We start from the raw sequence: 113,215 nt of genomic DNA on the forward strand, positions 1-113,215 counted from the left end.
CATCTCTACCGCGTCGAGATCCACAATGGCAGCCCCGCCGGCGGGCGCTGGAAATGGTCGCGCGACAATGGCGGCGGCGCGGCGCGCTATGGCAAGATCGACAATGGCGCGCTGATCCTCGACAGCCTCGGCCCCGACGAGCCGAGCGCGCTCAAGAAGGACGAATGGGTCGAGATCCTCGACGAGGCGCGGCGGCTGAAGAGCTTGCCGGGCTTCTTCGCGCGCATCTCGGACATCAACGGCATCCGCGTCAGCCTCGGCGAAGTGCGCGACCCCGACACGCTTGCCGCGCTGACCAACGGCAGCGCGCCCGACCTGACCGTCCTCCCCGAAAAGGGCATCATCCGGCGCTGGGAGGGCGGGCTGCCCATCGCCATCGTCCCCGACGTCTGGGTCCCGGTCGAGCAGGGGATCGAGGTCGAGTTCCGCGCCGGGCGAATGGCGACGGGCGACCATTGGCAGATCCCCGCGCGCTCGCTCGCCGCGACGATCGAGTGGCCGTCGAAGGACGCGATCGGCAAACCCGCGGCGCTCCCCGCCAAGGGCATCGCGCATCACTATGCCGCACTCGCGCTGGTCACGCGCAATGCGAACGGGATCTGGACCGTCGCGAGCGACTGCCGCAACATCTTCCCGCCGCTCACCGCGCTGCGCAGCTTCCTCTATCTCGGCGGCGACGGGCAGGAAGCGATGCCCAACCCGCTCACCCCTGCGACGCTCGTGCCGCTCGCCTCGCCGCTGCGCGCCGGGGTGATCCGCGGCAAGACGCCGCTTCCCGGGCTCGCGGTCGAGTTCGAGATCATCGCCGGCGACGGGCGGCTCGGCCCGGTCGCCGACAATGTCAAGAAGCGCGTCGCGCTGACCGAAGCCGACGGCGTCGCGCAAATCGACTGGTCGCTTGATGCCGCGACGCCGACGCAGCGCGTCGTCGCGCGGCTGCTCAACGCGGCGGGCCAGCCGACGCATCTGCCGATCCAGTTCAACGCCAATCTCAGCACCGCGGCGGCAACCTCGTTCGACCCCGCGAACACGCCGTTGCTCGCGGGCGAAAATACGGTGCAGGGCGCGATCGAAAAGCTCGCGGGCCAGACGCAGATCGGCTGCTCGACCTATATCGTCACCGAAGGCAGCGACTGGGCCGAGATATTGAAATCGATCAAGGACGGCGAGGATGCCGCTATCTGCTTCCAGCGCGGCACCTATGAAACCGGCATCCCGGTCGAAATCTCGAACAAGGGGCATCTGACGCTCCACGGCGCGGGCGAGGGGACGCAGGTCATCGCGAGGCGCGCCGAATGCGCCTTGCTGTTCAAGGAATGCGCCAGCGTCACGATCCGCGACATGGCGGTGTCGGCGCCCGACGGGTCGGGTGCGCTCGACGATTTCACGTCGCGCCACGGCCCGGTGACGATCCTCGACTGCCCGACGGTCGAGGTGACGGGGATGACGCTGCGCTGCGGCGGCGGCGTGGCGGCCGAACGCACCGGGCTCGCGATCCGCGGATCGAACGAAAAGCCGCTCGATTCGGTACATGTGACGCACAACCGGCTGTCGATCGGGCTCGCGCAGGACGGCATCCTCGTCACCGACGCGGTGCATATCCTGATCTCCGACAACGAACTGGCGGTCGTGCCCGGCAAGGCAGGGGTGAAGCCGGGGCGGCTGCTCGAGGACAAGGACTGGCGCAAGCGTGTCGTCGATCTGCTCGTCGTCAGGCCGCGCGAGGTCGAGGCCAGAGGCGGCGGCAATCGCGAGTTTCGCGCCGGAACCATCACCGCGACCTTCGAATCGCCGATGCCACAGGAGGAATGGAATCTGTTGTTCGACGCCGACCCGCCGCGCGCCGACGAAATCCGGACGATCGCGGGTATGCAGGGCTATATCAAGCGCGTCAGCGACGTCGTCGTCGCCGACCCCGACCGCTCGCCGACGTACAAGCGCGCCCTTCGCACCATGGGCGGCCGGATCGGCGATACGCGCATGGCGGCGGTCGATCCTGAAGTGAAGCGCTCGCTGGTGCTGATCGGCGAGCCGAGCGCGCGTGCCGAGCGCGAACAGCCGAATGCCGGCGACGGCGATGGCCAGGTCTCTCTCAAAGCCGGAGCCTATGCGATCAAGTTCGGCTCGCCGGTCAGCCAGTCGGACTGGAGCAAGGCGATGAAGCAGCTACGGCCGCTCGACATCACCAGCGCTGCCGATCTGATCGGCCACGCGCGCCGGATCGCCGCGCGCATGGCGGCGGATGACGAGATCCGCGAAAGATTGCCCAGCGCCCAGCGCTGGTTCAATCGCTTTACCAGCCGCTTGCCGAGCTATGCCCGGCAGGCGATCACCTGCGGCGGGCTGACACTGACCACGGTGCAGATTCGCGGAAACAAGGCCTTCGGTTTCGTGCGAGGGGTTCATGTCGGCGCCAGCGGGCATAACCCGGAAACAGGCCGTGCGGATCTCGTCCGGGCGGGCAATGTCACGATCGCCGACAATCATCTGTCGCTGCGCAAACCGGCGGCGGAGGTCTATGTCCCGATGGCGCTGTTCGTCGGCAATGTCGATACGCTGCGAATCCAGCGCAACACGCTCGATTGGGCGGGACAGGCGAGCGACGACCTGTTCAATCACGGCATTCGTGTCTGGGGCGATATCGGCCATTACCTGAAGATATCGGACAATCGCATTACCATCGCGCGCATCGGAATCGCGGTCCAGCCGATCATGCCATTCGACCGCCAACAGTTGTTCCGCTATCTTTGGGTAGCGTCCGACAATCTTTCCGAAGCCTCTTTTCCCGCCAATGTGGTCAAGGCGCCGAAGTTCCTGCTAAGGCGCGATAATCGTCCGTGAAAATGAGCTCAAAAAACACGATTTTTCTTGCATTTCATAGGAAAATCGGCCAATGTTACGATGGCCTCGATGAAAAACACTAGGCAGGATAATCCGGTGCCATGAAAGGGTCGAGTCCCTTTCGGGGTCTTGGGGCGAGTCCACCGGGGCTCGCCCTTAACCGTTTCAGGCCCTATCAATGACAATGCGCGGCGGCTGTCGGCTTTAGGGCCGGGAGCCTTCCTCTCGTTCTCGTCATGCTGAACTCGTTTCAGCATCCATGGCCTGAGCTCTTATCCGGCGCGGCGCTGAAGGAAACGGCACGCCATGGATCCTGAAACAAGTTCAGGATGACGATGATAAATTATCCTTGGCCGCGCACGATCTTCGCCCAGGGGTTGAGTTCGGGCTCTCCGATCCTGACCAGCCTGTTGCGGTCGCGGTGGAGGAAGGGTGCGTCGCGGCCCTTCACCACCAATGTGGTGTCGGAGACGTAGCTCCACGACCCGTCGTCGTGGAAATCGATCGTCAGCTGATAGGCGTCGGTGCGAAAGGCGCGGTCGAGGAAGCTCGACGAACAGATGCCATATTCGGTTTCGCCGCGGCCCGCCTTGACGACCAGCCGCTTCGCATCGGGCTCGGCGTGGCCCGACGCCATCGCGATCTGCCCGCGCGGGATCGCCAGCGTCTGCAGGATCAGCCCGGTCGCGGGTTCGTAGAGCCAGTAACCGACCTGGTCGTGAAAGCTGATCTCTTCCTCGCGCGTGTTGACATGCTGGTGATAGCGCAGGCCGTAAAAGAGCTGCGGGCCGTTTGCCTGCGGGTCGATCGGCTGCATCTCGATCCGCTCATAATAGTGCCGCGTCTCGGGGCCGTCGGCCTTGGGGTTGATATCGACCCCGCGCTGCCCCTCCCAGATGCCGGCCAGCCGCGCGAGCGGGCCCAGATTAGCGAGCGTCTCGGGATCGACATCCTCGGGTTCGGTAAAAATATCGTCCGGTAATTCCATAGCTTGACCCCCAAAGCTATTGTGGAAACTAGATATCCTCGGTCAGTCGCCCATAGAGTTGCGGTCGCCGGTCGCGGAAGAAACCCATGCCCGCGCGGTGCTTAGCCGCGCGATTGAGGTCGATCGTCTCGACCAGCACGCCGCTCTCGCCGGCGCCATACTCCTGCGTCAGATCGCCCCACTCGTCGCTGATGAAGCTGTGGCCGTAGAAGTTTGCGTCGCCCTCCGCCCCGATGCGGTTTGCGGCGACCACGGGCATGCAGTTCGACACCGCATGCCCCTGCATCGCACGGCGCCACATGCGGCTCGTGTCGAGTTCGGCGTCATAGGGTTCGCTGCCGATCGCGGTCGGATAGAAGAGCACCTCGGCGCCCATCAGCGCCACCGCGCGCGCGCATTCGGGATACCATTGGTCCCAGCACACCCCGACGCCGATCCGCGCGCCGAAGATGTCCCAGACCTTGAATCCCGTGTTGCCGGGCCGGAAATAATATTTCTCTTCATAGCCCGGGCCGTCGGGGATGTGCGATTTGCGGTAGGTTCCCATGATGCCGCCGTCGGGGCCGATCATCGCGAGGGTGTTGTAATAATGATGCCCGTCGCGCTCGAAAAAGCTCGTCGGGATCGCGACCTTCAGCTTCGCGGCGAGCGCCTGCATCGCCAGCACGCTCGGATGTTCGGTGGTCGGGTAGGCGGTGGCGAACAGCGCCTCATCCTCGACCTGGCAGAAATAAGGGCCCTCAAACAACTCGGGTGGCAGGATCACCTGTGCGCCCTTTTCCGCGGCCTCCTCGACGAACGCCGAGACGGCGTCGATATTGGGCTGGATGGGGCCGGGCAGGGCTAGTTGCAGCGCGGCGACGGATAGCGTGCGGGTCATGGAGTGGATATAGGGGAGGGGCAGCATCTTGCTAGGTGCAAAAGGACCGGTCTCTCCTCGTCATCCCGGCCTTCGCCGGGATGACGGCTAGCTCGGCACCTGCTGGCTCGAGCAATGGAAGCTGCCGCCCCCCGCGATGATGCCGAGCGCGGGGACGCCGACCGCGCGCCGCCCCGGGAAGAGCGCCGCGAGCGCCTCGACCGCCGCGGCATCGTTCGGGGCGCCATAGGTCGGCACGACGACGGTCGTGTTGCCGATGTAGAAGTTCATATAGCTCGCCGCCGCGATCTCGCCGTCGATCTCGACCCGGCCGGGCGAGGGCAGATCGACGATCTCCACCCCGCCGAACGCCTCGGTCCGCGCGCGCGCGTCGGCATAGATCGCCGCATTGGGATCGTCGTCGCCTTCCGCGACCGGGATCGCCAGCCGGCCCTCGCCGACGAAGCGCGCGAGATTGTCGACGTGGCCGTCGGTGTGGTCGCCGACCAGCCCGTTGCCGAGCCACAGCAGCCGCTCGATCCCCAGCGACTCGTGCAGCCGCGCCGCGATATCCTCGCGCGTCAGCGACGGGTTGCGGTTGGGGTTGAGCAGGCACTCCTCGGTCGTGACGCACAGCCCCGTGCCGTCGACATCGATCCCGCCGCCCTCGAGCACCCAGTCGAGGTGCTGCGTCGGCAGGCCCGCGTGCGCCGCCAATATTGCGCCGATCTCCCGGTCGCCGGGCATCACGAACTTGTTGCCCCACCAGTTGAAGTCGAAATTGCGCGCCTCGCGCCGGGGACCGGTGCCGACGATGATCGGGGCCGTGTCGCGCAGCCAGATATCGCCGAATGGCGCGACGAACAACTGCACGCCCGCATCGACGAGCGCCTCGGCGATGTCGGCATTGTCATGGTCGCGAACGAGCAGATGCACCGTCTCGCCGCGTCCGCCGTCGTGAACGGCGTTGGCAAAGGCCGCGACATCGCGCCGCGCGGCGTCGATCCGCCCCGACCATTCCTCGGCAATATGCGGAAAGCCGATCCAGACGGCGTCGTGCGGGGCCCATTCGGCGGGCATGCATAAGGTCATTCGACTTCTCGTTTCAAAGCTGTCCCGAACTCCGTTCGCCCTGAGCCCGTCGAAGGGCCGTTCTGTCTTTCGGCGCCAAAGAAGAACGGTGCTTCGACAAGCTCAGCACAAACGGGACGGGAAGGCCCCTTATTTCGCGGCAGCGCGCGACTTGTCGCGGGCGGCGCGGAATTCGTCGCCCTCCACCCAGTTCGGCCACGCATCGGTCATCGCCAGCATGCGCCCCGCGGCATAATAGAGGCGCAGGTCCGACATCATGCCGTCCCAGTTGGTGATCGCCTCATATTCGTCGCCCGGCGCATGATAGCGGTTCGTTTCATAGTCTTCGGCCGCTTTCTTGCCGGCCTCGACCCCGCCCTCGACCAGTTCGTCGCCGCTGCCGAAGTTGAACATCGGCACGCCCAGCTTGGCGAAGCTGAAATGGTCGGAGCGGTAATAGAAGCCCTTCTCGGGCGTCGGTTCCTGCTTGATTGTGCGGCCCTCCAGCTTGGCGAGCTTGGCGACATAGGCGTCGAGCTCGGACTTGCCGCCGCCAACCACGACGATGTCCTTCGCCGGACCGATTGCGTTCAGCGCGTCCATATTCACCCCGCCGACGGTCTGCGCGAGCGGGAAGATCGGGTTTTCGGCGTAATATTTCGAGCCGAGCAGTCCCGATTCCTCAGCGGTCACCGCGAGGAAGACGATGCTGCGGTCGGGCGCACCGGCGGTCTTGAACGCCTGTGCCAGCGTCACCAGGCCCGCGATGCCGCTCGCATTGTCGACCGCGCCGTTGCAGATGTCGTCGCCCGCGACCGGCGTGCAGCGGCCGAGATGGTCCCAATGGCCGGTGTACAGCACATACTCGTCCGGACGCTTGGCGCCCGGCAGCACGCCGATGACGTTGCGCGACATCTTCTTGGCGATCTCGTTGTCGAAGCCGAAGTTCGCCTTCACCCCGGTCAGCGCCACGGGCTTGAAGCCCTTGACCTTCGCCGCGTCGCGCAGCTTGTCGAAATCCTGCCCGGCGCTGGCGAAGAGCTCCTTCGCCTTGGGCAGCTGGATCCAGCCGTTGGCGACCGTTTCCTTCGCGCCGCCGTCCTTGCTTTCGGCGAGATATTGCGTGCCGGTGTTGCTGCTCTCTACGACGTTCCAGCCATAGGCGGCGGGTTCGGTGTCGTGGACGATCAGCACCGCCGCGGCACCCTGGCGCGCGGCTTCCTCATATTTATACGACCAGCGGCCGTAATAGGTCATCGCGCGGCCGTTGAATTCGCCCTTGGTCTCGGGGGTCTGCCAGTCAGGATCGTTGACGAGGACGACGACCGTCTTCCCCTTCACGTCGAGCCCGGCATAGTCGTTCCAGCCCTTTTCGGGGGCATTGATGCCGTAACCGACGAAAACGACGTCGCTGTCCTTGATCTCGGTTTTCGGCGCCACGCGCCAGCTGAACGCCACATAATCCTTGGCATATTGCGCGGTCACCGGGGCCTTGCCGCCGGTGAAGCTGATCGGCGTGGCGTTCTTCGCGGTGATCTCGACCAGCGGCACGTCCTGCGTCCATTGGCCGTTGTTGCCCGGCTGTAGCCCCGCTTCCTGATATTTTTTGATGATATAGGCGACGGTCTTTTCCTCGCCCGGCGTCCCCGGCGCGCGGCCTTCGTAGGCGTCCGACGACAGCTCCTTGGTCACTTCCTGCAGCGTCGCGAGCGACAGTTCGGCAATCTGGACATCGGGAATCGCGCTCGCCGCGGCGTCGCTCGCATTCTTGTCGGGCGCGTTGCACGCGGCCAGCAGCGCGAGGCCGGCAAGGCCGGCGATCTTCAACGGGGAAGGAAAGGGCATTGGGGGGATCCTCTTTGTAATAATGTTGCCGTCTCTGACAGAGCGCGCCGAATGGTGCAAGTTCGGTGCAATTTCGATCTTGTCTGGCCCGGCGTTCGGCGGCAGGTACGGGGTCTGTCTGGGGGTTGCATAATGTTGAAAAAATGGACTTTACTCGCTGCAGTCGCCGCAGCTCTTCCCGTGCCCGCGGCCTTGGCGGCCGATAATGCGGCGCTTTACGGCATGCGCGAGAGCGTCGGCGACATCAGCATGTCGCCCGACGGCACGCAGCTGGCCTTTATCCAGCCGGCGCGCGACCGGGGATCGGTGCTGTTTGTCGCCAGCGTCGACGGCGGCCAGCCGAAGCCGGTTTTCCAATCCGACGGCGCGCCGTGGAAATTGTCCTGGTGCGACTGGGCTTCGAACGCGCGGCTTGTCTGCACGCTTTACGGCGTCGCCGACCCCGGCGGCGGTTATCCGGTGCCGTTCACGCGGCTGGTCGCGGTTGGCACCGACGGCAGCAACATCAAGCAGCTGGGCCAGAACAGCCTGCGCGGCGCCTATGGCCTGCATCAGTTCGACGGCCGGGTGATTGCCTGGCCCGAGGCCGACAACGGCCAGGTCGTCATGACCCGTGAATATCGGCAGCAGGAACAGACGAACACCCGGCTTTCCAATGTCGAGGAGGGGCTGGGCGTCGACCTGATCGACACCGCCAGCCTGCGCGTCCGGCGCATCGAAGCGCCGCGCATCGACGCCTCTTACTATCTGGCCGACGAGACGGGCGCGGTTCGCGTCGTGGGGGTGCCCGGCACCGACGGGCAAGGCATGCTGCGCGACCTCATGGTCTACAGCTATCGCAAGCCGGGATCGCGCGACTGGAAGCCGCTGTCGCGCGCGACGAGCGACGGCAAGGCGTTCGTCCCGATGGTGGTCGATGGAAAGCGCAACCTCGCCTTTGGCTTCAGGGACAAGGATGGGCGCAGCGCGGTCTATTCGGTGGCACTCGGCGACAATGCGGTCGAAACATTGTTGTTCGCGCACGACAAGGTCGATGCGGGCAACCTGATCCGCATCGGCCGCACCGGGCGCGTGATCGGCGTCTCCTACACCACCGAAAAGCCCGAATATAAGCTGTTCGATGAGGAATATGCGACGCTGGCCGCCCGGTTGCAAAAGGCGCTGCCGGGGCTGCCGATCGTCAATTATGTCGGCGCCAGCCGCGACGAGAGCCGGTTGCTGCTGTTCGCGGGCAGTGACGCCGATCCGGGCCGCTATTATGTATATGACAAGGCGACGCGGAAACTGAACGAGGTCGCGCTGGCGCGGCCCGAGCTGGAAAGCCGGCCGCAGGCGACGGTGAAGCCGATAAGCTATACCGCCGCCGACGGCACCATGATCCCCGGCTATCTGACGCTGCCCCCGGGCCACGCCGGCGGCAAGCTGCCCGCTATCGTCATGCCGCACGGCGGTCCGTCGTCACGCGACGAATGGGGTTTCGACTGGCTGGCGCAATATTATGCGGCGCAGGGCTATGCGGTGATCCAGCCCAATTTCCGCGGCTCGGCGGGTTATGGCGACGACTGGTATGTCGAAAACGGCTTCAAATCCTGGAAAGTCGCGGTCGGCGACGTCAACGATGCGGGCCGCTGGCTGGTCAGCGAAGGCATCGCCGACCCTTCGAAGCTGGCGATCGTCGGCTGGTCCTATGGCGGTTATGCCGCGCTCCAGGCCGGGGTGCTCGATCCCGACCTGTTCAAGGCAACCGTGGCGATCGCGCCGGTGACCGATCTCAAGGGGCTGGTCGGCAAGGCGCAGAATTTCACCAACGCGCGGCTGGTCGGCGATTTCATCGGCACCGGTCCGCATCTGGTCGAAGGATCGCCGGCGCTTCAGGCGGCGAAGCTGAAGGCGCCGGTGCTGATGTTCAGCGGCGACCAGGACCTCAATGTCGACATCTCGCAGTCACGCGCGATGGAGGCGGCGCTGAAGGCGGCGGGCAAGCCGGTTGAGCTCGTCACCTACGCGGGGCTGGACCATCAGATCTATGATTCGGTTGCGCGCGCCGACATGCTGCGGCGGTCGGACGCGTTTCTGAAGAAGGTGCTAAAGATTCCCTGAGATCGCGAATGGCGGCTTCGGGGTGGAAAGCTGCCGTTTAGCCCTCTCCCCTTGAGGGGAGAGGATAGCGCAGCTTGCTCCGTCAGGAGCTAGCGAAGCTTGGAGAGGGGTGCTTGGACGCCTCTGGCGGTCGGAAACCCCTCTCAACTCCGGCTAGGCAGCAGGCTGCCAAGCCTGCGTATCTCTCCCCTCAAGGGGAGAGAGCATAACCCTGCGAACGTCTCCTAACGCCCGAAACCCGTCACCTCCCCGAAAACCGAAAGGGGCGGCCCGTTGCCGGACCGCCCCCTTGATCTCGCGATCGAAACCCGATCAGCGCGAATAGAATTCGACGACCAGATTCGGTTCCATCTTCACCGGGTAAGGCACTTCGTCGAGCGTGGGCACGCGGACATAGGTCGCCTTGGTGCCATCGACCGCCAGATATTCGGGCAGGTCGCGCTCGGGCAGGCTCTGCGCTTCGGCGACCAGCGCCATTTCCTGCGCCTTCTTGCCGAGGGTGATTTCGTCGCCCGGCTTCACGAGGCGGCTCGCGATGTTGCACTTCACGCCGTTCACATAGACGTGGCCGTGGCTGACGAGCTGGCGCGCCGAGAAGATCGTCGGGGTGAACTTCGAGCGATAGACGACGGCGTCGAGGCGGCGCTCGAGCAGGCCGATCAGGTTCTGGCCGGTGTCGCCCTTCATGCGGCTGGCTTCGAAATAATTCTTCTTGAACTGCTTCTCGGTGATGTCGCCGTAATAGCCCTTCAGCTTCTGCTTCGCGCGCAGCTGGATGCCGAAGTCCGACACCTTGCCCTTGCGGCGCTGGCCGTGCTGGCCGGGGCCATATTCGCGGCGATTGACCGGGCTCTTCGGGCGACCCCAGATGTTCTCGCCCATGCGGCGGTCGAGTTTATACTTGGCGCTCTGGCGCTTCGACATTGTCGTCTCCAATATGCTGTGTGCCGAAGGATTTCGGCGGTTTCCCGGGTCGCACCATAGGAGCATTGTCCTATGCGACCGCCGCTTCACCGGGGTGCGGGGTCCATTGCGAAGGCGCGCGGTTAGACGGGGAGGGCAGCAAAGTCAAGCATTGCCGCGCCCATCCGACAGCCCGGCTCGACAGCGGGAAAAAAGCCGCTAAAGCCGCGCGCATGACCGCTGCCAAATCGCCCGATGCCTGCGAAACGATGCTCGACGTCCGTGCCGGCGTCGACGAAGTCGATCGCGAACTCGTCGCGCTGCTCGTGCGCCGCTTCGGCTATATGGACGCCGCCGCGCGTATCAAGACCGACCGGAGCGCCGTGCGCGACGAGGTCCGCAAGGCACAGGTGCTCGACAATGTCGCGCGCGAAGGTGCGGCCGCGGGGCTCGATCCCGACCGGCTGCGCGCGATCTGGAACGAACTGGTCGAACAGTCGATCGCTTATGAAGATGTCCGATGGGGGCGGCTGCGCGCCGACGGCTGAACGGGCCGATTATCGCGGTCTGGCCTTCCGGCCGAGCGCCGTAATGATGCCGCGCATCATCCTGATATCATTATACGACCAGCCCGTCTTGGTGAGCGCGGTGCGCAATGTGCGCAGCGTCATCGTCCGGCGGTCGGGCGGGAAGAAATAGCCCGCCGCATCGAGATCGCGGACCAGATGGTCGATCAGCCCTTCGAGCTCGCCATGCTCGGCGGGTGGATCGAGCGGGACCTCGGGCGGGGTCGCCAGCGCCTTCCCCTTCGACCATTCATAGGCAAGCAGGATCACCGCCTGCGCCAGGTTCAGCGACCCGAACTCGGGGTTGATCGGCACGGTGACGATGCTGTGCGCCAGCGCGACGTCGTCGGTTTCCAGCCCTGACCGCTCGGGGCCGAAGACATAGGCCGAGCGGCCCGCGGTGGCGTGCACCGCCGTGGCCGCGGCTTCGGGGGTCAGCACCGGCTTGGTTACCCCGCGCTTGCGCACGGTGGTGGCATAGATGTGCGTGCAGTCGGCGGTCGCTTCGGCGAGCGTGTCGAACACCTGGGCTCCGGCGAGGACGATATCGGCGCCCGACGCCGCGGGGCCGGCATCGGGATTGGGCCAGCCGTCGCGCGGGCTCACGAGGCGCAGCTCGGTCAGCCCGAAATTGAGCATCGCGCGCGCCGCCTTGCCGATATTCTCGCCGAGCTGAGGGCGGACGAGGACGACGACGGGGGGCGGGGCAGCAGAGGCGTCGATCTCGCTCACCCCTTGTGCGCCGCCTCGTTGATCGTCGAGGCGAATTCCTCGAAATCCTTGGCCTCGGTGAATTCGCGATAGACGCTGGCGAAGCGGATATAGGCGACGCTGTCGAAGCCTTTGAGCGCTTCCATCACCATTGCGCCGATCTGCGCCGCCCGCACCTCATTCTCGCCCGAGGTTTCGAGCTGGCGCTGGATGCCCGACACCAGACGCTCGATGCGCGCGCCGTCGATCGGGCGCTTGCGACACGCGATCTGGACGCTGCGCATCAATTTCTCGCGGTCGAAGGGCTCGCGCCCGCCGTCGGCCTTGAGCACCGCGACCTCGCGCAGCTGGATCCGCTCGAAGGTCGTGAAGCGCGCGCCGCAATCCTCGCATTGCCGCCGCCGCCGGATCGCCGCGCCGTCCTCGGTCGGACGGCTGTCCTTCACCTGGCTGTCTTCATGGCCGCAATAGGGACAACGCATCGGTCAGCGACGCACCCGGCTGATGAGCGCGATCGCGGCGCCAGCGAACAGGCCGACGGGCCAGCTGACGACGGGCAGCACGATGCCCGCGACCGCGCCGATCGCGCCGCCCGTCAGCACCGGCCGCGTCGAGGGGTGGGCCATGCCCTGCTTGCCCATCGCCTTGACCTCTTCGATCGTCAGTTCGACCAGCGTCGGCTCCTCGGGGTGCTGCCGCGCCATGATCAGCCGCCGTAGATCGGGAAGCGTTCGCAGAGCGCGCGCACGCGCTTGCGGACATCGGCCTCGACATCGGCGTCGCCATGCTCGCCCTTGTCGCGCAGCGCCTCGAGCACGTCGGCGACCATGTCGCCGATGTCCTCGAATTCGGCGATGCCGAAGCCGCGCGTCGTGCCCGCCGGCGAGCCGACGCGGATGCCGCTGGTCTTGACCGGCGGCAGCGGGTCGAAGGGCACGCCATTCTTGTTGCAGGTGATCGCCGAGCGTTCGAGCGCCTCGTCGGCGTCGCGGCCGGTGATGCCGAGCGGGCGGAGGTCGATCAGCGCGAGATGCGTGTCGGTGCCGCCCGCGACGACATCGGCGCCGCGCGCCTTGAGCCGGCCGGCGAGCGCCTGTGCGTTGGCGATGGTCGCCTTGGCATAGTCCTTGAACTCGGGGCGCAGCGCTTCGCCGAAGGCCACCGCCTTCGCCGCGATCACGTGCATCAGCGGGCCGCCCTGCAGCCCCGGGAATACCGCCGAATTGATGCGCTTTGCGATCGCTTCGTCGTTGGTCAGGATCATGCCGCCGCGCGGACCGCGCAGCGTCTTGTGCGTCGTCGTCGTCACGACATGCGCATGCTCCATCGGCGACGGATGCGCGCCGCCGGCGACGAGGCCCGCGAAATGCGCCATGTCGACCATCAGCAGCGCGCCGACGTCGTCGGCGATGGCGCGGAAGCGCGCAAAGTCGAGCGTGCGCGGATAGGCCGAGCCGCCCGCAATGATCAGGGCAGGGCGATGTTCCCTGGCCAGCGCCTCGACCTGGTCGAAATCGACGAGATGATCGTCGGGGCGCACGCCGTACTGCACGGCGTTGAACCATTTGCCCGACATCGCGGGCGGCGCGCCATGGGTTAGGTGACCGCCGGCATCGAGGCTCATGCCCAGGATCGTCGCGCCGGGCTTGGTGAGCGCGAGCATCACAGCGCCGTTTGCCTGGGCGCCCGAGTGCGGCTGGACGTTGGCGAAATTGCAGTCGAACAGCTTTTTCGCGCGATCGATCGCCAGCGTCTCGACCTCGTCAGACGGCGCGCAGCCCTGATAGTAACGGCGGCCCGGATAGCCCTCGGCATATTTGTTGGTGAAGACCGAGCCCTGCGCTTCGAGCACCGCCTTCGAGACGATGTTTTCCGACGCGATCAGCTCGATCTGATAGCGTTCGCGCTCCATCTCATGCTTCATCGCCGCCGCGACCGCGGGGTCGGTGGTGGCGACCCCGTCGGTGAAATAGCCGGCCGATTTGATGGGCTTGTCGAGCGTTTCTGTGGTCATCGGCTGGTCTCCAATTGGGGAGGATGGGAAAGCTTGTCGACGCGGCGCGCATGGCGGTCGCCGGCGAAATCGGTGGTCAGGAAGGCGGTTAGGCACGCCTTGGCCATGTCGATGCCGGTCAGGCGCGCGCCCATCGCGATGACGTTTGCGTCATTATGCTGGCGCGACAGGCTCGCCGATAGCGGTTCGCTGACGAGCGCGCAGCGGCAGCCGGGGTTGCGATTGACCGAGATCGAGATGCCGATCCCCGATCCGCACAGCGCGACGCCCTTTTCGGCGCGCCCGCTCGCGACGGCGTCGGCGAGGCGGTAGCCGTAATCGGGGTAATCGACGCTGTCGGGACCGTCGGTGCCGAGATCCTCGACATCATGCCCCTGCTCGTGCAGCCAGCCCGCAAGCTGGGCTTTCAGCTCGTAAGCGGCATGATCGGCGGCGATGGCGATGCGCATGATGCGGCTCCCGCAGGGCTGGAGGGAATCGATGAGCGGCCTTTAGGCGAAGGCGCGCGGATTGGCCATAAGCGAGGTGGCAAATTTGTGACGCCGCCGATAAAGCAGCCCTATGTCCGACACGATCATGTCCATCCTCATGCTGACCGGCGTCGTCCTGACCGGGGGCGCCATTTATGTGTTCCGCATGGGCGACAGGCGCCGCGCGCTGCTGATGCTCGTCGCGGCGCTGGTGATGTTCGCCAATGTCGCGATTTGGCTGATCCCGGTAAAGGAAGCCCCCGCGAGCACCGCCGCCCGATGAGCGGCGATTGCGTCCACCGTCAGGTCGGGCGCTATTGCCCCGATTGCGGCAAGGATTTGTCGCCCGAGCCCTTCGACCGCCGCACCGTCGTCGACGAGCTGGTCGGCAACTGGTGGGAAAAGGGCGTGTTGCAGACGCTCGGCGGCCTCTTCCTGCGGCCCGGCGTGCTGATCCGCCGCTATATCGAAAGCGACCGCGACATCCTCGTCAAGGCGGTGCCCTATATCGCGGTGGCGCTGGCGCTGAACTATGCGCTGCGCGCGCGCTTCCTGCCCGGAAGCACCACGACCGACCTTTCGGTGATCGAGATGCTGCAGAACGAGCCGCTGGTCATCCCGCTGCTGTCGGCGGCGATCTCGGCGCTGGTGCTGCACTTCATCTTCTACCGCAGCGGAACGGCGGGCCTGTTCGGCACGATCGTGATGCGCCTCTATGTGCTCGCGCAGGCGACGTTGCTGGTCGTGTTCGCAGACCTCTTGATGGAGTTGTTCCTCGCCAACCGAAGCATCGGGCGCAACCTCGCGCGCCTGACGGTCGGGATCGGCTATACCATCTTCGCCGTGCGGGAGTTCTACGCGGGCGAAGGTCGTGGGGGTTGGATCCGCGCGATCGCCGCCGTCCTAAGCGGCGAACTCGCGCTGATCCTGTTCATCTTCACCCCCGCCGCGATGATCGAGGGCGCGGGCCTGCTCGATTAGCGGATCGGCGAATCGGGGGCGAGCCGCATATCTAGATAGTTATCGAGCGACTTCATCAACTGGTCGAGTTCATGCTCGAAGAAGTGATTCGCGCGCGGAATCTCGTCGTGATGGATGGTGATGCCCTTTTGCGTGCGCAGCTTGTCGACCAGCTTCTGCACGGCCGAGGGCGGCACGATCTCGTCCTGCCCGCCCGCGACGATGATGCCCGAAGAGGGGCAGGGGGCGAGGAAGCTGAAGTCGTACATGTTCGCCGGCGGCGCGACCGACAGGAAGCCGCGGATCTCGGGGCGGCGCATCAGAAGCTGCATGCCGATCCACGCGCCGAAGCTGAAGCCGGCGATCCACGTCGTCTGCGCCTCGGGATGGATCGACTGGACCCAGTCGAGCGCGGAGGCGGCATCGCTCAGCTCGCCGATGCCATTGTCGAACGTGCCCTGGCTGCGGCCGACGCCGCGGAAGTTGAAGCGCAGCACCGCAAAACCGCGCGCGACGAAGCTCTTGTACATCGCCTGGGTGATGCGGTCGTTCATCGTGCCGCCGCCCTGCGGATGCGGGTGCAGGATCAGCGCGACCGGCGCGCGCGGGCGCGGCGGCGGCGAGAAACGGCCTTCGATACGGCCCTCGGGGCCGGGGAAAATCACGTCGGGCATGGGCGCACCTTTATGTTCTGGGGCTTGCCACCGATTCGCCGGACGGCGGGGTGGCGGAGCGAAGACACGCGCCTATATAGAAAATAGGTCTCAACATGCAACTTTTGCGAATCGTTCGCAAAAAGGGTGTAAAATCCCGGCTTACCCTTCTCCGTTCGTGTCGAGCGAAGTCGAGACACGCGAAGGCACGCGCTCCCCATATGTGTCTCGACTACGCTCGACACGAACGGGTTTAGGGGGCACATGCCGCGCATGATCTACCTCGATTATCAGGCCACGACGCCGCTCGCGCCCGAGGCGCGCGAAGCGATGCTGCGCTGGCTGGAGGGGCCGAAAGGCGACGGTTTCGCCAACCCGTCGAGCACCCACAAGGCGGGGCGCGCCGCCGCCGCGGCGGTCGAGGTTGCGCGCGACCAGGTCGCGGCGCTGCTACCCAAGGGCGGGCGGCTCTTCTTCACCTCGGGCGCGACCGAGGCGCTCAACTGGGCGCTGCTGCGCGGGGCCGAAGCCATGCCCGGCGGCGTGGCGGGGCTCAGCATCGAGCATGCCGCGTCGTTGCAATGCCTCGAACGGCTCCACGCCGCGATCCTGCCCGTCGATGGCGAGGGGCTCGCGCTGCCGCCCGACGCCGACCTGATCCCGGAAGGTGGTATCGTCGCCGCGATGCTGGTGAACAACGAGGTCGGCACGATCCAGCCGGTCGCCGACTTTGCCGCCGCCGCGCACAAGAAAAACAGCCTGCTGCTCTGCGACGCGGTGCAGGGTTGTGGCCGCGTCGCGATCCCCGACGGCCCCGATTTGATCGCGATCTCTGCGCACAAGATTCACGGACCCAAGGGTATCGGCGCCCTGTGGGTCAGGGACGGCGTCGACCTGCCGCCCTTGATGTTCGGCGGCGCGCAGGAACAGGGGATGCGCTCGGGCACCGTCTCCCCCGCGCTATGTGCCGGTTTCGGCGCCGCGGCGGCGCTCGCGGCCGAGCGTTTCGACGAGGATGCGGCGCACGCCGAACGGCTGTGGTCGCTCGCGCTCGAGATGCTCCCAGAATGGACGATCAACGGTTCTTCGGAGCGCCGCTACCACGGCAATCTCAACATCCGCCGCGAGGGCGTGAACGGCCTCCGCCTGATGTCCGACGCGCGCAATATCGCTTTCTCGCTCGGCAGCGCCTGCGGCAGCGGGTCGGGCAAGGTCAGCCATGTGCTGCGCGCGATGGGGGTGAGCGAAGCCGACGCGCGCGCCTCGATCCGCCTCGGCTGGGGCCGCTACACGAGCGAGGCCGCGTTGCGCGAAGGGCTGCAAACGATCAAGGATGCCGCGCGGCTCCAGGGGGTTAACTGATGCGCGTCACCTTCATCCACGCCGACGGCAAGGGACGCACGGAGGCCGAGGCCGAGCCCGGCAGCATCCTGCTCGATGTCGCCCAGGCGCACCTGATGCCGCTCGAAGGGACGTGCGAGGGGCAGATGGCCTGCTCGACCTGCCACGTCATCGTCGACAAGGCGGATTTCGACCGCCTCCCCGAAGCCAGCGAGATGGAGGAGGACATGCTCGACCTCGCCGCCGGCGCCCGCCGTACCAGCCGCCTGTCGTGCCAGATCCTGCTGACGCCCGACCTCGACGGCCTCACCGTCCACATTCCCGCCGAAAGCCGCAACATGCAGGGGCCGCGCTGATGAAGAAATTGCTCCTTGCCGCGGCCGCGCTGCTGCTCGCCTCCTGCTCGTCGGTTCCGCCCGAACCCGGCGGCGACACCTTCACTTTCAGCGATGGCCTCCGCGATATCGAGGAACGCGCCGGCGGCCGGCTCGGTTTCGCGGTGGTCGACCACAAGGGGCGGCTGATCCTCGGCAGCAACGACAATGATCGTTTCGCGATGTGCTCGACCTTCAAATTGCTGCTCGCGGGTCAGGTGCTACGCGGCGCCACGAGGGGCGGCCCGTCGCTGCGTACGCCGCTGCCTTTCACCAAGGCCGATATCGTCTTCCACTCGCCCTATACCGAGGCCAATCTCGCATCGGGCGAACTCCGTTTGGGCTTCGCGGCCGAGCAGATCGTCAAGGTCAGCGACAATGCCGCCGCGAACCTGATCCTCAAGGCGACGGGCGGCCCCGAAGCCTTCACCCGCCGCATGCGCGAGATGGGCGACGCAGTGACGCGGCTCGACCGTTTCGAGACGATCCTCAACGAAAATGCCCTCGGCGACCCGCGCGACACCACCACTCCGCAGGCGATGGCGAAGAGCGCGGCGAAGATCGTCTATGGCGATTACCTCGATCCCGCGCATCGCAAGTCGCTGCGCCAATGGATGGTCGACAGCCAGACCGGGCTCGGCCGCATCCGCGCCGGCCTCCCCGCGGGCTGGGTTGCGGGCGACAAGACCGGCAGCTGCGGCAACGCTTATAACGACGTCGCCTTCGTCGAGCTGCCCGACGGCGGCAAATATATCGTCGCCGTCTATCTCGACCGGCCGAAGGTCGAGGGCGCCGCCGCCAACGCGATCATCGCCGAGGTGACGCGCGCGATCGCCGAGGATCTGCCCAAGGTCCCGAGCCTCCGCCAATAGCGGCGCTTGATTTTCGCCGCACCCGCCGCCATATGCGCCGCGGGAGTCGGGCGGACGTGGTCTTCGCCAACCCGGTCAGGTCCGGAAGGAAGCAGCCGCAACGAATTCGCCGCGGGTCGTTCCGGCTCCCACCCATTTCCCCCTTCGACAAGCGCGCCGACCGTCCCTAAGACGGATCGCATGAGCGATTCCGCCGACGACGAACCGACAATGCTGTGCATGGATTTGCCGGAGACGCCCGCGCCTTCGGCTTCCTCCGGGCCCTACCGCGTCCTCGCGCGTAAATATCGCCCGCAGACGTTCGCCGAGTTGATCGGGCAGGACGCGATGGTGAAGACGCTGGGCAACGCCATCGCGCGCGACCGGCTCGCGCATGCCTTCCTGATGACCGGGGTGCGCGGGGTCGGCAAGACGTCGACCGCGCGCCTGATCGCCAAGGCGCTCAATTGCATCGGCCCCGACGGGCAGGGCGGGCCGACGATCGATCCGTGCGGTATCTGCGAGCCGTGCCGCGCGATCACCGAAGGGCGCCATATCGACGTGATCGAGATGGACGCCGCGTCGAACACCGGCGTCGACGACGTGCGCGAAATCATCGAGGCGGTGCGCTACGCCGCGGTCTCGGCGCGCTACAAGATCTACATCATCGACGAAGTGCATATGTTGTCGCGCAACGCGTTCAACGCGCTCTTGAAGACGCTCGAAGAGCCGCCGCCGCACGTCAAATTCCTGTTCGCGACCACCGAAGTGAACAAGGTCCCGGTGACGGTGCTGTCGCGCTGCCAGCGCTTCGACCTCCGCCGCATCACGCCCGACATGCTCTTCGCGCATTTCAGCTCGATCCTGCAAAAGGAAGGCGTCGAGGCCGAGGCGCCCGCGATCTGGCTGATCGCCAACGCCGCCGAGGGATCGGTGCGCGACGGCCTGTCGATCCTCGACCAGGCGATCGCGCACGCCGATCTCGACGGCGGCGGCAAGGTGAGCGCCGACCAGGTGCGCGTGATGCTCGGCCTGTCGGACCGCTCGTCGATTGCGAACCTGATGGCGACGATCCTCGAGGGCGACGCTGGCGGCGCGATCGACCTTGCGCGCGGCCAATATGCGCTGGGCATCGAGCCCGTCGCGATGGTGCGCGGGCTGATGGACCTGACGCATGCGATTACCTTGGCAAAGGTGTCGCGTCACGAGGACCCGGCGCTGGCGCAGGTCGACCGCGAACGCATCGTCGATTGGGCGCAGAAGCTCGGCTTCGCGCCGCTCAACCGCCTCTGGCAGCTCTTGCTCAAGGGGCATGACGAGGTGCTGCGCGCGAACAATCCGCTCGAGCATCTCGAAATGCTGCTGCTGCGCGTGATCTATGCCGCGTCGATGCCCGATCCGGGCGAGCTGGCGAAACTGCTCGAAAGCGGCAGCTTCCCGACGGCGCCGCTGCCCGCGCCCGCTGCTCCGGCCCAGGACGCGACGGCGAGCGCGCCCGAACCGGTCGCCGCCGAAGCCGGAGCGCCCGCATCGGGGCTCACCGTCGCGCAGATTCACCAGCTGCTCGAAAGCACCGGAAATCATCGGCTTGCGGTCGATGTTTACGATCATCTGCGAATCATCGCGCTCGAACCGGGCGTCATCGAGTTCGCCGCGGTGCCCGCGCTTGCCGACGGCTTCGCGCGCGAGCTTGGCGAGGCGCTGCTGAACACCACCGGCAGCCGCTGGCAGGTGCGCAGCGGCGCGGGCGAAGGGCGGCCGAGCCTCGGCCAGATCCGGAGCGCCAGCCTGGCCGACAACGACCAGCGCATCCGCGAGCTGCCCGTGGTCAAGGCTGCTTTCGCCGCTTTTCCCGACGCGGCGCTTGAACCCTCCGACGACAATCGCCATAGGTCGAACCCATGAAATCGATGGAAGAAATGCTCAAGGCGGCGCAGCAAGCCGCCGAAACCGTGCAGGCCCAGATGGCGGAGGCGCAGGCGAAGCTCGACAGCGTCGAGGTCGAGGGCGTGTCGGGCGGCGGACTCGTAAAGATTCGCGCCAGCGCCAAGGGCCGCATCAAGGCGATCGCGATCGACGACAGCCTGATGGTGCCTGCCGACAAGCAGATGCTCGAGGATCTCCTCGCCGCCGCGTTCAACGACGCGCGCGAAAAGGCCGATGCCGCGAGCAATGAGGAAATGGGCAGGATGACCAGCGGCCTGCCGCTGCCCCCGGGTTTCAAGCTGCCGTTTTGACGAGATGATCCTCCCTGTGGCGAAGCCATGGCGAGGGGGACCGCCGCCGCAGGCGGTGGTGGAGGGGCATCGACGTCAGCGCTATTGCCCCTCCGTCAGCGCTTCGCGCTGCCACCTCCCCATCGCTGCGCGACAGGGAGGATCGAATGGCCGTTCACCGCAGCGACATTGAATGCGGCGCATGGTACGCCATATTAGCGGTAACACCGCCACAAGAAGGACGGCGCGCCGACTGCGGGCGCCGCTCCAGGAGCCATGATGAGCCAGACTTTTCCCCTGTTGCCGCTGCGCGACATTGTTGTTTTTCCCCATATGATCGTGCCGCTGTTCGTCGGCCGCGATCGCTCGGTCGCCGCGCTCGAAGTCGCGATGGAAGCCGACAAGGAGATTTTCCTCGTCGCCCAGCTCGATCCGGGCGAGGACGATCCACAGCGCGACGACCTCTACGACGTCGGCGTGATCGCCACGGTGCTCCAGCTCCTGAAGCTCCCCGACGGCACCGTCCGCGTGCTCGTCGAGGGTAAGGAGCGCGCCAAGCTGCTCGCGCTCGAGAATGACGACAAGGCGGTATTCGCGCGCGTGACGCCGATCGCCGATGCCGAGGACGACAGCGTCGATACCGCGGCGCTGATGCGCTCGGTCGTCGACCAGTTCGAAAATTACGCCAAGCTCAACAAGAAGATGCCCGCCGAAACCGCGGTCCAGCTGTCGCAGATCGAGGATGCCTCGCGCCTCGCCGATTCGGTTGCGGGCAACCTCAACATCAAGGTGTCGGACAAGCAGGCCCTGCTCGTCGAGGGCCAGCCCGCCAAGCGGCTCGAAATGGTCTTCGCCTTCATGGAGGGCGAACTCGGCGTGCTGCAGGTCGAAAAGAAAATTCGCGGCCGCGTGAAGCGCCAGATGGAAAAGAGCCAGCGGGAATATTATCTCAACGAGCAGCTGAAGGCGATCCAGCGCGAGCTGGGCAACGACAATGGCGAGGGCGGCGACGACCTCGCCGAACTCGCGGCCAAGATCGAGGGCATGAAAATGTCCAAGGAAGCCAAGGCCAAGGCGACCGCCGAGCTCAAGAAGCTGCGGGCGATGGCGCCGATGTCGGCCGAGGCCACGGTCGTGCGCAACTATCTCGACACGCTGATCGGCCTGCCGTGGGGCAAGAAGTCGAAGCTGAAGAAGGACATCGCCAAGGCGCAGTCGGTCCTCGACGACGACCATTATGCGCTCGAAAAGGTAAAGGACCGCATCGTTGAATATCTGGCGGTGCAGGCGCGCACCAACAAGCTGAAGGGCCCGATCCTGTGCCTCGTCGGCCCTCCGGGCGTCGGCAAGACCTCGCTCGGCCGCAGCATCGCGAAAGCCACCGGCCGCGAGTTCGTGCGCCAGTCGCTTGGCGGCGTGCGCGACGAGGCCGAGATCCGCGGCCACCGCCGCACTTATATCGGCTCGCTTCCGGGCAAGATCGTGACCAACCTCAAAAAGGCCGGCACGATGAATCCGCTGTTCCTGCTCGACGAGATCGACAAGCTCGGCCAGGATTTCCGCGGCGATCCGGCTTCGGCCTTGCTCGAAGTGCTCGACCCCGAACAGAATGCGAAGTTCCAGGACCATTATCTGGAGATCGACGTCGATCTTTCGGACATCATGTTCGTGACGACGGCGAACTCATTGAACCTGCCGCAGCCGTTGCTCGACCGCATGGAGATCATCCGGCTCGAAGGTTATACCGAGGACGAGAAGGTCGAGATCGCCAAGCGCCACCTCGTCGCCAAGCAGGTCGAGGCGCATGGGCTGAAGGCCGGCGAGTTCGAGCTGACCGAAGAGGGGCTCCGCGACCTCATCCGTTACTACACCCGCGAGGCGGGCGTGCGCACGCTCGAGCGCGAGATCGCCAAGCTCGCGCGCAAGGCACTGCGCCGCATCCTCGAAGGCAAGACCGAGAGCGTGACGATCACGCCCGAAAACCTCGCCGACTTCTCGGGCGTGCGGAAATTCAAGCACGGCATGGGCGACCTCGAGGACCAGATCGGCGCGGTCACCGGCCTCGCCTGGACCGAGGTCGGCGGCGAGCTGCTGACGATCGAGGCGGTCACCGCCTCGGGCAAGGGCCAGGTGCGCACGACCGGCAAGCTCGGCGAAGTGATGACCGAGTCGGTGCAGGCCGCGCTGTCGTTCGTGAAGGCGCGCGCGCCCAGCTATGGCATCAAGCCCAGCCTGTTCGCGCGCAAGGACATCCACATCCATCTGCCCGAGGGCGCGGTGCCCAAGGACGGCCCGTCGGCGGGCATCGGCATGGTCACCGCAATGATCTCGACCCTCACCGGCATCGCGGTGCGCAAGGATGTCGCGATGACCGGCGAGGTGACGCTGCGCGGCCGCGTCCTCCCAATCGGCGGGCTGAAGGAAAAACTGCTCGCGGCGCTCCGCGGCGGGATCAAGACCGTGCTGATTCCCGAGGAAAATGAGAAGGACCTGGTCGAGATTCCGAAGAATATCACCGAGGGTTTGCGCATCATCCCGGTCAGCCATGTCGACCAGGTGCTCGCCGAAGCGCTCGTCGCGCCGGTCGAACCGATCGAGTGGACCGAGGCCGACGATCTGGCGGCATCGCCGCCGATCGCGACCGCGACCGACCCCGAAAGTGCGATTCGACATTAACCTCGGTTCAGCCAAGCTGTTTTTCGTCGCAAAAACGTCATTTTCACCGGTTTTTGCCCCTTTTTTGCTTTGACAAGCGGGGGACAAAGGTCGTTAGTGGCGCGCCATGGCAACGGCCATGAATCATTCATTCAACAAAAAGCAGGGGTTCCTTAGGCATGAACAAACAAGACCTGATCGCCGCAGTTGCTGACTCGAGCGGCCTGACCAAGGGCGACGCGAGCAAGGCAGTGGAAGCTGTTTTCGACGCGATCACGGGTTCGCTCAAGAAGGGCGGCGAAGTCCGTCTCGTCGGCTTCGGCACCTTCGCCGTCAGCAAGCGCAAGGCCTCGACCGGCCGCAACCCGCGCACCGGCGAAACGATGACCATCGCGGCGTCGAACCAGCCGAAGTTCAAAGCCGGCAAGGCCCTCAAGGACGCCGTCAACTAAGTTGGCCGGCACCTTTTGGTGAAAAACATTCGGGTCGTGGCGTGAGCTGCGGCCCGATTTGTTTGTGGGCGTGCTATCGGCAAAATCGCCGTTGCAATCGCCGCCGCAGCGGCTATGGACGTCCGGCTTTCGGACGCGGCGCCCGCCGCTCCAGTCCGGGACGGGCGCGTAGCTCAGCGGTAGAGCACACCCTTCACACGGGTGGGGTCACAGGTTCAATCCCTGTCGCGCCCACCATGGTTGGCCGGCCTAACCATGGATGACCGGACCATTCATCGCCTATTCAATGCGTTCGCATTAGGAATCCGGCCATGTTCCGCACTCTCTCTCTTTCGCTGGCCTCGGCCCTGCTGATCGCCGCCGGCGTGCCCGCCGAGGCGCGCGGCGACCGCGACCAGGATCATCTCCGCGACGCCGCGGCGCAGGGCAAGGTCGTCCCGCTCGGCAAGCTGATCGCCGACGTGAAATCGCGGCCGCCCTACAGCGACATGACCTTCCTCGGCGGCGCGCAGTTCGACCCGCAGCGCATGATCTATACGCTGAAGTTCATGGACGGCAGCCAGGTCGTCGTCGTCTATGTCGACGCGCGCTCGGGCCGCATCGTCGGGCGCAAGCCCTGACATCGACGCGCAACACATTTGCGATGACCGCCCCGAGTGGTACAGATGAACAAAGCGACCGGGCCGACCCGGCTCGCGCTAGGAAAGGCGCCTGAATGCGAATCTTGATTGTCGAAGACGAGCCCACGCTGGGACCGCAGCTCAAGGCGACGCTGGAGGGCGCGGGTTATGCCGTCGACCTCGCGACCGACGGTGAGGACGGGCATTTCCTCGGCTCGACCGAAAATTACGACGCCGCGATCCTCGACCTCGGCCTGCCCGAGATCGACGGGCTGACCGTGCTCGACCGCTGGCGCCGCGAAAAGCGCAATTTCCCGGTGCTGGTGCTGACCGCGCGCGACAGCTGGTCCGACAAGGTGGCGGGGCTCGATGCCGGCGCCGACGATTATCTCGCCAAGCCCTTCCAGACCGAGGAACTGATCGCGCGCCTGCGCGCGCTGATCCGCCGCGCCGCGGGCAACGCGTCGAGCGAGCTGATCGCGGGCAAGGTGCGCCTCGACACGCGCTCGGGCCGCGTCACGCTCGACGGCGAGCCGGTCAAGCTGACCGCGCAGGAGTATAAATTGCTGTCCTACCTGCTCCACCACAAGGGCAAGGTCGTGTCGCGCACCGAGCTGATCGAGCATATCTACGACCAGGATTTCGACCGCGATTCGAACACGATCGAGGTCTTCGTGACGCGCATCCGCAAGAAGCTCGGCGCCGACATCATCACCACCATCCGCGGTCTCGGCTACCAGCTCGACGACCCGCAGGGCTAAGCCATGGCGGAGGCCGACGCCCCGGCCGGAACGGTGGACACCGAAGCCGCCAAGCCCGCCGCGCTGACGAGCCGGATCACCGGCTCGCTCGCGCGGCGCATGATCGCGATCGCGACGATCTGGATCTCGGTGCTGCTGCTCGGCGGGGGCTTCGCGCTCGACCGCGTGCTCACCGGCGCGATCACTCGCAACTTCGACTCCAGCCTCGAATATGTGCTGATCGCGATGATCCGTTCGTCCGAAATCGGCCCCGACGGCGAGGTGCGGCTGATCGACCCGCTAGGCGATCAGCGTTTCCTCGAACCTTACAGCGGCCTCTATTGGCAGATCAGCGGCGGCAGCCAGGAGCCCTATCGCTCGCGCTCCTTGTGGGAGCGCACGCTCAAGGCGCCGACCCCGCACGTCGACAACGCGCTCCACATCTACGACAGCGCGCAATTCCCCGAAGAGCAATTGCGCGTGCTCGAACGCAACGTCATCCTGCCGGGCAGCAAGATCAACTGGCGCTTCCAGATCGCCCAGTCGCGCGAGGCGCTCGACCTCCAGATCCGCGCGGTGCGCGCAACCTTGATCCCCAGCCTGGCGCTGCTCGGGCTCGGGCTGATCGTGCTCGCGGCGCTCCAGACCTTCTACGGCCTGTGGCCGCTCCGCCACATCCGCCGTGCGATCGCCGCGATGCGCGGCGGCCAGCACCGCCGCGTCGTCGCGCCGCTGCCGCTCGAGGTGCAGCCGATGGTCGACGAGCTCAACGCATTGCTCGCGCACAACGAAAAGCAGGCCGAGGAAGCGCGGCTCCACGCCGGCAATCTCGCGCACGCGCTCAAGACCCCGCTCACCGTGCTCGTCAACAGCGCGACGAGCGAAAAGTCGGAACTTGCCGAAACCGTGCGGCGCGAGGCGGCGACGATGCAGCGCCAGGTCGACCACCACCTCGCGCGCGCGCGCGCCGTCGGCCGCCGCGGCGCGGCGCAGGCCAGAGCTAACGTCCGCGACAGCGTCGACAGCGTGTCGCGCGCGGTGGCGCTGCTACACCCCGACGCCCGCCTTGACGCCTCGGGCGACAAGACGCTGGTCGCGCGCGTCGAGCGCCAGGATCTCGACGAACTGATCGGCAACCTGCTGGAGAATGCCGCCAAATATGGTGGCGGCAGCGTCTTTGTCACCGTGCAGCGCGACGGCGGCATGGCCGAAATCCTCGTCGAGGACGACGGCCCCGGCATCTCGCCGGTCGATCGCGTGCGCATCTTCGACCGCGGCGTTCGGCTCGACAGCGGCAAGCCGGGCACCGGGCTTGGGCTGGCGATCGTGCGTGACGTCGCCGAAATCTACGGCGGCAGCATCGCGCTCGAAGAGAGCGAGGATCTGGGCGGACTGTTGGTGCGGCTGCGGTTGCCGGCGGGGTAGGGGGCAGCGGCGGCTTCGGGGTGGGGAGCGGACGTTCCTAATCCTCCCTGCGGCGAAGCCGTGGGGAGGGGGACCGCCGAAGGCGGTGGAGGGGTCGATGCCCGAAAAGTTGGTCTAAGGCCGCTACCCCTCCACCATGCTTCGCATGGTCCCCCTCCCCATCGCTTCGCGACAGGGAGGATTACTACGTCCGCCACCGCCCGTTTCCGCCCCCGACGAAATAGGATCGCCAGCCGAAAATCACCGCTTTCCTAAACTATTTCGCTGTGTCAGCCTTCGACCGGCTCTTTGATTCGTCGATCACCGCCGCCGCTTCGCGACCGCTCCGAAACCCAGGCCTTAAGGGCACAAAGGTCACAATTCCGACCCGACGACCGGGGGCCTTTGTGACCTTAAGCCGCCGTCACCACCAGCCCGCGCTGCACCGCCGGCCGCGCGAGCCCGGCGTCGAGCCAGCGCTGGACATGGCCGAATCGCTCGAACCCGACGATCTCGGCGGCATCGTAGAAGCCGATCAAATTACGCACCCAGCCGAGCAGCGAAATGTCGGCGATGCTGTATCCTTCGTCGATGATCCATTCGCGCTCCGCCAGCCGGTCGTTGAGCACCCCGAGCAGCCGCGCCGATTCCGCCGCGTAGCGGTCGCGCGGACGCTTGTCCTCATAGTCCTTGCCGGCGAATTTGTGGAAGAAGCCGAGCTGGCCGAACATCGGCCCCGCGCCGCCCATCTGCCACATCAGCCACTGGATCGTCTCGTAGCGCGTCGCGGGATCGGCCGACAGAAACTGGCCGCTCTTGTCCGCCAGATAGATCAGGATCGCGCCCGATTCGAACAAAGCCAGCGGCTTGCCGCCCGGCCCGTTCGGGTCGAGGATCGCGGGAATCTTGCCATTGGGATTGAGCGCGAGGAACGCCGGATCGTGGCTCTCGTTCGCCATGATATCGATCCGGTGCGGCTCATAGGGCAGGCCGCTTTCCTCGAGCATGATCCCGACCTTCACCCCATTGGGCGTCGGCGCCGAGAAGAGCTGGAGCCAGTCGGGATGCTGCGCCGGCCATTTGGCGAAGATCGGGTGCGTCATGCGTCCTGCTCCCGCTTCGCCTTCTGGTGGTGGCGGATCACTTCCTCGATGATGAAGCGCAGGAATTTCTCGGTGAAATCGGGGTCGAGGTCGGCGTCGCGCGCCAGTTCGCGCAGGCGACCGATCTGGCGCTCCTCGCGGCCCGGATCGGCGGGGGGCAGGCCTTCGCGCGCCTTTAGTTCGCCGACCGCCTTGGTCACCTTGAACCGTTCGGCGAGCATATAGACGAGCGCCGCGTCGATATTGTCGATGCTCTGGCGGTAACGGCTCAGCTGGTCGTCCATGGTCGGCTCCTCTTATGCCCGGCACGCTTGGCACCGCGGGGGCGTCCAAAGCAAGCCGAAAGTCGTTGCAAAATGATGGCCCTCCGGCCAATGCGGCACCTGTCATGAGTGCCGAAATCTACCGCCTCCACGGCGACAAGCCGCCTTCGCTCGACCCGATGATGGCGCTCGTCGCCGCCGACATGAACGAGGTCAATGCGGTCATCCTCGACCGCATGCAGTCCGAAGTGCCGCTGATCCCCGAACTCGCCGGTCACCTGATCGCGGGCGGCGGCAAGCGCATGCGGCCGATGCTGACACTCGCCTGCGGCAAGCTGCTCGACTATCCGGGCCGCCGTCACTGCAAGCTCGCCGCCGCGGTCGAATTCATCCACACCGCGACGCTGCTCCACGACGACGTCGTCGACGGCTCCGACCTCCGCCGCGGCCGCAAGACCGCGAACATCATCTGGGGCAATAGTGCTTCCGTCTTGGTCGGCGACTTCCTGTTCAGCCGCGCCTTCGAGGTGATGGTCGAGGACGGTTCGCTCAAGGTGCTCAAGATTTTGAGCCGCGCGTCGGCGGTGATCGCTGAGGGCGAGGTCAACCAGCTCTCGGCACAGCGCCGGATCGAGACGAGCGAGGACCAGTATCTCGCGATCATCAACGCCAAGACCGCCGAGCTCTTCGCCGCCGCGTGCAAGATCGCTGCGGTCGTCGCCGAACGCGACGACGCGACCGAGGCCGCGCTCGACAGCTATGGCCGCAACCTTGGCGTCGCTTTCCAGCTGGTCGACGATGCGATCGACTATGTCTCGGACGCCGAGACGATGGGCAAAGGCGTCGGCGACGACTTCCGCGACGGCAAGGTCACGCTGCCGGTGATCCTCGCCTATGCGCGCGGCAATGCCGAGGAGCGCGAATTCTGGAAACAGGCGATCGTCGGCCACCGCAGCTCGGACGAGGACCTCGCTTATGCCACCTCGCTGCTCCACAAGCATGACACGATCGCCGACACGCTGGCGCGCGCGCGCCATTATGGCCAGCGCGCGGTCGATGCGATCGGCGGCTTCCGCGCCAGCCAGGCCAAGGCGGCGCTGACCGAGGCCGTCGCTTTCGCGGTCGCCCGCGCCTACTGAATATTCAGAATTTCCCGCGACAGCGGGATTCCATTTTTCTTCTTCGCGCCTTTGCGCCTTTGCGTGAAACCAGAAAAATCTCACGCAAAGGCGCAAAGGCGCGAAGAAGGATATAGGGGAGCTGGCGGAATGGCGATGATGGGTCCTGCGGCGGAAAGCCCTGACGCTTACATCGCTGCGCTTTCGCGATGGCAGCGCGAGCTCTGCGAGATGTTGCGCGCCGCCGTGCTACGCGCCGCCGCCTTCGACGAGACGATCAAATGGACCAACCTCGTCTTCCTGGCCAACGGGCCGTGCATCCTGATCCGCGCCGAGGAGCATCGTGTGCTGCTCGGTTTCTGGCGCGGCAAAAGGCTGCGCGAGATCGAGCCGCGGATCAAGGCGAGCGGCAAATATGAGCTCGGCAATCTTGTGATGACCGCGGAGACGGTGGTCGATCCCGCGATGGTCGAGCGGCTCGCCGCCGAGGCCTACCGGCTTAATTTCGAACTCGGCAATCCGTCGACAAGAACATGAGCCTCACGCTTCCGATCGACGCGGTGCTGCCCGATATCATGGCGGCGCTGACGCTGAAGCCCAATGTCGTCGTCGTCGCGCCGCCCGGCGCCGGCAAGACGACGCGCGTCGCGCCCGAAATATTGAAGCAGCCGTGGTGCAAGGGCGCGGTGTGGCTGCTCTCGCCCCGCCGCCTCGCCGCACGCGCCGCCGCCGAACGCATCGCCGAGGAGACGGGGACGAAGGTCGGCGAGCTCGTCGGCTACGCCACCCGCCTCGACAGCAAACAGTCGAAGGACACACGCCTGCTGGTGATGACGCCCGGGCTGTTCCGCAACCGCATCCTCGACGATCCCGAACTGGGCGGCGTCACCGCGGTGCTGTTCGACGAAGTGCACGAGCGCAGCCTCGACGGCGATTTCGCACTCGCGTTGGCGATCGACGCGCAGCAGGGTCTGCGCGACGACCTCCGCCTCGTCGCCATGTCGGCGACGCTCGACGGAGCACGTTTCGGCGCGCTGCTTGGCAATGCGCCGGTGGTGAAGAGCGAGGGCAAGAGCTGGCCGCTCGACCTGCGCCACATCGGCCGCCGCGCCGAGGACCGGCTCGAGGTCGCTGTGGTCGCCGCGGTACGGCAGGCGCTCGCCGAAGAACCCGAGGGCGATATCCTGACCTTCCTGCCCGGCGCGGGCGACATCGAACGCGCCGCGACCGCGGTCGAGGAGGCGCGGTTGCCGCTCGTCGTGCACAGGCTTCACGGCCAGATCGACCCGGCGCTGCAACGCGCCGCGCTAGTTCGCGACCCCGCCGGGAAGCGCAAGTTGATTCTCGCGACGAGTATCGCCGAGACCAGCCTGACCATCGAGGGCGTGCGTATCGTCATCGACGCCGGCCTCTCGCGCCGCCCGCGCTTCGACAAGGCGGCGGGTATCGCGCGGCTCGTCACCGAACGCGCGAGCCAGGCCTCTGCCACCCAGCGCGCGGGCCGCGCGGCGCGGCAGGGGCCGGGGGTCGCCTACCGCCTGTGGGAAGCCGCGGCGACCGCGGGCATGCCGCCCTTCGACCCGCCCGAGATTCACGAGAACGACCTGATGCCCGTCGTGCTCGATTGCGCGAGCTGGGGCATCGTCGATCCGCGCCAGCTCGGTTGGCTCGACCCGCCATCGCCCGCCGCGATTTCGGAGGCCAAGACGCGGTTGCAGGCGATCGGCGCGCTCGCCGCCGACGGGCGGATCACCCCGCACGGCCACGCGCTCGCCGCGATCCCGCTGCCCGTGCCGCTCGCGCATATGATCCTCGACGCCGCCGCGGCGGGCGAGGCCGAACTCGCCGCGCGGCTTGCGGTGCTGCTCACCGAACCGGGGCTCGGCGGGCGCGGGGTCGATGTCGAGGCACGGCTCCAGCGCTGGAAGGAGTCGCGGAACGACCGCGCCGAGGGCGCCTGGCGGCTCGCGCGGCGGCTCGCATCGCTGGCCGAGAAGCGCGTCGGCGATGGCGCGCCGCTGACCTCGCGCTCGGTCGGCGGCTGGATCGCGACCGCTTGGCCCGACCGCGTCGCGCGGCAGCGCGCCGGGCAGCGCGGCGAATATTTGAGCGTCGGCGGCCGCGCCTACAAGCTCGACCCGCTCGAACCGCTCGCGGGCAGTGAGTGGCTCGCCATCGCCGATGCGCAGGGCCATGCAGCGGGCGTTCGCATTCTCGCCGCGGCGCCGATCGCGCAGGTCGAGGTGGAGGCGATATTCGCCGACCGTATCGTCGCCCATTCGGGCAGCAGTTACGACGCGGCGAACGACCGCGTCGATCATCGCCGCGAACGGCGGCTCGGCGCAATCGCGCTGACCAGCGGTAAGGCGGGGCGCGAGGAAAGCGCTGAGGACGACGCCGCGCTGCGGCTCGTGGCGGTGCGCGACAAGGGGCTGGGGCTGATCGGCTGGGGCCCGGCGGCGCAGGCCTTGCGGCTGCGCGCCTCTTTCGCCGGGATCGACGCGCTGTCGACCGCGGCGCTTGCCGACAGCATCGATTTCTGGCTCGCGCCGCTTTTGCCCGGATGCCGGGGCCTCCGCGATATCGGCGACCGGCGGCTGACCGAGGCGCTGATGGGGCTGCTCGACTGGCCGGCGCGGCAATTGCTCGAAAAGCGCGCGCCCGACGATTATGTCACGCCCGCGGGCAGCCATCACAGGATCGACTATGGCGCCGACGGCGGGCCGCAGGTCAGCGTGCGCGTGCAGGAGATGTTCGGGCTGGCGCGCCATCCGACCGTCGGCGAGCCGCCGGTGCCTTTGGTGCTCGCGCTGACCTCACCCGCGCACCGCCCGATCCAGACGACGCGCGATATCGCGAGTTTCTGGAGCGGCAGCTGGCACGAGGTGGCGCGGGAGATGCGCGGGCGTTATCCCAAGCACAGCTGGCCCGACGACCCCGCGACCGCGCGCCCGACCCTGCTCACTAAGGCGGCGCAGGCGCGGCGCGACGGGGCGTGACGATCACCCTTTTCGTCGGCGCACCGACGCGCTAAGGCGCGGCAAAGGCTCCATCCGAGGACGAGAATATGAAGGCGCGCATTTTCCAGAAGCCCAAGAACGCGATGCAGTCGGGGCGCGCGGGCACGCAGCGCTGGATGCTCGAATTCGCGCCCGCCGAGGCGCGCAAGGCCGATCCGCTGATGGGCTGGGCGGGTAGCGGCGATACGCAGCGCCAGCTGCGGCTGGGCTTCGCGACGCAGGAGGAAGCGGTCGCCTATGCGGAGCGCAACGGCATCGATGCCGAAGTGATTGCGACCCCCGAACGCAAGCTCAAAATCCAGGCCTACGCCGACAATTTCCGCTGAGTAGCGCGGCCCCCGCGTCGGCGGGGGCGGCTGACTATTATTCCGCGTCGGGCTGCAGCAATTTGTGCAGATGCACCACGACATATTTCATTTCGGCGTCGTCGACGGTGCGCTGCGCAGCGCTGCGCCACGCCTTTTCGGCGCTCTTGTAATCGGGATAGAGGCCGACGACGTCGAGGTCGTGGAGGTCGACGAAGTCGAGGCCCTGCGGGTCGCTGACGCGGCCGCCGAACACCAGGTGCAATTTGCTCATGATGGCTTTCCTAGCAGCGAAGGGGAGAAGCCGCGCCCCCTATCAGCGCCGCGCCGTTCGGGCAAGATGGCCTCAAGCCTCGCTGTCCTCGTCCTTGCCGCTGCGACCTTTCGGCAGAAGAGCGCCCAGCAGCGCTCCGATTGCCACCGCGCCCGCGACGAGCGCGACCGGCTGTTTTTCGGCGACATCCTTGAGCTTCGAGTTCGCACGCCTGGCCTGTACCTTGCCCTTGGCGAGCGCCTCGCCGGCGGCATCGCGGGCGACCGCCGCTTGTTCGGCGCCCTTCGCGGCGAGCTCGCTCGTCGCGGCGCGCGCGCGGCCGTAACCGTCCTGGATGCGCGCCTTGGCCGCCTCGGCGGTCTGCTTCGCATTTTCGGCGGTTTTCTGCGCAACTTCACTCACTTTCGCGGTGGTTTCGCGGGCGGTTTCACTGAGCGGCTTCATCCTGGTCCTCCAAATTTTCGGTTTCTGCGGCCGGCTCGACGTCTTCGACCGGCTCTATATCTGCGACGGGATCGGGGTCATCCACCCGGGCGTCGCCGGGGCGTATCTTGTCGATCCCCGCTTCGGCGAGGTCGCGCAGCTTGCGGCCCAGGCGCGGCAAATGTTCCCTGATCGGTTCGCGGAAGAGCCAGAGGACGCCTGCTGCGGCAGCAAGAGTCAGCGGCAGGCGGTTGTTCTTGAATTGCTTCTGCACCGCGTGCGCCGTGTCGTCGATCCTGGCATCCAGGCGATATTTGCCACGCTTGACCAGCGCCTTCGGCTTGAACGCTTCGCCCGCAACGCCCAGCTTGCGCCCGAGTTCGGCGCGCTGGATCATCGCGCGGTGCGCGGCGTTGATCAGCCGGTTGCGGGTACGCGGCATCAGTCGTCTCCCCGCTCGCCGGTGAGGTCGCGGCGGAACGCGGTGCGGATGTCGGCATAGCTGCGCTGCGCGCGCCAGCCGGCAAAGGCGGCGATGGCCACCAGCACCGCAACGACGATCAGCGTCGCGAGCAGCGGCCCGACTTGCGGCGACAGCGCGAGGATCGCCCCGAAGGCCAGCGCGAGCAGCGCGACACCCAGCGCCGTCGCGGCGACGGCGCCCCAGGTCGCGGTCCAGGTGACCCCGTGCAGCGCCAGTTCGCCGCGCGCCTCGAGCAGCGCCATTTCGGCCTTCACCGTCGCCTGCACATGATCGACGACGTCGCCGACGATCTTGTCGAGCGGTACCGGCGGCGGCGTCACGGGACGCCCGTCGGGCGCATAGCCGTGGCTCACGCGGTCGAGCGGGCCCCGGTCGGCGGGGGCAGGGGGTTCAGGCTGTACGGATGGCATCTCGCTGATCGGGATCAGTCGCTGCTCGAACCCTTGAGCAGACGCGCGAGCACGAAGCCGATCACCGCGGCCGCGCCAACCGAGACCGCCGGGTTTTTCTTGACGAGATCCTTGGTCGCCGCGGCGAGTTCGTCGAGGTCCTTCTTGTCGAGCGAGGTCGCGAGGCCGGCGACGGTCGAGGCGGCCGAGCGCGCATAGTCGCCGTACTGCTTGCCGAATTTGCTGTCGACGGTGCCCGCGCTGTCCTCGAGCATCTTGGCGAGGCTGCCGACGGCTTCGGCGGCCTTGTCCTTGCCCTTGGTCGCCGCGGCGCGCGCCTTGACCTTGGCTTCGCCGGCGAGGTTGCTGGCGTCGGCCTTCAGCGAGGCGGCTTTCTTCGAGGCTTCGGCCTTGATCGTCGCACCCGTCGCGGCGACCTGGTCGCGGATCGGGGTTTCCTTGGCGGCCTTTGCCGTCACCGGCTTGCGCGCGGGCGCGGCCTTGGTCGCGGCGGGCTTGGCGGGCGCCTTGGGGGTGGGCTTGCTGGCGGGAGTAGCGGCTTTGGCCATGGTTCGTCCTCTTCTTCTTGTCCGGACGCGCCCTCGCGGGCCGCGCCTGTCCCTGTCTCTGCGATAATATAGCAATACAGCGGGAATGGTTCCATAGCGCCGCAAAATTCCCCCAAAAATAGCAATGCGAGCGGTTGCGCTGAGGGCAGGGCGCCGATAACAGGCGGGCGCCTTTCCCATACGGCCAGCTTGGCCGCCAGCAGGACGACCTCCATGACCGCCATCATCGACATCCACGGCCGCGAAATCCTCGACAGCCGGGGCAATCCCACGGTCGAAGTCGATGTGCTGCTGGAGGATGGCAGTTTCGGCCGCGCCGCCGTGCCCTCGGGCGCCTCGACCGGCGCGCATGAGGCAGTGGAACTCCGCGATGGCGACAAGACCCGCTACCTCGGCAAGGGCGTGACCAAGGCGGTCGCGGCGGTGAACGGCGAGATCGCCGACGCGCTGATCGGCCTCGATGCCGAGGATCAGCGCGAGATCGACATGGCGATGATCGACCTCGACAGCACCCCGAACAAGAGCCGCCTCGGCGCCAATGCAATCCTCGGCGTCAGCCTCGCCGCCGCGAAGGCCGCCGCCGACGCGCGCGGCCTGCCGCTCTATCGCTATGTCGGCGGGGTGTCGGCGCGCACCCTGCCGGTGCCGATGATGAACATCATCAACGGCGGCGAGCATGCCGACAATCCGATCGACGTGCAGGAATTCATGATCATGCCCGTCGGCGCCGGCAGCATCGCCGAAGCGGTGCGCTGGGGCAGCGAGATTTTCCACACGCTCAAGAAGGGCCTGTCGGCGAAGGGCCTTGCGACCGCGGTCGGCGACGAGGGCGGCTTCGCTCCGAACCTCGCCTCGACGCGCGACGCGCTCGATTTTATCGCCGCGTCGATCGACCAGGCGGGTTTCAAGCTCGGCACCGACGTCGTGCTTGCGCTCGACTGCGCCGCGACCGAATTCTTCAAGAACGGCAAATATGAGATCAGCGGCGAGGGGCTGTCATTGAGCCCCGAACAGATGGCCGACTATCTCGCCGCGCTCGTCGCCGATTACCCGATCAAGTCGATCGAGGACGGGATGAGCGAGGATGATTTCACCGGTTGGAAGGCGCTGACCGACCTGATCGGCGACAAGTGCCAGCTGGTCGGCGACGATCTGTTCGTCACCAACCCGGTTCGGCTGGAGGAAGGCATCAAGACCGGCCTCGCCAACTCTTTGCTCGTCAAGGTCAACCAGATCGGCACGCTGTCGGAAACGCTCGACGCGGTCGATATGGCGCACCGCGCGCGCTACACCGCGGTGATGTCGCACCGCTCGGGCGAGACCGAGGATTCGACGATCGCCGACCTCGCGGTCGCGACCAACTGCGGCCAGATCAAGACCGGCAGCCTCGCGCGCTCGGACCGGCTCGCGAAATACAACCAGCTGATCCGCATCGAGGAAGAACTGGGCGACATGGCGCGCTACCAGGGGGCGTCGATCTTCGGGTGAGCCGAGCGCGGCTGAGCGCGGTCGTCAGTCGTACACGACGATCTCGTTGGGGTTGTTCATCAGAACCTTGGAAAATTCGCACGCGCCGACGGGGTTCGCTTCCATCGCGAGCACGTCGCGCAGCAACTTTTTCTGCTCGGCTTCGATGGCGGTCCAGTCCAGTTCCTCCTGCACCAGCCATTCGCCGCCGGGGCGATAGGCCGCGAGCTTGGTCGGAATGAGTCCCGCCGCGGAGGGAAGCCAGGATCCGGTGTCCCATATCGACGTCGAGACCGAGCTGCGGGCAAAGCGCACATTGTTCTGGCCCCAGTCGCGATAGCTGCGCTCGGGGGCGATCAGGTCGACGGCGACGACGGGCGGGTAATATTCCCGTTCGCCCGACCGGTAGGGAAAGCCGCGATCGGGTCCGTCATATTGGCCCATCACGCGCAGTTCGCCGAAACTCGCGAGTTCGACCAGCGAAGCGTTCAGGAAGCGCTCCGGATCGTGATGGACGAACTCGGCGGTGAAGCGCATCGCATTGTCGAGCTTGCGGTCGAGCATCCCGGAACTTTCGCCGACGCGGATCTTGTCCCGGCCGTTGGTCAGGCGAATGTAGCATTTGTATCTGTGGACATAATTGCCTTGGGTGCTGTCGGTCGGCGAGCAGTTTTCGGCGAGCGTGCCCGCTGCGATGCTCGTGTCGACGATATGGTCGACGGCGCGCTTCACCGGTTCGATGATCGGGATCGCGCGCTTGAACTTCGCGATGAAGAGCGGAGCAGTGACGAAGGTGGTACGCGGCGTGCCGCTGCGATCGTAAAGCACGACCTCGGTGGTCAGTTTTTCGCTCTGCCCGCTAATCTCAAGGAGGTCGTTCGCCGGGAAGTCGAAGGAGCGGTCCTTGGCCTCATGGCTGACCAGCCGGGCGACCTCCCTGCCATCGTCGCCGATCAGCCGGAGCTGCGCATAATGGCCATCGACGGGATCGGGGACCTCTTTCGAGATGAAAGCGATGGAGATCGCGTCGTCGGCCAGATATCTCATGCTCAGGTAGCCCGTCACCATGCCGGGCGCGCCGCGGTTTCCGGTGCTAAAGCCCAGGATTTGCTCTTCCTTGACCCTGGTTCCATCGCCGCGGACATCGACGGTCGCGATGACGCCGCCCAGGACACGGCCATGGTTCACTTCGCATCGATAGATGGCGTCGCTGCGGACAGGCACGGGCGGCGCTTCCTTCGCCGACACCGCGACCGCGCAGCCGAGCACGGGCAGCAGGCATAGACTGGAACGCACGGCAGACGACATGGCGCTTCTTCCCTTTTTTCGAGCGGAGAGCATGCACCTGCAATGGTAGCGCAACGATTAAGCGTTGCGGCCAACACGGCCGCCGGGCATCACTCCCCCTTCAGATATTTATCGAACCACCCGATCGTCCGGCGCAGCGAGTCCAGCTGGTTTTCGCGCTTCTGGAAACCATGGCCTTCGCCGGGGTAGTAGATCGTCTCGACGACATTGCCCTTGGCTTTCAGGATGTCGTGCACCTCCTGCGCCTGACCACGCGGGACGCGGATGTCGTTTTCGCCCTGGATCGTGAGCAGCGGTGCCTTGGCGGCCTTGATATAGGTCAGCGGCGAGGAGGCGTCGTAGACTGCGCCGTCGGCCTCGGGGGTGCCGAGCAGGGTGCGCTGATAGGCTTTGAGCAGCTCGTCCTGGTCGCGGTACATGGTGCGCCAGTTGATGATGCCGAACCATTGCACCGCCGCGGCGAATTCGTCGGGGGTGCGGCCGATCGCCATCAGCGTCATGAAGCCCCCGTACGAGCCGCCGAAGATACCGACCTTCTTCGCATCGACATAGCCCGACTGGACGAGGAAGCTCTTGGCCGCGACGGTGTCCTTGAGGTCGCCGCCGCCGAGGTCCTTGAAATTCGCTTCCTGGAACGCCTTGCCATAGCCCGTCGAGCCGCGGAAATTGGGCTGGATCACGACATAGCCGCGCGTCGCAAACGCCGTCGCGAAGCGCGAGAAGCCGTCCTGCGCCTGGCTGGTGGGGCCGCCGTGCGGGATGACGATCGCGGGGTTGCTGCCGTCGCGCTTCAGGTTGAAGGGCATGGTGACGACCGCGCTGATCGGGGTGCCGTCGAAGCTTTTATAGGTCACGATCTGCGACTTGGGCAGCGTCGCGGGGGTAAGGCTGGCCATCGCGAGCGGCACGACGGGCACCGCCTTGTTGGCGGTCAGGTCATAGGCGTAGAGCATCGTCGGCGAGTCCGCGCCGCTGCGCGTCACGAACATCCGGGTCCCGTCCGGCGAGATCGCGGCGAGGCCGGGGATCGACGCGCGGCCGGGATCGAGCGCGAGGTCGGTCTTGGCCATCGTCGCAAGGTCGACCCGCGACAAGGTCGAGCGGCCGTCGTTGTTGGTGCGCACGAACATCGCCTTGCCGTCGGGGGTGACGATGTCGCTCGTCTCCTCCCACGGCGTCTTCGGCAGCCACGCCCATTTTTTGGTCGCGACATTATAGGCGCCGGCGTGCGGCTGGCCGGTGCCTTCGTCGGTGGTCACCGCGAGCGTCGCGCCGTCGGGCGTGGCGCCGCTCGCGGCATAGATGGTCTTGGCCTTGCCGAGCAGCATCGTCGCGGCGCCGCTCTGCGCATCGACCTTCCACACCTCGCTGACCGAGCTGTCGACGAGGCTGCGGTTGGCGACGATCGCCTTGCCGCCGTCGATCCACGCCGCGGGCGCCCAGCTGTACGCCGGGTCCTTTTCGGCGGTGAGGTTACGGATCTTGCCGGTGGCGTCCATCACCGCAAGATTGCTCTGGCCCTCGCTCTTGAGCTTGGTCGACAGCGCGACGAGGCCGCCCGCGGGGCCGACGAGCAGCCCGCTTTCGCTGCGCTCGGGGGTGTTGGTGAGGTTCTCGGGCGCGCCGCCCGCGACGGGGACGCGGTAGACGTCATAATATTCGTTCCCGCCCGCATCCTGCGTGAAATAGAGATACTGGCCGTCGCGCGACGTCGCGAGCCCCGCCTGTGCATCGTCCGACTGCGTCAGCTGCACCGGCCAGCTGCCGCCCGCGTCCATGCGCCAGATGTTGACGCGGCCGGTGAGGTCGGTGGCGATGAAGATCGTCCTGCCGTCGGCGCTCCACACCGCGTCGTAGAGCGCGCGCGTGACCCCGATGTCGTCGAGCGGCACCGGGCGCGCCGCGGGGTTGGCGGGCGAGACGATCGACGTCGGATCGGTGATCGGGCGTTCGGGGGTCGCGACCTGCGCGAAGACGGGCGAAGCGGTGGCGAGCAGAATGGCGGTGAGAATCGGGCGCATCGATATATTCCCCTGTTTGGTCCAGATGCGCAGACTATCGTGTGGAAAAGCAAAGTATAGGCGCTTGACCCGGCGAATCACTTGTGATTCAAGCGAGGTGATGACGCAGCGCCACAAAGTACGGAAATCGGTGAACCGGGCCATCGGTCCCACCATCGCCGTCCTCGCCGTGGTCGCGATGATCGGGTACGCGATCTTCGGGCCGACCGGCCTCTATGCCTGGGGCGATTACAGCCAGTCGGTCGAGAAGCAGCGCGTCGTGCTCGCCGCGCTGACCAAGAAGCAGAACGAACTCAAGAACCGGGTCAACCTGCTCGACCGGCGCCGCGTCGACCCCGACCTCGCCGACGAATATGTGCGCGAGAAGCTGGGCGTGATGCACCCCGACGAGGTCGCGATCCCGATGCCGCCCGAAGGCGACGCCGCGGCGCGCTGAGGGCCGCCCGATACGCTTCTGCATACGTATCATTGGACCCGTGCGCGGGCCAAGCGGGCGTTGCCAAGCATGGCTGGCCGGTCCTATAGGGGGCGCTGCCGTAACGGCTAACCCAAAAGGAACCCGCCTTGGCCAAAGCACCTGCGCGTAAGACTGCCGCGCCGAAAAAAGTCGCTTCCACCCCAGCGCCCACCGCCAACCGCGAAAAGCCGCGCGATCCCGCGCCCTATGACGCGACGCCGGAAGAGCTCGAGAAATTCTATCGCGAGATGCTGCTGATCCGCCGCTTCGAGGAGAAGGCGGGGCAGCTCTATGGCCTCGGGCTGATCGGCGGTTTCTGCCACCTCTATATCGGCCAGGAAGCCGTCGCGGTCGGGCTGCAGTCGGCGCTCGACGGCGACAAGGACAGCGTCATCACCGGGTACCGCGACCATGGCCACATGCTCGCCTACGGCATCGATCCCAAGGTGATCATGGCCGAGCTGACCGGCCGTGCCGCGGGCATTTCGCGCGGCAAGGGCGGCTCGATGCACATGTTCAGCGTCGAGCATAAATTCTACGGCGGCCACGGCATCGTCGGCGCGCAGGTGTCGCTCGGCACCGGCCTCGCTTTTGCGCACAAATATCGCGGCGACGGCGGCGTCGCCATGGCCTATTTCGGCGACGGCGCCGCGAACCAGGGCCAGGTCTACGAGAGCTTCAACATGGCCGAGCTCTGGAAGCTGCCGATCATCTTCGTGATCGAGAACAACCAATACGCCATGGGCACCTCGGTCAACCGCTCGTCGGCCGAGGACCAGCTCTATCGCCGCGGCGAAAGCTTCCGCATCCCGGGCATGCAAGTCGACGGCATGGACGTGCTGGCGGTGCGCGGCGCGGCCGAGGCGGCGCTCGAATGGGTGCGCGCGGGCAAGGGCCCTGTGCTGATGGAACTCAAGACCTATCGCTACCGCGGCCACTCCATGTCCGACCCCGCCAAATATCGCAGCCGCGAGGAAGTGCAGGCGGTGCGCGACAAGTCGGACGCGATCGAGCATCTCAAGAAATTGATGACCGACGCGGGCATCACCGAGGAGAAGTTCAAGGAGATCGACAAGGAAATCCGCCAGATCGTCGCCGACAGCGCGGACTTCGCCGAAAGCGCGCCCGAACCCGAGCTGCATGAACTTTATACCGACGTGCTGGTGGAGCAATATTGAGATGGCCATCGAATTGAAGATGCCGGCGCTGTCGCCGACGATGGAAGAGGGCACGCTCGCCAAGTGGCTCGTCAAGGAAGGCGACACGGTGAAGTCGGGCGACATCCTCGCCGAGATCGAGACCGACAAGGCGACGATGGAATATGAAGCGATCGACGAAGGCACGATCGGCCAGATCCTGGTCGCCGAGGGCACCGACAATGTGAAGGTGGGCACCGTGATCGCGACGATCACCGGCGAGGGCGAGGAAGTTTCCTCTTCCCCCGTTCGGGCTGAGCCTGTCGAAGCCCCGTCCTTGCCTTCGACGTCGCCGGAAGAAAAGAACGGCCCTTCGACAAACTCAGGGCAAACGGAAGAAAGGGTTGAGAAGCCCGCAGCGGCTGAGCGCGCCTCCGACCCCGCGATCCCCGAGGGCACCGCGATGGTCAAGACCACCGTCCGCGAAGCCTTGCGCGACGCGATGGCGGAAGAAATGCGGAAGGACGACCGCGTCTTCGTGATGGGCGAAGAAGTCGCCGAATATCAGGGCGCGTACAAGGTGACGCAGGGCCTGCTGCAGGAATTCGGTCCGCAGCGCGTCGTCGACACCCCGATCACCGAATATGGCTTCGCGGGCCTCGGCGCGGGCGCGGCGATGGGCGGCCTCAAGCCGATCATCGAGTTCATGACCTTCAACTTCGCGATGCAGGCGATCGACCACATCATCAACTCGGCGGCGAAGACCAATTATATGTCGGGCGGCCAGATGCGCTGCCCGATCGTGTTCCGCGGCCCGAACGGTGCAGCGAGCCGCGTCGCCGCGCAGCACAGCCAGAATTACGCGCCCTGGTACGCCAGCGTCCCCGGGCTGATCGTGATCGCGCCCTATGACGCCGCCGACGCCAAGGGGCTGATGAAGGCCGCGATCCGCAGCGAGGACCCCGTGGTATTCCTCGAGAACGAGTTGCTCTACGGCCGCAGTTTCGAAGTGCCCGACGTCGAGGATTTTGTCCTGCCGATCGGCAAGGCGCGGATCATGCGCGCGGGGACCGACGTCACCATCGTCAGCTATTCGATCGGCGTCGGGCTCGCGCTCGAAGCCGCCGATGCGCTGGCGGCCGAGGGCATCGACGCCGAGGTGATCGACCTCCGCACGTTGCGCCCGCTCGATACCGTCACCGTGCTCGCCAGCCTCAAGAAGACCAACCGCCTCGTCGTGGTCGAGGAGGGCTGGCCGGTCTGCTCGATCGCCAGCGAACTCGCGATGGTCGCGATGGAGCACGGTTTCGACGACCTCGACGCGCCGGTGATGCGCGTGTGCAACGAGGACGTGCCACTGCCCTATGCCGCCAATCTGGAAAAGGCGGCGCTGGTCGACACGCCGCGCGTGATCGCGTCGGTGAAGGCGGTTTGCAACCGGTAGAGCTGCGTTCGAACGAAAGCGCTATGATAATGCTCTCTCCCCTTCAGGGGAGAGATACGAAGGCTTGCCAGCTTGCTGGCTAGCCGAAGTTGAGAGGGGGTCGCTGCACCGGTGGCCACGCCCCTCTCCAAGCTTCGCTAGCTCCTGACGGAGCAAGCTGCGCTATCCTCTCCCCTGAAGGGGAGAGGGTTTTGTCTCACGACCTCAACACCCCGCCACCGTCGCCTCCGGCTCCGGATTGTAGATCTGCCCCAGGTCGCGCTCGTCGCGGACCAGGAAGGACGAGGTGTAGCGGATCTCCTTCGGCCCCATCCAGCTGCCATAGGCGAGCGGCTGATAGTCGTAAGCGATCTCGACGAACATCACCGCGGTGCCGCGCGGCGCCTTCACGCGCTGGCCGTCCTCGCCCATGCCGGTGAAATGCGTGCCCGTCTTGCCCGTGCCTTCGATGCCGTAGCTCGACGGAAAATCCTTGTGCCCGGCGCAGCGCTGCCAGTGGATCCACTGGCCGCCCTCGGCATTCTGCTCGAGGCTCGACAGGATCACGCGGCCGTCCTTTTCGAGCCCCAGGCTCTTGTGCCGCTCGAGCAGCGAATGGAGCAGTTCGTTGACGTCGGCCTCGCGCATCTGCGGCATCGCGGCGCCGGTGTCGATGCTGACGCGCGAGGCTGCGTCGGCGAGCGTCGAGGCGGCCTGGCTGACGCGCATATGCGCGAGCGCGAGGTTGGTGAGTTCGATCCCGCCGAGCCCCAGGAACAGCACGGTCGGCAGCAGGATCGCGGTCTCGATCACCGCGCCGGCGCGCGTGTCGCGCGCGAACGCTTTCATGCAGCTCAGCATATCGATTCCGCGCCGCCTTCGCCGTCGCTGTACGGCTGGTTGCGCAGCAGCGTGCTCGCCGAGATCCGCTTAACCTGCGGCTGGCCGAGCATCCGCCACAGCGGGAAGATGCGGACGAAATCGACGCTGGCGGTGAATTCGACCACCTGGTTCGCGCGGCCGTTGCCGTCGATCGACGGGTCGGCGTCCCAGCGGCCGTTGCCGTTGCTGTCGAAGAAGCATTCGCCGTCGTCGAACCGGCCGTTGCCGTCGGCGTCGGTGAAGCGCTCCGGCGTGCGGACATCGCCATAGCCGGCATAGGCGCGGCGCTCGATCTGCACGTTGATGCCGCGATAGACGTTGCTCGCCTGCGCGCGCACGGCCTGATCGAGCGCGTCCTGGTTGTTCGCATAGGTCTGAAGCGTCGCCGAACGGCCCGCTTCTTCGACGATCCCCGACAGCGTCGCCTTCATATAGTATTGCCACGCGAGGTCGAAGATGCCCATCGTCGCGAGCAGGAACAGCGGCGCCATGAAGGCGAATTCGACCGCCGCGACGCCGCGCCGGTCGCGAAACAGGCGCCGCAGCGCGGGAAGGGGCGTGTGCCGCATCATTTGGTGAGCCGCAGCTTCGAGATCTTGCCCGCGATCTTGCGGAACGCCGCCTGCAGTTCGACCGAATTGGCGGCCTGAAACGCCTTGTCGCCGCCCGAACATTGCGCGAGCGCCGGCGTCAGTTCGGTACCGAAGGCGACGATCCAGATCGTCATGCCGCGGGCGCGCGTCGCCTTGCACAGCGCGAGGAAGCGGTTCTCGACTTCCTGATTGAGCATCGCCGCGGTCGGCGTTTCGGCGCTGTTCGCCTGCCGCCGCCGGTCGAGAAACGGATGGCCATAGGCGTCATATTCCTTGACCCCGACCGAGATGTAGCCGTCGGTCATGAAGATCAGGTGGCGGACCTGGTCGCCGCGGTTCTCGGCGCGGAAGAGGCCGGTCGGCGACAGGAAGCGCGCGCCCCAGAGCAGCCCGATGTCGTGGTGCGTCGCGCCCGTCGCGACGAGTGTGTCGAGATAATCCTCGAGCTGCACCCCGTCCATCGGCTGCAACTTTTGCGCGGGGGCAGGGCAGAAGCGCTGGCCCGACCAGTGGTCGACCAGATTGGCATATTTGGCGGTCGTGGTGACCGGATCGACATTGGGGCGCATGAAGACGAGCCCGGGGAGCGACGGTCTCCACTGCGTCGCGGGATCGCTCGGATTCGGCACGAGATCGATCTGCAGGTCGAGCGCCTCGGCGGGCAGCGGGTCGTAGCTTTCGGCGGCGACTGTCTGGCGCTCCTCGATGCAGCCATACCAGGGGATTTCGCGGTTGCTGCCGTCATTGTTGATCTTCGCCTTGATCGACCCGCCGGAGGTCAACCCGCGCAGCTTCGACACGTCGTAGGTGATCGGCGCATATTCCCAGGTGATCTCCGTCAGCCCGACGGGCTCGGTCACGAATTCGAACGTGTGGTCATAACCGCTGTTGTCGGTCGCGCGCACTTCGCAGGTCGTGCCGTTGAGGACGGCGCGATAGGTCGTGCCATTGATCACCTCGTTGAAGGTCTCGATCGTGCGCGTGCCGGGCCGCGGCGTCAGCACCAGTTCTTCGCGGCTGGAGATTAGCGTTTTCTTTACTGTGGCGTTGCCCGCGGGCCTGGTCGGGCAGCTGTAGTAGGAGAGGCCGCTCTCCCCGCCGTCGTTATAGACCGCGGGGTAGGTCGATTCGAGCCGCTCGCTTCGGCTGCCGCCGTTTTTGACGTCATTGCGGACATATTGGGTCTTGCCGTCGAGCGAGACGTGCTTGTCGATCCGCCGCGACTGATAGGTCGCCTTGTCGACCATCCAGTCCTGGTCGAGCGAATAGCCGACATTGACCGTCGAGGTATAGGGCATGAAGCCGTAACGGATGACCGCGCCATTGGGCTTCACCGCCTCGAGCTCGCCGTGGAAGCGGGTCACCGCCTCCTTCATCGCGTCGAAGCGCGAGACGCTGTCGCCCGGATTGACGTCCTTCATCGACCCCGTCGTGTCGAGCACGAACATCACGTCGGTGTTGGTGATTTCCTGCATCGCGCGGCAATTGGCGCCCAGCGCCATGACATGCTGACCGAACACGCGCATTACCGCGGTGTCGAGCTTGGCCGATGCGGAGCCGATGATCTCGGAGCCGTTCTGCGACAGGGTGAAGTCGACGTCGCGGCTGCCGAAGCTGCTCTGGCCGAAATTGGCGTTGAAATATTCGTCGCCGACCTTCCGCCCGTCGTCGGTCAGGCCGGTGCCCGACACCTTGCGCGCCGCCAGCACGCCGGCGTCGCACGCCGCCTGCAGCCGTGTCTTCGCCATATAGCCGCGGCTGACGTCGATCCCCGATCCGACGAAGGCGACGAGCGGCAGCATCATGCCCGCGACGAGCATCAGTGTGTTGCCGCGCCGGTCGCGCGCGAGGCCGCGCCAAAAGTCAGGCCATGACGCCATGACGGTCCCTGTATCCCCCTGTCGCGCGGCACCCCTGCCGCATTCCGATCGGAGCCGGACTAGGGCAGCCGTCGTAACAGCGGGGCTAAGGCAGATGGTTAATTGCGCGCCGAATCTCCTGATAAGGCGGGATTCTTCCGATCCGCCTGTCCCGCGGCGGGACGGTCCGAAGCGGGCGAGGAAGCGCTTGGGTCGCCGCGCACGCGGTGGTAGCGGTGCGCGCGATGACGACCGAAGCCTCCGACAGCGCCGACGCTGCGCTCTACCCCGACCTCCGCGACCCGCGCGTGATGGTCGCGGTGGCGCGTCCGTGGCGCCCCGCGGCGGCGAGCCTGTGGGCGCTCGCGGCGCGGCTGACGCGGCTGCTCGCCGAGGCGCGCGAGCCCATGATCGGACAGATCAAGCTCGCCTGGTGGCGCGACATGATGACGATGCTGGCGAACGATCCGGGCGCGCTGCCCAAGGGCGAGCCCCTGCTCGCCGAACTCGCCGCGACCTGGGGCGGGCAGGCGGGGCTCGACGCTCTGATCGACGCTGCCGAGGCGATGCTGCTCGCCGAGGACGAGCACGGCCGCCGCGATGCCGCCGAGCGGTTCGGCGCGAGGCTGTTCGCCTTGTCGTCGGCGCAGGGCGGCGACGATCCGCGCGGGCGGCGCTGGGGGCTGCTGTGGGGCGCAGTGCAGCAGGAGGAGGCCGCGACGGCCCGCGCGCTGTTCGCGGCGGCGCGGACGCCGCTCGCGGCGCGCGGTGCCTTCGCGGGCGACCGCGCGCTGCTGATGCTCGATCGCTGGGCGGCAGCGATCGCGAAACGCGACGGCGAGCGGCGCTGGCGAAGCGAGGGAGCGTTGCTCTTTCGCGTCGGGCTGATCGGGCGCTGACGAATAAAATAAGCCGGGGCTGGAAATGCTGCCGCCAAACATCTATTTACTGCGGTACATAATAGGGTCGCAGGGGACGTTTGATGTTCAACGGGCTGGTCGCCTATCTCGATTCGATCAAGGCGCGCGACCCCGCGCCGCGCTCGCGCTGGGAAATCATGCTCTATCCGGGCCTGCTCGCGGTCGGCATGCACCGCGTCGCGCACTGGCTGTTCGAGGCCGACCTGTTTTTCCTCGCACGCTTCGTCAATCATTTCGCGCGCTTCCTGACCGCGATCGACATCCACCCAGGCGCGAAGATCGGGCGGCACCTGTTCATCGACCATGGTTTCGGCGTGGTGATCGGCGAGACCGCCGAGATCGGCGACAATGTCTCGATCTACCAGGGCGTGACCTTGGGCGGTACCGACCCCGCCAACGGCATCGGCGGCAAGCGCCACCCGACGCTGGCGAACGACGTGATCGTCGGCTCGGGGGCGCAGATCCTGGGCCCGGTCACGGTCAGCCCGCGCGCGCGGATCGGCGCCAATGCGGTGGTGACCAAGGACGTGCCCGAGGGTGCGGTGATGGTCGGCATCCCCGCCCGCTCGACCTTGGTCGACGCCAGCGAATATGCGCGCGAGTTCATCCCTTACGGCACCTGCAACGAGACCTTCGACCCCGCGACGCAGAAGGTCGAGCTGCTGCAATGCCAGCTCGAGCAGCTCCAGAAGCAGCTCGTCGCGCTCGTCGCCGAGCGCGACGCCGCTATCGTCGTCGCCGAACCCGCACCGCGCAAGGGGCGTAGCCGCGCCTGATGGGAACGGTGACGCCCCTGCCGCTCGCCGGTCGCACGGCGCCGCAGCAGACCGGTTTCGAGCGCACCGAACTCCTGCGCATCCTCGATCTCTATGGCCGGATGGTCGCGGCGGGGCATTGGCGCGACTATGCGATGGACTTCCACCGCGATGCGGCGATCTTCTCGGCCTTCCGCCGCGCCGCCGAGCGCCCCGAATATCGCATAGAGAAACGCCCCGCACTACGGAGCCGGCAGGGCATGTGGGCCCTTGTCTCCGAAGCCGGGGCGGTCCTGAAACGCGGGGACGAGCTCGCGAACATACTCGCCCCCGTCGAACGCAAGCTTATGAAGCTGGTATCGGACTAGGCGCGATCGTTGCGGGCAGCTGGTTCGCGAGGTTCGCGGGCAGGAAACCCACCACCACGCTGCGCGCATTCTGCCAGAAGGCCGAGAGCAGGAGCAGCGCCGAGCCGATCACGAAGGCGGTCAGCGCGACGTTGAGCTCGACCGCGCCGAATGTGCGGAACAGCTCGGTCAGCGCGAACAGCACATAGGCGAGGGCGGAGACGAGCAGCGCACGGCGGTCGATCGCCAGCGCAATGATCCCGAACAGGATATAGACGCCGACCACCAGCACCGCGGCGCCGCTGCCGATATTGCCGCCGTCGGTGACGCCGAGCAGGTGGAAGATCGGATGCGCGATCATCGGCGCGGCGAGCAGGTGGAGCCAGAAGGCGACGTCGCTGCGGCGCGTCTGGCGCACGCGGTCGCTGCGGTCCCACCACATCGCGAGCGCGAAGACGCCGAGCCCGGCGACGAGCACCAGCGACATCACCAGCGTTTCGCCATCCTGCGGAACGCCGGTGATCGACAGCACCAGCGCGACCGCGGTCGCGGCGAGCGCGGCGGTGCCGGCGGCGACGGTGATCGGCACCATGAAGCGGCGCCAGTGGAACCAGGTCGCACTCGCGGTGATCAGCGCGATCGCGCCGACGACGATCGCGCCGACGGTCTCGTCGGGACGGTTGCCGAAGATCGCCTCGCCATGTTCGACCAGGAAGCCGACCATCGAGGCAAAGACGCCGCCCGCGAAGGCGAGGACGAGCACGATGCTGGGCAGCGCCATGCGGCGTTTGCGGGTGAAATACTCGGCCAGGAACCAGGCCGAGCCGGCGACGAAGATGCCCGCGAGCGCGGTGTGGATCGACTGGCCGATCCACGCAACCGCGACGAGCAGGATCACCGCGGCGATGCTGACGAAGATGTCGTTGAAACCGGTGATGAGGCGGAATGATTCCTCGTCCGCCCCGGGGGCGGCGCGCACCGACGCGATATGCGCGCGGAAAGCCGCTACGGCCTCCGGCGTCATGACCTTTGCGTCGACCGCGGCTTGCAGGTCGCTTTCGCTGTACATTTGGGGTCGTCCTTCTGTCCGATCCCCTTGCCCCGCGACGTTTATGGCATAACTGTGTTAGTGATGCAATACGATAAATCAGGTGAAGATTTGCGCAGCGGTAAGGCGGTCGCGCTGGGCTTTGGTGATGCGATCGACAAGGCACAGGGCGAGCGGATAGACGATCAGGTTGGTCGCCGAGTAGACGAGTCCGAGGATCAGCGCTTCGCGCTCTTCGGCGGGCGAGGCAGCGTCGATCGATGCCCTGGTCATGACGACGCCGACGACGAGCGAAAAGCACCAGGCGCCCCACCAGCCGATCAGCAGCCCCTCGCTGCCAGACGAGCGTTCGGCGTCGCCATACAGGCTGGCGTTCCAGATCTGGCGCATCGCCCGATAGGGTTTGAACAAATTTGCGATCGGGACGAAATGCCATCCGACCGCCCAGGCGGGTGTGAAGGCGAAGCGCGGCGTGCGCGCGGCCTTGATATTGGCGGCGGCGCGGTAAATCCACATACAGAAGATGACGTAGGTGACGAAGGCCAGGACGAGGTCCGTCATCAATATGCCGACATAGAGGGCGTTTAGGCCTTCCACCGGCGCCTCCTCGGCGAGCGACACCAGTCCGCGGAATTCGGCCACCTCGCCGATGAACACCATCGCGGAAGAGACGATCCCCGCGACCAGCAGGCCCTTGACCAGCGCGCCGCGCCGCTGGAGCAGGGCGATGCCTTCGCCCAGGGTCATGTCGGTCATAGGCGCTCCCGCGATCGGCCGCCCCGGACCGGGGCGTCGCCGACGCGGGAAACGTCTATCAGCCTCAGCCCAGCGCCTGCAAGGCGCGCATCACCGCCATCGACTGTTCGCTGCCCGACTGCGGGACGGTCTCGCCATTGCGGTCGATGATCTTCTCCCACGCGGCGGCGACGCCCTCGGGGGTGCGCTCGTCCTCGGGCAGCGCGACGCCGGGGGTCATCGTCACATAAGCGGCATGGAAGGCGCCCGCGCCCGCGCCGACGATCATGTTGGTCGGCGCATCCTCGCTGACGAGGTAGAGCGCCGCCGGGACGACATTCTCGGGCGTGAACTTCTCGAACAGTTCGGCGGGGAAGATGTCCTCGGTCATCCGCGTGCCCGCGACCGGCGCGATGGTGTTGCAGCGGATATTGTATTTCGCGCCTTCGAGGTGGAGCGTCTTGGTCAGCCCCGCGAGGCCCAGCTTCGCCGCGCCATAATTGGCCTGGCCGAAATTGCCGTAGAGCCCGGTCGACGAGGCCGTCATCAGCAGACGGCCATAGGCCTGCTCGCGCATCGTGTCCCACACCGCCTTGGTGACATTGGCGCTGCCGCTGACGTGGACCTTCAGCACCAGGTCGAAATCGGCCGGCTCCATTTTGGCGAAGCTCTTGTCGCGCAGGATGCCGGCGTTGTTGATGACGATATGGACGCCGCCCCATGCTTCCTTGGCCTTGGCGACCATTTCGACCATCTGCTCATATTCGGTGACGCTGCCGCCGTTCGACATCGCGGTGCCGCCGAAGGCCTCGATCTCCTCGACCACCTGCAGCGCCGAGTCCGAATGGCCGGTGCCGTCGCGCGCGCCGCCAAGGTCGTTGACCACGACCTTCGCGCCGCGCCGCGCCAGTTCGAGCGCATAGGCGCGGCCCAGGCCGCCGCCGGCGCCGGTAACGATGGCAACGCGTCCGTCAAATTTGATCGTCATGATGGTCTCCCGGAAGGGCGATTCCCTGAAAAATTGCCCGAAAAAACTGGCCTGTCCTTAGCCCCAGATTGCGGCGAGGCAAGCGGCGACTGCGACGAAGCGTACGGTGCAACATAATTGTCACGATGGAGTCGCGGAATTGTCATCTATGCGTCATAGCAGCGCGCCCAGACCCGCCACCGCACCAGCCGGAGCCTTGTAAATGCGTCCCACCCTGATTGCCGCCTGCCTCGCATCGTCGATGCTGACGATGCCCGCCACCGCCCACGCTCAGGCGATGACCGCCGAAGAGGCTGCGGCGCTACGCGCCGAGCTGGCGGCGCTCAAGGCACAGGTCCAGACGCTCGAGACGCGCCTCGACGCTGCGATTGCGCAGCCGGCCCCGACGCCCGTCGCGACGCCCACCCCAGCGCCGAGCGCGCCGCCGGTGACCGCCAAACCCGCGACCGAAATTGGCTGGAAGGGCGCCCCCGAGATCAAGACCGCCGACGGCTCGAGCTTCAAGCCGCGCGGGCGCATCCAGCTCGACGTCGCGGGGATCGACGCGCCCGATGGCGTGCTCGGCAATCGCGGCGGCACCGCGACCGAGTTCCGCCGCGTCTATCTGGGAGTCGATGGCAAGATCCCGGGCGGCTTTTCCTACCGCGTCGAGGCGGATATCGCGAACAGCTCGGTCGAGTTGACCGATGTCTATTTCACCTATGGCCCCGGGCCGCTGTCGGTGACGGTCGGCCAGATCAAGCCCTTCTGGGGGCTCGAGGACATGACGAGCGACCTGTTCCTCAGCCATCTGGAGCGTTCGGCCTTTACCTCGGCCTTCGGGTTCGAGCGCCGCGTCGGGCTGTCGGCGCAATATAAGGGCAAGGCGGTGCTGCTGCAGGGCGGGGTGTTCGGCGACAATGCCGCCGACCTCAACGACAGCAACCACAGCATCGGCGTCGACGCGCGCGCGGTGTTCATGCCCAAGCTGGGCGACACCCAGCTGCACCTCGGCGGGTCGATCCACTTGCGCGATCTCAACAATCCGGCGGGCACGGTGCGCTATCGTGCGCGGCCGTTCGTGCACACCACCGACGTGCGCCTCGTCGACACTGGCGAGATCGACGTCAGCGGCGAGCGCGGTATGGGGCTGGAGGCCGCGGTGCTCGCGGGGCCGTTCCACGCGGCGGGCGAGGGCTATTGGCAGACCGCGAAGCGCGACGGCGCGGCGGACCCCACCTATTTTGGCGGCTATGCCGAGGTCGGCATGGTACTGACCAAGGGCGACAAGCGCAGCTACAAGGACGGCGTCTTCGACCGGCTGAAGCCGTCGAACCCGATCACCGAGGGCGGCATCGGCGCGATCGAGGTCAATGCGCGCTACGACCATCTCGACCTCAACGATGCCGGTATAGTCGGCGGGCGCCAGCGTGCGGCGCTGCTGTCGCTGGTCTGGGCGCCCATCGAATATATCCGCCTGACCGCCAGCTACGGCCGCCTGCGCATCAACGACGCCCGCATCGCCGCGGCGGGGGGCGACCGCGATTATTCCGCGGACACCTTCGGGCTGCGGACGCAGATCGATTTTTGATGGGATTCATCCTCCCTGCGGCGAAGTCGTGGGGAGGGGGACCGCCCGAAGGGTGGTGGAGGGGCGGGGTGCTTCAGCGCCGGTCTAGACCCGTCGCCCCTCCACCATGCTTCGCATGGTTCCCCTCCCCATCGCTTCGCGACAGGGAGGATTATGGGACACCGGCAATCGCTGACGAACGCTCAACCCTTGCCCGCATCCAGCGCATACCCCGCCGAGCGGACCGTGCGGATGATGTCCGCGGTCCCCGGCAGGTTGATCGCCTTGCGCAGCCGCCGGATATGGACATCGACGGTGCGCAGCTCAATATCGCTGTCCTGGCCCCACACGCTGTCGAGCAATTGCCCGCGCGAGAAGACGCGGCCGGGATGCTCCATGAAATGGCGCAGCAGGCGGAATTCGGTCGGGCCCATGTTCACGATCTGGCCGCCGCGCACCACCTTGTGCGCGACCGAGTCGAGCTCGATATCGGCATAGGCGAGCAATTCGCCGGCGAGCGCGGGGCGCAGGCGGCGGAGCACCGCCGACACGCGCGCGACCAGCTCGCGCGGGCTGAACGGCTTGGTGACATAATCGTCGGCGCCGGTCTCGAGCCCGCGGATGCGGTCCTCTTCCTCGCCGCGCGCGGTCAGCATGATGATCGGGACGTTCGCCGACTTGGGGTTGCGGCGCAGCCGCCGGCAGACCTCGATGCCCGGCAGGCTTTCGATCATCCAGTCCAGGAGAACGATGTCGGGGACGCGTTCCTCGACGAGGACAAGTGCCTGTTCGCCGTCGGGGGTCTGACGGACCGAAAAGCCTTCGCGCGCGAAATGCCAGACGATGAGCTCGGCGATCGCCTCGTCATCCTCGATCAGCAGCAGGTCGGGCTGCGGCATCAGCCTTGCTCCTGCTCCGCGGCGCCATCTTCCGGCTGTTCGCCGCGCTCGCGTTCCTCCATCCGTTCGCCGGTCACGACATAATAGACCATCTCGGCGATGTTGGTCGCATGGTCGCCCATGCGCTCGAGGTTCTTGGCGACGAACAGCAGATGCGCGCTTTCCGAGATATATTTCGGATTTTCCATCATGAAGGTGACGAGCGTGCGGAAGATGCTGTTGTAGAAATCGTCGACATTCTTGTCGCGCACCGTCACCCGCACCGCGAGGTCGGCGTCGCGCGCCGCGAAGCTGTCGAGCGCGTCGTGGATCAGCTCGGCGACGATGTTCGACATCGACATCAGCAGCGGGATCGCCTCGATCGAGCGCGTCTGGTCCATCAGCGCGACGCGCTTGGCGATATTCTTGGCATAGTCGCCGATGCGCTCGACGACCGAGACGATCTTGAGCGCCGCGATCATCTCGCGCAGGTCGTCGGCCATCGGGGCGCGGAGCGCGATCGTCTGGACCGCGAGCTGCTCGACCTCGCTTTCGAGCGCGTCGATCTTCTTGTCGTCGCGCACGACCTGCGCGGCGAGTTCCTGGTCGCCCTTGTTGAGCGCGGTCATCGCCTGGAGCAGCGCCTGTTCCGCGCGGCCGCCCATCTCGCTGATCAGGCCGCGTAGGCGGTTGAGGTCCTCGTCGAAGGCCTTGACCGTATGATCATTCACAATTGCCATCGTTCAGTCCTTGTTCGGCCGGGGCTTAACCGTAGCGGCCGGTGATATAATCCTTGGTGCGTTCCTGCTTCGGGTTGGTGAAGATGTCGGTGGTCTTGCCGTACTCGACCAAAGTCCCGAGGTGGAAGAAAGCGGTGCGCTGCGACACGCGGGCCGCCTGCTGCATATTGTGGGTGACGATCACGATCGCGAATTTGCCGCGGAGCTCGTGGATCAGTTCCTCGATCTTCGCGGTCGCGATCGGATCGAGCGCCGAGCAGGGCTCGTCCATCAGGATGACTTCGGGGTCGACCGCGATCGCCCGGGCGATGCACAGCCGCTGCTGCTGGCCGCCCGACAGCGCGGTGCCGCTTTCCTGCAGCCGGTCCTTGACCTCGTCCCACAGGCCCGCGCGGTGCAGCGCCTTTTCGACGATGCCGTCGAGGTCGTTCTTGTTCGGCGCCAGGCCGTGGATGCGCGGACCATAGGCGACATTGTCGTAGATCGACTTGGGGAACGGGTTCGGTTTCTGGAACACCATGCCGACGCGTGCGCGCAGCTGCACCACGTCCATCGACGGCGCATAGATGTCCTCGCCGTCGAGCGAAATCTTGCCCGTCACCTTCGCGCCCGCGACGGTGTCGTTCATCCGGTTCAGCGAGCGCAGAAAGGTCGACTTGCCGCAGCCCGAGGGGCCGATAAAGGCGGTGACCAGCTCGGTGCCGACGTCGATCGACACATCGTTGATCGCCTGCTTCTCGCCATAGAAGACGTTGACGTTGTGCGCCGTCATCTTGGGGTCGGCGATAGTGAGATCTTCTTGGGTCATGTTCACCAGCGTTTTTCGAACTTGTTGCGGAGGTAGATGGCGAGCGCGTTCATCGACAATAGCACGATGAGCAGCACGATGATCGCGGCGGAGGTCTTTTCGACGAAGCCGCGGTCGACCTCGTCGGACCAGAGGAAGATCTGCATCGGCAGCACCGTCGCGGGCGAGCAGACGCCGCCCGGCACGTCGCCGATGAAGGCGCGCATGCCGATCAGCAGCAGCGGCGCGGTCTCGCCCAGCGCGCGCGCCATGCCGATGATCGTGCCGGTCAATATGCCGGGGAGGGCGAGCGGCAGGACGTGGTGGAACACTACCTGCACCGGGCTGGCGCCGACGCCCAGTGCGGCGTCGCGGATCGAGGGCGGCACCGCCTTGATCGCGTTGCGGCTGGCGATGACGATTACCGGCATCGTCATTAGCGCCAGGGTCAACCCGCCCACCAACGCGCTCGCCTGGCAGATGCCGAACCAGTTGATGAACACCGCGAGCGCGAGCAGGCCGAAGATGATCGAGGGCACCGCCGCGAGGTTGTTGATCGACACCTCGATCAGGTCGGTCCAGCGGTTCTTCGGCGCATATTCCTCGAGATACAGCGCCGCGAGCACCCCGGTCGGGAAGGCGATCAGGAAGGCGATCAGGATCGTCAGCACCGATCCCTTGAGCGCCCCCCAGATTCCCGCGGCGGCGGGATCGGTGGCGTCGGCGTTGCGGAAGAAGGGCCAGTGGATGCCGGTCGAGAGCTTGCCGTCGCGTTCCAGCGCATCGACCTTCGCCCCCATCGCGCCCTTCGCGCCTTCCTTGGCGGCGATATCGACCTCGGACGAGGTCGGCAGGTGGAAGACGGTCGAGGTCTGCAGCAATTCGGGATCGGCCTTGATCGCGGTCCTCACCTCTTTCCAGGCATTTTCCGAGATCATCGCCGAGCCGCCGTCGCCCAGCGCCTCGTCGGCGGAAAAGGCGACGATGTCGGCGAGGCCCGCGCCCGCGATCACCTGGTCGGCGTCGGCATCGCCCAGCCGCGCGGTATCTACGGTCAGCGGCATCGCCTTGAAATCGATCGGAACCGCGACATTGGTGTAGGTGAAACCGCGCAGGCCGTTGCCGACCATCACGAACAGCAGGAACGCCAGGAACGCGCCCGAGGCGAGCACCGCGAGCAGCCCGAGCAGCTTGAAGCGGCGCTCGGCGGCGTAGCGCTTCGCGATGCGGGCCTGCATCGCGCCGCCCTTCCAGTCGGTGGGGGATGTCCGGTCAGTCATAAGCTTCGCGATACTTTTTGACGATGCGCAGCGCGACGATGTTGAGCAGCAAGGTCACGACGAACAGCACGAGGCCGAGCGCGAAGGCGGCGAGCGTCTTGGCGCTGTCGAATTCCTGGTCGCCGGTGAGCAGCTTGACGATCTGCGCGGTCACCGTGGTGACGCTGGCAAAGGGGTTGGCGGTCATGTTGGCGGAGAGGCCCGCGGCCATCACGACGATCATCGTCTCGCCGATCGCGCGGCTGACCGCGAGCAATATGCCGCCCATCACGCCGGGCAGCGCGGCGGGGATCAGCACCTGGCGGATCGTCTCGTTCGGCGTCGCGCCCAGCGCAAGGCTGCCGTCGCGCATCGCCTGCGGCACCGCGTTGATGCTGTCGTCGGCCATCGACGAGACGAAGGGGATGATCATCACGCCCATTACGATGCCCGCGGCGAGCGCGCTTTCGGTCGAGGCGTTGGGAATGCCCAGCATCACCGCGAACTCGCGCAGCGCCGGCGCGACGGTCAGCGCCGCGAAATAGCCATAGACCACCGTCGGCACCCCCGCGAGGATCTCGAGCAACGGCTTGACCCAGCGGCGCACGCGCGGCGCGGCATATTGGGTGAGGTAGACCGCGGTCATCATCCCGATGGGAATGGCGACGATCATCGCGATGATCGCGCCGATCAGGATCGTGCCCCAGAAGAGCGGGATGCCGCCGAAGGTGTCGTCCTGCGGCGCGCCGCTGGTCGGCGCCCAGTTCGTCCCGAACAGCAGCTCGGCCGGCGAGACGAGGCGGAAGAAGCGGATCGATTCGAAGAGCAAGGACAGCACGATGCCGAAGGTCGTCAGGATCGCGACCAGCGACGCGAGCAGCAGCACCAGCATCACGATCTTCTCGACCCGCGTGCGGGCGCGGAATTCGGGCTTGATCCGCGTGAAGGCGTAAAGCCCGCCCGCGAGCGCCAGCGCCAGCATCGCGCCGATGCCGATCCACGCATAGCGGTGCGTCGCATCGGCGTAGGGCGCGACCAGCGGCGCCGCGGCGGGGATGCGCACCGCCGCCTGCTGGCCCTGCGCGACGCTCCGTGCATCCGACAGGATCGCGCCGCGCTCGAAGCCGAAGGCGGGCAGGGTCCTTGCCGCGTCGCTCGCGAGCACGTCGTTGGTGATCAGCCCCGGCGATACCGCGCTCCACACCGCCAGGAACAAAGCGGCGGGGGCGAACAGCCACAGCGCGACATACCAGCCATGATATTGCGGGCGCGAATGCAGCTTGGCCTGCGCGCGACCCGCGAGCAGGTTCGACCGCGCGCGCCCGGCGATCCAGCCGATCAGCGCGAGCCCCGCGATCAGGAGCAACAAGGCGGCGGCGTTGAAGGTCACATTGTCCCCGTTATCGTCATGCCCGTGCCGACCCAAAGCGGGCGCGCGTGGCAGTTTCGTGACTATACACCAACTTCCGTTCGCCCTGAGCTTGTCGAAGGGCCGTTCTTTCTTGTCGGACGCCGCCAAAGAGAAGGACGGTGCTTCGACAAGCTCAGCACGAACGGGGAAGGGAAGTCAAAAAAAGCGGCGGCCGGTCCGGGGATGAGGGCCCCGGACCGACCGCCGGCGGGAGGAACTTATTTCAGCTCGGCGCCGTTCAGCGCGGTCATGCCCTTGGCATTCGCCGCGGCGGTGTCCGCGATCGCCTTGGGCGACACGATCAGGCCCTTGGCGCCCAGATAGCCGCCTTCGCCCGCGCCCTTCAGGAATTCGGCGACATATTCGGCGAGGCCGGGGATCACGCCGACATGCTTCTTCTTGACGTAGATGAAGAGCGGGCGCGAGCCGGGATAGCTGCCGTCGGCGATCGCGGCATAGCTGGGGGCGACGCCCTGCACCGGCACCGCCTTGATCTTGTCCTTGTTGGCGTCGAGATAGCTGAAGCCGAAGATGCCGAGGCTGGTCGGGTTTTTGTCGAGCTTCGAGATGATCAAATTGTCGTTCTCGCCCTGCTCGACATAATAGGGCGCGCCGCGCAGCGTGGTGCAGGTCGCCTCATGCTTGTCCTTGTCGCTGTCCTTCAGCGCCTTCATCTCGGCATTGGCGTCGCAGCCCTTGCCCAGGATCAGTTCCTTGAACGCGTCGTAAGTGCCGCTGGTCGACGGCGGCCCGAAGACCGAGATCGCGACTGCGGGCAGCGCCGGGTTGACGTCCTTCCACGTCTTGGCGGTGTTCGGCTTGCCGTAAGGATTGGCGGCGAGCGCCTTATAGACATCCTCTTCGGTCAGCTGGAAACCGGGGCCGCGCGTCGCTTCGCCCAGCGCGATGCCGTCGATGCCGACCTGGATTTCGACGATCTCGGTCACGCCATTCTTGGCGCAGGTGTCGAATTCCTTCTTCTTGATGCGGCGCGAGGCGTTCGCGATGTCGGGGGTGTCGCCGCCGACGCCGGCGCAGAAGCGCTCGAAGCCGCCGCCGGTGCCGGTGCTGTCGATCTTGGGCTTCTTGTTGCCGGTGGCTTCGGCGAAGCGCTCGCCGACGGTGGTGGCGAAGGGATAGACGGTCGACGATCCGACCGCGCTGATATAATCGCGCGCCGCGCCGCCCGAGGAGGCCTGGTCCTGGCACGCGGAGAGCGCCAGCACGGCGGTTGCGGCGCCGGCGACGAGAGCGAATTTCTGCAGCATTGAGATGTCCTGTCGGGGGTCGCTAACGGAGCGAACCACCCCCCCCGCGGCGACTCGCTGAGCCGCCAATGGGGGAGTTGTGTGACGTGTTTGTGACAGGGATTGTCATGGAAGTGTCATGCGGTCGCCGCCTAAGCGGAGCTAAGGTAAGAGCATTGCTTGGGCTTTCCGTATTAGTCGGAGGATCCCGCGCTTAACCCATACTCTCAGGCCATGTGGCCCCAATAGTTTGAATGAATCTAGGAACGCGAATGCCGACAGTATTCCGACTATTAATGTAAGCCAAAATGGCGACGCAGAGGATCCAAAAATTCCAAGCGTCGCCATCGTCCCCGCAAGAAAGAGGGCTGCAATAAACCAGGATATACCGATCGATAGCGTTTCAGCGATGGAATGGGCCTTCTGTTCGGCCAGGTTTGCGGACTCGTTGGCGGCGAGTTCTTCGACAAGTTTTCGTTCATCTGACCGAGCTTGATCTACGATCGCATCACGATCCGCCGTTGCGCGGCTCAACAGTTCTGCAGCATTTACTGTCCGTATTAGAGCAGAGTTTCCAGTCGTTGACGAAAGTGCCACATCTCGAACGGAGCTTACGAGGAAAGCATTATTGTAGAGATCGCTGACCTCCTCGGGGGCGCTCTTTTCCAAAAACTCCCTAAGCCTATCATCAAAGTCGTCATCAGGTAGCCGTGCCTCGTAGCAATTTGCGATAAGTTCCTTAGTTATAACCTCATCATTATCGAACTTTTCATTCATAACCCAAGCTATCGTCGACATTTGCCCAACCGTCATTATCGGCCAAATTGATCTCCCTGTGACATATCTCTCTTCGATAAGGAATTCGCGACTAAGCCACGCCAATCTCGCGTTATGAGTGATAAAAAGATAGAGCGCTTTTGAAATGTCTCTCGTCGTTTTTCCTGCTCGCAGCCGCATTATCATCGCTAGGCTCATTGCATCGCGTTCAGGTGCCAAAGAAAATGGCCTTGTCCAGCCACCCTTCTGCTTTAAAAGGGAGACAAAATCTGATTCAGATATTTGATTTCTATCGACGTTCCTATTGGAGTATGTAGTTCCAGATTCTACGATGCCAAGACGAGCCTTTAGTCTTAGATCTAGCTCTGATCTTATCGCGTAGAGCTCCTTTATGGTCAGTTCTCCCCGTGCGATTGCTTCGTGAGTTTCACGAAACATAGGGACATTGTTCTCGTGGCATTTGATTAGCGCTTCAATGGCTTCAAAAACCTCGTCGTATGTGTGGTGAAAAATATATATCCTGCACCCTAAATCTCTCAGTTCTTCATGCAATTCTTCCGTAGCATTTTTTAGTATAGTTCCGGAGCATCCCAATAATCGTAATATAACGGGTGAATCATAAAACACGTTCAATCCGACAAGTGACTTTTTTCTTCCAACATTTTCGATATGAGTCAAAAAATCTGCAACTAAAACTCCATAAAAAATGTTTCTAATTACGTTGTATAGTGGGAGTTTGTTTGCAAAATTATGAACTATAAAATCTGCAACGATAGTAAAGTCTATAGATTTTGGATTTGTAACTATGACGTTGTCAACGTTCGCATTCTTCTTGTCTTTAGGTGGGGATTTTCCTTGAAAGAATGGGATGATAATGTCCGACCAAGAATCGGCCGTTAGCGGGTTCTCTCTGCCACGGCTCTTTGCATAAAGTGAAAGGGCGATACCGAAATTATCAATATCTGTAGTAGAGAGATCTACGGAATTTTGGCTTAGAGATGATTTCTTGTTTCGCGCTATAAGTATATTTCCTATGCTAGACTTCTCTATTGCCCCTAAATCAGTAAGCGGCCTTGACATTTGATCAAGCATATAGTATGGTATATTTATAGAGTACTTTGATTTAAGGAATTCTTTTGCTGCACCCCAATCCACCTGGTTCCCCTCTTGCTCTGCAAGGGCATGAACAGCAAATGGTATCAAGCAATCAATGGGGTTGTGAGTGCCCTGCCTAAACTGCGTGCTAAGATATGCAAAAGCTCTAAGTTCGCGGTTTTGTAGGTCGGGATTGAGAAGCGTTTGAGCGTCGATCATATTGCCCCCTCCTTGTTATCGAAATAGACTAACCCCGTTTTTTCGGTTGTCTATCGGTCTGTTGGTGACGGCAAGCCGGGTCATGTTTCAGAGGTTGATGATATGCAAGATGAATCCTTGATCCTCATCACCGGCCACGTCATCCTTACCCCCGAGCATCGCGAGCGCATGATCGCGCTCGGCGTCGAGCATAGCGCGCGGTCGCGGGGCGAGGCGGGGTGTGTGGCGCATAATTGCCATATCGATATCGAAAACTCCGACCGCCTCGTCTTCGTCGAGCAATGGGAAAGCATCGACGCGGTCCGCGCTCATTTCGCGGTGCCGGCGTCGCGCGCCTTCGTCGCCGAAATGCGCGCGCTGTCGCCCGAGCCGCCGGCGATCCGCATTTACACCGCCGACGATGTCACCGCGGCGCTGATGGGGGCTTAGCGAGGGTTTCGCGCAAAGGCGCGAAGACGCGAAGAGGGTAGTGTGCGGTGTCGGGCGGCGGGTTTGACCGCTGGCGGACTAAGGACCTCGTACAAAGCCGCGAAGGCACGAAGATGAGCCAACTCCGTTCGCCGTGAGCCTGTCGAAGGGCCGTTCTTTCCTTTCGCGGCGTCGAGGAAGAACGGTGGTTGACCTGCGGTCGCCTAGCGGCCCGACAAGCTCAGCACGAACGGGATTTTGGAGCCGCTTCGCGCCTTTGCGCCTTTGCGTGAGATAATTTCTTCGTCGACCCGGGGTCCCGCTTGACGACCGTAAAAAGCGGGACCCCGGATCAAGTCCGGGGTGACGGGGTGACGGGATACGGGCGAGGGCAGGCCTTCGCCTTGCTCCACACGCCATTGTTTGCCACAGCTTCGCCGCGCGGCATGCGCCGCATCGGGGGGCATATGAGCGGGTTCGAGTTCGTCTTTTCGCTGTTCGGGCTGATCCTCGGCCTCGCGCTCGCCGAGGGGCTGGGCGGGCTGGCGCGCGCGATGAAGGCCAGCCACCGCGTGCGCATCGGCTGGCCGACCGCACTGCTCGGGCTGTTCGTGTCGTGCGACGTCGTCACCTTCTGGATGTACGGCTGGGCGGTGCGCGAGCTGATCCCGATCAGCTGGCCCGTGCTGTTCGGCGGCTTCCTGGTCACCGCGCTCTATTTCGTCGCCGCGAGCCTCGTCTTCCCCGACGACCCCGAGGAATGGAGCGACCTCGATGCGCATTTCGACAAGCAGCACCGCCGCGTGATCGGCGCGGTGCTGCTGTGCAATATCGCGCTGCTGGCCAGCGTCGCGTGGCTCGCGACCTTCCCGGCGTTCGACCTGCGCAACGCGGTGGTGACGTGGAGCTTCTTCCCCGTGTCGGCGCTGGCGCTCGCCGCGAAGGACCTGCGCAACGCGGTGGTGACGTGGAGCTTCTTCCCCGTGTCGGCGCTGGCGCTCGCCGCGAAGGACCGGCGCGTCGTGGTGGGGTGTCTGGCCTGGTTGATCGCGCTCTACCCGCTGTCGGCGGTGTGGCACGCTGGATAACTCCCCTCCCATTTATGGGAGGGGTTGGGGGAGGGCCTGTTTGGTGGGTGCGGGACGGCCACAGACCCTCCCCAAACCCCTCCCGCAAGCCGGAGGGGCTTAAATTATTTCCCCGACGCCAGCATCGGCGCCAGATATTGCCCGGTGTAGCTCCGCGGATTCTTCGCGACCTGCTCGGGGGTGCCGCTCGCGACGACCTCGCCGCCCTTGACCCCGCCCTCGGGGCCCATGTCGACGATATAGTCGGCGGTCTTGATGACGTCGAGGTTATGCTCGATCACGATCACGCTGTTGCCCTGCTCGACCAGCGCCTGCAGCACTTCCAAGAGCTTGCGCACATCCTCGAAATGCAGGCCGGTGGTGGGCTCGTCGAGGATGTAGAGCGTCTGCCCGGTCGAGCGGCGCGACAGCTCCTTGGCGAGCTTGACGCGCTGCGCCTCGCCCCCCGACAGCGTCGTCGCCTGCTGCCCGACCTTGATATAGCCGAGCCCGACGCGGACGAGCATCGCCATCTTCTCTCGGATCGACGGCACCGCCTTGAAGAATTCGGCGGCATCCTCGACCGTCATGTCGAGCACGTCGGCGATGCTGTGCCCCTTGAACTTCACCTCGAGCGTCTCGCGGTTGTAGCGTTTGCCGTGGCACGTCTCGCACGTCACATAAACGTCGGGCAGGAAGTGCATCTCGATCTTGATCAGGCCGTCGCCGGTGCAGGTCTCGCAGCGCCCGCCCTTGACGTTGAAGCTGAAGCGCCCGGGCTTGTAGCCGCGCGCCTGGCTTTCGGGCAGCCCCGCGAACCAGTCGCGGATGATCGTGAAGGCGCCCGTATATGTCGCGGGGTTCGAGCGCGGGGTGCGGCCGATCGGCGACTGGTCGATGTCGATGACCTTGTCGCAATGCTCCAGCCCCTTCAGGCTGTCGTGCGGCCCCGCGACCATGCGCGCGCCGTTGAGCACGCGCGCCGCGCTGGCGTAGAGCGTGTCGATGATCAGGCTCGACTTGCCGCTGCCCGACAGGCCGGTGACGCAGGTGAAGGTGCCGAGCGGGATCTTGACCGTCACATTGTCGAGGTTGTTCGCGCGCGCGCCCTTGAGCACCAGGTCGAAGCCATTGCCCTTGCGGCGGTGCTTCGGGATTTCGATGCGCTTGGTGCCGTTGAGATAGGCCGCGGTCAGGCTCTTCTCGCTCTTGAGCACCTCGTCGAGCGTCCCCTCGGCGACGATCTCGCCGCCGTGGAGCCCCGCGCCGGGACCCATGTCGACGACATAGTCGGCGTGGCGGATCGCATCCTCGTCATGCTCGACGACGATCACCGTGTTGCCGAGGTCGCGGAGGCGCTTCAAGGTCGCGAGCAGCCGGTCGTTGTCGCGCTGGTGGAGGCCGATGCTCGGTTCGTCGAGGACGTAGAGTACGCCGCTGAGCCCGCTGCCGATCTGCGAGGCGAGGCGGATGCGCTGGCTCTCGCCGCCGCTGAGCGTGCCGCTGGTGCGGTTGAGGTTGAGGTAATCGAGCCCGACATTGTTGAGGAAGCCGAGCCGCTCGTTGATCTCTTTCAGGATCGCCTTGGCGATCTGCCGCTGCGTGTCGTTCAGCTTCTCCTCGAGCGTGCCGAACCACTCGAGCGCGTCGGCGACCGAGCGCTGCGCCGACAGGCTGATATTCTCGCCCGCGATCTTCACCGCGAGCGGTTCGGGGCGCAGCCGCGCGCCGTGGCACGTCTCGCACGGCTGCGGCGTCTGATATTTCGACAGCTCCTCGCGCATCCACGCGCTCTCGGTCTGCAGCAGCCGGCGGTTGAGATTGCCGATCACCCCCTCGAACGCCTTGTGCGTCGTGTAACTGCGCCGGCCGTCCTTGAAGGTCAGCTCGACCGGCTTGCCACCGGTGCCATAGAGGATCACGAGCTGCACCTCGCCAGGCAAGTCCTGCCACGGCGTCGTCAGGTCGAAGCCATAGGCTTTGCCCAGGCTTTCAAGCACTTGCATATAATAAGGCGAGGGCGGGTTCGATTTCGCCCACGGCACCACCGCGCCCTTCTTCAGGCTCAGCGCATGGTTGGGGACGACCAGGTCGGGGTCGAACTCCTGCCGCTCGCCGAGCCCGTCGCACGCGGGGCAGGCGCCCTGCGGCGCGTTGAAGCTGAACAGCCGCGGTTCGATCTCGGCGATGGTGAAGCCCGACACGGGGCAGGCGAATTTCTCCGAGAAGATCAGCCGGTTCGCGGGAATGCCCGCGCCCTTCATCGCGCCGCCGGTGTCTTCCTCCTCGCGCCCCGGCACGGGACCGTCGGCGAGGTCGACATAAGCAAGCCCCTCGGCGAGCTTCAGCGCGGTCTCGAAACTGTCGGCGAGCCGCGTGCCGAGACCCTCACGGACTGCGATGCGGTCGACGACCACCTCGATGTCATGCTTGTATTTCTTGTCGAGCGTCGGCGCCTCGCCGATCTCGTAGAATTCGCCATCGATGCGGACGCGCGTGAAGCCGTCCTTCTGCCACTGCGCGAGTTCCTTCTTATACTCGCCTTTGCGCCCACGCACGACCGGGGCGAGCAGATAGGCGCGCGTGCCCTCGGGCAATTCCATCACGCGGTCGACCATCTGGCTGACCGTCTGCGCGCTGATCGGCTCGCCGGTTTCGGGCGAATAGGGGATGCCGACGCGCGCCCACAGCAGGCGCATATAGTCGTAGATTTCGGTGACCGTCGCGACGGTCGAGCGCGGGTTGCGGCTGGTCGTCTTCTGCTCGATGCTGATCGCCGGCGACAGCCCGTCGATATGCTCGACATCGGGCTTTTGCATCATTTCGAGGAACTGGCGCGCATAGGCGGACAGGCTCTCGACATAGCGCCGCTGGCCCTCGGCATAGATGGTGTCGAAGGCGAGGCTCGACTTGCCGCTGCCGCTGAGGCCGGTGATGACGACCAGCGCATCGCGCGGCAGGTCGACGTTCACGCCCTTCAGATTATGCTCGCGCGCACCGCGCACCGAAATATGGGTGAGACTCATGGGAGGGGTGTGTTCCAGATTTGTTCTTGGCGCGCAAGTGCGCGTTTCGCATGGGAGATAGGTATCCGGACGCGGTATCGCAACGAAGCGATTTGACGTATCGGTCCTATACGCGGACCGGCGGTTGCCGGTCTATCGACGCATCGGCCACGGCGGAGCGGACCCTATGGCAAAGCTGACCATTCCCGGCACCGCGCTCGACGCGCTTTCGCGATCGGCGCAGATCGGCGTGTCTGCGAGCGAGTGGCAAAGCTCGGAGATGTTCGAGCGCGCGCGGGTGGAATCGCTGCGCGCGCTCTGGTTCGACGGCGAGGGGCGGCAGATCGGCGAGGAAGTGGCGCTCGAGCCCATAACCTTCGATTTGGCCGAGGGGTTCGCGCCCGACGGGCGGATCGGCGCCGAGCCGGTCGCGCGCGACATCGACCTTCGCGGCGAATTGCCGCCCGCTGCCGAGCATCTGATGCTGCAATGGGGCGCTGAGCGGCTGACCGTGCGCGCCGAGGAGCTGGTCCGCGCCGACGGCATGCCCGGCGCGCCGTTACGCCGCAAATTCCCCGACGAGGCGCGCAGCTTCTATTATCCGGTGATTTCGGACGGCTTCCTCGACGCCGAGACCTTCTTCGCGCATGTCGCCGACCTGACCGGCTGGATGCGCGAGCAGCAGCCGTTCGACGGCGCCGAACTCGAACCCGTGTTCGGCATGGAGGCGCTGTTCTGGGCGGCGCCCGGCGAGGCCAAAAGCCATTTCGGCGCCCCGCTGACCGGCGACATGATCTGCGCGGTCGGCGTGGGCACGCCCGTGCTGCTGGGATCGCGCGAGGACGCCGCGCGCAAGCTTCGCGCCTTCCTGCTCGATGGCCAGGGCCTGATCCTGATGAACAGCAGCCAGCGCGGTGGCGCAGGAGGCAGCGCGCCGCACGACTTCCCGGCGTGGGCCAGCATCAACGCCTGCCCCGGCGAAGACTGGCGCCGCATCGCGCTGCACGAGATCGGGCACAGTCTGGGGCTGGAGGACGAATATGTCCTGCCCGACCTGCCGGTCTATGCGACCTGGCGCGACATGGCGTTCGACTCCGGCGCCAATGCGACGAGCAAGGCGAACCCCGGCAAGGCGCCGTGGAAGACGCAGCTCAACCTGGGCGACGACGAAGGCCGGCCGACGGTCAGCCACGCCGATCAGGACGGCGGCTGGGTCGATCCGCGGCCCGGCGGCAAACCGCTGGTCGGCACGGTGGCGGGCGCGCATTATCACGAGAAATATTTCCGCCCGTCGGGCGACTGCCTGATGCGCAGCCTCGCCGCCCCGCATTTTTGTCCGGTTTGCCAGCGGCATATCGTCGACAAGCTGCGCTAGCCGCGGGGCGGGCGCGCTGCGGCGGCCGCCGATACGCCCCGCATTTCCACCAACTCCCCAAAGGCTTCGACCAATGTCCGGCCAAAATCTTGACCCTGCCGGGCGGCGGGCGGACAAAGCTGGCATGTCCGCGGCCCGCCGGGAACGGGTGCGCGCACGAAAGGAGCTGGGGAAATGAAGAAACTTCTGGGTGGGGCCGCGGGCCTCGCAATGGCCGCGGCGTTGGCCGCGGTGCCGGTGCTGGCGAACGACATGGCGCCCATGGCGTCGCTCAAGGCCGATGGCGCGGGCGAGGCGTCGGCGAAGGACGAAGGCTCGCTGAAGGCGCTGACCTTCGGCAGCTGGGGCGTCGACCTTGGCGCGCGCGACACCAGCGTAAAGCCGGGCGACGATTTCGATCGCTTCGCCAATGGCGGCTGGTTCGCCAAGACCGAGATACCGGCCGACCAGGCGTCGGCGGGGGTCGATTACGACGTCTATAATTTGACCCAGCGCCAGCTGCGCCAGGTCGTCACCGGCGCGCCGGCGACGAGCCAGGTCGGCGGCCTCTACCAGAGTTTCGCCGACGAGGCGCGCGTCGAGGCGCTGGGCGCCAAGCCGCTGATGGCCGACCTCGCCAAGGTCGCGGCAATCAAGGACAAGAGCGAGATGGCGCGCTTCATGGGCGCGTCGCAGGGCGCGTTCGGTACGACGATCGTCGGCGGCGGGCCTTATGCCGATACCGACGATCCGACGATCAATGTGCTGTGGCTGGGGCAGGGCGGGCTGGGCCTGCCCGAGCGCGAATATTATCTCGACGACCAGTTCAAGCCGCAGCGCGACGCCTATCGCGCCTATATTGTCCGCACTTTGGGACTGACCGGCGCGAAGAACCCCGAGGCCGCCGCCGACGCGATCATGGCCTATGAGACCGAGATCGCGAAGGTCAGCTGGAAGATCGCCGACCGCCGCGACATCGGCAAGATCAACAACCCGATGTCCTCGGCCGAACTCGCCGCCTATGCGCCCGGGCTCGACTGGAACGCGTGGTTCGCGGGGGCCGGGATCGGCCCGCAAAAGCGCATGATCGTCAACGAGACGACCGCGATCCGCGACATTTCGGCGCTCTATGCCAAGACGCCGCTCGACACGCTGAAGCTGTGGCAGCAATTCCATGTCGCCAACCAGGCCTCGCCCTATCTGTCGAAGGCCTTCGTCGACAGCCGCTTCGACTATACCAAGGTGCTGAGCGGGGTGAGCGAGCTGCGCCCGCGCTGGAAACGGGGGCTGACGCTCGTCGACGGCAGCCTCGGCGAGCTGGTCGGCGAGACCTATTCGCAGCAATATTTCCCCGCGAGCGCCAAGGCGAAGATGGAGGCGCTGGTCGCCAACCTCAAGCTCGCGATGGGCGACCGTATCCGCGCGAACAGCTGGATGGCGCCCGCCACCAAGGAAGCCGCGCTCGCCAAGCTCCAGAAGATGGACGTCATGGTCGGCTATCCCGACAAATGGCGCGACTATTCGGGGCTAAAGATCGACGCCGCCGATCTTTATGGCAATGTCCAGCGCAGCGGGAAGTTCGAATATGCCTATCAGCTGGGCGAACTCGGCAAGCCCGTCGACCGCAAGAAATGGTCGATGAACCCGCAGGAAGTGAACGCGTATAACGGCGGGCTGGAGAACAAGATCGTGTTCCCCGCGGGCATATTGCAGGCGCCTTATTTCAGCGAGACCGTCGACGATGCGGTCAATTATGGCGCGATCGGCGCCGTCATCGGCCACGAGATCATCCACGGCTTCGACGACCAGGGGCGCAAGATCGACGCCAATGGCGCGGTGCGCGACTGGTGGACCCCGGAGGACGCGGCGAAGTTCGACGCCGCGGCCAAGGCGTTCGGCGCACAATATGCGACCTATGAGGCGGCGCCCGGCGCCTTCATCAACCCCGACCTCACGATGGGCGAGAATATCGCCGACCTCGCGGGGCTGGAGGTCGCCTATGACGCCTATCATCGTTCGCTCGGCGGCAAGCCCGCGCCGGTGATCGATGGGCTGACCGGCGACCAGCGCTTCTTCCTCGCCTTCGCGCAGGCGTGGCGCGACAAGGCGCGCGAGGATTCGATCAAGCAGCAGGTGGCGAGCGACCCGCACAGCCCCGCGCGCTGGCGGATCATCGGCCCGGTGCGCAACGTCGACGCCTGGTACACGGCGTTTGGCGTCGGCACCGACGCCAAATATTATCTGAAGCCCGAGGATCGCACCAAGATCTGGTGAGGCTCAGTCGGGCAGGGCGGGGGCGGCGGTCGGTCGTCCCCGCCACGCCATCACGCCGAGCGACAGCGCGGCGCCCACGATCACGAACAGCGCGGGAAAGCCGCCGAGCACCGACATCATGCGGATGCCGTCGATTCCGGCCGCGGCGACGAGCACCATCGCGACCAGCCCGACCGTGACGCCCCAGACGACCTGGATCCACAAGGCAGCCTCGGGCCGCTCGGGGCTGATCCCGTGCGTCGACAGCGCGCTCATTGCCGAGACATTGGCGTCGGCGCCCGCCACATAGGACAGGAAGATCGCGAACAGCATGGTCGCGGTCACCACCGACCCGCCGCCGAGCGCGTCGAACAGGCGGAACAGCACGGGGTCGGGGCCTTGGCTCGACAGGATCGCGAACAGGCTGGCGCCGCTCTGCTGGTCGAGGATGATCGTCGCGCCGGCGATCGCGGTCATCCACACCGCGCCGAACAGCGCGGGCAGGATCAGGTTGAACAGGATGAAGGCGCGCACGCTGTAGCCGACCGCGAGGCGGCCGAGGAACAGCGCGGTCACCGGCGCCCAGGCCATCCAGTTCGCCCAGTTGAAGATCGTCCATTGCCGGTGCCAGTCGCGGTCGACGTCGAGCCCCAGGTTGCGCGGGATGAAGGTGGAGGCATAGTCGGCGCCGCCGCGCAGCGACAGGCCGAACATCTGCGCCGTCGGACCCGCCAGCAGCACGAAGGCGATGATCGCGAAGAAGATCCAGGTGTTGAGCACCGACAGCCCGGCGATGCCCTTCTGCAGGCCGGTCGCGGCCGAGATCAGGAAACTCGCGACGATCGCGATCATGATGCCCCAGCGCAGCCCTGCGCCGCCCGCGAAGCCGCCGAGCCCCTCGATCCCGCCCGCCAGCGCCAAAATGCCGGCGCCCATCGACGCCGCCATGCCCGCGACGAGCGCGTAGAGGCAGATGATGTCGATGCCCGACCCGACGGGCCCATGCGCGCGCTGGCCGAGCAAAGGCACGAACAGCGACGACAAGCTGAACGGCTCGCGACGGTTGTAATAGACGAGCGCGAAGGCGAGCGCTGCGACGGTGTAGATGCCATAGGGCGTCAGCGTCCAGTGGAGGAACATCGTCGACATGGCGAAGGCCGCGGCTTCGTCGCTGCCGGGTTTCAGCCCCAGCATCGTCGGCGGCGTGTTGAGGTGGAACAAAGGCTCGGCGGCGCCCCAGAACAGGATGCCCGTCGCGATGGTGGTGCACAACATCACCGCGAACCAGCGCCAGCGGCCGAGCAAAGGCTTGGCGCCCGGCCCGCCGATGATCGTCTTGCCGATCGGCGACACCGCCACCGCCGCGAGCAGGACAAGGAAGGCGACCCCTGCGACCGCAAAGGCCGGGCCGAACCAGGCGAGCACCCAGTTGTTGATCGCGACCTCGGCGGCAAAAAAGGCCTCGCGCTGCCACAGGCTCGCCAGCACCGCCGCCGCCAGCACGGCAAGCGGGACGAAGAAGACCGGGCGGTTCAGGCGGCGCGGCGCAGCGTCGGACAACAAATTTCCCATCGGCAAGGATGCGGTTGGTAACAGCATGGCGGTGCAGAACGCGGCGGTCAAATGGTTCGGAACGCCCCATGCCGATGCGCGTTCTGGTCGCAGGATCATCCTCTAAGGAGAGCTTCGATGACGAAGACCTTGTTCATGGCGGCGAGCGCGTTCGCCCTCATCGCCGGATCGGCGCACGCCTTCGAGCCGCTGCCCGACGGCACCACCACCGAAGAGCGCGCCAACACCGCGCGGCTCAACGCCGAGCAGAAGGCGCGCGCCGACGCCGAAGCTGCGGCCTATCAGCAGCAGGTTGCCGCGGTCGCTCAAGTCGAGGCGAACTCGCAAGCGGTCTTCGCCGAGGAAACCGCGGCCTATGAGGCCGAAAAGGCGCGCGTTGCGGCGATGTCGGCCGAAGAGCGGATCAAGTGGGAAGCCGATGTCGCGGCGTGCAAGGCCGGCGATACCACGCGCTGCGCCGCACCCGCGGTGCCGCCCAAGCCCTAATCGATTAGGGCATCCGGCGGGCTGGGCGCGGTCTCGCTCGCCGGGGCGACGGCCAGGGTGGCGATGACCGGCGGCGGCGCGTCGGTCGCCGTCGCCGCGACCTCGACGGGCACCGGTGACTGCATTACGATCGTCCGCGCCGCCGCGGGATCGTCGAAGCGGCCGCCATAGGCATAATCCTGGTCGGGCGGCGATGAATAGTCGATCTCGACCGCGCCCAGTTCGCGGAACGCATGATCCATGCGCGCGTCATTCTCCGCCATGCGCGGCATCGCAGCGCCGTAGCCCGGCCCGCAATCATAGCAGGGCTCGCCGAACGAACTCGATACGCCGAGCGCGTCGGGATTGCCGGTGACTTCGGCGTAGGACCCATATTCGCTGCCGGCCATCACCTCCTGCCCGACGACGAAATTGCCGAGCAACATCCCGCCGATCGCCCCGATTCCCGCGGCGCCGGCCCAGATCAGGCTTTTCGGAAGTGCCCCTTTGCCTCGCATGAGGGAGTAACGCCGCGGCGCGAATGGGGTTGCATGACGATTTCGGGACCGCCCTCCGTCCATTCGTCGATGGAAGATCGACCTTCGTCCGGAAATCGACCGCTCATTCCGTCCGGTCGAACGCCGAATGCACGGCGGGGCGGCACCCGGTATCTCTCCAAATGCGGGATACGGGGGCGTTGGCCTTCCCCGGTCCGGGTCCTCGTATCTCGCATCCCCCAAGAGAGGACTCCCCCCATGACGAAACTTACCCTGATCCTGCTGGCGGTGCCCCTGGCGCTCACCAGCATCTCCGTTCCCGCCGCCGCCGAGGATTTGCGCAGCGTGACGGTCCATTACGACGATCTCAACCTCGCGAGCCCCAAAGGCCGCGAACGGCTGGAAACCCGCGTCCGCGTTGCGGTCCGCGCGGTCTGCCGTACGAACTCGCGGCCCACGCTCAGGGAACAGTCCGACTCGCGCGACTGCGAGCGCGTCGCGACCGCGAACAGCGACGCGCAGCTCGCCAGCCTGTTCAACGGCAATGGCACCGCGCTCGCCGCGCGCGCGCCGGTGGTCGTCGCAGCACCCTGACGATGTCCCCGGCCCGACGGCCGGTAAAGGGCGGCCATGCTCCGGCATGGCCGCCTTTTTCTTGGCCCCTTGCTGTCCGGGGCCGGGAATTCTGCGGCGAACCGAAGCTTTTGCCACCTAAAAGATTTGCGGTGGAGCTACGCCATGGGCAATAGCCGACTCAGCTTGTTTTTTCCGGGGGAATTTGGGGTGGCGGAAATTGTTGGCGGTCCGGGTGACGACACGCTGAATGGCACGGCAGACGCCGACACGATCATCGGCAACGACGGCAACGACAAGATCGACGGCAAGGGCGGTGCCGATACCATCCTGGCCGGCGCCGGCGACGACACCATCTATTATTCGACGCCCGCCCACAATGTGACCGGCGAGACGATCGACGGCGGCACCGGCTTCGATACGATCGAGGTCAAGTCGACCGGGCATGATATCAGCCTGGTGAGCTTCACCAATATCGAGGCGCTGGTGGCGCCGACTATCGGGCTGACGCGCGTCGGCGCAGCGCAGCTCAACGGTCTTTCGTCGCTGTCGGGCGGATTTCAACTCGTCGACGCGGGAACGATCTCGCTGGCCGGCGCCCGCCTTGGCTCCGGGACTGTCATCCGGCTCGCCGACGCCGCGACCACGATCGATCTTGGTTCGGCCGCGGTCGTCGGACCCAATAACCCGATCGACGTGATCGTCCACGGCGGTGCGGGCAACGATAGCATCACCGGCAGTATTTCCAACGACGTCATCAGCGGCGGCGGCGGGAACGACACGCTCGACGGCGGCGACGGCAACGACCGGGTCAATGGCGGCGCGGGGATCGATATCGTCCGCGGCGGCGCCGGCGACGACCAGCTGGTCATCCAAAGCATGGCGGACGTGAGCAGCGCCGAAATCTACGACGGCGGCACCGGTTTCGACACCTTGTATTTTGATGGGTTCAACGGTTTCGGACAATTCGATCTCACGGGCTTGACGCTGACGGGCATCGAACGGGTCTCCGATGGTTTCGGCTCTTCCGACTACGCCTATCTGACGATGCGGATCGCACAGGTCGATCCGCTGACCGAAATCGCTGCGGTCATCGTGCTCGCCGACGGTGGAATTTTGTCGCTGGCGGGGGTCACGCTGTCGGGCGATGCGATTTTTTCGAGCAACAACGACACGACGGTGGATGCCAGCGGGGCCGCGGCGGGCTACCTCTTCTACTTGGGCGGAACGGCGGTGGACGACGTCACCGGTACCGCGAGCCGCGATCTTCTCAACGGCAGAGCCGGTAACGATATCATCCGGGGCGGGCTCGGCAATGACCAGATCCAGGGCGGAAGCGGCGTCGACCGGCTATATGGCGGCGACGGCGATGATGAACTCTATATCGGTGTCGGCGACAGCGCCACGGGTGAAGTCTATGACGGAGGAGCCGGGATCGACATCCTGGTCATCGACGAGCCGGTCGACCTGCGCACGGTAACGCTATCGGGTATCGAGCAAGTCACGGGCACAGTGACGATCAATATCGCGCAGTTGGTGGGCCTGCAGCGCGCGCACGGCGATTTCCAGCTCGGCCATGGCGGCAATCTGGTCCTCGCCGCCGACGGGGTCGACCTGACCAACAGCTATTTGCGCGCTGCCGATGCCGCAACCACGATCGACGCCCGGGCGGTCGGCTACGGCCTCTATATATATGGCGGCGCGGCGAATGATGTTCTGCTGGGCGGCCGGGCGACCGACCATCTTTACGGCGGCGCCGGCATCAACCGTCTCGACGGCGGCGAAGGCGACGATTTCCTGTATGTCGACCATCATCGGGGCGATGTGTCGGGGGCGCATGTGTTCGAAGGCGGCGCCGGCGCCGACACGCTCAATCTGTTTGTCGGGGACTATAATCTGTCGCTGGCGACGGTGACCGGTATCGAGACGATCGCATATCAGGCCTTCTCCTACGACGATGTCCTCACGATTTCGGTCGCACAGCTGAACGCGGTGTCGACCTTCTACGGCACGGGCCATATCCAGATCGCCAATGGCGGCACGGTGACGATGAACGGCAAGACGTTCAGTTCGGGCGTCGTCCATCTGTCCAACGCCGGCAATGTCTTCGATCTGACGGGCTCGACGGCCAGCGGAACGCAGATAGAGGGCGGCACGTCCGCCGACACGATTACCGGCGGCTCATTGAACGATAGCCTGCTCGGCGGCGGCGGCAACGACGTGCTGAACGGCGGCGAAGGCGCAGACTTTCTCCGTGGCGGCATCGGTCGCGATACGATGCGCGGAGGGCTCGGCGACGACATCTTCGATATCGGCGCGGCGTCGGACATCGTTGCCAGCGAGATTTACGACGGCGGCGACGGATTCGATACGCTGCAGTTCTTCATCGGCGCGAACGGGCTCAATATCTCGAACGTGACGCTGACCAGCGTCGAAAATCTGCTCGTGACGGATAGCGCGCGTTTGCTGCTCACCGCGGGGCAGCTCGACCAGGCGACGTCGATCAACTCGGGTACCTATGTCCTGACGACCGCGGGCTCGGTCTCGATGAACGGCGTGGCGTCGCTTTTCTCGACCTTCTTCCTTTCGGATCTGGGCAACAGCTTCGACCTGACCGGTTTCCTGCCCGGCGCGGGAACCGTCACGGGCGGCGCCGGGGCCGACCAGATCACCGGCGCGGCGGGCAACGACACGCTGTACGGCGGCGGCGGGAACGACGTCATCGCGGGCGCCGCGGGCCATGACGTCATCGACCCGGGTACGGGCGTCGACCGCGTGAACGGTGGTGCGGGGAACGACACCATCCTCTTTTCCGCCGTGCAGTCGTCGAGCACGCCGACAGCGGTCGGCCTGATCGACGGCGGTGCCGACAGCGACGTCATCGATCTGCGCAATGTCGGCCCAACCGTGGCGGGGACGATCGAGGCCGAGCCGGGGCGCTTCGCCTTCGGTATCTTCGTCGGCAGCCAACGGTTCGAGGTGATCGCGGTCGAACGCATCCTGTTCGGCAATGCCAACGACATGGTCGGGGTGCCGCCGGGCTATACCGGCTCGGTCGAGCTGCGCGCCGGGGGCGGCAACGACAGCATCACCGCCGAGGGATCGTCCAAATTCTACGGCGAGGACGGCGACGACAATTTCTTCCTGTCGGGCGTGTTCGGGCGCACCGTATCGGGGCTCGTCGACGGCGGCGCCGGGCGCGACCGGCTCGACCTCAACATCGCCTTCACGGTCGATCTGACGACCGCCATCGCGCGGGCGGGCGATGCGACCTATTCGGTGCGCGGCTTCGAACATATCCGCGCGGCGGCGACCGGCGGCTACCTGACGACCATCCTCGGCTCGGCGGCGGCGGAGACGATCGAGGTCAATGCGCAGTTCGACGACGGGTCGGTCGGCGTGGTCTTCGACGGCCGCGGCGGCGACGATTTCCTCAGCGGCAGCAAGGGTGCCGACGAACTGCGCGGCGGCAGCGGCAACGACGTGATCGACGGGCGCCTCGGCGCCGACCGGCTCTTCGGCGGGCTCGGCGACGATGTCTTCTATGTCGACCGCACCGGCGACATCGTCTTCGAAAATGACGGCGAGGGCACCGACACCGCGGTCGCCACCGGCAGTTTCTATCTCTACGCCAATATCGAGAACCTGACCCTGGCGGCAGGCACCGGCAATATCTTCGGCGTGGGCAACGAACTCGCGAACACGATCCTCGGCAACGACGGCGAAAATCTGCTGATCGCGGGGGCGGGCGCCGATATCGTCCGCGGCGGGGGCGGGCGCGACGCCATTTTCGGCGAGAATGGCGACGACCAGCTCTTCGGCGATGCGGGGATCGACTATATCGTGGCGGGCTCCGGCAATGACAGTATCGCGGGCGGCAAGGACGCCGACGAAATCTACGGCGGCGACGGCGACGATTATATCTACGGCGGCAACAATGGCGGCAGCCTCGCGGACGCGGATTTCTCGACCGACATTCTCGTCGGCGGCGCCGGGAATGACTTCATCAACGGCGGCGAAGCTTTTTATCCCAGCGGCAACGGTCTTGGCGATTACGACCTGATGTATGGAAACGAAGGCGACGATCGCTATTTTGTCGACACGCCGGCAGACCTTGTTTTCGAAAATGCCGGCGAGGGCGATGACACTGTCTACGCCGGGATAGAGGGTGCCGGCTATTATCTCTATGCCAATATCGAAAATCTGTTCCTGGAGGGCACCACACCCTTTGGGGTCGGAAACGATCTGGACAATGTGATGGGCGGCAATGCCGTGGGCAATTTTCTGCTCGGCGGCGCGGGCAACGATCGGCTCGACGGCAGGGGCGGCAACGACGTGCTGTTCGGCGAGGCGGGGAATGATGTCTTCGTCTTCACGGGCGGCGCCGGATCGGACGTCATCGGCGACTTCACCCGCGGACAGGATCGCATCGACCTCAGCGCGCTCGGCATCACCGGGCTCGCGCAGATCAGCGGCGGCTTCGTGCAGGACGGCAATGTCGGCGCGATCCGCCTCGCCTCGGGCGACCTGATCGTGCTGCACAATGTCGATATGGCGACGCTGACCGCAGGCGACTTCATCTTCGCGAGCAGCCCGGCCAAGATCGACGCGGCGGCCGACAAGGCGGTGGTCGCGCCGGACGCGTTCGATGGCGGCGGCGATGCGCCGCTCTTCGGCGACCAGGGCGCCGAAATCTGGCTCAACCTCTACGAACGCGAGGCGCTGCTCTTCGGCTGACCCTGCCGGTCAGCCCTGCATGATCGCCTTGACGTCGTGCAGATAGGTGCGGCCGATGCGATGCACGCCGCCTTCGCCGAGGTCGACGCTCCACGCGCCGTCGCCATGGTGCTTGAGCCCGGCGATGCCGTCGCGGCGCACCATTTTCGAGCGGTGGATACGCAGGAACTGGTCGGGATCCATGCGCGCCTCCAGCGACTTGATCGTCTGGTGGATCAGCCAGCTGCGGGCGCCGACGTGCAGCCGCATATAGTCGCGCTCGGCCTCGATCAGGTCGACCTGGCCCGCGTCGATGCGCAGCATCTCGCCGCGGTTCTGGACCCAGAATTCGCCGATCCACTTGCTCTTGGGCGATCGCGTCCGGTCGGTCGCGCGCCATTCGCGCACGCGCGTCAGCGCGCGGCCCAGGCGGTCGGGCGACACGGGCTTGAGTAGATAATCGACCGCCGCGACGTCGAAGGCGGCGACGGCATATTGGTCGAAGGCGGTGACGAAGATCACCGCGGGCGGATTGTCGAGCTTGTCGATCGCCGCGGCGACGTCGAGCCCGCTGAGCCCCGGCATCGCGATGTCGCAGAGCACCAGGTCGGGCGCCAGCGCCTCGACCAGCCGCAATGCCGACGCGCCGTCGGTCGCGGTGCCGACCAGCGACACCCCTTCCTGCTGCCCCGCCAGGATTTGCAGCCGCTCGATGGCCAGCGGCTCGTCGTCGACGATCAAGGTCCGCAAAGTCTGGATCATCGTCTCAGCATCCCCCCTGCTGCGTAAACGGCAGCCACAGCGACACGACGAAGCCGCCGTCGTCGGACTTGCCCCATTCGCATCCGGCTGTGGGACCATAGCGCGTCAGCAGCCGCTCGCGAACATTGCCGAGGCCGAGGCCCGTGCCTGGCGCGGGCACCGGCGCCTTGGGGTCGATGTCATTCTCGATCCGCAGCACCAGCAGGCCATATTCGGCGCTGGCGGTCAGCCGGATCGCGATCGTACCCTTGCTGGGCGCGACGCCATATTTGATAGCATTTTCGATGATCGGCTGCAGGATCAGCACGGGCACGCACGCATGCTCCAGATCCTGGGGCATCGTCACCTCGACCTGCAGGCGGTCGGGAAAGCGCGTCTGCTCGATGTCGAGATATAGCCGCTGCAGCGCGATCTCCTCGTCGAGGCTGACCAGCTGCTCGGGATCGACCGCCAAACTCGACCGCAGGAAAGACGCCAGGTTCATGATCATCGTCTCGGCCTCGGCCTTCGATCCCTTGAGCACCAGCGTCGACAGCGAGTTGAGCGTGTTGAACAGGAAGTGCGGATTGACCTGATAATGCAGCGCGCGGAGCTGCGCGGTCTGCGCCTCGATCCGGTAGCTGTCGGCGCGGCGCTCTACCGCGTGCATCTCATTGGCATAGCCAAAGGCGACATAGAGGGCCGCCCACACGGCGAAGAAGAAATACCAGCGGATCGAGCTGTCGAGGATCAGCACCAGTTCCCACGCGACGGGGAATTTCTCCTGCACCTCGGCAATGATCTTCTGCGTGTCGGCGGCGGGGAACCAGTAGAAGAAGACGAGCAGGTTGATCGAGGCGTAGAGGATCACTAGCGGGATCGCGGTCCCGAGCGCCGCCGCGAGCCGCGCGCCGAAGCTCTTGGGCTGGACGCGCTGGAGCAGCTGATAGAGCACGAAGGTGCAAAGGATGCCCGCGACCACGACGAGCGCGCGCCGCCCGATGAACTCCATCTGGTCGGTCGCACCGGTCAGTATCGCGAGGCCGGTGGTGATGAGGAAATAGAGCAGCCACATCACGATGATCGAGCCGATCGCGACGCGCGGATTGACGCGGGCGTCGGAGGCACGCCAGTCGGGCGCGGCGGCGAGGAATCTGGCGCGGCGATCGCTCTGGGCCAGTTTGCGGTCGGACATATTCATTGCCGCCCTCCTAGACCAACGGCGCAGGGCATGCGAGTCGGCACTGGACCGCCAGTCGAACATCGGGGGAAGTTGGTCGAAAGCTGAAGCCCAGATGAACGGCTGTTCAGATCACGCGCTCGGGCATCGCGCCGCGCCAGCGACCGCGCTTGTAGATGGCCCAGGCCATCGTCACCGAAGCGAGCGAGGAAAGCGGAAAGCTCCACCACAATATGTCGCTGCCGATGATCGGATAGCCGAAATAATAGATGCCGAGGCGGATCGGAAACATCGACAGGAACAGGATCAGCAGCGGCGGCAGCACCGAGCCATTGGCGCGCAGCGTGCTGACCAGCACGATCGTCGTGCCGAAGGGCAGGAAGGTCCAGGTCGCGATCAGCTGGATATTGCGCGCGACCTCGATCGCGGGGCTGCCGCTGCCGAGAAACAAAGCGAGCGCGGCGCGGTCGAAGAGCAGCAGCAGCACGATCAGCACCCCGGTCATGCCCAGGTTGATCGCGATCCCGCCATTGGTGACCGAAGACACGCGGTCCCAGCGCCCGGCGCCGATATTCTGTGCCGCCATCGAACTCACCGCGGCGCCGACCGCGAGCGCGGGCATCTGGATATAGTTCCACAGCTGTAACGTCGCGCCATAGGCCGCGGAGGTCACCAGCCCCTCGCGGTTGACGAGCCCGACCATGACGAGCCCCGCGCCCGAGATGACGAGCATTTGTGCCCCCATCGGCAGCCCGCGCCCGACGATGAAGCGCAGCTCCGACCATTTGGGGATCAGGTACAACAGCTCGCGCCCGCGCAGCCGCAGCGCATGGTTCTTCGCATAGAACCAGCCGATCATGCCCGCGAGGCTGATCAGTCCGGCAAGCGCGGTCGCGAGCGCACTGCCCGCGATGCCGAGGCGCGGAAACGGGCCGAGCCCGAGGATCAGCACCGGGTTGAAGGCGATGTCGAGCACCACCGCCAAGATCATGAAACGCAGCGGCGTCACCGCATCGCCCGCGCCGCGCGAGGCCATCATCAGCGTGACGCTGAGCATGCTCGCGGGCACCGCGAGAAAGGTGACGCGGAGGTAATCATGCGCCAGCGCAAAGGCCTCTGGCGGGGTTTTGAGCCAGCGCAGTATCTGGTCCGACGCGAACCAGCCGATGATCGCGATGACGACCGAGAAGATCAGCGCGAGCCCGATCACGCCGCCGGTGGCGCGGCGCGCGGCGTCGATGTCGCCGCGCCCCATCGACTGGCCGATGAGCACGGTCGCGGCCATGCCGAAACCGAAAAAGGCGCCGAACATCAGGAACATGATGATGTTCGCATTGGCGGTCGCGGCGAGCGCGCCCTCGCCGAGGAACTGCCCGACCCAGATCGAATTCACCGACCCCGACAAAGTCTGGAGGATGTTCGACGCGAGCGTCGGCAGCGCGAAGAGGATCAGCGTCTTGGCGATCGGCCCCTGCGTCAGGTCCATCCGCCCGCCACCGCGCGCGGTCTGGCGCGGCAGGACCGGGCTCGCAGCCGGATCCGCCGCCGCCGCGACCGGCGTCGGCGTGACGGGGCCTTCGCCGTTGGTCATAAAAAATCCTCCCCGCTCGCGGGGAGGGGGACCAGCCGGAGGGTGGTGGAGGAGGCTCGCGTCCTGACGCGGCGTCGCGCAAGGATGCCATCCCCCTCCGTCAGCCGTTCCGGCTGCCACCTCCCCGCGAGCGGGGAGGATTTTAGATTAGCGCTCACCCCAGGCGCGCCAGCGCGGCAGTCAGGCGGTCGGCTTCGGCTTCCTTCGCGGCATGGTCGGCGCGCGCCTTTTCGACCGCTTCCGGCTTGGCGCGTTCGACGAACGACGGGTTATTCAGACGGCCGGTAAGGCCGTCGCGTTCCTTCGCCGCGGCGGCGAGCGCCTTGGTCAGGCGGTCGCGCTCGGCGGCGATGTCGATCACGCCTTCGAGCGGCACGGTGATCGTCTCGCCCTCGACGACGAGCTGCGCAGAGGCGCCCGCGGGAGCAGGATCGAAGCTGATCGCCTCGAGCCGCGCGAGGCGGTCGAGCTGCGCCGCAAGCTTGTCGGCGCGACCCATCAGTGATGCCGGGAAGTGCGCGGTCAGGCGCGCGCCTGGGGGCAGGCCGAGTTCGGCCTTTGCGGTGCGCAGTTCGCTGACGAGCTTGATCAGCCAGTCGATATCGGCGCTGGCCTCGGCGTCGCGCTTCGCATTTGGCTCGGGCCATTGGGCCGTGATCAGCGGGTAGTCCGCGCGGTCGCCGAGCCCGGTCCACAGCTCTTCGGTGATGAAAGGCATGAAGGGGTGGAGCATGACGAGGATCTGGTCGAGCACCCAGCCAGTGACGGCTTTGGTCTCGTCGTCGATAGCGCCCTTGATCAGCTCCAGATACCAGTCGCAGAAACGATCCCAGGCAAAGCTGTAGATCGCGTTCGCGGCCTCGTCGAAACGATAGGCGGCGAAAGCACTTTCCATCGCGGCAACGGTCGCGGCGACCTCGCCGATGATCCAACGGTTGACCGGCAGCGTTGCCGCGGGCGCTTCGAAGCTGGTCGAGGCCGAAATGCCATTGGCTTCGCAGAAACGCGCGGCGTTCCACAGCTTGGTCGCGAAGTTGCGATAGCCCGCGAGGCGCGCGTCATCCATCTTGATGTCGCGGCCCTGGCTTTCCATCGCCGCCATGAAGAAGCGCAGCGCGTCGGCGCCATATTGGTCGATCAGCCCGAGCGGGTCGACGACATTGCCCTTCGACTTCGACATCTTCGCACCATCGGGCGCGCGGACGAGGCCGTGGAGGTAGAGCGTCTTCCACGGCACATCGCCCATGAACTCCATCCCCTGCATCGCCATGCGCGCATCCCAGAAGAAGAGGATGTCGAAGCCGGAGATCAGGACGTCGTTGGGGTAGTGGCGGCGGAGCAACTCGGTATTCTCGGGCCAGCCAAGCGTCGCGAAGGGCCAGAGCGCGGAGGAGAACCACGTGTCGAGGACGTCTTCGTCGCGGGTGAGGGCGACGTCCGCGCCGGCTTCGGCCTGCGCTTCCTCTTCGGTCTCGGCGACGAAGATACGGCCATCTTCGGCGTACCAAGCCGGAATCCGGTGTCCCCACCACAGCTGGCGCGAGACGCACCACGGCTGGATATTCTCCATCCAGTTGAAGAAGGTCTTTTCCCACGTCTTGGGCACGATGTTGATGCGCCCGTCGCGCACCGCCTGCATAGGGGGCTGCGCGAGCGTTTCGGCATCGACATACCATTGGTCGGTCAGCCAAGGCTCGATAACCACGCCGCCGCGATCCCCGAACGGCGTCTGGATCGTGCGGGGTTCGGCGTCATGCTCGCCGCCGTCCTTGTCGACGTGCGGGATCAGGAAGCCGGCTTCCTTCATCCGGTTCACGACCAGTTCGCGCGCGCCGTCCTTGCCGTCGCGCTTGAAGCGGTGAAGGCCGAGATATTCGTCCGGGATCAGCCCGTCGGCGGTCTGGATGACGTTCGCGTCGCCGTCGAGCATGTTGAGCATCTCGCCGGGCTTGAATCCCGCGCGCTTGCCGACGTCGAAGTCGTTGAAATCATGCCCTGGCGTGATCTTCACCGCGCCCGAGCCCAGTTCGGGATCGGCATGCTCGTCGGCGACGACCTTGAAGCGACGCCCGGTGATCGGCTGTAATATGTCCTTGCCGATCACGCTCTTGTAGCGCGCGTCGTCGGGGTGCACCGCGACCGCCATGTCGGCGAGCATCGTTTCGGGGCGCGTCGTCGCGACCTCGATATAGTCGCGTCCGTCGTCGAGCGTCACGCCGTCGGCGAGCGGATATTTGAAATGCCAGAAGCCGCCCTGCACCTCGTGCGTCTCGACCTCGAGGTCCGAGATCGCGGTCTTAAGCTTGGGGTCCCAGTTCACCAGCCTTTTGTCGCGGTAAATGAGGCCCTTCTTGTGCAGATCGACGAAGACCTTGACCACCGCTTCGGTGAAATGCGGGTCCATCGTGAACTGCTCGCGCGACCAGTCCATCGAGCAGCCGAGGCGGCGGAGCTGGCCGGTGATCTGGCCGCCGCTCTCTGCTTTCCATTGCCACACCTTCGCGACGAATTCGTCGCGCGTGTAGTTGGTGCGCTTGTCCTGCCGCTCCTCGAGCTGGCGTTCGACGACCATCTGCGTCGCGATGCCGGCATGGTCCATGCCGACGACCCATAACGCGTCTTTTCCTCGCAACCGCTCGTAGCGGACGAGCACGTCTTGCAATGTGTTGTCGAGCGCATGGCCGATGTGCAGCGCGCCGGTGACGTTCGGCGGCGGGTTGACGATCGTGAACGGCTCGGCGTCGGGACGCGCGGGGCGAAACAGCCCGCGGCTCTCCCATTCATGGGCCCATTTCGCCTCGATAGCGGCGGGATCGAAGGTTTTTTCCATCGGCATAGCCGCGCGCCTTTGCCAGCCGGGGGGCGAGGCGGCAAGGGGGAACCCAACTCCTTTCCCGTTCGCATCGAGCGTAGTCGAGATGCCAATCGGTCGTGCGCGCCTTCGGGGTGTCTCGACTTCGCTCGCCACGAACGGGATTCAAAGGGTGCTATTTCCTCAGATGCTTGCCCATCCAGCCGAACACCGTCCGGTACCATTGCACGCTGTTCTGGCCCTTCAGGATCCAGTGGTTCTCGTCGGGGAAGACGAGCAATTCGCCCTCGACGCCCTGCCGCTGCAGCGCGGTATACGCCGCGAGGCCCTGGCTGTACGGGATGCGGAAGTCCTTTTCGCCGTGGATCACCAGCGTCGGGGTCTTCCACTTGGTGACGTGATTGACCGGATTCCACTTTTCCGCGTCGGTTCGCTGCCACCAGGGACCGCCATGGTCCCATTCGTCGAACCAGAGTTCCTCGGTCTCGAACGCCATCGCGCGCAGGTCGAACACCCCGGCATGGGTGACCAGGCATTTGAAACCATCGGGCCACTGACCCGCGATCCAGTTCATCATATAGCCGCCGTACGAGCCGCCGAGCGCGCAGGCGTTCGTGGTGTCGACATTGGCGTCGGTCGCGCCCGCGGCGGCGAGGCCGAGCTTCAGGTCCTCGAGCGGCTTGCCGCCCCAATCCTGCTTGATGCTGTCGGTGAAGGCCTGGCCGTAACCCGTCGAGCCGTGGAAATCGATCGTCACCGCGGCATAGCCCGGCGCCGAGAAGAGCCGCGGGTTCCAGCGCGTCGACCAGCTGTTGCCGAAGCTCGACTGCGGTCCGCCATGGACGAGAAAGGCCACCGGGATCTTGCCCTTGGTGTCGGCGGTCTTGACGATCTGGCCCCACACGGTGTCGCCGTTCGCGCCCTTGAAGCTGAAGCGCTTGGCATCGACCGGATCGATCCCGGCCATCTGGTCGCGGTTGACGTCGGTCAGCCGCTTGACCTTGCCCTTGGCGTCGCGCGTCCAGAGGTCGGTCGGCACCGCGACGCTGTTGCGCGAATAGAGCAGGGCGCCGCCGGGCAGCACCGTCACGTCGCCGATATTGCCTTCATATTCCTCGGCGGTGGCCTTGAGCTTCTCGACCTTGCCGCTCTTCGCGTCGACCTTGAACACTGGATGGTCGAGCACGTCCTGCGCGGTGATGTAGAGCGATTTGCCGTCGGCCGCCCAGGCGATCGAGCCCACCGAACGATCCCACGCGTCGGTCAATTTGCGCGTTTCGCCGGTCGCGAGGTCGCGGAGCATCAGCACCTGCCGGTCGGCTTCGTAACCCGGCCGCGCCATCGCCGCGTAAGCCAGCCACTTGCCGTCGGGCGACGGGGCGGGCAGCGTGTCGGTCGCCTGATTGTCCGCGGTCAGGTTCACCGGCATCATCCGGCGGTCGACCAGCCAGCTATAGATGTCGAGGTTGGTCGAGGTCGGCTCGTCCTTGTCGGCCTTGCGAAGCGTGAAGAAGATCGTGCGGCTGTCGGCACCCCACGCCAGCTCCTCGCCGCCGCCGAAGGGCTTCGACGGGCTGTCGCCGGTCAGACCGGCGTCGACCGGGCGCGCGGCCGTCGCCTTGCCGCCTTCGAGGTTGAAGATGAAGGGGCGGCTGTAGGTGCCGGGGGTTTCCCAGCTGTCCCAGTGGCGCACGAACCCGCTTTGATCCTTGTAGAGGCGCCCGGTGCCGGGCCCGGGGAGTTCGCCCTTGTCCTTGGCCTCGCAGCCGAAATCGGTGCACTCGCGCGGCACGTCGCCCCAGGCGAGCAATTTGCCGCCGTCGGGCGCAATCTTGAAGCCCGAGACATCGGCCTTGGTATCGGTGACCTGCGTCGCAGCCGCGCCTGCGGCCTTGGGGTCGATGCGCCAGACCTGGCTCTTGCCCGAGGCGTTCGAGAGGAAATAGAGGCTGCCGTCGGGGTGGAAGGCGGGCGCGGTCTCGTTCTTGTCCGCGGTGTCGGCAACGCGCACCGGCACCGCATCCTTGGCATTCCGATCGACTAGCCACAGGCCGGTCGCGCGCTTGTAGGTTTCTGCCGCGGTCTCGGTCAGCTGATACACGACCCAGCGCCCGTCGGGCGAAGCCGTCGGCGCGGCGACGCGCTTCAGCGTCGCGAGATCGACCTCGGTCATCGGCCGGGCGGCGGCGGGGGCGGAAAGGGCGGCGGCGAGCGCGAAGGCGCTGGGAATGAGGAAGTTACGCATGCAACGGCTTTAGCGATGCCGCGGGCGGGTTCAAGGACGAAGCGCCGCCAAAAAGCCGCTAGGCGCACCGAAACAAAGACTCTCTGGCGCGGCTCTGCCATAGCGCGCATCGGCGGACAGAGGTAGCAGAGGGGCGCGGCGTGTTTCGTTTGGCATCATCGTCGGTGAAATGGTTCGTGCCGCTGCTCGCGGGCGCCAGCCTGCGCGACCGCGTCGCCGCCAGCCTTGGGGCGCTGGCCGGTATCGGCGTCGTGGGCCTTGCCGGAACGATGTTCTTTTCGTTTCCGAGCCTGTGGATCGTCGCGCCGATCGCCGCGTCGGCGGTGCTGCTCTTTGCGGTCCCCGCCAGCCCGCTGGCCCAGCCTTGGTCGATCGTCGGCGGCAATATCGTATCGGCGTTGACCGGCATGGCGATGCTGCACCTCGTTCCCGACCAAGTGCTTGCCGCGGCCCTTGCGGTCTCGGGTGCGATCCTCGCGATGTCGCTTGCGCGCTGCTTGCATCCGCCGGGGGGCGCCGTCGCGCTGAGCGCCGTCATCGGCGCGCGAAGCTTCGTATCGGCGGATGGGCCTGGCTTTCTGGCGCTCGTCGCGCTCGATTCGGTTCTGCTCGTGGGGACGGGTTGGCTCTTCCACCGGGTGTCGGGCCACAGCTACCCCCACCGACCGCGGCCGGTCGAAGGCAAACCGCCGGTACCGGCCCCCTTCGGGGTGCAGATGGCCGACATCGACGCCGCGCTTGAAGATCTCGGCGAGACCTTCGACATCGGCCGCGAGGATCTGGCGCTGCTGCTCGAACGCGCCGAGGTGCACGCGGCGGCGCGGGTGGGGAAGGGGTAGCGAGCGGGGTTTCGGAAACGGTCTATGGCGGCTTTGGGGTGGGGAGCTGCCGTTTAGCCCTCTCCCGTTGAGGGGAGAGGATAGCGCAGCTTGCTCCGTCAGGAGCTAGCGAAGCTTGGAGAGGGGTGCTTGGACGCCTCTGGCGGTCGGAAACCCCTCTCAACTCCGGCTAGGCAGCAAGCTGCCAAGCCTGCGTATCTCTCCCCTTAAGGGGAGAGAGCATAACCCTGCGAACGTCCCCTAACGCCCGAAACCGGTCGCTCGAAGCCGCCGCAGCATAGCTCGCGCAAAGCCCAGCCCTACTCCCCCGCCTTGTCACACCCCTTGCGGCTCTTCGCCATCGCCTCCGCCTTGCGCCACGCGCTCCGAAACAGCCGGTCGCGCTCGGCCTTCGCGCCGATATCGTAGCGCGCCTGCGCCACCGGACGCCCGACCGCATCCTGCAGCGACAGCGTCACCACGCCGCCCGCCTCGAACAGCTCGTAGGGATCGCCGTCCCAGTCGGTGTCGTCGATCGCCGCCGAGGCATAGCGGTACGGGCTCCCGCCGATCCGCTGCTCGACCCCGAAGGGTTCGAGCTCGACCGTCCAACTCGCACCGCCGTCCATCAGCACGATCATCTTCAGGTCGCGCAGCGCACCCACAGGGCCGCCGACGCTCGACACGTCGCCGATCGCGCTGGTCAGCTCGCCGATCGCCCCGGCCTCGGCATCGTCATATTGCAGGCTGAGCCCCGGCTTATCGAGATCGCGATATTGCGGCTTGCTCGCGTCGAGCATCGGCGGCGTCCAGCTGATCGACCGCGACCAGATGTCGCCCTCGCTGTCGACCTGCGCGACGACATCGACATGCGCGCCGCGGCTGCCCTTGGCGATCGCACTGCACACCCAGTCGCCGTCATATTGCCCCATTGCCGGAACCGGGCTTGCCAGCAGCGCCGCACCGGCCAGCACGCGGATCATCGCACCAAGGCTCCGCCCTTCATCACATGGTCGATCTTCTCCAGCACCGTGATGTCGGCGAGCGGGTCGGCCTTGACCGCGACCATGTCGGCGTAGCGCCCGGGCACGATCGCGCCGACGTCGCCGCGGCCCATTTCCTCGGCGGCGCGGCCCGTCGCCGACTGGATCGCCTGCATCGGCGTCATCCCGTATTTCACCATGTTGCGGAACTGCCGCGCGTTGAGCCCGTGCGGATAGACGCCGGCGTCGGTCGCGTAACCGATGTTCACCCCCAGCTCGACCGCGCGCCGGAACGCTGCGCGCTGCGCGTCGGTGGTCTCGCGGTTCTTGCGCAGATATTCGGCGGGCCAGCCCTCCTTGGTGCCGACATCCTCGATATAATCGCCGTTATAGATATCCATCGCGAGCCAAGTGCCGTGCTTCTTGGCGAGCTGGAGCGTCGCTTCATCGGCGAGGCTGGCATGTTCGATGCTGTCGACACCGGCGTTGATCGCATTCTGGATACCGACCGCGCCATGCGCGTGCGCGGTGACGCGTTTGCCGCGGGCATGCGCCACCTTGACGATCGCGGCGAGCTGCTCGGGCGTGAGCTCGGGCGCGCCGGGCTCGGTGCCGATCGCCAGCACCGCGCCGGTCGCGATGGTCTTGATGAAATCGGCGCCATGGTCGAGCAGATAGGCGGTCTTTTGCGCGGCTTCCCCGGGGGTCGCCGCCACGCCGAGCCGCATGTCGGCGGGCAACTCCTCATTGGGAACCACGCCGTTGAGTTCGCCGCCGCCCTTGGGGATCGTCAGATAGGCACCCGCAACCCACATGCGCGGCCCCGGCACGTCGCCGCGGTCGATTGCGTTGCGCAAAGTCACGTCGGTCAGCCCGCGATAGGTGCCGACGTCGCGCACGCTCGTGAACCCCGCGTCGAGCGTCACCCGCGCGTTGCGCGCCCCGACGAGCGCGGTCTCGGCGGGCGACGCCTTGATCGGCGCGGCGAGGTCGGCGCTCTGACCGAGGTCGGCGAGATGCGTGTGGAGGTCGATCAGCCCGGGCAGCACGGTAAAGCCCGACCAGTCGACGATCGCCGCGCCGTCGGGCGCCTTGCCGCACGGCCCCACCGCCTTGATATGCTCATCGACGACAGTGATGCACTGGCCGCTGCGCACGTCGTTCGACACGCCGTCGATCAGCCGCCCCGCCTCGATATAGACGGTTTGTGCCGCGGCCGGCGTCGCCGCCAAAAAGGTCGCCGCGAGTGCGGCGGTCAGATGGCGGTATCGAAGGTATTGCACTGGCGCGGGTCTCCGGTCTGCAGCCCGCGGCGCAGCCACGTCATGCGCTGCTCGCTGGTGCCGTGGGTAAAGCTTTCGGGAACCGGGCGCTGCCCTGCCGAGCGCATCAGCGTGTCGTCGCCGATCGCATTGGCGGCGCGCATCGCCTCCTCGATGTCGCCGGGCTCGACCACCGGCTGGCCCGAGCTGTTACGCGCGCGCGCCGCCCAGACGCCGGCGTAGCAATCGGCCTCGAGTTCCATGCGCACCTGCAGCGCATTGCCCTCGGCCTGCGAAGCGCTTTGCTGCGCACGGCGGACTTGGTCCGACCGGCCGCTGATCGTCTGGATATGGTGACCGACCTCGTGCGCGACGACATAGGCCTGCGCGGCGTCGCCCGCGGCGCCGAAGCGGCTCGCGAGTTCGTCGAAGAAGGCGGTGTCCAGATAGACGCCCTGGTCGGCGGGGCAATAGAATGGCCCCATCGCCGCCTGCGCCGCGCCGCAGCCCGAGCGGTTCTGGTCGGTGAAGAAATTGAGCGTTGGGCGCTGGTATCCGTTGATCAGCTCGCCCCAAACCTGGTGCGTCGATCCGAAGACGTTGCACGCGAATTTCTCGGCCGCGGTGTCGCACGCGACATTGGCGCCGCTCTGGCTGCTGGCGCGCGGGTCGGCGGTACCGCCGCCGCCGGTCAGCATGTTCATGCCGCCGCCGAAAAAGACGAAGGCCAGCACGCCGAGCAGCAGGATCGTACCACAGCCCATCTTGCGCCCGAGCAGCATCGGCAGCAGCCCGATGAGCAGCCCGCCCATGCCGCCGCCCCCGCCGCCGCCGAAACCCCCGCCGCCGCGGCCAAGGTCGCGGATATCGTCGCCGGGATCATAATCGTCGAGGCGCATATCGGGGGTCTCCAACGCGGGATTGCGGTTTGGCCGGTTCTGGCAGCAGCACAACGCAATTGGAAGAGACTTCGATCCACCGCCTTGCAATGCGCTCTGTTGCGGTGCACCAATCGCGGCGTCCCCGCCCGAAGGAAAGCTCCGAGTCCATGCCGCGCCGCGCCGCCCGAGCCGCTCTGCCCCTGCCCGACCTCGTCGTTCTGGTGCTGCAGGGCGGCGGCGCGCTCGGCGCCTATCAGGCGGGGGTCTACGAGGCGCTGATCGAGCTCGGGATCGAGCTCGACTGGGTCGCGGGGATTTCGATCGGCGCGGTCAACGCCGCGATCGTCGCGGGCAACAAACGCGACGAGGCGGTGGGCAAGCTCCGCACCTTCTGGGACGGCGTATCGTCGGCGCTGCCCTCGTGGCCGCTCCCCGATAACGACGCCGCGCGCGAATGGAGCCACCTCGCTGCGGCAGGGCAGGTGATGGCCTTCGGCGTGCCCGGCTTCTTCACCCCGCGCTGGCCGCCGCCCGCGCTCGCCGCGCGCCAGACGCCGGGCGCGGTGAGCTTCTACGACACGGCGCCGCTGATCGAGACGCTCGACCGGCTGGTCGACTGGGACCGGCTCAACACCGGCAACGTCCGGCTGTCGGTCGGCGCGGTCGCGGTCGAGACCGGAAATTTCCGCTATTTCGACACGCAGAGCGATCGCATCGACGCACGCCACATCCTCGCCTCGGGCGCGCTGCCGCCGGGCCTGCCGCCGGTCGAGATCGATGGCGCCTGGTATTGGGACGGCGGGCTCGTCTCGAATACCCCGCTCGAATATGTCGTCGAGGCGGCGGCCGAGGACATGCTGGTGTTCCAGATCGACCTCTTTCCCGCGCGCGGCGAGCGGCCGCACGACCTCGAGGAAGCCTGGTCGCGCGAGAAGGACATCCGCTATTCGAGTCGTACGCGGCGGATTTCGGACGGGCTGGTGCGGCGGCGCAAGGAGCATCGGCTGATCGACCGGATGCTCGCGAAACTGCCGCCCGACGTGGGCGAGCTTCCCGAGGTTCGGGCGGTGCGGCGGATGGTCGACTGCAAGGCGCTCAACGTCGTCCAGCTCGTGCATAGCCCTCTGAAATGGCAGACCGGCGCGCGCGATTTTGAGTTTTCGCGGGCGGCGGTCGAAGCCAATTGGGCGCAGGGCCGCGAGGCGGTCGAGGCGGCGATGAAGGACGGTCACCTGCTCGCCGAGAGTATCGCCGAGGGCCGCTCGGAGAGCTTCGCGGTGCAGGCGGGCGGGCTCAAACCGAAACAAGCAACTGAAATCAAATAACATCTCCCCCCAGAAGCGAAGGACATATCATGCACCTCAAAGGCAAGACCGCCCTTATCACCGGCTCGACCTCGGGCATCGGGCTCGGCATCGCCAAGGCCTTCGCCGCGGCGGGCGCGAACATCCTCATCAACGGCTTCGGCGAAGCCGCGGCGATCGAGGCCGAGCGCGCCGCGCTCGAGGTCCTGAACGGCGGCAAGGCCGCCTATGACGGCGCCGACCTCACCAAGCCCGAGGCCATCGAGGAGATGTTCGCGCGCGCCGACAAGGATTTCGGCGGCATCGACATCCTCGTCAACAACGCCGGCATGCAGTTCGTCGCGCCGGTCGAGGACTTCCCGGTCGAGAAATGGGACATGATCATCGCGCTCAACCTGACCGCGGCCTTCCACACGATCCGCCACGCGGTGCCCGGCATGCGCAAGAAGGGCTGGGGCCGCATCATCGGCACCGCCTCGGCGCACTCGCTCGTCGCCTCGCCGTTCAAATCGGCCTATGTCACCGCGAAGCACGGCCTCGCGGGCCTCACCAAGACCGTCGCGCTCGAGGTCGCCGACGCGGGGATCACCGTGAACTGCATCAGCCCCGGCTACGTCTGGACCCCGCTGGTCGAGAACCAGATCCCCGACACGATGAAGGCTCGCAAGATGACGCGCGAGCAGGTGATCAACGACGTGCTGCTCGCGGGCCAGCCCACCAAGCAGTTCGTGACGATCGAACAGGTCGCGGCGCTCGCGACGTTCCTCACGCGCGACGAGGCGGCGAATATCACGGGGGCGAATCTCAGCGTCGATGGCGGGTGGACCGCGGCTTAGACTGGTTTCGGGCGGAAGCGGACGGAAAGATCCTCCCTGTGGCCAAAGGCCATGGGGGGGGGGACCGCCGCCGCAGGCGGTGGTGGAGGGGCTGAAAGGTCGCGCGACGCCCGACGGCGTCGGCCCCTCCGTCAGCGGCTTCGCCGCTGCCACCTCCCCATCGCTTCGCGACAGGGAGGATTTAAGCAACCTCCGTTTCCACCCCAAAGCAGCCACCCACCGGCCAGTACCCTTGAGCATTCCCCCTCCGCCCCCTAAGGTTAACCACGAACCGGACTGGAGAGACGGATATGTGGGGTCGCAACAAGTTCATCCTCGCCGCATTGGCGCTGCCCGCGCTCGCCGCGTGCAACACCGTGCCGCCCGTGCCGCGCTCGGTCGCCGACGGACCGCCGTCGCCGCCGTCCTCGGACGGCAGCTGGCGCGCGACCGCTACCGAGGCCGACAAGCTGCGCATCCGCAGCTGGTATTCGAGCTGGGAAGCCGCGCTCGCCGACGCGCGCGCCAAGGGCTTCGGCGCGCAAGTCGACCGCGAGGGCATATTGCTGCACCCGACCGCGGCGCTGCCCAACCCGCATTTGCCCGCGGGCGACTATAAATGCCGCACGGTCAAGGTCGGCTCGCAGAGCGGCGGCACGCTGGGCTTCATCGCCTATGGCTGGTTCCGCTGCCGCGTCTCGGCCGAGCAGGGGCTGTACAGCCTCGTCAAGCTCACCGGCTCGCAGCGCCCCGTCGGGCTGATCTTCCCCGACAATCTGACGCGGCAGGTCTTCCTCGGCACGCTTGAGCTCGGCGACGAGAAGCTCGCGGTCAGCTACGGCAGCGACCGGATGCGCGACATGGCGGGGCTGGTCGAGCGCATCGGCGACAATCGCTGGCGGCTCGTGCTGCCCGCGCCGGCCTATGAATCGCTGGTCGACGTGATCGAACTGGTGCCCGATACTTCGAAATAGCTTTAGCACAGGGGATTAAAATGCGGATTTTACTCGCGGGCGTCGCAGCCCTCGCTTTCTCGATGCCCGCGGCGGCGCAGGATGCCGACCCCGCGATCAAGGCAGAGATCGCGAAGGACATGCCGTCGCTGATGGCGATCTATGCCGATCTGCACGCCAACCCCGAGCTCAGCTTCATGGAGGTCCGCTCGGCGGGCATCATGGCGGCCGAGGCGCGCAAGCTGGGGTTCAAGGTCACCGAAAAGGTCGGCGGCACGGGCATCGTCGCGGTGATGGAGAACGGCCCCGGCCCAGTGGTGATGCTGCGCGCCGACATGGACGGGCTGCCGGTGATCGAGCAGACCGGGCTGCCCGGCGCGTCGAAGGTCCGCGTGACGACCAAGGAAGGCGTCGAGACCGGGGTGATGCATGCCTGCGGCCACGACACGCATATGACCGCCTGGGTCGGCACCGCGCGGCGCATGGCGGCGAACAAGGATAAATGGTCGGGCACGCTGGTCATGATCGGCCAGCCCGCCGAGGAACGCGGCGCGGGCGCGCGCATGATGCTCGAGGATGGGCTCTACACGCGCTTCCCCAAACCCCAATATGCCCTCGCATTCCACGACGCGGCGCAATTCCCCGCGGGGCAGATCGGCTATACCCCGGGCTACGCGCTCGCCAATGTCGACAGCGTCGACATATTGGTGAAGGGCGTCGGCGGGCACGGCGCCTATCCGCAGACGACCAAGGATCCGATCGTGCTCGCGAGCCGCATCGTCGGCGCGCTGCAGACGCTCGTCTCGCGCGAGATTAGCCCGCTCGACAGCGCGGTGGTGACCGTCGGCAGCTTCCACGCGGGCGCCAAGCACAATATCATCTCCGACGAGGCGCGGCTGCAGCTGACCGTGCGCAGCTACACCGACGAGGTGCGGGGTCACCTGCTGAGCGGCATCGAGCGCATCGCCAAGGGCGAGGCGATCGCCGCGGGTATGCCCGACGACCGCATGCCGGTGGTGAGCGTGCAGAAGGACGAATATACCCCCGCGACCTACAACACCCCCGATTTCACCGAGGAAATGGCGGCGTTCCTCAAGACGCGTTTCGGCGAGGCGCGTGTGACGCAGATGCCCCCGGTGATGGGCGGCGAGGATTTCAGCCGCTATTCGCGCGACGCCAACAAGGATGTGAAGAGCCTGATCATCTGGGTCGGCGGCGTCCCGCACGCCGAATATGAGGCGGCGAAGAAGGCGGGGAAGGCTCTACCGAGTTTGCACTCACCCTTCTGGGCGCCCGAGGCGGATACGGTGATCGAGACCGCGACCGAGGCGCTGACGGGGATGGCGATGAAGTTGATGGGGAAGGGGTAGATGGCGGTAGCGAGGGCTTCTTATGGAGCCGACAGTTAAGCTCGGTTCCGTGCATCATCGCCGATATCCGGAAAGCCCTCGACGCGCTTTGACCTTTCGATGTCGTCCGCGAAATGCTTCATCCAATCTGGATCGTCGGCATCGGCAATCAATACATTACCTGTCGCGATACGTCGGCGAAAGTCCCTATCTGCGCGACCGCGCTCGCAGAGATAGCTGTCCGTGTTGAACAATCCATGGTTTGCGGCAGAAAACCATACGGGAACGTTTGTGGTTGCCGGGCCTTCCTCAGGGCCTAGAATAGCGTTGACCAAGTCTGATCCATGGCTTTGCTTTGTAGCAAAGCGCCGAAAGCTAAATGCTATGACATCGGCGAGTTGCAAAAGGCTAGCCTCGCCTTTCCCCAGAAACTTTGGCTGATCTATGATGTTCTCAATGTGGTGACTCTGAGGTAACGGCGGCTCGTTCAGGCGCTGCTCCGCAATACCCTGCATTTGCCCGTCGATTGGTACCTGAAGAACGACATCACGGAGCCACAATCCGTGTTTAGTTAGAAGGCCTTGCATCTGAGAGACAGCCTCCGCCAAGACGATTCCTTTTTCCTTGCCGCCAAGATATTTTTTTAGAAAAAAATCTGCTCGTTCCATGCAGAAGCCAAATGCTAAAAAATGGTTGTATTGATTAGAAGTCATACGAGGCCGACCCGGCCTTGCGCTATCCAATATCTTCGTAAAATCGAGCTTTTCGGAGTAGGAAACGGCGATCGGGATATCGTGCACGAAGGGGAGACACGCAATTTCTTTCAAGAAATCTAATCTATCGTGCCCGGCCCAGTGATCGCGCATGCCCTTTTTGCCGTGGAAAATGTCCGTTGCATGGATATAGAAACCGTCCCTCAATGGGGCCGGCACCCTTTCGGAAACCACACGCGCGATTTCTGCTTCGAGTAATTCTGCTTCCGATTTTTCATCTACGACGACGGCTGCCACTACGACGACCGGTTCCTGTTCGGAGGTGCCCGCCTCATCAGTGTAGATTAGTCGCATATCAGCTATTGATGCCAGACTTCCCCTTTGAGTGGAAGTCGATAGATAATGGGCTATGGTAGTGTGTCAGCGGAACCTCTCGTCAAGCCGGGGGTGACGTTATGGGGACCGCCTTTTTATGTCGTCACCCCGGGCTTGACCCGGGGTCCCGCTTGTCATCCCGCCAAGATATCGAACAAATCCTGCCATTCGGGATTGCCGTGCTCGATCAGCTCGAACTTCCATTGCCGATGCCAGCGCTTGAGGCGCTTTTCGTGCGCGATGCAGGCGGCGATGTCGTCGCTGCGTTCGGCCCAGACCAGCCGGGTAAGGCCGTATCTCGCACAGAAGTCCGACCCGTCGCCGGTGCGGTGCTGGTGGATGCGGGCGGGGAGGTCGGCGGTGACGCCGACATACATCGTGCCGCGGTAGCGGTCGGCCATGATGTAGACCCAGCCGCCTTTTGTCTCGCGATCCATGGCGTTAGCTTCGATTAAGCGGGACCCCGGGTCAAGCCCGGGGTGACGGGGCAGGGAGCACCTCCCTCCTTCGATCCTCAAGCTTCGATCCTATTTTGCACCTCAAGCCGAAAAACCCCTTTCCTAATAATTTTCGCTGTGGTTCATACTTCGCGATGAGCATTCCCGCACCCATCCCGGTCCCGCTTCCGCCCCCGCGGAACAGCGCGCAGCCCCATGCATTCCGGCTTCCTCGCACCGGCGCTACACGACAATGCCATTGGGCTGAACTTTACTGAACTTTGGAGCGTGCCGCGCCCGACTTCTCCCCCGCCGCCGCTTCCCAAATAAATTGGGATGGACCTGTTCGCGGCGCTATGGTGAGCAACGCCCTATGTCCGCCAACGACCCCATGACCGGCTTGTCCGCGAGCCTGACCGACCGCGAGATGGAAGTCCTGCGCCTGCTAGTCGCCGGGCATACCGTCAAGACGATCGCGGCGCGGCTGGGGCGCTCGGAAACCTCGATCAACGAGCGGCTCCGCACCGCGCGCCGCAAGACCGGCGTCGGCAGCAGCCGCGAACTGGCGCGCCTGCTCGACCTCCAGAAAAATTGTGACAAAAAAATCGATCTTCCGGGACGGGACTTCGCCGGGACAGACCTTTCGCACACCGCGGCCATGGGGGTTCGCGGTTCGAAAGGAATGATCGTCATGCTCATCGCAATACCCCTGGCCGCCGCCGGCCTCATGCTCGCCGCCGCCCCGTCCGCCGACCAGGCCGCGGCGCCGAACGCCGTTTCCAGCCCCGCATCGGCAGAGCTGCCGCTCGCCGGGAGCTGGTCGCTCGACACCTCCGAGATGCCCGTAAGCGAGCGGCCGCAGCGGGTGACCATCGCTTTCGATGCTGCGCCCGACGGCAAATGGAAAACGCGCGTCGAAATCGTCGCGCCCGACGGATCGAGCCGATATTCGGAATCGACCGCGGCGCTCGACGGCGTCCCGGTGCCGATCACGGGCAATATGGATTTCATCGACAGCGTGGCGCTGCGCCAGCCGGCGCCCGACACGTTGGTGATGACCTTGGGCAAGGCCGGCGCGCGCGTGTCGACCCGGGTCTACACCGTCGCCAAGGACCGCGAATCCATGACCGAAACGATCGTCTGGTCGGTGGGCAGCCGCGAGAAGCTGGAAACGACGCGCTTCAACCGCCTCGATTGATCGCGCTTCGGCGCCGGTTGCGGCGGCGGGCCGCGGTGGCTCAGTCCCCGGCTTTCAGGGTTTCCAGCCACCGCAGAACCTCCGCCTGCAACCGCACCCGCGCGTCCGACCAGCTATGGTCGGTCGCGACGTGCAGCGTCTTCAGCTTCGTCCCGCCGCCATCGCGGATCGCCTTCGCCAGCGCGTCGGTACCCGGCGCCAGCCCGTCGTCGGAGGAGAGGATGAAGAGGTCAGTCGCGGCCAGCGCGGGGGCGGCCTCGAGCCAGTCGAAGGCGTCGGCGTGCGCGATCAGCTCGTCGGCCATGATCTCGGGCGAGGTGCCGGCGAGGGCTTCCTGGCCGTTGGCTTTCATGCCCGCTGCGAGCTGTTCGCGCGGGGCCTTGCCGAAGGCGCCCAGATTGGCGGCGGAGATCATCGCGGCGCCGAGCAGCTTCTTGTCCTTCGCCGCGGTGAGCGCAGTGACCCAGCCGCCCATGCTGTGCCCCATGATCACGAGCCGCGCCGGGTCGACGCGCAGCTTCGCGGCATGGGCGGGGTCGCGCGCGAAGGCGAGCACCGCCGCGGCGTCCTCGAGATTCTGGGCAAAGCGATAGTGGCCGGGGCTGCCCCACGATCCGCGATAGTTGAAGGCGATCACGGTCCAGCCCGCACGCCGCATAGCCTGCGCGAGGTCGAGGCTCTTTTCGTTGCCGGGCAGGCCGTGGCAGAGGATGACCGTCGGATGCGGCCCGGCGCCCGCGGCGACGTAGGCGATGCCGTTGATCTCGACCCGGCCGCTCGGGATATGGATCACCTCCATCGCGGCAGGGTGCTCCTTGTCGGCGGGCGGGTCGGTGTAGATCGCGGCGGGGAGCTCGGCTGGCTGCGCCAAAGCGGGGAGGGGCAGGGCGAGCAGCGCGATGGCGACGAGTGTGCGGTTCATGTCAGTCTCCCTTGAACGCCGCGAAGCTGCCGCTGCGCCCTTCGCCTTCGGTAAAGCGCCGCGCCCCCGCCGCGGCGCCTTCGCGCAGGGGGGCGACGCCGGCATGGGCTTCGTGGGCGAGCGCGGCTTCGAGGTCGTGATCCCACTGGCGATACGCGCTCAGGCGGTCGCTGGTCATGCAGAGCTGGGGAAAGGCGGCGATCTGCCTGGCCAGCGCGATCGCCGCGGAAAGCGCCTCGCCATCGGGGACGACGCGGTCGGCGAGGCCGATGCGCTGGGCTTCGTCGGCGTCGACGGGGCGGCCGGTGAGGATCATGTCGAGCGCGCGGCCCTGGCCGACGATCCGCGGCAAGCGCACCGTCCCGCCGTCGATCAGCGGCACGCCCCAGCGGCGGCAATAGACCCCGAACACCGCGCTCTGGGCGGCGACGCGCAGGTCGCACCACAAGGCGAGCTCGAGGCCGCCGGCGACGGCATGCCCCTCGACCGCCGCGATCACCGGCTTGTCCAGCAGCATCCGCGTCGGACCCATCGGGCCGGGGCCGTCGGGGTCGTAACGGCTCGCCCCGACCGCGGTCAGGTCGAAACCCGCGCAGAAATGGCCGCCGCTGCCGGTGAGGATCGCGACGCGCGCATCCTCGTCGGCGGCGAAATCGGCAAAGGCGCTACGCAGTCCCTCGGCGGTCGCGGGATCGACGGCGTTGCGCTTCGCCGGCCGGTCGATGGTGATGATGAAGACCGGGCCGTCGCGGCCCACCAGCACGGACATTACGCCTTCCCTTTCGGCTTGTGCATAAGCATGGCGCGGCGGGGGGTTGAAAGCCAGCCCCGCATTACTTAAATAATAGGTGTGCGGGCCGGGCCCCTCTGGCGTCGGCGGAATTCTGTTCCGCCCACGTGATGTCGGACCGCATCGGGTAACTCCGATGCTGGCCCTTCCGTCCCCCCAACACGGAAATCCCAGCATAGGCAGTCACCTGTTTGAGTTCGCTCGATCAGGAGGTTTTATGTCTTTGAACAAACGCTTTTACAGCCTGTCGCTGCTCCACCGCCGCCTCGACGAGGCGATGCGGCGCGAGCGCGGCCGCGACCCGCTGCGCCTGCTCCGGCTGCGCGCGCTGAAGCTGGCGGTGAAACGCCGGCTCGCCGCACTGATGCACCGCCCCGCGCTCGCGCGCTGATCCACCGACAATCGAAGGGGCATGCGCGCGCCGCGATGGCTGCGCGCATGACCCCGTACCAGGGATAAAAAGATGGAATTTCTCACCGCAGACTGGCTGGGCACCCCGGCCTGGTTCTGGCTGGCCTTCATCGGGCTGGTCATCGTGCTGACCGCCTTCGACCTCGGCTTCCTGAACAAGGACGACAAGGAGATGGGGATCGGCGAGAGCCTGAAGCTCTCCGCCTTCTACATCAGCATCGCGCTCGCGTTCGGCGCGTGGGTCTGGGCCGCGAAGGGCGGCGAGGCGGGCCTGCAATATTACACCGGCTTCTTCATCGAGAAGGCGCTGTCGATCGACAATATCTTCGTGATCTCGCTGATCTTCAGCAGCTTCGCGATCCCGCCGCGCTACCAGTATCGCGCCTTGCTGTGGGGCATTATCGCGGTGATCGTGCTGCGCGGCATCATGATCGCGGGCGGCGCGGCGCTGGTCACCGAATATGGCTGGATCCTCTACATCTTCGCGGCGTTCCTGATCTTCACCGGCGTGAAGATGCTGTTCGCGAAGGACGATGCGCCGATGGACATCAAGGGCAATCCCGCGGTCAAATGGCTGTCGCGCCACATCCCGCTGACCCACGAACTCCACGGCGAAAAGTTCTTCGTGAAGGTGCCCGACGGCAAGACGGGCAAGCTGGTACGCGCAGCGACGCCCTTGTTCCTGGCGCTGGTCGTGATCAACCTCGCCGACCTTATCTTCGCGGTCGATAGCGTGCCGGCGATCTTCGCGATCACCACCGACACCTTCATCGTCTACACCTCGAACATCATGGCGATCCTCGGCCTGCGCGCGCTCTACTTCGCGCTGTCGGCGATGGTGCACCGCTTCCACTACCTCAAATATGCGCTCGCGCTGGTGCTGGTGTTCATCGGGTCGAAGATCTTCGTCGCGGACTTCCTCATGGACGGTGGCAAATTCCCGCCGCTGATCAGCCTGGGCGTCACCGTCGCGCTGATCGCGGGCGGGGTGATCTGGTCGCTGGTCAAGACCCGCGGCGAACCGCTGGTGATCGACGACAAGTAGCAATGCGGCGCGCCGGCACCCCCCCAATGGGGATGTGGGCGCGCCGATTCGCCACTTAAAAAGCAGCGGCATAGGCCCATTGGGCCACCGAGCATGCGTTGGGGGAGGGGGAACGCTTCCTTAGCGCCCTGGTTGCCGCGGCTTTCGCGATTTCTGCGACCCTTCGTGGAGGGCCGCGGCGACCAGGTCCGGATGCTGGATATGGAGCAGCCGCCCCGCGCCCGCGATGCGCTGCGCGCCGGCACCCGGCCAAGCAGCGAGCAGGCGCGGCCAGCTGTCCTCGGGCCGGTACATCGCATCCTCCTCGCCCGACAGGATCGTGATGAAGCCGCCGTCGGCGATCGGCGGCGGCTGGCCGCAGAGTTCCGCGATGCTCAGCGCCTCGAGCCCGACCCCGCCCTGGATCGCCGCGAGGCGCGTCGCATAGACATAGGCGCGGCGGACCTCGGGATCGGCGAAGATGCGCTGGTCGGCGGCGCTGCCCCCGAACATGCGGCTCGCGATGCGCTCGATCACGCTGTCGGAGAGATGCGCCGACAGATAGCGCGTCAGCGGGCCGATCTTGCGCGGCAGCGTATAGAAGATGCGCTTGTAGCTGCCCTGGATGCCCGCCATGCGCGCATCGTCGTAGGGAGCTGGCTCGGGGTTGAGCACTACCGCGTGGGCGATTCGGTCGCGATGATGCGCGGCAAGCTCGGCGAGCAGCATCGTGCCGCCGCGCGCGATGACATGGAATGTTTCGGCGCCGAGATGGTCGGCGACATCCAGTGCGTCTCGCGCGGCCTGCGGCGTGTAATCGCCGCCGATCATGTCGGTGAAGCCATAGCCGGGGCGGTCGATCATCACCGGGCGCAGGCCCAGTTCCTGCAGCCGCGCGATATAGCTTCGGGGGTAGTAGCGGCTGGTCGTCGCGGTGTGGAAATGGAGCGCGGGGATGCGCCCCTTCGGCCCATAATCGGCGAAGGCGATACGCCCGGCGCGGTCGCCCGAGCGCGAAATCAGGCGCAGCGGTTCGCTCGCGGCGGCAAGGTCGGTCGCGCCGATGTCCGACGCGGCGAGCAGCCGCGCGGCGATGCCGAGCTGCGCCGCGACGACCGACAGCCCCACCGACGAGGTCACCCCGACGAGCTGGAACAGGATCTTGAGCTCGGCCTTGGCGGTCTCGCGCCCGAGGCCGAGCCGGCGCGCCGCCTCGTCGCGCGTCGAGCCGAGCGCGATGAGCCGCGCGAGCGCGACCTGCCGGTCGCTGAGTCCGATCGCCAGCTGCAGATGGTCGCCGAGGTGGATCGGGCTGGGGTCGTCGATCGCGTCGAGCTGGAGCGCGGTGGCGACGAGCGCGCCCTGCCGCGCAAAGCCGCTCTTCGCCAGCGCCGCCTTGATCGCGCCGCGCGCGGTTTCGTAGCCGATCGCTTCGGCGGCCGCGGCGGTGCGGAGATCGCCGGTGCGCGCCAGCGCGGCGAGCAGGCGGCTCTCGCGCGGGGTCAGCGCGAGCATCCGGCCCGCGCGCACCAGGCCCTCGCTGCCGGGCAGCATTGCGCGGTGCGCGAGCAGGACATGGCTCGCCGCGGCATCGGGGTGGGCACGGCGCCAGGCGGCGGCGGGCGGCCAGCGCGCGGCGAGCGCGAGCGGGACGGTGAGCACGATGAGCGGCGGGGCGTCGTCCTGCGCGACGAAGCTCAGCGCTGCATGGTCGGGCGGCGCGGCGATCTCGCCATGGTGGAGCGCGTCGCTGAGTGCGGCGGCAGCGACGAGCAGCTGGTCGGGGGCGGTCCATTTCGCCGCGGCAGTCAGGCCGCCGACAGCGAACGCCTCGCCGAACATAGCGGCCGGGAGGCGCTGCTCCTGCGGTCTCGCCTCGCCGTCGTCGCCGATCCAGCGTGCGAGCGCCGCGACGAGGGCGTCGGGGCTATCGCCAAGCAGCGGGTCGACGGGGGAGGCGGCGGGCATTGCTTGGATACTATGCCGTGGCCGGGCGTCAGGTTGCAACCGGTGGGTTAGGGCAATGTTGGGTCGGCGTTTAGCGGACAAACCCCCCTATCAACCCCGTTTGTGTCCAGCGAAGTCGAGACACCGCGAAGGCGGGCGCTTTCCAAGCGTGTCTCGACTTCGCTCGACACGAACGGAATTAGAGGATGGCCTGATAGCCACCCTACGCGCGATGCACTCGAACCTCTTCCGCCTTCAAACCGCCAGCAGCAGCGTATCATCCTCATGCGGCGCAGCCGCCTCGAACGACGGCAGCGGCTCGAATTCCGCGTCCTGCAATTCGGTTACCGCCAGCCCATCGAGCTTGTAGTGGCCGAGCTTCCAGTCGTCGGGCGAGCGCCAGTTCTTGCTCAGATTGAGCGCGCTGACGAACAGGTCGCCGCGGCGCTCGAACATCTGGTGCGGCGCGAGCTGCATGACGTTTCCGTTATAGTGTGCGGTGACCATGCGGCGGCGAGCAATGGCTTCCATGAGCTGGAGACGGGTGTCGTTCATCGTGCCGCGCCCCGGGGAGAAAGGCGATTCTTGTTGTGCATTGCACCATAATGCACGCGCCTTGTGAACGTTCAAGGTCAGAATCGGAAAAAAGCTTGATGAATTGGAATGCGGCCGGGCGCGAGTGGGCTATGTCGCGGCGGCTTTGACCCTCAGGCTCGCCAGCACCGCCTCCGCCGCGAGCCGCCCGGTCTGCGCGCCGCCGTTCATATAGCCGGGGAAGGCATCGGACAGATGTTCACCCGCGAAGGCGATCGGGCCGGCGACGGCCTGCTGCGTCGCCTTGCCGTCCTCCTCGAGCCAGAAATGCGGCGCGAATCGCGTGAGTTGGCCGGGCTTGAAGGTCGAGTAAGCGCCGCGCGAAAAGGGATCCTTCACCCACGCGGTGCGGCGAAGACTACGCGCTTTCAGGCCGGGGACGGCGGGAGCGACCGCGGTTTCGGCGCGGCCGAGGACGTCATCAGGCTCGGCCGCATGCAGCGCGTCGACCTGATCGCCGCCGAAGAACCAGGTGAGCACCCCGGCCTCGCCCGGCTGCCCCGAACTCGCGTCCCAGAATTCGGAGAAGATACCGGGCCCCTTGGTGTCGACCGCCCAGGCGGCGCCCGCGGGGCCGGTCTTTTCCTCCCAGACGCGCTTGGCATAGCCGGCATTGATCTTGTCGTTGCGGCCGCTGTCGATCTCGGCGACCAGGGCGGCCCATTCCTTGGGCAGCAGCCCGCCATAATCGATCGTGCGCATCAGGGGGGCGGGCACGGTGACGATGACGCGGTCGACGCGGTCGCCCTTGCCATTGGCGAATTTGAGGTCGAGCGCGTCGTCGCGCTGCGCGATCGACACCAGCGCGTGGCCGGTCGAGATTTTCGCCATCAGCGGTTCGGACAGTGCCCTCACCACGCTCGACGAGCCGCCGGTCAGGATGAAGCGCTCATCGCTGAGCGAGATGAGTTCGGCCTGCTTTCCATCGACGACGGGCAGGTTGAAGAGCAACTCGATCGCCGAGGCGTCGCCGGGTTCGGCGCCGAATTCGGTGCGGATAGTGGCGTCGAGCAAGGCGCGGACGTGCGGCTTCATCAGCGCGGCATGCTGGTCGAGATAGGCGGTCACCGACATCGCGTCGAGCTTGGGCGCGACGCTATCGTAATCAGCGTCGAGCGCGGCGGCATCCTTGGCGATCTGCGCGGCGATGGCGCGCAGATCCTCGATCAGTTCGCTATCGCCGAGCAGGCGGCCGTCGGCGACATAGCGGCTGTGCGCGGCCATCGGCTTGCGGTCGATCAGCGCGATGCCGAAGCGCTTGGCGAGCGCGAGCATGTCGTCGTGGTCGGTGTTGATGAGGTTGCCGCCATCCTCGATATTGAGGCCCGGCTCGGGCAGGTTGTTCGCGGTGAGCACGCGCCCGCCGAGCCGCCCGCGCGCCTCGTAGAGATGCGCCTCGACCCCCGCGGCGGTGAGCGCGTCGAGCGCGACGAGCCCCGCGAGCCCGCCGCCGATGATCGCGACGCGCGTGCCCGCCTTGTCGGACGATGGAGCGAAGCAGCCCGCGAGCGGCAGCGCCGCGGTCGCACCGAGCGCGGCGAGCACGCGGCGGCGGGTGATGCCTTCGGGCAGCAGGATCGGCGGCTCGGCGCCCTCGCCGGCCAGATTGGCGCGCCGCGCCGCGTTGAGCAGCCCCCACAATGGCCCGGAACCCCGCATAACTCGCCTCCCTGTTGGCGCGCCCGACGGGAGGGTAGCATGATCGGGGCTGGTCGCTAACCCCGCTTGGTGCGGTAATCGATGCGGATGCGGACCCAGCTGCCGACGAGCGACTTGCCGCCGACGCGCGGCGGGCGCACGCGGAACTGCCAGGCGGCGGCGAGCACGGCGCGGTTGATCTGGGCGCCGTTCGGATATTCGTCGAGCCCGACGCAGTCCTCGACGCGGTAATCGGGCGCGGTGCGGCACGCGATCAGCCCCCAGCCGGGCCCGCCGGCGGTCGAGAGATAACCGCGAAGCTCGCCGTCGGTCGGCTCGCGATACCAGGCGGCGGCGTAGAGCGGCTCGCCGTTGGGCGCCGTGCCGACGCGCTCGGTGTCGCCAGAGCTTCGCGAGCCACCCTTGTTCGGCGGGCCGTAGGTTTGGCCGTTGGGGGGACGAACGCCGATCTTGGGGGGCGTGGGCGGCTGCGGCGGCGCGTTGGGGGTGGCGACCGGGGGTGGCGGCGGGACCTGTGCGGGTAGCGGCTCGGCGGGCTGCGGTTGGACGGGCTGCTCCGGGGTCGGCTGCTCGGGGGCGGTCTGCGCTTCGTTCTGCGCCTGCTCGCGGCTTTCGGGCGCGGGGGCCTCTTGCGCGAACTCAGCCGCCTCGAGGCGGACGACTGTGAGCGGGACCTCGACCTTCTCGGGCTCGTCGTCGAGGCCATAGGCGAGCAGCAGGAGCAGCAATGTCGCCGGGATCAACAGCGCGAGCGCGATGGCGATCGCGCGGCGGCCCGCGCCGATATTGATCTGTTCGCGATAGGGCGTGGCTGGGGAAGGGGTCAGCGGAGCAATCTTCGGTGGCGGCCGCGGGCGAGGGAGTCCGGCGCGACAGGCGCGGGGATAATGGTGTCGCGCGCCCTTGGCAAGCTAAGGCATCGCCCAAAAAAATGCCCGCCGGAAACCCCAAAGGGCTTCCGACGGACAGGCTTTCCTCCCCAGGAAAGCTCGGGGGGCGCGGGGCCGGGTCTCCGACCCCGCGCCAAACTGGTCGTTACGCGGCGAACTGGTTCATGGTATTGTCTTTACCGGCTGCTTTCAGAGCCGCTTCGCCGGCGAAATATTCCTTGTGATCGTCGCCGATGTCGCTTCCCGACATATTCTGGTGCTTCACGCAGGCGATACCTTGGCGGATCTCGGCGCGCTGGACGCCCTTGACGTAACCCAGCATCGCTTCGTCGCCGAAATATTCCTTGGCGAGATTGTCCGTGGACAAAGCGGCCGTGTGATAGGTCGGCAGCGTGATGAGGTGGTGGAATATGCCCGCCCGCTTCGCCGCGTCGCGCTGGAAGGTGCGAATGCGGTTGTCGGCCTCGTCGCCCAGTTCGGTGCCGTCGTAATCGACGCTCATCAGCTTGGCGCGGTCGTAGGCGCTGACGTCCTTGCCTTCCTTCTCCCAAGCGTCGAACACCTGCTGACGGAAGTTCAGCGTCCAGTTGAAGCTCGGCGAATTGTTGTACGCGAGCTTCGCATTGGGGACGACCTCGCGGATGCGGTCGACCATGCCGGCGATCTGCTCGATGTGCGGCTTTTCGGTTTCGATCCACAGCAGGTCGGCGCCGTTCTGCAGGCTCGCGATGCAGTCCATCACGCAGCGATCCTCGCCGGTTCCGGGGCGGAACTGATAGAGGTTCGAGGGCAGGCGCTTCGGACGCATCAGCTTGCCGTCGCGGTTGATCAGGACGTCGCCGGGATTGCCCGCGCCTTCGACCTCTTCGCAATCGAGGAAGCTGTTATACTGGTCGCCGAGGTCGCCGGGCTCTTTCGAGAAGGCGATCTGCTTGGTCAAACCCGCGCCGAGGCTGTCGGTGCGCGTCACGATGATGCCGTCCTCGACGCCGAGTTCCATGAAGGCGTAACGGCAGGCGCGGATCTTCGCGATGAAATCTTCGTGCGGCACGGTGACCTTGCCGTCCTGGTGGCCGCACTGCTTTTCGTCCGAGACCTGATTCTCGATCTGCAGCGCGCAGGCGCCCGCCTCGATCATCTTCTTGGCGAGCAGATAGGTCGCCTCGGCGTTGCCGAAGCCCGCGTCGATGTCGGCGATGATCGGCACGACGTGCGTTTCATGATTGTCGATCGCGGCCTGGATCTGCTTGGCCTTGAGCTCGTCGCCCTCGGCCCGCGCGGCGTCGAGGTCGCGGAACAGCATGCCGAGTTCCCGGGCGTCGGCCTGACGCAGGAAGGTGTAGATCTCCTCGATCAGCGCCGGAACGCTGGTCTTTTCGTGCATCGACTGGTCGGGCAGCGGGCCGAATTCGCTGCGCAGCGCCGCGATCATCCAGCCCGAAAGATAGATATAGCGGCCCTTGGTCGTGCCGAAATGCTTCTTGACCGAGATCATCTTCTGCTGCGCGATGAAGCCGTGCCAGCAGCCGAGCGACTGGGTGTAGTTGGCGGGATCGGCGTCATAGGCGGCCATGTCGGCGCGCATGATGCGCGCGGTGTAGCGGGCGACGTCGAGGCCGGTGCGGAACTTGTTCTGGGCGCGCATGCGGGCGATGCTCTCGCTGCTGATGCCGTCCCAAGTGCCGTCGTAATCGCGGATGAGGCGGCCGGTCTGCGCCATGTCTTCCTGATAGCCCATCGTCTTGTCCTTTCGGTGCGGCCAATCGGGGAGAGCGGCCGGGTGATGGGCAGGATGTGCCGCGCCGCAGCGCGAAAGTGAAAAGCTTTGTCAATAATATTTGTGAAATAGCGCGATAAGGTGTAAATCAGCGTGTAAATCAGTAAAGAAAGTTACAAGCCATGGCGGAGCGGCGGGTGTTTGCGGGGCCGGCGGTGCGCAAGGTAAGGCGCGAGGCGGCGATGACGCAGGCGGCGATGGCCGAGGCGCTCGATATTTCGCCGAGCTACCTCAACCTCATCGAACACGGGCAGCGGCCGCTCTCGGCCACCGTACTGGTCAAGCTCGCCGAGCGTTTCGGGTTCGACGCCGCGACGCTCGGTGCCGACGAGGTGCCGGGCGGCGCGGCGGGGCTGCGGCGGCGATTGGCCGACCCGCGCTTCGCCGACCTGGGCATCGGGGCGCAGGAGGTCGAGGAGTGGCTGCAGAGCGCCCCCGCCACCGCCGCAGCCTTCGCGCGGTTGTTCGATGCGGCGCCCGAGGCGCGCGGCGAGGGGGAGGGCGACGCGCCCGAAGTCGCCGCGGTGCGCCGTGCGATCGAGAAATGGCGCAATCATTTCCCCGATCTCGACGCGCGCGCCGAGGAACTGGCCGACGAACTGCGGCTGGCGGGTGGCGATCTGTATGGCACGATTTCGGAGCGGCTCCGCACGCGGCACCAGCTCGGCATCCGTATCCTGCCGTCGGACGTGATGCCCGACCGGCTGCGCTGGCTCGACTGGCACGCGCGGCAATTGATGCTGAGCGAGCTGCTCCGCCCCGCCTCGCGCACCTTTCAGGCGGCGGCGACGCTGGCGCAGGTCGAGGCGAAGGGCGAGATCGACGCGCTGGTCGCGGGGGCGGAGTTCGCCGAGCCGGCAGCGGCGCGCCTGTTCGAGCGGCATCTGGTCCATTATTTCGCCGCCGCGCTGATGATGCCCTACAGCCGTTTCCTGCGCGCGTGCGACGCGACGGGTTATGACCTGCTGCTGCTCCAGCGACGCTTCGGGGCGGGTTACGAGCAGGTCGCGCACCGGCTGACGACGCTGCAGCGCGTCGGCGCGCGCGGGCTGCCCTTCTTCATGCTGCGCATCGACCGCGCGGGACAGGGGTCGAAGCGCTATGCCGGGGCGAGCCAGTCGCCGCTGGTCGACGGCGACGCGCGCTGTCCCTTGTGGGGCGTGCACGAAGCGTTCGCGCGTCCGGGCGAGGTGGTCGCCGACCTGGTCGAGTTGGAGGATGGCACACGCTGGTTCACCCAGTCACGCTCGGTCGCGGCGCCGGGTGCCACGGGCAGCGGCACGCCCGCGCGCTTTGCCGTCTGCGTCGGCGTCGATGCCAAGGTCGCCGCGCCGCTGATCGCCGCGCGGGGGCTCGACCTGATGCGCTCGCCCGCGACGTCGGTCGGGCTCGGCTGCCGCCGCTGCACGCGCACCGGCTGCGTCCAGCGCTCGATGCCGCCGCTCGGCCGCCCGCTGCGTTTCCGCGAAGGCGAGCGCGGGGTGTCGGCGTTCGATTTTGCGGGCGATTGAATGGCCCTAGCCAGTTTCGCGATGGCCGACTAACGATAGCGCATGGGCGTCGGGGAAGTCAGCATCGAGCGGCTGGAAAAATTGGTCGCGGAGGTAAAGCCTTCGGGCGGTTCGGAAATGTCGAACTATCAGCTGTTTGTCGAGCGGCTGACCGGCGCGCTGGGCCTGCCCCAGCCCGAGTTCGCGCGCGAAGAGACGCGCTTCAACGACTATGTGTTCGAGCGCAACGTCACCTTTCGCCATCCGAACGGCACCAGCTCGACCGGCCGCATCGACTGCTACAAGCGCGGCTGTTTCATCCTGGAGGCCAAGCAGTCGGCGAAGCGCCAGCAGGTGGTCGAGACCGAGCAGCTGGCGCTGGCGGGGATCGAGACCGCGCAGAAGCTGGGCCAGGCCAAGCGCGGGACCAAGAGCTGGGACAAGGTGATGATCGCGGCGCGGCGACAGGCGGAGGATTATGCCCGCGCGCTGCCCGTCGACCATGGCTATCCGCCCTTCCTGCTGATCGTCGACGTCGGCCATGTGATCGAGGTCTATGCCGACTTTTCGGGCCTGGGGAAGAATTACGACCATTTCCCCGACCGCCACAGCTACCGCCTGTCGATGGACGATCTGCTGGACGGCGAGGTCCAGGCGCGGCTGGCGGCGATCTGGACCGATCCGCAGTCGCTGAACCCGACGCGCAAGTCGGCCGAGGTCACGCGCGACATCGCCGAGCGGCTGGCGCGGATCGCGAAGCGGCTGGAGAAGCGCTACGCACCGGTTGAGATCGCCGAATTCCTGATGCGCTGCCTGTTCACGATGTTCGCCGAGGATGTCGGGTCGGATAACGAGGCCGAGCGGCTGATCCCCAACAAGGGGTTCGAGACGTTGCTGCACCAGATGATCGACACGCCGCAGCATTTTGCCCCGGCGCTGGAAAGCCTTTGGCGGATCATGAACAGCGGCGGTTATGAATCGCGGCTCAACGCGACGATCAAGAAATTTAACGGTGGCCTGTTCCGCGATGTCCGCGCGCTGCCGCTGGATCAGGACGATATCATCGAGCTGCACAATGCCGCGCGGCGCGGCTGGGGCGAGGTCGAGCCGGCGATTTTCGGGACCTTGCTGGAAAGCGCGCTCGATCCCGCCGAACGGTCGCAACTGGGCGCGCATTATACGCCGCGGCCCTATGTCGAGCGGCTGGTGATCCCGACGATCATGGAGCCGCTGCGCGCCGACTGGGCCGAGGTCAAGGCGCAGGTCGAGGATCTGCATCGGCAGGGCGACCACGCGCGCGCGTTGCAGGCGGTGCGCGATTTCCATCACCGGCTGTGCACCACGCGCGTGCTCGATCCGGCGTGCGGCACCGGCAATTTCCTCTATGTCAGCCTGGAACTGATGAAGCGCCTGGAGGGCGAGGTGCTCGACGCGCTCGACGCGCTGGGCGAGAATGAATCGAAGCTGCTGCTCGACGGCGAAACGGTCAGCCCGCGCCAGTTCTTCGGGCTGGAGCTCAATCCGCGCGCGGTGCCGATCGCCGGCCTGGTGCTGTGGATCGGCTTCCTGAAATGGCAGCTGAAGACCGTCGATGCCAAGGACATCCCCGAGCCGATCCTGAACGCCTATGGCACCATCCGCCATCAGGACGCGCTGATCGCCTATGACGGCAAGGAACTGGCGCGCGACAAGCAGGGGCTGCCGATCAGCATCTGGGACGGGGTGACGAAGAAACTGCATCCGATCACCGGCGAGGAAGTTCCCGACGAGACGGCGCGCAAGGAGACCTATGTCTATGTAAAGCCGCGGCGCGCCGACTGGCCGGAGGCGGAGTATATCGTCGGCAATCCGCCCTTCATCGGCGGCAAGGACATGCGCGCCGAACTGGGCGACGGCTATGCCGAGGCGTGCTGGAAGGTGCGGCCCGACGTGCCCGGCGGCGCCGATTTCGTCATGCATTTCTGGGACGAGGCGGCGCGGCGGCTGACCGCCAAGCCCGCGAAGAAAGGCGCGGCCAACCCGCTGCGCCGCTTCGGCTTCATCACCACCAATTCGATCACCCAGACCTTCAGCCGCCGCGTCGTCGAGCGCTGGATGAACGCGAGGGAGCCGCTGAGCCTGGTCTATGCGGTGCCCGACCATCCGTGGATGAAATCGGCCGACAAGGCGGCGGTGCGGATTGCGATGACGGTAGCGCAGGCGGGCAACCATGAGGGCGTGCTCGCGGAGGTGGTGAGCGAGGCGGAGCTGAATACCGATACGCCGAAGGTGGAATTGGAGCGGCGTGAGGGGAAGGTGACGTCGCAGCTGACCATTGGTGCCGACTTGTCGGCCGCGGGTCCTCTGCTCGCCAATGAAGCCTTGGCGAGCCGTGGTATATCGTTGCACGGAGCGGGCTTCATCGTAACGCCGAAAGAAGCCGCTGGCTTAGGACTTGGAAGCGTCGCTGGTCTGGAGGCGCACATCCTGCATTATCGCCATGGCCGCGATTTGGCGCAGCGCCCGCGCGGAGTGATGGTAATCGACTTATTTGGCCTCACTGCCGATCAGGTAAGAGACCGGTATCCAGCAGTGTATCAGCGCGTGGCCGATCTGGTGAAGCCGGAACGGGATCAAAATAACAGGGCAACGCGGCGGGAGAATTGGTGGCTTTTCGGCGAACTTGCTCCGGCTTTTCGTGAATATTCTGCGGACCTAAACCGCTACATAGCCACCGTCGAGACCTCTAAGCATCGCTTCTTTCAATTTCTCGATGCAGGTGTTCGGCCCGACAACATGCTCGTTGCGATTGGGTTAGATAGTTCGTTGACGCTATCTTTTCTCGCATCGAGACTGCATGTGCATTGGGCCATCAACCTCGGCGGATGGCTGGGAATGGGCAATGATCCCCGATACTCAAAAACGCGGACTTTTGACCCATTTCCCTTTCCCCTGACCACCAGCCCTCGCCTAACCGAACTCGGCGAGCGCCTCGACGCCTTCCGCAAAGAACGGCTTGCCGCGCATGATTTTCTGACGATGACCGGGCTCTACAATGCGCTGGAGCGGTTGCGCGAGCTCGATGCCGGGATAGGCGATCCGCTGACCGAGGCCGAGCGCGACGTCTATGACGTTGGGCAGATCGCGATTCTCAAGGAACTGCACGACGAAATCGATCGCGAGGTGTTCGCCGCCTATGGCTGGAGCGACCTCGGCGCGCGGCTGGTCGGCAAGCCGGGGGGCACTACGCCGAGCCCGCACAAGAGCGCCGACCAGGAGGAGGCCGAGGAAGAATTGCTCGTCCGCCTCGTCGCGCTCAACCAGGAACGCGCCGCGGAGGAAAAGGCGGGCATCGTCCACTGGCTGCGCCCCGATTTTCAGAAGCCGCGGCTGGCCGCGAAGATCAAGGGCGGGGTCCAGATCGAGGCCGATCTGGGCGAGGCGGCGGCGGTCGACGAGGTCAAATGGCCGAGCGACGGGCTGGACCAGATCCGGTCGGTCCGCGACATTCTGGCCCGCGCCGCGGCGCCGATCTCGATCCCCGCGCTGGCGGCCAGCTTTGCCGGGCGCAACTCCCCCAAGCGCCGCGAGCGCGTCGAACAGGTGCTGGAAACCCTGGTCGCGACCGGCGCCGCGCGCCGCGACGAGGCGGCGGGCGGCTATTATCTGCCCAAGTGAGGCCGGGCCTCGATCCGCCAGGACATCCGGATATTTGCGCATTTAACCAGCCCCGCAAACTGCCGTTAAACATCGTGGCGGGCGCCATGCCCGCGCACAGGACCAGTGGCATGTTGTTTCGCGTCGCGCCGGAGGGGGCCCAGATCGGGATGTTCGTCCACGCCTTCGAGGGGCGGTGGATCGACCATCCGTTCTGGCGCAGCCGCTTCCTGATCGAGACGGCGGACCAGCTGGCGCGCATCCGCGGGTCGGGGGTCGACGCGCTGGTCATCGACCGCAGCAAGAGCCGCGTCGTGCCCGAGGCGGCGACGGGCGCGGTCGCGATCGAGCGGCGGTCGGGGCCGCCGCGCGCCGTCGCGGTCGAGCGGCGCAGCCCCTATGCACCGGGCGCGCTCCGCGCCCGTCCGCCCGCGCCCGTCAGCTATGCGCAGGAGAAGCGCCGGGCGGAGCGCCTGATCGGCAAGTCGAAGCAGGCGGTGATGGACATGTTCGATACCGCGCGGCTGGGCCGGGCGGTCGAGGCGAAGAAGCTGGCGCCGCTGGCCCGCTCGATCGGCCAGTCGATCGAACGCCATTCGCGCGCGCTGCTCGGGCTCGTGCGGCTGAAGGCGAAGGACGAATATACCTATCTCCACTCGGTCGCGGTGTGCGCGCTGATGATCAACTTCGCGCGCCATCTGAAGCTCGACGAAGAGGAGGTGCAGGCGCTGGGGGTCGCGGGGCTGCTGCACGATGTCGGCAAGGTCGCGATCGCCGACGCGGTGCTGCTCAAACCCGGCAAGCTCGACACGCGCGAGCGCGCGATGGTCGAGGGGCATCCGCGCGCCGGGCATATGCTGCTGTCGCAGTCGCCCGATATTCCCGCGGCGGCGCTTGAGGTCGCGCTGCACCATCATGAGAAGGTCGACGGGACGGGCTATCCCGACCGGCTGAGCGGCGACGCGCTGTCGCTGTACGCGCGCATGGGCGCAATCTGCGACGTTTACGACGCGGTGACCTCGGACCGGCCGTACAAGGCGGCATGGACACCGTGCGAGGCGCTCGCCGCGATGCAGGCGTGGCCCGGGCATTTCGATCCCGACCTGCTCGACCGCTTTGCCGACAGTCTCGGCCTCTGGCCGCCGGGCACGCTGGTGCGCCTGTCCGACGGGCATCTGGGCATCGTGCTGGGCAGTGGCGGCGAAGCGGGCGAAGCAATGCGGGTGCGCATCTTCTTCGACTGCGACACGCTGACCGAGATCGCGGCTTATGACCGCGAATTCGCCCCCACCGCGCGCGACCCGCGCGTGACGGGGCGCGACAGCCCGGCCTTCTGGCGCTTCGACGACTGGGAGACGATGCGCGCGCGGGTGCTTGGCGAGGCCTAGGCGAGCTGCTCGGCCGTCCAGCGGTCGATCAGCGCCGCGAGCACCTCGATCGGCATCGCGCCCGCCGAGAGCGCGGTGTCGTGGAAGGCGCGAAGGTCGAATTTCGCGCCGAGCGCGGCTTTCGCCTTCTCGCGGATCGCGACCCAGCGCGTCTGGCCGACCATATAGCTGGTCGCCTGGCCGGGCCAGACGCAGTAGCGCTCGATCTCGGTGATATTCGACGGTTCGGGGGTGCCGAGCGTCTCGTTATAATATTTGATCCCCTCTTCACGCGTCCATTTATAATGGTGGAGCCCGGTGTCGGCGACGAGGCGCGCGGCGCGGAACATATAGGATTGCAGGTAACCGAGGCGGCCCCACGGGTCGTTTTCGTAGACGCCCATCTCGTCGGCGAGCTGCTCGGCGTAGAGGCCCCAACCCTCGGTATAGACCGAATAGGCGGGCAGGCGGCGGAGGCGCGGGATGCCGGTCGCCTCCTGCGCGAGCGCGATCTGGTGGTGATGGCCGGGCGAGGCCTCGTGATAGGTCAGCGTCGGCAGCGTCCACGACGGGTTTTCGGCGGTATCGCGCAAGTTGATATAATAGGCGCCGGGGCGCGATCCGTCGAGCGCGGGCACCTGATAATAGCCGCCGGTCG

99 protein-coding genes, 1 tRNA gene and 1 other RNA gene (2 of these 101 running past the window's edge) are annotated in these 113,215 nt (G+C 66.1%); 47 read left to right on the top strand and 54 right to left on the bottom strand.

Features of this window, described 5'->3' with window-relative positions; translation table 11 throughout:
- Positions 1 to 2,841, top strand: the 3' portion of a protein-coding gene (locus BWQ93_RS03885; protein ID WP_077029371.1) for a DUF6519 domain-containing protein. Its footprint begins 876 nt before the window's first position; the window shows 2,841 of its 3,717 coding nt (coding positions 877–3,717); its start codon lies off the left edge, out of view; its stop codon occupies positions 2,839 to 2,841.
- A 343-nt stretch (positions 2,842 to 3,184) separates the two neighbouring features.
- Here the strand turns inward: BWQ93_RS03885 and BWQ93_RS03890 are convergent, their stop codons facing one another.
- From BWQ93_RS03890 to BWQ93_RS03905, 4 genes are all read right to left on the bottom strand, one after another.
- A complete protein-coding gene (locus BWQ93_RS03890; protein WP_077029372.1) occupies positions 3,185 to 3,829 on the bottom strand; it encodes an FABP family protein in 645 nt (214 codons plus the stop codon).
- Between the two features lie 28 nt (positions 3,830 to 3,857).
- Positions 3,858 to 4,709, bottom strand: coding sequence for an N-carbamoylputrescine amidase (gene aguB, locus BWQ93_RS03895; RefSeq protein WP_077029373.1), 852 nt, complete (start codon positions 4,707 to 4,709; stop codon positions 3,858 to 3,860).
- 87 nt (positions 4,710 to 4,796) lie between these two features.
- The gene (locus tag BWQ93_RS03900; protein ID WP_077029374.1) at positions 4,797 to 5,780 is read right to left on the bottom strand and encodes an agmatine deiminase family protein; all 984 of its coding nucleotides are present in this window, start codon (positions 5,778 to 5,780) and stop codon (positions 4,797 to 4,799) included.
- 129 nt (positions 5,781 to 5,909) lie between these two features.
- Positions 5,910 to 7,604, bottom strand: coding sequence for a M28 family metallopeptidase (locus tag BWQ93_RS03905; RefSeq protein ID WP_077029375.1), 1,695 nt, complete (start codon positions 7,602 to 7,604; stop codon positions 5,910 to 5,912).
- Between the two features lie 132 nt (positions 7,605 to 7,736).
- Here BWQ93_RS03905 and BWQ93_RS03910 point away from each other — a divergent pair, with 132 nt between their 5' ends.
- On the top strand, positions 7,737 to 9,704 hold the full coding sequence (locus BWQ93_RS03910) for a S9 family peptidase (protein ID WP_077029376.1): 1,968 nt from the start codon (positions 7,737 to 7,739) through the stop codon (positions 9,702 to 9,704).
- Positions 9,705 to 10,016: 312 nt separating this feature from the next.
- On the opposite strand, the gene rpsD is transcribed toward BWQ93_RS03910, so the two are convergent.
- Entirely contained in the window at positions 10,017 to 10,628 is a 612-nt protein-coding gene (rpsD, locus tag BWQ93_RS03915) for a 30S ribosomal protein S4 (protein WP_077029377.1), read from the bottom strand.
- A gap of 212 nt (positions 10,629 to 10,840) precedes the next feature.
- Between rpsD and BWQ93_RS03920 the strand changes: the two genes are divergently transcribed.
- The gene (locus BWQ93_RS03920; RefSeq protein ID WP_077029378.1) at positions 10,841 to 11,155 is read left to right on the top strand and encodes a chorismate mutase; all 315 of its coding nucleotides are present in this window, start codon (positions 10,841 to 10,843) and stop codon (positions 11,153 to 11,155) included.
- Between the two features lie 9 nt (positions 11,156 to 11,164).
- On the opposite strand, the gene BWQ93_RS03925 is transcribed toward BWQ93_RS03920, so the two are convergent.
- The 5 genes from BWQ93_RS03925 to rpiB are packed head-to-tail and all read right to left on the bottom strand — an operon-like array spanning position 11,165 to position 14,347.
- Positions 11,165 to 11,905 (bottom strand): RNA methyltransferase, encoded by a 741-nt coding sequence (locus BWQ93_RS03925; RefSeq protein WP_077029379.1) that lies wholly within the window; start codon positions 11,903 to 11,905, stop codon positions 11,165 to 11,167.
- Entirely contained in the window at positions 11,902 to 12,366 is a 465-nt protein-coding gene (gene nrdR, locus BWQ93_RS03930; RefSeq protein ID WP_077029380.1) for a transcriptional regulator NrdR, read from the bottom strand. Before nrdR ends, BWQ93_RS03925 begins: the two co-directional genes overlap by 4 nt.
- A 3-nt stretch (positions 12,367 to 12,369) precedes the next feature.
- Positions 12,370 to 12,588, bottom strand: a complete 219-nt coding sequence (locus BWQ93_RS03935) for a hypothetical protein (RefSeq protein ID WP_077029381.1) — start codon at positions 12,586 to 12,588, stop codon at positions 12,370 to 12,372.
- Between the two features lie 2 nt (positions 12,589 to 12,590).
- Positions 12,591 to 13,898, bottom strand: a complete 1,308-nt coding sequence (gene glyA, locus BWQ93_RS03940) for a serine hydroxymethyltransferase (RefSeq protein ID WP_077029382.1) — start codon at positions 13,896 to 13,898, stop codon at positions 12,591 to 12,593.
- On the bottom strand, positions 13,895 to 14,347 hold the full coding sequence (gene rpiB, locus BWQ93_RS03945; RefSeq protein WP_077029383.1) for a ribose 5-phosphate isomerase B: 453 nt from the start codon (positions 14,345 to 14,347) through the stop codon (positions 13,895 to 13,897). The genes glyA and rpiB overlap by 4 nt, the downstream gene beginning before the upstream one ends.
- A 112-nt stretch (positions 14,348 to 14,459) precedes the next feature.
- On the opposite strand from rpiB, the gene BWQ93_RS03950 reads away from it, so the two are divergent.
- Positions 14,460 to 14,651 carry a hypothetical protein gene (locus BWQ93_RS03950; RefSeq protein WP_077029384.1) on the top strand — a complete coding sequence of 64 codons (192 nt, stop codon included), beginning with the start codon at positions 14,460 to 14,462 and terminating at the stop codon, positions 14,649 to 14,651.
- Positions 14,648 to 15,349 carry a DUF3667 domain-containing protein gene (locus BWQ93_RS03955; protein WP_077029385.1) on the top strand — a complete coding sequence of 234 codons (702 nt, stop codon included), beginning with the start codon at positions 14,648 to 14,650 and terminating at the stop codon, positions 15,347 to 15,349. Before BWQ93_RS03950 ends, BWQ93_RS03955 begins: the two co-directional genes overlap by 4 nt.
- Here the strand turns inward: BWQ93_RS03955 and BWQ93_RS03960 are convergent.
- Positions 15,346 to 16,002, bottom strand: a complete 657-nt coding sequence (locus tag BWQ93_RS03960; protein WP_037510410.1) for an alpha/beta hydrolase — start codon at positions 16,000 to 16,002, stop codon at positions 15,346 to 15,348. The genes BWQ93_RS03955 and BWQ93_RS03960 overlap by 4 nt on opposite strands.
- Before the next feature lie 252 nt (positions 16,003 to 16,254).
- Here BWQ93_RS03960 and BWQ93_RS03965 point away from each other — a divergent pair, with 252 nt between their 5' ends.
- From BWQ93_RS03965 to BWQ93_RS04020, 12 genes are all read left to right on the top strand, one after another.
- On the top strand, positions 16,255 to 17,343 hold the full coding sequence (locus BWQ93_RS03965) for a cysteine desulfurase family protein (RefSeq protein WP_077032189.1): 1,089 nt from the start codon (positions 16,255 to 16,257) through the stop codon (positions 17,341 to 17,343).
- A complete protein-coding gene (locus BWQ93_RS03970; RefSeq protein ID WP_077029386.1) occupies positions 17,340 to 17,678 on the top strand; it encodes a 2Fe-2S iron-sulfur cluster-binding protein in 339 nt (112 codons plus the stop codon). Before BWQ93_RS03965 ends, BWQ93_RS03970 begins: the two co-directional genes overlap by 4 nt.
- Entirely contained in the window at positions 17,678 to 18,568 is an 891-nt protein-coding gene (bla, locus tag BWQ93_RS03975; protein ID WP_077029387.1) for a class A beta-lactamase, read from the top strand. Before BWQ93_RS03970 ends, bla begins: the two co-directional genes overlap by 1 nt.
- 38 nt (positions 18,569 to 18,606) lie before the next feature.
- Positions 18,607 to 18,704: signal recognition particle sRNA small type (gene ffs / locus BWQ93_RS03980), an RNA gene on the top strand.
- A 44-nt stretch (positions 18,705 to 18,748) separates the two neighbouring features.
- Entirely contained in the window at positions 18,749 to 20,452 is a 1,704-nt protein-coding gene (locus BWQ93_RS03985) for a DNA polymerase III subunit gamma/tau (protein WP_083720602.1), read from the top strand.
- On the top strand, positions 20,449 to 20,784 hold the full coding sequence (locus BWQ93_RS03990) for a YbaB/EbfC family nucleoid-associated protein (RefSeq protein WP_077029388.1): 336 nt from the start codon (positions 20,449 to 20,451) through the stop codon (positions 20,782 to 20,784). The genes BWQ93_RS03985 and BWQ93_RS03990 overlap by 4 nt, the downstream gene beginning before the upstream one ends.
- A 258-nt stretch (positions 20,785 to 21,042) precedes the next feature.
- Complete coding sequence (lon, locus tag BWQ93_RS03995) at positions 21,043 to 23,439, top strand: endopeptidase La (RefSeq protein ID WP_077029389.1); 2,397 nt, start codon at positions 21,043 to 21,045, stop codon at positions 23,437 to 23,439.
- 158 nt (positions 23,440 to 23,597) lie between these two features.
- The gene (locus BWQ93_RS04000) at positions 23,598 to 23,870 is read left to right on the top strand and encodes an HU family DNA-binding protein (protein ID WP_037510426.1); all 273 of its coding nucleotides are present in this window, start codon (positions 23,598 to 23,600) and stop codon (positions 23,868 to 23,870) included.
- A gap of 162 nt (positions 23,871 to 24,032) precedes the next feature.
- A tRNA-Val gene (locus BWQ93_RS04005) sits at positions 24,033 to 24,107 on the top strand.
- 74 nt (positions 24,108 to 24,181) lie between these two features.
- A complete protein-coding gene (locus BWQ93_RS04010) occupies positions 24,182 to 24,490 on the top strand; it encodes a hypothetical protein (protein ID WP_077029390.1) in 309 nt (102 codons plus the stop codon).
- Positions 24,491 to 24,585: 95 nt separating this feature from the next.
- Positions 24,586 to 25,251, top strand: a complete 666-nt coding sequence (locus BWQ93_RS04015; protein ID WP_058810093.1) for a response regulator transcription factor — start codon at positions 24,586 to 24,588, stop codon at positions 25,249 to 25,251.
- Between the two features lie 99 nt (positions 25,252 to 25,350).
- Positions 25,351 to 26,655 carry a sensor histidine kinase gene (locus tag BWQ93_RS04020; RefSeq protein WP_077032191.1) on the top strand — a complete coding sequence of 435 codons (1,305 nt, stop codon included), beginning with the start codon at positions 25,351 to 25,353 and terminating at the stop codon, positions 26,653 to 26,655.
- A gap of 392 nt (positions 26,656 to 27,047) precedes the next feature.
- On the opposite strand, the gene BWQ93_RS04025 is transcribed toward BWQ93_RS04020, so the two are convergent.
- Both BWQ93_RS04025 and BWQ93_RS04030 read right to left on the bottom strand, forming a co-directional pair.
- On the bottom strand, positions 27,048 to 27,737 hold the full coding sequence (locus BWQ93_RS04025; protein WP_077029391.1) for a glutathione S-transferase N-terminal domain-containing protein: 690 nt from the start codon (positions 27,735 to 27,737) through the stop codon (positions 27,048 to 27,050).
- Positions 27,734 to 28,021 carry a chorismate mutase gene (locus tag BWQ93_RS04030; RefSeq protein ID WP_058809773.1) on the bottom strand — a complete coding sequence of 96 codons (288 nt, stop codon included), beginning with the start codon at positions 28,019 to 28,021 and terminating at the stop codon, positions 27,734 to 27,736. Before BWQ93_RS04030 ends, BWQ93_RS04025 begins: the two co-directional genes overlap by 4 nt.
- A gap of 104 nt (positions 28,022 to 28,125) precedes the next feature.
- On the opposite strand from BWQ93_RS04030, the gene BWQ93_RS04035 reads away from it, so the two are divergent.
- The 4 genes from BWQ93_RS04035 (at position 28,126) to BWQ93_RS04050 (ending at position 32,464) form a co-directional block, all read left to right on the top strand.
- The gene (locus BWQ93_RS04035; RefSeq protein ID WP_077029392.1) at positions 28,126 to 29,139 is read left to right on the top strand and encodes a polyprenyl synthetase family protein; all 1,014 of its coding nucleotides are present in this window, start codon (positions 28,126 to 28,128) and stop codon (positions 29,137 to 29,139) included.
- 210 nt (positions 29,140 to 29,349) lie between these two features.
- Positions 29,350 to 29,655, top strand: coding sequence for a DUF1801 domain-containing protein (locus tag BWQ93_RS04040; RefSeq protein WP_232314730.1), 306 nt, complete (start codon positions 29,350 to 29,352; stop codon positions 29,653 to 29,655).
- Positions 29,652 to 32,117: an ATP-dependent helicase HrpB gene (gene hrpB, locus BWQ93_RS04045; protein WP_077029394.1), complete on the top strand. Its 2,466-nt coding sequence runs from the start codon at positions 29,652 to 29,654 to the stop codon at positions 32,115 to 32,117. Before BWQ93_RS04040 ends, hrpB begins: the two co-directional genes overlap by 4 nt.
- Before the next feature lie 68 nt (positions 32,118 to 32,185).
- On the top strand, positions 32,186 to 32,464 hold the full coding sequence (locus BWQ93_RS04050) for an ETC complex I subunit (RefSeq protein WP_058809769.1): 279 nt from the start codon (positions 32,186 to 32,188) through the stop codon (positions 32,462 to 32,464).
- A 37-nt stretch (positions 32,465 to 32,501) separates the two neighbouring features.
- Here BWQ93_RS04050 and BWQ93_RS04055 read toward each other — a convergent pair whose 3' ends face one another.
- The 5 genes from BWQ93_RS04055 to BWQ93_RS04075 all read right to left on the bottom strand — a co-directional run bounded on the left by BWQ93_RS04055 (position 32,502) and on the right by BWQ93_RS04075 (position 34,582).
- Positions 32,502 to 32,717 (bottom strand): DUF4170 domain-containing protein, encoded by a 216-nt coding sequence (locus tag BWQ93_RS04055; RefSeq protein WP_058809768.1) that lies wholly within the window; start codon positions 32,715 to 32,717, stop codon positions 32,502 to 32,504.
- A 72-nt stretch (positions 32,718 to 32,789) separates the two neighbouring features.
- Positions 32,790 to 33,161, bottom strand: a complete 372-nt coding sequence (locus BWQ93_RS04060; protein ID WP_077029395.1) for a hypothetical protein — start codon at positions 33,159 to 33,161, stop codon at positions 32,790 to 32,792.
- A complete protein-coding gene (locus BWQ93_RS04065; RefSeq protein WP_077029396.1) occupies positions 33,145 to 33,582 on the bottom strand; it encodes a hypothetical protein in 438 nt (145 codons plus the stop codon). Before BWQ93_RS04065 ends, BWQ93_RS04060 begins: the two co-directional genes overlap by 17 nt.
- Entirely contained in the window at positions 33,582 to 34,034 is a 453-nt protein-coding gene (locus BWQ93_RS04070) for a phage holin family protein (protein ID WP_077029397.1), read from the bottom strand. The genes BWQ93_RS04065 and BWQ93_RS04070 overlap by 1 nt, the downstream gene beginning before the upstream one ends.
- 14 nt (positions 34,035 to 34,048) lie before the next feature.
- Positions 34,049 to 34,582 (bottom strand): hypothetical protein, encoded by a 534-nt coding sequence (locus BWQ93_RS04075; RefSeq protein WP_077029398.1) that lies wholly within the window; start codon positions 34,580 to 34,582, stop codon positions 34,049 to 34,051.
- A gap of 213 nt (positions 34,583 to 34,795) precedes the next feature.
- On the opposite strand from BWQ93_RS04075, the gene eno reads away from it, so the two are divergent.
- Entirely contained in the window at positions 34,796 to 36,070 is a 1,275-nt protein-coding gene (gene eno / locus BWQ93_RS04080) for a phosphopyruvate hydratase (protein WP_077029399.1), read from the top strand.
- A gap of 24 nt (positions 36,071 to 36,094) precedes the next feature.
- Here the strand turns inward: eno and BWQ93_RS04085 are convergent, their stop codons facing one another.
- Together BWQ93_RS04085 and BWQ93_RS04090 are read right to left on the bottom strand one after the other, a co-directional pair.
- Positions 36,095 to 37,345, bottom strand: a complete 1,251-nt coding sequence (locus BWQ93_RS04085) for a hypothetical protein (RefSeq protein ID WP_156878129.1) — start codon at positions 37,343 to 37,345, stop codon at positions 36,095 to 36,097.
- Between the two features lie 101 nt (positions 37,346 to 37,446).
- A complete protein-coding gene (locus BWQ93_RS04090) occupies positions 37,447 to 39,378 on the bottom strand; it encodes a S9 family peptidase (RefSeq protein ID WP_077029401.1) in 1,932 nt (643 codons plus the stop codon).
- Between the two features lie 130 nt (positions 39,379 to 39,508).
- On the opposite strand from BWQ93_RS04090, the gene BWQ93_RS04095 reads away from it, so the two are divergent.
- The 3 genes from BWQ93_RS04095 to BWQ93_RS04105 all read left to right on the top strand — a co-directional run bounded on the left by BWQ93_RS04095 (position 39,509) and on the right by BWQ93_RS04105 (position 42,415).
- A complete protein-coding gene (locus BWQ93_RS04095; protein WP_232314731.1) occupies positions 39,509 to 39,814 on the top strand; it encodes an FtsB family cell division protein in 306 nt (101 codons plus the stop codon).
- A gap of 128 nt (positions 39,815 to 39,942) precedes the next feature.
- Positions 39,943 to 41,013, top strand: a complete 1,071-nt coding sequence (pdhA, locus tag BWQ93_RS04100) for a pyruvate dehydrogenase (acetyl-transferring) E1 component subunit alpha (RefSeq protein ID WP_077029403.1) — start codon at positions 39,943 to 39,945, stop codon at positions 41,011 to 41,013.
- Between the two features lies 1 nt (position 41,014).
- Positions 41,015 to 42,415 (top strand): pyruvate dehydrogenase complex E1 component subunit beta, encoded by a 1,401-nt coding sequence (locus BWQ93_RS04105; RefSeq protein ID WP_077029404.1) that lies wholly within the window; start codon positions 41,015 to 41,017, stop codon positions 42,413 to 42,415.
- A 204-nt stretch (positions 42,416 to 42,619) separates the two neighbouring features.
- Here the strand turns inward: BWQ93_RS04105 and BWQ93_RS04110 are convergent, their stop codons facing one another.
- The 3 genes from BWQ93_RS04110 to BWQ93_RS04120 are packed head-to-tail and all read right to left on the bottom strand — an operon-like array spanning position 42,620 to position 45,749.
- The gene (locus tag BWQ93_RS04110; protein ID WP_198040464.1) at positions 42,620 to 43,243 is read right to left on the bottom strand and encodes a TadE/TadG family type IV pilus assembly protein; all 624 of its coding nucleotides are present in this window, start codon (positions 43,241 to 43,243) and stop codon (positions 42,620 to 42,622) included.
- A gap of 5 nt (positions 43,244 to 43,248) precedes the next feature.
- Positions 43,249 to 43,848: a TadE/TadG family type IV pilus assembly protein gene (locus BWQ93_RS04115; RefSeq protein ID WP_077029406.1), complete on the bottom strand. Its 600-nt coding sequence runs from the start codon at positions 43,846 to 43,848 to the stop codon at positions 43,249 to 43,251.
- The gene (locus tag BWQ93_RS04120) at positions 43,845 to 45,749 is read right to left on the bottom strand and encodes a TadE/TadG family type IV pilus assembly protein (RefSeq protein ID WP_077029407.1); all 1,905 of its coding nucleotides are present in this window, start codon (positions 45,747 to 45,749) and stop codon (positions 43,845 to 43,847) included. The genes BWQ93_RS04115 and BWQ93_RS04120 overlap by 4 nt, the downstream gene beginning before the upstream one ends.
- A 224-nt stretch (positions 45,750 to 45,973) precedes the next feature.
- Here BWQ93_RS04120 and BWQ93_RS04125 point away from each other — a divergent pair, with 224 nt between their 5' ends.
- From BWQ93_RS04125 to BWQ93_RS04135, 3 genes are all read left to right on the top strand, one after another.
- Entirely contained in the window at positions 45,974 to 46,627 is a 654-nt protein-coding gene (locus BWQ93_RS04125) for a hypothetical protein (RefSeq protein ID WP_077032192.1), read from the top strand.
- Between the two features lie 83 nt (positions 46,628 to 46,710).
- Positions 46,711 to 47,424: a serine O-acetyltransferase gene (cysE, locus tag BWQ93_RS04130; RefSeq protein WP_077029408.1), complete on the top strand. Its 714-nt coding sequence runs from the start codon at positions 46,711 to 46,713 to the stop codon at positions 47,422 to 47,424.
- Positions 47,424 to 47,771, top strand: coding sequence for a DUF2794 domain-containing protein (locus tag BWQ93_RS04135; protein ID WP_077029409.1), 348 nt, complete (start codon positions 47,424 to 47,426; stop codon positions 47,769 to 47,771). Before cysE ends, BWQ93_RS04135 begins: the two co-directional genes overlap by 1 nt.
- Here the strand turns inward: BWQ93_RS04135 and BWQ93_RS04140 are convergent.
- The 3 genes from BWQ93_RS04140 to BWQ93_RS04150 form a co-directional block, all read right to left on the bottom strand.
- Positions 47,749 to 48,819, bottom strand: coding sequence for a hypothetical protein (locus BWQ93_RS04140; protein ID WP_077029410.1), 1,071 nt, complete (start codon positions 48,817 to 48,819; stop codon positions 47,749 to 47,751). The two genes, BWQ93_RS04135 and BWQ93_RS04140, sit on opposite strands and share 23 nt — an antisense overlap.
- A gap of 78 nt (positions 48,820 to 48,897) precedes the next feature.
- Complete coding sequence (locus tag BWQ93_RS04145) at positions 48,898 to 49,554, bottom strand: DUF4328 domain-containing protein (protein ID WP_077029411.1); 657 nt, start codon at positions 49,552 to 49,554, stop codon at positions 48,898 to 48,900.
- A gap of 64 nt (positions 49,555 to 49,618) precedes the next feature.
- Positions 49,619 to 50,521 (bottom strand): SDR family NAD(P)-dependent oxidoreductase, encoded by a 903-nt coding sequence (locus BWQ93_RS04150; protein WP_077029412.1) that lies wholly within the window; start codon positions 50,519 to 50,521, stop codon positions 49,619 to 49,621.
- A 202-nt stretch (positions 50,522 to 50,723) separates the two neighbouring features.
- Between BWQ93_RS04150 and BWQ93_RS04155 the strand changes: the two genes are divergently transcribed.
- Positions 50,724 to 52,091 (top strand): OprO/OprP family phosphate-selective porin, encoded by a 1,368-nt coding sequence (locus tag BWQ93_RS04155; protein ID WP_077029413.1) that lies wholly within the window; start codon positions 50,724 to 50,726, stop codon positions 52,089 to 52,091.
- Positions 52,092 to 52,273: 182 nt separating this feature from the next.
- Here the strand turns inward: BWQ93_RS04155 and phoB are convergent, their stop codons facing one another.
- From phoB to BWQ93_RS20685, 7 genes are all read right to left on the bottom strand, one after another.
- On the bottom strand, positions 52,274 to 52,969 hold the full coding sequence (phoB, locus tag BWQ93_RS04160) for a phosphate regulon transcriptional regulator PhoB (RefSeq protein ID WP_058809318.1): 696 nt from the start codon (positions 52,967 to 52,969) through the stop codon (positions 52,274 to 52,276).
- Positions 52,969 to 53,688 (bottom strand): phosphate signaling complex protein PhoU, encoded by a 720-nt coding sequence (gene phoU, locus BWQ93_RS04165; protein WP_443029358.1) that lies wholly within the window; start codon positions 53,686 to 53,688, stop codon positions 52,969 to 52,971. Before phoU ends, phoB begins: the two co-directional genes overlap by 1 nt.
- 25 nt (positions 53,689 to 53,713) lie before the next feature.
- Positions 53,714 to 54,496, bottom strand: coding sequence for a phosphate ABC transporter ATP-binding protein PstB (gene pstB / locus BWQ93_RS04170; RefSeq protein ID WP_077029415.1), 783 nt, complete (start codon positions 54,494 to 54,496; stop codon positions 53,714 to 53,716).
- Between the two features lie 2 nt (positions 54,497 to 54,498).
- Positions 54,499 to 55,755 carry a phosphate ABC transporter permease PstA gene (gene pstA / locus BWQ93_RS04175; protein ID WP_077029416.1) on the bottom strand — a complete coding sequence of 419 codons (1,257 nt, stop codon included), beginning with the start codon at positions 55,753 to 55,755 and terminating at the stop codon, positions 54,499 to 54,501.
- Positions 55,748 to 57,124, bottom strand: coding sequence for a phosphate ABC transporter permease subunit PstC (gene pstC / locus BWQ93_RS04180; protein ID WP_077029417.1), 1,377 nt, complete (start codon positions 57,122 to 57,124; stop codon positions 55,748 to 55,750). Before pstC ends, pstA begins: the two co-directional genes overlap by 8 nt.
- A 239-nt stretch (positions 57,125 to 57,363) precedes the next feature.
- Entirely contained in the window at positions 57,364 to 58,413 is a 1,050-nt protein-coding gene (locus tag BWQ93_RS04185; protein ID WP_077029418.1) for a substrate-binding domain-containing protein, read from the bottom strand.
- Positions 58,414 to 58,554: 141 nt separating this feature from the next.
- Complete coding sequence (locus BWQ93_RS20685) at positions 58,555 to 60,483, bottom strand: hypothetical protein (RefSeq protein ID WP_156878130.1); 1,929 nt, start codon at positions 60,481 to 60,483, stop codon at positions 58,555 to 58,557.
- A 102-nt stretch (positions 60,484 to 60,585) separates the two neighbouring features.
- On the opposite strand from BWQ93_RS20685, the gene BWQ93_RS04190 reads away from it, so the two are divergent.
- Positions 60,586 to 60,912, top strand: coding sequence for a putative quinol monooxygenase (locus BWQ93_RS04190; RefSeq protein ID WP_232314732.1), 327 nt, complete (start codon positions 60,586 to 60,588; stop codon positions 60,910 to 60,912).
- 446 nt (positions 60,913 to 61,358) lie between these two features.
- The gene (locus BWQ93_RS04195) at positions 61,359 to 61,979 is read left to right on the top strand and encodes a hypothetical protein (RefSeq protein WP_077032194.1); all 621 of its coding nucleotides are present in this window, start codon (positions 61,359 to 61,361) and stop codon (positions 61,977 to 61,979) included.
- Between the two features lie 104 nt (positions 61,980 to 62,083).
- Here BWQ93_RS04195 and uvrA read toward each other — a convergent pair whose 3' ends face one another.
- Complete coding sequence (gene uvrA / locus BWQ93_RS04200; RefSeq protein ID WP_077029419.1) at positions 62,084 to 64,984, bottom strand: excinuclease ABC subunit UvrA; 2,901 nt, start codon at positions 64,982 to 64,984, stop codon at positions 62,084 to 62,086.
- A 166-nt stretch (positions 64,985 to 65,150) separates the two neighbouring features.
- Between uvrA and BWQ93_RS04205 the strand changes: the two genes are divergently transcribed.
- Together BWQ93_RS04205 and BWQ93_RS04210 are read left to right on the top strand one after the other, a co-directional pair.
- The gene (locus BWQ93_RS04205; RefSeq protein WP_077029420.1) at positions 65,151 to 66,338 is read left to right on the top strand and encodes a M64 family metallopeptidase; all 1,188 of its coding nucleotides are present in this window, start codon (positions 65,151 to 65,153) and stop codon (positions 66,336 to 66,338) included.
- Positions 66,339 to 66,512: 174 nt separating this feature from the next.
- Entirely contained in the window at positions 66,513 to 68,591 is a 2,079-nt protein-coding gene (locus BWQ93_RS04210; RefSeq protein WP_077029421.1) for a M13 family metallopeptidase, read from the top strand.
- 3 nt (positions 68,592 to 68,594) lie between these two features.
- Here BWQ93_RS04210 and BWQ93_RS04215 read toward each other — a convergent pair whose 3' ends face one another.
- Positions 68,595 to 70,130: a BCCT family transporter gene (locus BWQ93_RS04215; protein WP_232314733.1), complete on the bottom strand. Its 1,536-nt coding sequence runs from the start codon at positions 70,128 to 70,130 to the stop codon at positions 68,595 to 68,597.
- 129 nt (positions 70,131 to 70,259) lie between these two features.
- On the opposite strand from BWQ93_RS04215, the gene BWQ93_RS04220 reads away from it, so the two are divergent.
- Complete coding sequence (locus BWQ93_RS04220; protein ID WP_077029423.1) at positions 70,260 to 70,628, top strand: hypothetical protein; 369 nt, start codon at positions 70,260 to 70,262, stop codon at positions 70,626 to 70,628.
- On the opposite strand, the gene BWQ93_RS21070 is transcribed toward BWQ93_RS04220, so the two are convergent.
- A complete protein-coding gene (locus BWQ93_RS21070) occupies positions 70,625 to 71,125 on the bottom strand; it encodes a hypothetical protein (RefSeq protein ID WP_077029424.1) in 501 nt (166 codons plus the stop codon). The genes BWQ93_RS04220 and BWQ93_RS21070 overlap by 4 nt on opposite strands.
- A 237-nt stretch (positions 71,126 to 71,362) precedes the next feature.
- Here BWQ93_RS21070 and BWQ93_RS21075 point away from each other — a divergent pair, with 237 nt between their 5' ends.
- Together BWQ93_RS21075 and BWQ93_RS04235 are read left to right on the top strand one after the other, a co-directional pair.
- On the top strand, positions 71,363 to 71,698 hold the full coding sequence (locus tag BWQ93_RS21075) for a UrcA family protein (RefSeq protein ID WP_077029425.1): 336 nt from the start codon (positions 71,363 to 71,365) through the stop codon (positions 71,696 to 71,698).
- A gap of 189 nt (positions 71,699 to 71,887) precedes the next feature.
- Positions 71,888 to 76,414 carry a beta strand repeat-containing protein gene (locus BWQ93_RS04235; RefSeq protein WP_198040465.1) on the top strand — a complete coding sequence of 1,509 codons (4,527 nt, stop codon included), beginning with the start codon at positions 71,888 to 71,890 and terminating at the stop codon, positions 76,412 to 76,414.
- 9 nt (positions 76,415 to 76,423) lie between these two features.
- Here the strand turns inward: BWQ93_RS04235 and BWQ93_RS04240 are convergent, their stop codons facing one another.
- The 5 genes from BWQ93_RS04240 to BWQ93_RS04260 form a co-directional block, all read right to left on the bottom strand.
- Entirely contained in the window at positions 76,424 to 77,155 is a 732-nt protein-coding gene (locus tag BWQ93_RS04240; protein WP_077029427.1) for a LytR/AlgR family response regulator transcription factor, read from the bottom strand.
- A 4-nt stretch (positions 77,156 to 77,159) separates the two neighbouring features.
- A complete protein-coding gene (locus BWQ93_RS04245; RefSeq protein WP_083720610.1) occupies positions 77,160 to 78,335 on the bottom strand; it encodes a sensor histidine kinase in 1,176 nt (391 codons plus the stop codon).
- A gap of 106 nt (positions 78,336 to 78,441) precedes the next feature.
- Complete coding sequence (locus BWQ93_RS04250) at positions 78,442 to 79,905, bottom strand: MATE family efflux transporter (RefSeq protein ID WP_232314734.1); 1,464 nt, start codon at positions 79,903 to 79,905, stop codon at positions 78,442 to 78,444.
- Positions 79,906 to 80,059: 154 nt separating this feature from the next.
- Entirely contained in the window at positions 80,060 to 82,741 is a 2,682-nt protein-coding gene (locus BWQ93_RS04255; RefSeq protein WP_077029428.1) for a valine--tRNA ligase, read from the bottom strand.
- Positions 82,742 to 82,892: 151 nt separating this feature from the next.
- A complete protein-coding gene (locus BWQ93_RS04260) occupies positions 82,893 to 84,962 on the bottom strand; it encodes a S9 family peptidase (RefSeq protein ID WP_077029429.1) in 2,070 nt (689 codons plus the stop codon).
- A 140-nt stretch (positions 84,963 to 85,102) separates the two neighbouring features.
- Between BWQ93_RS04260 and BWQ93_RS04265 the strand changes: the two genes are divergently transcribed.
- Complete coding sequence (locus BWQ93_RS04265) at positions 85,103 to 85,801, top strand: HPP family protein (protein WP_335694543.1); 699 nt, start codon at positions 85,103 to 85,105, stop codon at positions 85,799 to 85,801.
- 299 nt (positions 85,802 to 86,100) lie between these two features.
- On the opposite strand, the gene BWQ93_RS04270 is transcribed toward BWQ93_RS04265, so the two are convergent.
- Genes BWQ93_RS04270 through ypfJ form a run of 3 tightly spaced genes read right to left on the bottom strand, consistent with a single transcriptional unit; the run spans position 86,101 to position 88,924 of the window.
- Positions 86,101 to 86,763: a hypothetical protein gene (locus BWQ93_RS04270; RefSeq protein ID WP_077029431.1), complete on the bottom strand. Its 663-nt coding sequence runs from the start codon at positions 86,761 to 86,763 to the stop codon at positions 86,101 to 86,103.
- The gene (locus BWQ93_RS04275) at positions 86,760 to 88,046 is read right to left on the bottom strand and encodes a metal-dependent hydrolase family protein (protein WP_077029432.1); all 1,287 of its coding nucleotides are present in this window, start codon (positions 88,044 to 88,046) and stop codon (positions 86,760 to 86,762) included. Before BWQ93_RS04275 ends, BWQ93_RS04270 begins: the two co-directional genes overlap by 4 nt.
- Positions 88,019 to 88,924: a KPN_02809 family neutral zinc metallopeptidase gene (ypfJ, locus tag BWQ93_RS04280; RefSeq protein WP_077029433.1), complete on the bottom strand. Its 906-nt coding sequence runs from the start codon at positions 88,922 to 88,924 to the stop codon at positions 88,019 to 88,021. The genes BWQ93_RS04275 and ypfJ overlap by 28 nt, the downstream gene beginning before the upstream one ends.
- Positions 88,925 to 89,073: 149 nt before the next feature.
- Here ypfJ and BWQ93_RS04285 point away from each other — a divergent pair, with 149 nt between their 5' ends.
- From BWQ93_RS04285 to BWQ93_RS04300, 4 genes are all read left to right on the top strand, one after another.
- Complete coding sequence (locus tag BWQ93_RS04285; protein ID WP_077029434.1) at positions 89,074 to 90,231, top strand: patatin-like phospholipase family protein; 1,158 nt, start codon at positions 89,074 to 89,076, stop codon at positions 90,229 to 90,231.
- A 29-nt stretch (positions 90,232 to 90,260) separates the two neighbouring features.
- The gene (locus BWQ93_RS04290; protein ID WP_077029435.1) at positions 90,261 to 91,046 is read left to right on the top strand and encodes a 3-hydroxybutyrate dehydrogenase; all 786 of its coding nucleotides are present in this window, start codon (positions 90,261 to 90,263) and stop codon (positions 91,044 to 91,046) included.
- Between the two features lie 290 nt (positions 91,047 to 91,336).
- On the top strand, positions 91,337 to 91,999 hold the full coding sequence (locus BWQ93_RS04295; RefSeq protein ID WP_077029436.1) for a DUF4893 domain-containing protein: 663 nt from the start codon (positions 91,337 to 91,339) through the stop codon (positions 91,997 to 91,999).
- 20 nt (positions 92,000 to 92,019) lie between these two features.
- Positions 92,020 to 93,348 carry an amidohydrolase gene (locus BWQ93_RS04300; RefSeq protein ID WP_156878133.1) on the top strand — a complete coding sequence of 443 codons (1,329 nt, stop codon included), beginning with the start codon at positions 92,020 to 92,022 and terminating at the stop codon, positions 93,346 to 93,348.
- Positions 93,349 to 93,383: 35 nt separating this feature from the next.
- On the opposite strand, the gene BWQ93_RS04305 is transcribed toward BWQ93_RS04300, so the two are convergent.
- Together BWQ93_RS04305 and BWQ93_RS04310 are read right to left on the bottom strand one after the other, a co-directional pair.
- On the bottom strand, positions 93,384 to 94,394 hold the full coding sequence (locus BWQ93_RS04305; RefSeq protein ID WP_077029438.1) for a DUF3800 domain-containing protein: 1,011 nt from the start codon (positions 94,392 to 94,394) through the stop codon (positions 93,384 to 93,386).
- Positions 94,395 to 94,549: 155 nt separating this feature from the next.
- Entirely contained in the window at positions 94,550 to 94,852 is a 303-nt protein-coding gene (locus BWQ93_RS04310; protein WP_077029439.1) for a GIY-YIG nuclease family protein, read from the bottom strand.
- Positions 94,853 to 95,243: 391 nt separating this feature from the next.
- On the opposite strand from BWQ93_RS04310, the gene BWQ93_RS04315 reads away from it, so the two are divergent.
- A complete protein-coding gene (locus BWQ93_RS04315; RefSeq protein WP_077032197.1) occupies positions 95,244 to 96,050 on the top strand; it encodes a helix-turn-helix domain-containing protein in 807 nt (268 codons plus the stop codon).
- A 40-nt stretch (positions 96,051 to 96,090) separates the two neighbouring features.
- Here BWQ93_RS04315 and BWQ93_RS04320 read toward each other — a convergent pair whose 3' ends face one another.
- Both BWQ93_RS04320 and BWQ93_RS04325 read right to left on the bottom strand, forming a co-directional pair.
- Entirely contained in the window at positions 96,091 to 96,972 is an 882-nt protein-coding gene (locus BWQ93_RS04320) for an alpha/beta hydrolase family protein (protein WP_077029440.1), read from the bottom strand.
- Position 96,973: 1 nt separating this feature from the next.
- Complete coding sequence (locus BWQ93_RS04325) at positions 96,974 to 97,741, bottom strand: crotonase/enoyl-CoA hydratase family protein (protein ID WP_077029441.1); 768 nt, start codon at positions 97,739 to 97,741, stop codon at positions 96,974 to 96,976.
- 238 nt (positions 97,742 to 97,979) lie between these two features.
- On the opposite strand from BWQ93_RS04325, the gene BWQ93_RS20695 reads away from it, so the two are divergent.
- Both BWQ93_RS20695 and BWQ93_RS04330 read left to right on the top strand, forming a co-directional pair.
- Positions 97,980 to 98,153: a hypothetical protein gene (locus BWQ93_RS20695; RefSeq protein WP_156878134.1), complete on the top strand. Its 174-nt coding sequence runs from the start codon at positions 97,980 to 97,982 to the stop codon at positions 98,151 to 98,153.
- 72 nt (positions 98,154 to 98,225) lie between these two features.
- Positions 98,226 to 99,218 (top strand): TerC family protein, encoded by a 993-nt coding sequence (locus BWQ93_RS04330; RefSeq protein WP_077029442.1) that lies wholly within the window; start codon positions 98,226 to 98,228, stop codon positions 99,216 to 99,218.
- 120 nt (positions 99,219 to 99,338) lie between these two features.
- Here the strand turns inward: BWQ93_RS04330 and BWQ93_RS04335 are convergent, their stop codons facing one another.
- The 5 genes from BWQ93_RS04335 to BWQ93_RS04355 form a co-directional block, all read right to left on the bottom strand.
- The gene (locus tag BWQ93_RS04335) at positions 99,339 to 101,165 is read right to left on the bottom strand and encodes an alpha/beta fold hydrolase (RefSeq protein ID WP_077029443.1); all 1,827 of its coding nucleotides are present in this window, start codon (positions 101,163 to 101,165) and stop codon (positions 99,339 to 99,341) included.
- Between the two features lie 234 nt (positions 101,166 to 101,399).
- Positions 101,400 to 101,699 carry a hypothetical protein gene (locus BWQ93_RS04340; RefSeq protein WP_077029444.1) on the bottom strand — a complete coding sequence of 100 codons (300 nt, stop codon included), beginning with the start codon at positions 101,697 to 101,699 and terminating at the stop codon, positions 101,400 to 101,402.
- A gap of 129 nt (positions 101,700 to 101,828) precedes the next feature.
- A complete protein-coding gene (locus BWQ93_RS04345) occupies positions 101,829 to 103,397 on the bottom strand; it encodes a flavin monoamine oxidase family protein (protein ID WP_077029445.1) in 1,569 nt (522 codons plus the stop codon).
- 56 nt (positions 103,398 to 103,453) lie between these two features.
- On the bottom strand, positions 103,454 to 104,140 hold the full coding sequence (locus BWQ93_RS04350; protein ID WP_232314735.1) for a hypothetical protein: 687 nt from the start codon (positions 104,138 to 104,140) through the stop codon (positions 103,454 to 103,456).
- Between the two features lie 292 nt (positions 104,141 to 104,432).
- The gene (locus BWQ93_RS04355; RefSeq protein ID WP_077029447.1) at positions 104,433 to 106,025 is read right to left on the bottom strand and encodes an isocitrate lyase; all 1,593 of its coding nucleotides are present in this window, start codon (positions 106,023 to 106,025) and stop codon (positions 104,433 to 104,435) included.
- A gap of 161 nt (positions 106,026 to 106,186) precedes the next feature.
- Between BWQ93_RS04355 and BWQ93_RS04360 the strand changes: the two genes are divergently transcribed.
- From BWQ93_RS04360 to BWQ93_RS04370, 3 genes are all read left to right on the top strand, one after another.
- Complete coding sequence (locus tag BWQ93_RS04360) at positions 106,187 to 107,575, top strand: helix-turn-helix domain-containing protein (protein WP_077029448.1); 1,389 nt, start codon at positions 106,187 to 106,189, stop codon at positions 107,573 to 107,575.
- A 42-nt stretch (positions 107,576 to 107,617) separates the two neighbouring features.
- Positions 107,618 to 111,211 carry a class I SAM-dependent DNA methyltransferase gene (locus tag BWQ93_RS04365; RefSeq protein WP_077029449.1) on the top strand — a complete coding sequence of 1,198 codons (3,594 nt, stop codon included), beginning with the start codon at positions 107,618 to 107,620 and terminating at the stop codon, positions 111,209 to 111,211.
- Positions 111,212 to 111,321: 110 nt separating this feature from the next.
- Complete coding sequence (locus BWQ93_RS04370; protein ID WP_198040466.1) at positions 111,322 to 112,578, top strand: HD-GYP domain-containing protein; 1,257 nt, start codon at positions 111,322 to 111,324, stop codon at positions 112,576 to 112,578.
- Here BWQ93_RS04370 and BWQ93_RS04375 read toward each other — a convergent pair.
- Positions 112,575 to 113,215: the 3' portion of a DUF885 domain-containing protein gene (locus BWQ93_RS04375; protein ID WP_077029450.1), read on the bottom strand. 1,186 nt of this gene lie beyond the right edge of the window; 641 of the gene's 1,827 nt are visible here — the last part of the coding sequence; its start codon lies beyond the right edge, outside the window; it ends in the stop codon at positions 112,575 to 112,577. The genes BWQ93_RS04370 and BWQ93_RS04375 overlap by 4 nt on opposite strands.

This window comes from Sphingopyxis sp. QXT-31 (assembly GCF_001984035.1).
In the GTDB taxonomy this organism is placed as follows: domain Bacteria; phylum Pseudomonadota; class Alphaproteobacteria; order Sphingomonadales; family Sphingomonadaceae; genus Sphingopyxis.

Bases quoted from the DNA above. Each gene is read 5' to 3' on its own strand.
- BWQ93_RS03890 (WP_077029372.1), bottom strand. From the start codon at position 3,829: ATGGAATTACCGGACGATATTTTTACCGAACCCGAGGATGTCGATCCC.
- aguB (WP_077029373.1), bottom strand. From the start codon at position 4,709: ATGACCCGCACGCTATCCGTCGCCGCGCTGCAACTAGCCCTGCCCGGC.
- BWQ93_RS03900 (WP_077029374.1), bottom strand. From the start codon at position 5,780: ATGACCTTATGCATGCCCGCCGAATGGGCCCCGCACGACGCCGTCTGG.
- BWQ93_RS03905 (WP_077029375.1), bottom strand. From the start codon at position 7,604: ATGCCCTTTCCTTCCCCGTTGAAGATCGCCGGCCTTGCCGGCCTCGCG.
- BWQ93_RS03910 (WP_077029376.1), top strand. From the start codon at position 7,737: ATGTTGAAAAAATGGACTTTACTCGCTGCAGTCGCCGCAGCTCTTCCC.
- rpsD (WP_077029377.1), bottom strand. From the start codon at position 10,628: ATGTCGAAGCGCCAGAGCGCCAAGTATAAACTCGACCGCCGCATGGGC.
- BWQ93_RS03920 (WP_077029378.1), top strand. From the start codon at position 10,841: ATGACCGCTGCCAAATCGCCCGATGCCTGCGAAACGATGCTCGACGTC.
- nrdR (WP_077029380.1), bottom strand. From the start codon at position 12,366: ATGCGTTGTCCCTATTGCGGCCATGAAGACAGCCAGGTGAAGGACAGC.
- BWQ93_RS03935 (WP_077029381.1), bottom strand. From the start codon at position 12,588: ATGGCGCGGCAGCACCCCGAGGAGCCGACGCTGGTCGAACTGACGATC.
- glyA (WP_077029382.1), bottom strand. From the start codon at position 13,898: ATGACCACAGAAACGCTCGACAAGCCCATCAAATCGGCCGGCTATTTC.
- rpiB (WP_077029383.1), bottom strand. From the start codon at position 14,347: ATGCGCATCGCCATCGCCGCCGATCATGCCGCTTACGAGCTGAAAGCC.
- BWQ93_RS03950 (WP_077029384.1), top strand. From the start codon at position 14,460: ATGTCCGACACGATCATGTCCATCCTCATGCTGACCGGCGTCGTCCTG.
- BWQ93_RS03955 (WP_077029385.1), top strand. From the start codon at position 14,648: ATGAGCGGCGATTGCGTCCACCGTCAGGTCGGGCGCTATTGCCCCGAT.
- BWQ93_RS03960 (WP_037510410.1), bottom strand. From the start codon at position 16,002: ATGCCCGACGTGATTTTCCCCGGCCCCGAGGGCCGTATCGAAGGCCGT.
- BWQ93_RS03965 (WP_077032189.1), top strand. From the start codon at position 16,255: ATGATCTACCTCGATTATCAGGCCACGACGCCGCTCGCGCCCGAGGCG.
- bla (WP_077029387.1), top strand. From the start codon at position 17,678: ATGAAGAAATTGCTCCTTGCCGCGGCCGCGCTGCTGCTCGCCTCCTGC.
- BWQ93_RS03985 (WP_083720602.1), top strand. From the start codon at position 18,749: ATGAGCGATTCCGCCGACGACGAACCGACAATGCTGTGCATGGATTTG.
- BWQ93_RS03990 (WP_077029388.1), top strand. From the start codon at position 20,449: ATGAAATCGATGGAAGAAATGCTCAAGGCGGCGCAGCAAGCCGCCGAA.
- lon (WP_077029389.1), top strand. From the start codon at position 21,043: ATGAGCCAGACTTTTCCCCTGTTGCCGCTGCGCGACATTGTTGTTTTT.
- BWQ93_RS04000 (WP_037510426.1), top strand. From the start codon at position 23,598: ATGAACAAACAAGACCTGATCGCCGCAGTTGCTGACTCGAGCGGCCTG.
- BWQ93_RS04010 (WP_077029390.1), top strand. From the start codon at position 24,182: ATGTTCCGCACTCTCTCTCTTTCGCTGGCCTCGGCCCTGCTGATCGCC.
- BWQ93_RS04015 (WP_058810093.1), top strand. From the start codon at position 24,586: ATGCGAATCTTGATTGTCGAAGACGAGCCCACGCTGGGACCGCAGCTC.
- BWQ93_RS04020 (WP_077032191.1), top strand. From the start codon at position 25,351: ATGATCGCGATCGCGACGATCTGGATCTCGGTGCTGCTGCTCGGCGGG.
- BWQ93_RS04025 (WP_077029391.1), bottom strand. From the start codon at position 27,737: ATGACGCACCCGATCTTCGCCAAATGGCCGGCGCAGCATCCCGACTGG.
- BWQ93_RS04030 (WP_058809773.1), bottom strand. From the start codon at position 28,021: ATGGACGACCAGCTGAGCCGTTACCGCCAGAGCATCGACAATATCGAC.
- BWQ93_RS04035 (WP_077029392.1), top strand. From the start codon at position 28,126: ATGAGTGCCGAAATCTACCGCCTCCACGGCGACAAGCCGCCTTCGCTC.
- BWQ93_RS04040 (WP_232314730.1), top strand. From the start codon at position 29,350: ATGTTGCGCGCCGCCGTGCTACGCGCCGCCGCCTTCGACGAGACGATC.
- hrpB (WP_077029394.1), top strand. From the start codon at position 29,652: ATGAGCCTCACGCTTCCGATCGACGCGGTGCTGCCCGATATCATGGCG.
- BWQ93_RS04050 (WP_058809769.1), top strand. From the start codon at position 32,186: ATGAAGGCGCGCATTTTCCAGAAGCCCAAGAACGCGATGCAGTCGGGG.
- BWQ93_RS04055 (WP_058809768.1), bottom strand. From the start codon at position 32,717: ATGAGCAAATTGCACCTGGTGTTCGGCGGCCGCGTCAGCGACCCGCAG.
- BWQ93_RS04060 (WP_077029395.1), bottom strand. From the start codon at position 33,161: ATGAAGCCGCTCAGTGAAACCGCCCGCGAAACCACCGCGAAAGTGAGT.
- BWQ93_RS04065 (WP_077029396.1), bottom strand. From the start codon at position 33,582: ATGCCGCGTACCCGCAACCGGCTGATCAACGCCGCGCACCGCGCGATG.
- BWQ93_RS04070 (WP_077029397.1), bottom strand. From the start codon at position 34,034: ATGCCATCCGTACAGCCTGAACCCCCTGCCCCCGCCGACCGGGGCCCG.
- BWQ93_RS04075 (WP_077029398.1), bottom strand. From the start codon at position 34,582: ATGGCCAAAGCCGCTACTCCCGCCAGCAAGCCCACCCCCAAGGCGCCC.
- eno (WP_077029399.1), top strand. From the start codon at position 34,796: ATGACCGCCATCATCGACATCCACGGCCGCGAAATCCTCGACAGCCGG.
- BWQ93_RS04090 (WP_077029401.1), bottom strand. From the start codon at position 39,378: ATGCGCCCGATTCTCACCGCCATTCTGCTCGCCACCGCTTCGCCCGTC.
- BWQ93_RS04105 (WP_077029404.1), top strand. From the start codon at position 41,015: ATGGCCATCGAATTGAAGATGCCGGCGCTGTCGCCGACGATGGAAGAG.
- BWQ93_RS04110 (WP_198040464.1), bottom strand. From the start codon at position 43,243: ATGAAAGCGTTCGCGCGCGACACGCGCGCCGGCGCGGTGATCGAGACC.
- BWQ93_RS04115 (WP_077029406.1), bottom strand. From the start codon at position 43,848: ATGATGCGGCACACGCCCCTTCCCGCGCTGCGGCGCCTGTTTCGCGAC.
- BWQ93_RS04120 (WP_077029407.1), bottom strand. From the start codon at position 45,749: ATGGCGTCATGGCCTGACTTTTGGCGCGGCCTCGCGCGCGACCGGCGC.
- BWQ93_RS04125 (WP_077032192.1), top strand. From the start codon at position 45,974: ATGACGACCGAAGCCTCCGACAGCGCCGACGCTGCGCTCTACCCCGAC.
- cysE (WP_077029408.1), top strand. From the start codon at position 46,711: ATGTTCAACGGGCTGGTCGCCTATCTCGATTCGATCAAGGCGCGCGAC.
- BWQ93_RS04135 (WP_077029409.1), top strand. From the start codon at position 47,424: ATGGGAACGGTGACGCCCCTGCCGCTCGCCGGTCGCACGGCGCCGCAG.
- BWQ93_RS04140 (WP_077029410.1), bottom strand. From the start codon at position 48,819: ATGTACAGCGAAAGCGACCTGCAAGCCGCGGTCGACGCAAAGGTCATG.
- BWQ93_RS04145 (WP_077029411.1), bottom strand. From the start codon at position 49,554: ATGACCGACATGACCCTGGGCGAAGGCATCGCCCTGCTCCAGCGGCGC.
- BWQ93_RS04150 (WP_077029412.1), bottom strand. From the start codon at position 50,521: ATGACGATCAAATTTGACGGACGCGTTGCCATCGTTACCGGCGCCGGC.
- BWQ93_RS04155 (WP_077029413.1), top strand. From the start codon at position 50,724: ATGCGTCCCACCCTGATTGCCGCCTGCCTCGCATCGTCGATGCTGACG.
- phoB (WP_058809318.1), bottom strand. From the start codon at position 52,969: ATGCCGCAGCCCGACCTGCTGCTGATCGAGGATGACGAGGCGATCGCC.
- phoU (WP_443029358.1), bottom strand. From the start codon at position 53,688: ATGGCAATTGTGAATGATCATACGGTCAAGGCCTTCGACGAGGACCTC.
- pstB (WP_077029415.1), bottom strand. From the start codon at position 54,496: ATGACCCAAGAAGATCTCACTATCGCCGACCCCAAGATGACGGCGCAC.
- pstA (WP_077029416.1), bottom strand. From the start codon at position 55,755: ATGACTGACCGGACATCCCCCACCGACTGGAAGGGCGGCGCGATGCAG.
- BWQ93_RS04185 (WP_077029418.1), bottom strand. From the start codon at position 58,413: ATGCTGCAGAAATTCGCTCTCGTCGCCGGCGCCGCAACCGCCGTGCTG.
- BWQ93_RS20685 (WP_156878130.1), bottom strand. From the start codon at position 60,483: ATGATCGACGCTCAAACGCTTCTCAATCCCGACCTACAAAACCGCGAA.
- BWQ93_RS04190 (WP_232314732.1), top strand. From the start codon at position 60,586: ATGCAAGATGAATCCTTGATCCTCATCACCGGCCACGTCATCCTTACC.
- BWQ93_RS04195 (WP_077032194.1), top strand. From the start codon at position 61,359: ATGAGCGGGTTCGAGTTCGTCTTTTCGCTGTTCGGGCTGATCCTCGGC.
- uvrA (WP_077029419.1), bottom strand. From the start codon at position 64,984: ATGAGTCTCACCCATATTTCGGTGCGCGGTGCGCGCGAGCATAATCTG.
- BWQ93_RS04205 (WP_077029420.1), top strand. From the start codon at position 65,151: ATGGCAAAGCTGACCATTCCCGGCACCGCGCTCGACGCGCTTTCGCGA.
- BWQ93_RS04210 (WP_077029421.1), top strand. From the start codon at position 66,513: ATGAAGAAACTTCTGGGTGGGGCCGCGGGCCTCGCAATGGCCGCGGCG.
- BWQ93_RS04220 (WP_077029423.1), top strand. From the start codon at position 70,260: ATGACGAAGACCTTGTTCATGGCGGCGAGCGCGTTCGCCCTCATCGCC.
- BWQ93_RS21070 (WP_077029424.1), bottom strand. From the start codon at position 71,125: ATGCGAGGCAAAGGGGCACTTCCGAAAAGCCTGATCTGGGCCGGCGCC.
- BWQ93_RS21075 (WP_077029425.1), top strand. From the start codon at position 71,363: ATGACGAAACTTACCCTGATCCTGCTGGCGGTGCCCCTGGCGCTCACC.
- BWQ93_RS04240 (WP_077029427.1), bottom strand. From the start codon at position 77,155: ATGATCCAGACTTTGCGGACCTTGATCGTCGACGACGAGCCGCTGGCC.
- BWQ93_RS04245 (WP_083720610.1), bottom strand. From the start codon at position 78,335: ATGAATATGTCCGACCGCAAACTGGCCCAGAGCGATCGCCGCGCCAGA.
- BWQ93_RS04250 (WP_232314734.1), bottom strand. From the start codon at position 79,905: ATGACCAACGGCGAAGGCCCCGTCACGCCGACGCCGGTCGCGGCGGCG.
- BWQ93_RS04255 (WP_077029428.1), bottom strand. From the start codon at position 82,741: ATGCCGATGGAAAAAACCTTCGATCCCGCCGCTATCGAGGCGAAATGG.
- BWQ93_RS04260 (WP_077029429.1), bottom strand. From the start codon at position 84,962: ATGCGTAACTTCCTCATTCCCAGCGCCTTCGCGCTCGCCGCCGCCCTT.
- BWQ93_RS04270 (WP_077029431.1), bottom strand. From the start codon at position 86,763: ATGATCCGCGTGCTGGCCGGTGCGGCGCTGCTGGCAAGCCCGGTTCCG.
- ypfJ (WP_077029433.1), bottom strand. From the start codon at position 88,924: ATGCGCCTCGACGATTATGATCCCGGCGACGATATCCGCGACCTTGGC.
- BWQ93_RS04285 (WP_077029434.1), top strand. From the start codon at position 89,074: ATGCCGCGCCGCGCCGCCCGAGCCGCTCTGCCCCTGCCCGACCTCGTC.
- BWQ93_RS04290 (WP_077029435.1), top strand. From the start codon at position 90,261: ATGCACCTCAAAGGCAAGACCGCCCTTATCACCGGCTCGACCTCGGGC.
- BWQ93_RS04295 (WP_077029436.1), top strand. From the start codon at position 91,337: ATGTGGGGTCGCAACAAGTTCATCCTCGCCGCATTGGCGCTGCCCGCG.
- BWQ93_RS04300 (WP_156878133.1), top strand. From the start codon at position 92,020: ATGCGGATTTTACTCGCGGGCGTCGCAGCCCTCGCTTTCTCGATGCCC.
- BWQ93_RS04305 (WP_077029438.1), bottom strand. From the start codon at position 94,394: ATGCGACTAATCTACACTGATGAGGCGGGCACCTCCGAACAGGAACCG.
- BWQ93_RS04310 (WP_077029439.1), bottom strand. From the start codon at position 94,852: ATGGATCGCGAGACAAAAGGCGGCTGGGTCTACATCATGGCCGACCGC.
- BWQ93_RS04315 (WP_077032197.1), top strand. From the start codon at position 95,244: ATGACCGGCTTGTCCGCGAGCCTGACCGACCGCGAGATGGAAGTCCTG.
- BWQ93_RS04320 (WP_077029440.1), bottom strand. From the start codon at position 96,972: ATGAACCGCACACTCGTCGCCATCGCGCTGCTCGCCCTGCCCCTCCCC.
- BWQ93_RS04325 (WP_077029441.1), bottom strand. From the start codon at position 97,741: ATGTCCGTGCTGGTGGGCCGCGACGGCCCGGTCTTCATCATCACCATC.
- BWQ93_RS20695 (WP_156878134.1), top strand. From the start codon at position 97,980: ATGTCTTTGAACAAACGCTTTTACAGCCTGTCGCTGCTCCACCGCCGC.
- BWQ93_RS04330 (WP_077029442.1), top strand. From the start codon at position 98,226: ATGGAATTTCTCACCGCAGACTGGCTGGGCACCCCGGCCTGGTTCTGG.
- BWQ93_RS04335 (WP_077029443.1), bottom strand. From the start codon at position 101,165: ATGCCCGCCGCCTCCCCCGTCGACCCGCTGCTTGGCGATAGCCCCGAC.
- BWQ93_RS04340 (WP_077029444.1), bottom strand. From the start codon at position 101,699: ATGAACGACACCCGTCTCCAGCTCATGGAAGCCATTGCTCGCCGCCGC.
- BWQ93_RS04345 (WP_077029445.1), bottom strand. From the start codon at position 103,397: ATGCGGGGTTCCGGGCCATTGTGGGGGCTGCTCAACGCGGCGCGGCGC.
- BWQ93_RS04355 (WP_077029447.1), bottom strand. From the start codon at position 106,025: ATGGGCTATCAGGAAGACATGGCGCAGACCGGCCGCCTCATCCGCGAT.
- BWQ93_RS04360 (WP_077029448.1), top strand. From the start codon at position 106,187: ATGGCGGAGCGGCGGGTGTTTGCGGGGCCGGCGGTGCGCAAGGTAAGG.
- BWQ93_RS04365 (WP_077029449.1), top strand. From the start codon at position 107,618: ATGGGCGTCGGGGAAGTCAGCATCGAGCGGCTGGAAAAATTGGTCGCG.
- BWQ93_RS04370 (WP_198040466.1), top strand. From the start codon at position 111,322: ATGTTGTTTCGCGTCGCGCCGGAGGGGGCCCAGATCGGGATGTTCGTC.